112 protein-coding genes and 2 pseudogenes (2 of these 114 running past the window's edge) are annotated in these 112784 nt (G+C 60.9%); 58 read left to right on the top strand and 56 right to left on the bottom strand.

Annotated elements, in window-relative coordinates:
* Both M1E04_RS24230 and M1E04_RS24225 read left to right on the top strand, forming a co-directional pair.
* On the top strand, positions 1-497 hold the 3' portion of the coding sequence (locus tag M1E04_RS24230) for a response regulator (RefSeq protein WP_065988197.1). It extends 409 nt beyond the left edge of the window; the window shows 497 of its 906 coding nt (coding positions 410-906); its start codon lies beyond the left edge, outside the window; its stop codon occupies positions 495-497.
* A gap of 307 nt (positions 498-804) precedes the next feature.
* Complete coding sequence (locus M1E04_RS24225) at positions 805-1713, top strand: peptidoglycan DD-metalloendopeptidase family protein (RefSeq protein WP_455913348.1); 909 nt, start codon at positions 805-807, stop codon at positions 1711-1713.
* 21 nt (positions 1714-1734) lie between these two features.
* On the opposite strand, the gene M1E04_RS24220 is transcribed toward M1E04_RS24225, so the two are convergent.
* From M1E04_RS24220 to phoB, 3 genes are all read right to left on the bottom strand, one after another.
* On the bottom strand, positions 1735-3075 hold the full coding sequence (locus tag M1E04_RS24220) for a hemolysin family protein (RefSeq protein ID WP_065988202.1): 1341 nt from the start codon (positions 3073-3075) through the stop codon (positions 1735-1737).
* Between the two features lie 100 nt (positions 3076-3175).
* The gene (gene phoR / locus M1E04_RS24215) at positions 3176-4435 is read right to left on the bottom strand and encodes a phosphate regulon sensor histidine kinase PhoR (protein ID WP_244160331.1); all 1260 of its coding nucleotides are present in this window, start codon (positions 4433-4435) and stop codon (positions 3176-3178) included.
* Positions 4436-4525: 90 nt separating this feature from the next.
* The gene (gene phoB, locus M1E04_RS24210) at positions 4526-5215 is read right to left on the bottom strand and encodes a phosphate regulon transcriptional regulator PhoB (protein WP_065988205.1); all 690 of its coding nucleotides are present in this window, start codon (positions 5213-5215) and stop codon (positions 4526-4528) included.
* 170 nt (positions 5216-5385) lie between these two features.
* Between phoB and M1E04_RS24205 the strand changes: the two genes are divergently transcribed.
* Complete coding sequence (locus tag M1E04_RS24205; RefSeq protein ID WP_065988207.1) at positions 5386-5766, top strand: COG4315 family predicted lipoprotein; 381 nt, start codon at positions 5386-5388, stop codon at positions 5764-5766.
* 36 nt (positions 5767-5802) lie between these two features.
* Here the strand turns inward: M1E04_RS24205 and ubiA are convergent, their stop codons facing one another.
* The gene (ubiA, locus tag M1E04_RS24200; protein WP_369318228.1) at positions 5803-6693 is read right to left on the bottom strand and encodes a 4-hydroxybenzoate octaprenyltransferase; all 891 of its coding nucleotides are present in this window, start codon (positions 6691-6693) and stop codon (positions 5803-5805) included.
* On the bottom strand, positions 6693-7271 hold the full coding sequence (locus M1E04_RS24195) for a chorismate lyase (RefSeq protein WP_192130648.1): 579 nt from the start codon (positions 7269-7271) through the stop codon (positions 6693-6695). The genes ubiA and M1E04_RS24195 overlap by 1 nt, the downstream gene beginning before the upstream one ends.
* An 863-nt stretch (positions 7272-8134) precedes the next feature.
* Between M1E04_RS24195 and M1E04_RS24190 the strand changes: the two genes are divergently transcribed.
* The 4 genes and pseudogenes from M1E04_RS24190 (at position 8135) to M1E04_RS24175 (ending at position 10647) form a co-directional block, all read left to right on the top strand.
* The gene (locus M1E04_RS24190; RefSeq protein WP_369318230.1) at positions 8135-8302 is read left to right on the top strand and encodes a rubredoxin; all 168 of its coding nucleotides are present in this window, start codon (positions 8135-8137) and stop codon (positions 8300-8302) included.
* A gap of 34 nt (positions 8303-8336) precedes the next feature.
* A complete protein-coding gene (locus tag M1E04_RS24185; protein WP_369318231.1) occupies positions 8337-9485 on the top strand; it encodes an NAD(P)/FAD-dependent oxidoreductase in 1149 nt (382 codons plus the stop codon).
* A gap of 188 nt (positions 9486-9673) precedes the next feature.
* Positions 9674-9943, top strand: a pseudogene (locus tag M1E04_RS24180) (HU family DNA-binding protein); the annotation flags it as partial.
* 329 nt (positions 9944-10272) lie between these two features.
* Positions 10273-10647 carry a helicase gene (locus M1E04_RS24175; RefSeq protein ID WP_296307185.1) on the top strand — a complete coding sequence of 125 codons (375 nt, stop codon included), beginning with the start codon at positions 10273-10275 and terminating at the stop codon, positions 10645-10647.
* A 21-nt stretch (positions 10648-10668) separates the two neighbouring features.
* Here the strand turns inward: M1E04_RS24175 and M1E04_RS24170 are convergent, their stop codons facing one another.
* From M1E04_RS24170 to exbB, 6 genes are all read right to left on the bottom strand, one after another.
* Complete coding sequence (locus M1E04_RS24170; protein WP_065988214.1) at positions 10669-12063, bottom strand: aminoacyl-tRNA deacylase and HDOD domain-containing protein; 1395 nt, start codon at positions 12061-12063, stop codon at positions 10669-10671.
* Between the two features lie 87 nt (positions 12064-12150).
* Positions 12151-14226: an ATP-dependent DNA helicase RecG gene (gene recG / locus M1E04_RS24165; protein WP_456292161.1), complete on the bottom strand. Its 2076-nt coding sequence runs from the start codon at positions 14224-14226 to the stop codon at positions 12151-12153.
* A gap of 8 nt (positions 14227-14234) precedes the next feature.
* Positions 14235-15164: a hydrogen peroxide-inducible genes activator gene (locus M1E04_RS24160; protein WP_065988216.1), complete on the bottom strand. Its 930-nt coding sequence runs from the start codon at positions 15162-15164 to the stop codon at positions 14235-14237.
* Positions 15165-15255: 91 nt separating this feature from the next.
* The gene (locus M1E04_RS24155; RefSeq protein WP_065988217.1) at positions 15256-15999 is read right to left on the bottom strand and encodes an energy transducer TonB; all 744 of its coding nucleotides are present in this window, start codon (positions 15997-15999) and stop codon (positions 15256-15258) included.
* Positions 15996-16421 carry a TonB system transport protein ExbD gene (exbD, locus tag M1E04_RS24150; RefSeq protein WP_065988218.1) on the bottom strand — a complete coding sequence of 142 codons (426 nt, stop codon included), beginning with the start codon at positions 16419-16421 and terminating at the stop codon, positions 15996-15998. The genes M1E04_RS24155 and exbD overlap by 4 nt, the downstream gene beginning before the upstream one ends.
* A 3-nt stretch (positions 16422-16424) precedes the next feature.
* Positions 16425-17402, bottom strand: a complete 978-nt coding sequence (gene exbB, locus M1E04_RS24145; RefSeq protein ID WP_192130652.1) for a tonB-system energizer ExbB — start codon at positions 17400-17402, stop codon at positions 16425-16427.
* 212 nt (positions 17403-17614) lie between these two features.
* Between exbB and M1E04_RS24140 the strand changes: the two genes are divergently transcribed.
* Positions 17615-18475 carry an SDR family oxidoreductase gene (locus tag M1E04_RS24140; protein WP_456292160.1) on the top strand — a complete coding sequence of 287 codons (861 nt, stop codon included), beginning with the start codon at positions 17615-17617 and terminating at the stop codon, positions 18473-18475.
* A gap of 128 nt (positions 18476-18603) precedes the next feature.
* On the opposite strand, the gene M1E04_RS24135 is transcribed toward M1E04_RS24140, so the two are convergent.
* The 6 genes from M1E04_RS24135 to M1E04_RS24110 form a co-directional block, all read right to left on the bottom strand.
* Positions 18604-19341: a hypothetical protein gene (locus M1E04_RS24135; protein ID WP_192130654.1), complete on the bottom strand. Its 738-nt coding sequence runs from the start codon at positions 19339-19341 to the stop codon at positions 18604-18606.
* 57 nt (positions 19342-19398) lie between these two features.
* The gene (locus M1E04_RS24130; RefSeq protein WP_065988223.1) at positions 19399-19779 is read right to left on the bottom strand and encodes a RidA family protein; all 381 of its coding nucleotides are present in this window, start codon (positions 19777-19779) and stop codon (positions 19399-19401) included.
* Positions 19780-19803: 24 nt separating this feature from the next.
* Positions 19804-21912 (bottom strand): bifunctional GTP diphosphokinase/guanosine-3',5'-bis pyrophosphate 3'-pyrophosphohydrolase, encoded by a 2109-nt coding sequence (gene spoT / locus M1E04_RS24125; protein WP_065988224.1) that lies wholly within the window; start codon positions 21910-21912, stop codon positions 19804-19806.
* 60 nt (positions 21913-21972) lie between these two features.
* Positions 21973-22236 carry a DNA-directed RNA polymerase subunit omega gene (gene rpoZ / locus M1E04_RS24120; protein WP_025257879.1) on the bottom strand — a complete coding sequence of 88 codons (264 nt, stop codon included), beginning with the start codon at positions 22234-22236 and terminating at the stop codon, positions 21973-21975.
* A gap of 130 nt (positions 22237-22366) precedes the next feature.
* Positions 22367-22987 (bottom strand): guanylate kinase, encoded by a 621-nt coding sequence (gene gmk, locus M1E04_RS24115; protein WP_065988225.1) that lies wholly within the window; start codon positions 22985-22987, stop codon positions 22367-22369.
* Between the two features lie 13 nt (positions 22988-23000).
* On the bottom strand, positions 23001-23864 hold the full coding sequence (locus M1E04_RS24110; RefSeq protein ID WP_192130655.1) for a YicC/YloC family endoribonuclease: 864 nt from the start codon (positions 23862-23864) through the stop codon (positions 23001-23003).
* Positions 23865-24153: 289 nt separating this feature from the next.
* Between M1E04_RS24110 and rph the strand changes: the two genes are divergently transcribed.
* Complete coding sequence (rph, locus tag M1E04_RS24105) at positions 24154-24876, top strand: ribonuclease PH (RefSeq protein WP_065988227.1); 723 nt, start codon at positions 24154-24156, stop codon at positions 24874-24876.
* 47 nt (positions 24877-24923) lie between these two features.
* Positions 24924-25292 carry a DUF4870 domain-containing protein gene (locus M1E04_RS24100; RefSeq protein WP_074885839.1) on the top strand — a complete coding sequence of 123 codons (369 nt, stop codon included), beginning with the start codon at positions 24924-24926 and terminating at the stop codon, positions 25290-25292.
* An 83-nt stretch (positions 25293-25375) separates the two neighbouring features.
* Here M1E04_RS24100 and M1E04_RS24095 read toward each other — a convergent pair whose 3' ends face one another.
* On the bottom strand, positions 25376-26155 hold the full coding sequence (locus tag M1E04_RS24095; RefSeq protein WP_456292159.1) for an exodeoxyribonuclease III: 780 nt from the start codon (positions 26153-26155) through the stop codon (positions 25376-25378).
* An 82-nt stretch (positions 26156-26237) separates the two neighbouring features.
* On the opposite strand from M1E04_RS24095, the gene pyrE reads away from it, so the two are divergent.
* Positions 26238-26879, top strand: a complete 642-nt coding sequence (gene pyrE, locus M1E04_RS24090) for an orotate phosphoribosyltransferase (protein WP_192130656.1) — start codon at positions 26238-26240, stop codon at positions 26877-26879.
* Between the two features lie 20 nt (positions 26880-26899).
* Entirely contained in the window at positions 26900-27502 is a 603-nt protein-coding gene (locus M1E04_RS24085) for a DUF4124 domain-containing protein (protein WP_244656895.1), read from the top strand.
* An 84-nt stretch (positions 27503-27586) separates the two neighbouring features.
* Here M1E04_RS24085 and argB read toward each other — a convergent pair whose 3' ends face one another.
* The 4 genes from argB to coaBC all read right to left on the bottom strand — a co-directional run bounded on the left by argB (position 27587) and on the right by coaBC (position 32884).
* On the bottom strand, positions 27587-28492 hold the full coding sequence (argB, locus tag M1E04_RS24080) for an acetylglutamate kinase (RefSeq protein ID WP_065988232.1): 906 nt from the start codon (positions 28490-28492) through the stop codon (positions 27587-27589).
* Positions 28493-28514: 22 nt separating this feature from the next.
* Complete coding sequence (locus M1E04_RS24075; RefSeq protein WP_456292158.1) at positions 28515-31103, bottom strand: phosphomannomutase/phosphoglucomutase; 2589 nt, start codon at positions 31101-31103, stop codon at positions 28515-28517.
* Positions 31104-31213: 110 nt separating this feature from the next.
* Positions 31214-31669, bottom strand: a complete 456-nt coding sequence (gene dut, locus M1E04_RS24070) for a dUTP diphosphatase (RefSeq protein WP_369318237.1) — start codon at positions 31667-31669, stop codon at positions 31214-31216.
* Between the two features lie 6 nt (positions 31670-31675).
* On the bottom strand, positions 31676-32884 hold the full coding sequence (gene coaBC, locus M1E04_RS24065) for a bifunctional phosphopantothenoylcysteine decarboxylase/phosphopantothenate--cysteine ligase CoaBC (RefSeq protein WP_065988235.1): 1209 nt from the start codon (positions 32882-32884) through the stop codon (positions 31676-31678).
* Between the two features lie 131 nt (positions 32885-33015).
* Between coaBC and radC the strand changes: the two genes are divergently transcribed.
* Complete coding sequence (gene radC / locus M1E04_RS24060) at positions 33016-33690, top strand: RadC family protein (protein WP_065988236.1); 675 nt, start codon at positions 33016-33018, stop codon at positions 33688-33690.
* Positions 33691-34087: 397 nt separating this feature from the next.
* Here radC and M1E04_RS24055 read toward each other — a convergent pair whose 3' ends face one another.
* Entirely contained in the window at positions 34088-35677 is a 1590-nt protein-coding gene (locus tag M1E04_RS24055; protein ID WP_456292157.1) for an ABC transporter substrate-binding protein, read from the bottom strand.
* Between the two features lie 362 nt (positions 35678-36039).
* Between M1E04_RS24055 and rpmB the strand changes: the two genes are divergently transcribed.
* Entirely contained in the window at positions 36040-36276 is a 237-nt protein-coding gene (gene rpmB, locus M1E04_RS24050) for a 50S ribosomal protein L28 (RefSeq protein WP_037016669.1), read from the top strand.
* Positions 36277-36287: 11 nt separating this feature from the next.
* Positions 36288-36443, top strand: a complete 156-nt coding sequence (gene rpmG, locus M1E04_RS24045) for a 50S ribosomal protein L33 (RefSeq protein WP_010225867.1) — start codon at positions 36288-36290, stop codon at positions 36441-36443.
* Between the two features lie 78 nt (positions 36444-36521).
* Here rpmG and M1E04_RS24040 read toward each other — a convergent pair whose 3' ends face one another.
* The gene (locus tag M1E04_RS24040; RefSeq protein WP_456292156.1) at positions 36522-36884 is read right to left on the bottom strand and encodes a cupin domain-containing protein; all 363 of its coding nucleotides are present in this window, start codon (positions 36882-36884) and stop codon (positions 36522-36524) included.
* Between the two features lie 259 nt (positions 36885-37143).
* Between M1E04_RS24040 and M1E04_RS24035 the strand changes: the two genes are divergently transcribed.
* The gene (locus tag M1E04_RS24035; protein WP_369318239.1) at positions 37144-38637 is read left to right on the top strand and encodes an aldehyde dehydrogenase; all 1494 of its coding nucleotides are present in this window, start codon (positions 37144-37146) and stop codon (positions 38635-38637) included.
* A 107-nt stretch (positions 38638-38744) separates the two neighbouring features.
* The gene (locus M1E04_RS24030) at positions 38745-39890 is read left to right on the top strand and encodes an MFS transporter (protein WP_369318240.1); all 1146 of its coding nucleotides are present in this window, start codon (positions 38745-38747) and stop codon (positions 39888-39890) included.
* Here the strand turns inward: M1E04_RS24030 and M1E04_RS24025 are convergent.
* Positions 39887-41491: a phospholipase D family protein gene (locus M1E04_RS24025; RefSeq protein ID WP_410928291.1), complete on the bottom strand. Its 1605-nt coding sequence runs from the start codon at positions 41489-41491 to the stop codon at positions 39887-39889. The genes M1E04_RS24030 and M1E04_RS24025 overlap by 4 nt on opposite strands.
* A gap of 46 nt (positions 41492-41537) precedes the next feature.
* Entirely contained in the window at positions 41538-42965 is a 1428-nt protein-coding gene (locus tag M1E04_RS24020; RefSeq protein WP_296313558.1) for an aminotransferase-like domain-containing protein, read from the bottom strand.
* Between the two features lie 177 nt (positions 42966-43142).
* Between M1E04_RS24020 and M1E04_RS24015 the strand changes: the two genes are divergently transcribed.
* Complete coding sequence (locus tag M1E04_RS24015; protein WP_369318241.1) at positions 43143-43376, top strand: DUF1127 domain-containing protein; 234 nt, start codon at positions 43143-43145, stop codon at positions 43374-43376.
* A gap of 35 nt (positions 43377-43411) precedes the next feature.
* On the opposite strand, the gene M1E04_RS24010 is transcribed toward M1E04_RS24015, so the two are convergent.
* A complete protein-coding gene (locus M1E04_RS24010; RefSeq protein WP_369318242.1) occupies positions 43412-44722 on the bottom strand; it encodes an NAD(P)/FAD-dependent oxidoreductase in 1311 nt (436 codons plus the stop codon).
* Between the two features lie 153 nt (positions 44723-44875).
* On the opposite strand from M1E04_RS24010, the gene M1E04_RS24005 reads away from it, so the two are divergent.
* A complete protein-coding gene (locus M1E04_RS24005; RefSeq protein WP_065988244.1) occupies positions 44876-45229 on the top strand; it encodes a YkgJ family cysteine cluster protein in 354 nt (117 codons plus the stop codon).
* A 34-nt stretch (positions 45230-45263) separates the two neighbouring features.
* Here M1E04_RS24005 and dadR read toward each other — a convergent pair whose 3' ends face one another.
* Positions 45264-45752 carry a transcriptional regulator DadR gene (gene dadR, locus M1E04_RS24000; protein WP_065988245.1) on the bottom strand — a complete coding sequence of 163 codons (489 nt, stop codon included), beginning with the start codon at positions 45750-45752 and terminating at the stop codon, positions 45264-45266.
* A 153-nt stretch (positions 45753-45905) separates the two neighbouring features.
* Between dadR and dadA the strand changes: the two genes are divergently transcribed.
* The 6 genes from dadA to M1E04_RS23970 all read left to right on the top strand — a co-directional run bounded on the left by dadA (position 45906) and on the right by M1E04_RS23970 (position 51699).
* On the top strand, positions 45906-47207 hold the full coding sequence (gene dadA, locus M1E04_RS23995) for a D-amino acid dehydrogenase (RefSeq protein WP_456292155.1): 1302 nt from the start codon (positions 45906-45908) through the stop codon (positions 47205-47207).
* Positions 47179-47532 (top strand): RidA family protein, encoded by a 354-nt coding sequence (locus tag M1E04_RS23990; protein ID WP_065988247.1) that lies wholly within the window; start codon positions 47179-47181, stop codon positions 47530-47532. Before dadA ends, M1E04_RS23990 begins: the two co-directional genes overlap by 29 nt.
* Before the next feature lie 44 nt (positions 47533-47576).
* Positions 47577-48650, top strand: a complete 1074-nt coding sequence (gene alr / locus M1E04_RS23985; RefSeq protein WP_456292154.1) for an alanine racemase — start codon at positions 47577-47579, stop codon at positions 48648-48650.
* Positions 48651-48810: 160 nt separating this feature from the next.
* A complete protein-coding gene (locus M1E04_RS23980; RefSeq protein ID WP_065988249.1) occupies positions 48811-49359 on the top strand; it encodes a cupin domain-containing protein in 549 nt (182 codons plus the stop codon).
* A gap of 47 nt (positions 49360-49406) precedes the next feature.
* Positions 49407-49670 carry a DUF2845 domain-containing protein gene (locus M1E04_RS23975; RefSeq protein ID WP_456292153.1) on the top strand — a complete coding sequence of 88 codons (264 nt, stop codon included), beginning with the start codon at positions 49407-49409 and terminating at the stop codon, positions 49668-49670.
* Positions 49671-49776: 106 nt separating this feature from the next.
* Positions 49777-51699 carry an acetyl-CoA hydrolase/transferase C-terminal domain-containing protein gene (locus tag M1E04_RS23970; RefSeq protein WP_456292152.1) on the top strand — a complete coding sequence of 641 codons (1923 nt, stop codon included), beginning with the start codon at positions 49777-49779 and terminating at the stop codon, positions 51697-51699.
* 34 nt (positions 51700-51733) lie between these two features.
* On the opposite strand, the gene M1E04_RS23965 is transcribed toward M1E04_RS23970, so the two are convergent.
* From M1E04_RS23965 to rep, 4 genes are all read right to left on the bottom strand, one after another.
* Positions 51734-52549, bottom strand: a complete 816-nt coding sequence (locus M1E04_RS23965; RefSeq protein ID WP_065988252.1) for a sulfite exporter TauE/SafE family protein — start codon at positions 52547-52549, stop codon at positions 51734-51736.
* A gap of 82 nt (positions 52550-52631) precedes the next feature.
* Complete coding sequence (locus tag M1E04_RS23960; protein ID WP_192130669.1) at positions 52632-53516, bottom strand: MBL fold metallo-hydrolase; 885 nt, start codon at positions 53514-53516, stop codon at positions 52632-52634.
* A 43-nt stretch (positions 53517-53559) separates the two neighbouring features.
* Entirely contained in the window at positions 53560-54129 is a 570-nt protein-coding gene (locus M1E04_RS23955; RefSeq protein ID WP_065988254.1) for a xanthine phosphoribosyltransferase, read from the bottom strand.
* Between the two features lie 39 nt (positions 54130-54168).
* Positions 54169-56178, bottom strand: a complete 2010-nt coding sequence (rep, locus tag M1E04_RS23950; protein WP_074892658.1) for a DNA helicase Rep — start codon at positions 56176-56178, stop codon at positions 54169-54171.
* 201 nt (positions 56179-56379) lie between these two features.
* Between rep and M1E04_RS23945 the strand changes: the two genes are divergently transcribed.
* Positions 56380-58050 (top strand): putative bifunctional diguanylate cyclase/phosphodiesterase, encoded by a 1671-nt coding sequence (locus M1E04_RS23945; protein WP_065988256.1) that lies wholly within the window; start codon positions 56380-56382, stop codon positions 58048-58050.
* 34 nt (positions 58051-58084) lie between these two features.
* On the opposite strand, the gene M1E04_RS23940 is transcribed toward M1E04_RS23945, so the two are convergent.
* The gene (locus M1E04_RS23940) at positions 58085-59467 is read right to left on the bottom strand and encodes a NorM family multidrug efflux MATE transporter (protein ID WP_065988257.1); all 1383 of its coding nucleotides are present in this window, start codon (positions 59465-59467) and stop codon (positions 58085-58087) included.
* A 164-nt stretch (positions 59468-59631) separates the two neighbouring features.
* Here M1E04_RS23940 and M1E04_RS23935 point away from each other — a divergent pair, with 164 nt between their 5' ends.
* The 3 genes and pseudogenes from M1E04_RS23935 (at position 59632) to M1E04_RS23925 (ending at position 62748) form a co-directional block, all read left to right on the top strand.
* Positions 59632-60552 carry a LysR substrate-binding domain-containing protein gene (locus M1E04_RS23935; RefSeq protein WP_192130672.1) on the top strand — a complete coding sequence of 307 codons (921 nt, stop codon included), beginning with the start codon at positions 59632-59634 and terminating at the stop codon, positions 60550-60552.
* Between the two features lie 219 nt (positions 60553-60771).
* Positions 60772-61893, top strand: a pseudogene (locus M1E04_RS23930) (Cache 3/Cache 2 fusion domain-containing protein); the annotation flags it as partial.
* A complete protein-coding gene (locus tag M1E04_RS23925; RefSeq protein ID WP_456293234.1) occupies positions 61888-62748 on the top strand; it encodes a methyl-accepting chemotaxis protein in 861 nt (286 codons plus the stop codon). The pseudogene M1E04_RS23930 and the gene M1E04_RS23925, both read left to right, overlap by 6 nt.
* 55 nt (positions 62749-62803) lie before the next feature.
* Here the strand turns inward: M1E04_RS23925 and M1E04_RS23920 are convergent, their stop codons facing one another.
* Positions 62804-63085 (bottom strand): type II toxin-antitoxin system RelB/DinJ family antitoxin, encoded by a 282-nt coding sequence (locus tag M1E04_RS23920; protein WP_192130674.1) that lies wholly within the window; start codon positions 63083-63085, stop codon positions 62804-62806.
* A 14-nt stretch (positions 63086-63099) separates the two neighbouring features.
* Positions 63100-64593 (bottom strand): YifB family Mg chelatase-like AAA ATPase, encoded by a 1494-nt coding sequence (locus M1E04_RS23915; protein WP_192130675.1) that lies wholly within the window; start codon positions 64591-64593, stop codon positions 63100-63102.
* A 185-nt stretch (positions 64594-64778) separates the two neighbouring features.
* Between M1E04_RS23915 and M1E04_RS23910 the strand changes: the two genes are divergently transcribed.
* Entirely contained in the window at positions 64779-65057 is a 279-nt protein-coding gene (locus M1E04_RS23910; RefSeq protein WP_192130676.1) for a type II toxin-antitoxin system RelE/ParE family toxin, read from the top strand.
* Between the two features lie 7 nt (positions 65058-65064).
* Positions 65065-65370 carry a HigA family addiction module antitoxin gene (locus M1E04_RS23905; RefSeq protein WP_192130677.1) on the top strand — a complete coding sequence of 102 codons (306 nt, stop codon included), beginning with the start codon at positions 65065-65067 and terminating at the stop codon, positions 65368-65370.
* A gap of 20 nt (positions 65371-65390) precedes the next feature.
* Here the strand turns inward: M1E04_RS23905 and M1E04_RS23900 are convergent, their stop codons facing one another.
* The gene (locus tag M1E04_RS23900) at positions 65391-65675 is read right to left on the bottom strand and encodes an accessory factor UbiK family protein (RefSeq protein WP_410935063.1); all 285 of its coding nucleotides are present in this window, start codon (positions 65673-65675) and stop codon (positions 65391-65393) included.
* 415 nt (positions 65676-66090) lie between these two features.
* Here M1E04_RS23900 and glnK point away from each other — a divergent pair, with 415 nt between their 5' ends.
* From glnK to M1E04_RS23880, 4 genes are all read left to right on the top strand, one after another.
* Entirely contained in the window at positions 66091-66429 is a 339-nt protein-coding gene (glnK, locus tag M1E04_RS23895) for a P-II family nitrogen regulator (RefSeq protein WP_002555808.1), read from the top strand.
* Positions 66430-66463: 34 nt separating this feature from the next.
* Entirely contained in the window at positions 66464-67801 is a 1338-nt protein-coding gene (locus tag M1E04_RS23890) for an ammonium transporter (protein ID WP_065987505.1), read from the top strand.
* Positions 67802-68050: 249 nt separating this feature from the next.
* Positions 68051-68482, top strand: coding sequence for a secondary thiamine-phosphate synthase enzyme YjbQ (locus M1E04_RS23885; protein WP_065987504.1), 432 nt, complete (start codon positions 68051-68053; stop codon positions 68480-68482).
* Positions 68483-68575: 93 nt separating this feature from the next.
* Positions 68576-68905 carry a hypothetical protein gene (locus M1E04_RS23880; protein WP_065987503.1) on the top strand — a complete coding sequence of 110 codons (330 nt, stop codon included), beginning with the start codon at positions 68576-68578 and terminating at the stop codon, positions 68903-68905.
* Between the two features lie 110 nt (positions 68906-69015).
* Here the strand turns inward: M1E04_RS23880 and M1E04_RS23875 are convergent, their stop codons facing one another.
* From M1E04_RS23875 to lptM, 6 genes are read right to left on the bottom strand one after another with little or no spacing between them, the layout of a single operon-like run.
* On the bottom strand, positions 69016-69711 hold the full coding sequence (locus M1E04_RS23875; protein WP_192130680.1) for an HAD family hydrolase: 696 nt from the start codon (positions 69709-69711) through the stop codon (positions 69016-69018).
* Entirely contained in the window at positions 69701-70606 is a 906-nt protein-coding gene (gene xerC, locus M1E04_RS23870) for a tyrosine recombinase XerC (RefSeq protein ID WP_065987501.1), read from the bottom strand. Before xerC ends, M1E04_RS23875 begins: the two co-directional genes overlap by 11 nt.
* 2 nt (positions 70607-70608) lie before the next feature.
* The gene (locus M1E04_RS23865) at positions 70609-71346 is read right to left on the bottom strand and encodes a DUF484 family protein (RefSeq protein WP_192130681.1); all 738 of its coding nucleotides are present in this window, start codon (positions 71344-71346) and stop codon (positions 70609-70611) included.
* Positions 71347-71359: 13 nt separating this feature from the next.
* Complete coding sequence (gene dapF / locus M1E04_RS23860; protein ID WP_410935060.1) at positions 71360-72190, bottom strand: diaminopimelate epimerase; 831 nt, start codon at positions 72188-72190, stop codon at positions 71360-71362.
* 4 nt (positions 72191-72194) lie between these two features.
* Positions 72195-73442 carry a diaminopimelate decarboxylase gene (gene lysA / locus M1E04_RS23855; RefSeq protein ID WP_410935059.1) on the bottom strand — a complete coding sequence of 416 codons (1248 nt, stop codon included), beginning with the start codon at positions 73440-73442 and terminating at the stop codon, positions 72195-72197.
* A gap of 9 nt (positions 73443-73451) precedes the next feature.
* Positions 73452-73613, bottom strand: a complete 162-nt coding sequence (lptM, locus tag M1E04_RS23850; RefSeq protein WP_083233039.1) for an LPS translocon maturation chaperone LptM — start codon at positions 73611-73613, stop codon at positions 73452-73454.
* Positions 73614-73901: 288 nt separating this feature from the next.
* Here lptM and cyaY point away from each other — a divergent pair, with 288 nt between their 5' ends.
* The gene (gene cyaY, locus M1E04_RS23845) at positions 73902-74258 is read left to right on the top strand and encodes an iron donor protein CyaY (RefSeq protein ID WP_122534132.1); all 357 of its coding nucleotides are present in this window, start codon (positions 73902-73904) and stop codon (positions 74256-74258) included.
* The gene (locus tag M1E04_RS23840) at positions 74255-74488 is read left to right on the top strand and encodes a DUF1289 domain-containing protein (protein WP_456292151.1); all 234 of its coding nucleotides are present in this window, start codon (positions 74255-74257) and stop codon (positions 74486-74488) included. Before cyaY ends, M1E04_RS23840 begins: the two co-directional genes overlap by 4 nt.
* Positions 74489-74513: 25 nt before the next feature.
* Here the strand turns inward: M1E04_RS23840 and M1E04_RS23835 are convergent, their stop codons facing one another.
* The 4 genes from M1E04_RS23835 to argH form a co-directional block, all read right to left on the bottom strand.
* On the bottom strand, positions 74514-77363 hold the full coding sequence (locus tag M1E04_RS23835; RefSeq protein ID WP_192130684.1) for a class I adenylate cyclase: 2850 nt from the start codon (positions 77361-77363) through the stop codon (positions 74514-74516).
* A gap of 197 nt (positions 77364-77560) precedes the next feature.
* Positions 77561-77812, bottom strand: a complete 252-nt coding sequence (locus tag M1E04_RS23830) for a TIGR02647 family protein (protein WP_065987495.1) — start codon at positions 77810-77812, stop codon at positions 77561-77563.
* 169 nt (positions 77813-77981) lie between these two features.
* Positions 77982-78275 (bottom strand): hypothetical protein, encoded by a 294-nt coding sequence (locus tag M1E04_RS23825; protein WP_065987520.1) that lies wholly within the window; start codon positions 78273-78275, stop codon positions 77982-77984.
* A gap of 63 nt (positions 78276-78338) precedes the next feature.
* Positions 78339-79733, bottom strand: a complete 1395-nt coding sequence (argH, locus tag M1E04_RS23820) for an argininosuccinate lyase (protein ID WP_456292150.1) — start codon at positions 79731-79733, stop codon at positions 78339-78341.
* 146 nt (positions 79734-79879) lie between these two features.
* On the opposite strand from argH, the gene M1E04_RS23815 reads away from it, so the two are divergent.
* The 8 genes from M1E04_RS23815 (at position 79880) to rsd (ending at position 87433) form a co-directional block, all read left to right on the top strand.
* Positions 79880-80962 (top strand): sensor histidine kinase, encoded by a 1083-nt coding sequence (locus tag M1E04_RS23815; RefSeq protein ID WP_296305930.1) that lies wholly within the window; start codon positions 79880-79882, stop codon positions 80960-80962.
* Complete coding sequence (locus M1E04_RS23810; RefSeq protein ID WP_065987492.1) at positions 80959-81705, top strand: LytR/AlgR family response regulator transcription factor; 747 nt, start codon at positions 80959-80961, stop codon at positions 81703-81705. The genes M1E04_RS23815 and M1E04_RS23810 overlap by 4 nt, the downstream gene beginning before the upstream one ends.
* A 160-nt stretch (positions 81706-81865) precedes the next feature.
* Positions 81866-82807: a hydroxymethylbilane synthase gene (gene hemC, locus M1E04_RS23805; protein WP_065987491.1), complete on the top strand. Its 942-nt coding sequence runs from the start codon at positions 81866-81868 to the stop codon at positions 82805-82807.
* The gene (locus M1E04_RS23800) at positions 82804-83577 is read left to right on the top strand and encodes a uroporphyrinogen-III synthase (protein ID WP_065987490.1); all 774 of its coding nucleotides are present in this window, start codon (positions 82804-82806) and stop codon (positions 83575-83577) included. The genes hemC and M1E04_RS23800 overlap by 4 nt, the downstream gene beginning before the upstream one ends.
* 49 nt (positions 83578-83626) lie before the next feature.
* Positions 83627-84769: a uroporphyrinogen-III C-methyltransferase gene (locus tag M1E04_RS23795; RefSeq protein ID WP_192130686.1), complete on the top strand. Its 1143-nt coding sequence runs from the start codon at positions 83627-83629 to the stop codon at positions 84767-84769.
* Positions 84766-86013, top strand: a complete 1248-nt coding sequence (locus tag M1E04_RS23790; protein ID WP_456292149.1) for a heme biosynthesis HemY N-terminal domain-containing protein — start codon at positions 84766-84768, stop codon at positions 86011-86013. The genes M1E04_RS23795 and M1E04_RS23790 overlap by 4 nt, the downstream gene beginning before the upstream one ends.
* A 251-nt stretch (positions 86014-86264) precedes the next feature.
* The gene (locus tag M1E04_RS23785; protein WP_456292148.1) at positions 86265-86792 is read left to right on the top strand and encodes a disulfide bond formation protein B; all 528 of its coding nucleotides are present in this window, start codon (positions 86265-86267) and stop codon (positions 86790-86792) included.
* A gap of 182 nt (positions 86793-86974) precedes the next feature.
* On the top strand, positions 86975-87433 hold the full coding sequence (gene rsd / locus M1E04_RS23780) for a sigma D regulator (protein WP_192130688.1): 459 nt from the start codon (positions 86975-86977) through the stop codon (positions 87431-87433).
* 81 nt (positions 87434-87514) lie between these two features.
* On the opposite strand, the gene M1E04_RS23775 is transcribed toward rsd, so the two are convergent.
* A complete protein-coding gene (locus tag M1E04_RS23775; protein ID WP_065987485.1) occupies positions 87515-88192 on the bottom strand; it encodes an FKBP-type peptidyl-prolyl cis-trans isomerase in 678 nt (225 codons plus the stop codon).
* Positions 88193-88371: 179 nt separating this feature from the next.
* Between M1E04_RS23775 and M1E04_RS23770 the strand changes: the two genes are divergently transcribed.
* Entirely contained in the window at positions 88372-89352 is a 981-nt protein-coding gene (locus tag M1E04_RS23770) for an AlgP family protein (protein ID WP_456292147.1), read from the top strand.
* Here M1E04_RS23770 and M1E04_RS23765 read toward each other — a convergent pair.
* Positions 89349-89816, bottom strand: a complete 468-nt coding sequence (locus M1E04_RS23765; RefSeq protein ID WP_065987483.1) for a TIGR02444 family protein — start codon at positions 89814-89816, stop codon at positions 89349-89351. The genes M1E04_RS23770 and M1E04_RS23765 overlap by 4 nt on opposite strands.
* Before the next feature lie 46 nt (positions 89817-89862).
* On the opposite strand from M1E04_RS23765, the gene M1E04_RS23760 reads away from it, so the two are divergent.
* The 4 genes from M1E04_RS23760 (at position 89863) to M1E04_RS23745 (ending at position 95170) form a co-directional block, all read left to right on the top strand.
* Positions 89863-91773, top strand: coding sequence for an ATP-binding cassette domain-containing protein (locus M1E04_RS23760; protein WP_296305941.1), 1911 nt, complete (start codon positions 89863-89865; stop codon positions 91771-91773).
* A gap of 139 nt (positions 91774-91912) precedes the next feature.
* Positions 91913-92539, top strand: a complete 627-nt coding sequence (locus M1E04_RS23755; protein ID WP_065987482.1) for a LysE family transporter — start codon at positions 91913-91915, stop codon at positions 92537-92539.
* A 228-nt stretch (positions 92540-92767) separates the two neighbouring features.
* Positions 92768-94660, top strand: a complete 1893-nt coding sequence (locus tag M1E04_RS23750) for an FTR1 family protein (RefSeq protein ID WP_456292146.1) — start codon at positions 92768-92770, stop codon at positions 94658-94660.
* Between the two features lie 27 nt (positions 94661-94687).
* A complete protein-coding gene (locus M1E04_RS23745; protein ID WP_296305946.1) occupies positions 94688-95170 on the top strand; it encodes a YaiI/YqxD family protein in 483 nt (160 codons plus the stop codon).
* Positions 95171-95212: 42 nt separating this feature from the next.
* Here the strand turns inward: M1E04_RS23745 and elbB are convergent, their stop codons facing one another.
* Entirely contained in the window at positions 95213-95893 is a 681-nt protein-coding gene (gene elbB / locus M1E04_RS23740; RefSeq protein ID WP_065987479.1) for an isoprenoid biosynthesis glyoxalase ElbB, read from the bottom strand.
* A 135-nt stretch (positions 95894-96028) separates the two neighbouring features.
* Positions 96029-96658, bottom strand: coding sequence for a DedA family protein (locus tag M1E04_RS23735; RefSeq protein WP_244160318.1), 630 nt, complete (start codon positions 96656-96658; stop codon positions 96029-96031).
* Positions 96659-97175: 517 nt separating this feature from the next.
* Here M1E04_RS23735 and ppk1 point away from each other — a divergent pair.
* The gene (gene ppk1, locus M1E04_RS23730) at positions 97176-99398 is read left to right on the top strand and encodes a polyphosphate kinase 1 (protein WP_065987478.1); all 2223 of its coding nucleotides are present in this window, start codon (positions 97176-97178) and stop codon (positions 99396-99398) included.
* Here ppk1 and ppx read toward each other — a convergent pair.
* The 5 genes from ppx to M1E04_RS23705 form a co-directional block, all read right to left on the bottom strand.
* Entirely contained in the window at positions 99385-100887 is a 1503-nt protein-coding gene (gene ppx, locus M1E04_RS23725) for an exopolyphosphatase (RefSeq protein WP_065987477.1), read from the bottom strand. The two genes, ppk1 and ppx, sit on opposite strands and share 14 nt — an antisense overlap.
* A 348-nt stretch (positions 100888-101235) precedes the next feature.
* The gene (locus M1E04_RS23720) at positions 101236-101970 is read right to left on the bottom strand and encodes an amino acid ABC transporter ATP-binding protein (protein WP_192130693.1); all 735 of its coding nucleotides are present in this window, start codon (positions 101968-101970) and stop codon (positions 101236-101238) included.
* Positions 101957-102607: an amino acid ABC transporter permease gene (locus M1E04_RS23715; RefSeq protein ID WP_065987517.1), complete on the bottom strand. Its 651-nt coding sequence runs from the start codon at positions 102605-102607 to the stop codon at positions 101957-101959. The genes M1E04_RS23720 and M1E04_RS23715 overlap by 14 nt, the downstream gene beginning before the upstream one ends.
* On the bottom strand, positions 102604-103269 hold the full coding sequence (locus tag M1E04_RS23710; RefSeq protein WP_456292145.1) for an amino acid ABC transporter permease: 666 nt from the start codon (positions 103267-103269) through the stop codon (positions 102604-102606). Before M1E04_RS23710 ends, M1E04_RS23715 begins: the two co-directional genes overlap by 4 nt.
* A gap of 22 nt (positions 103270-103291) precedes the next feature.
* The gene (locus tag M1E04_RS23705) at positions 103292-104077 is read right to left on the bottom strand and encodes a transporter substrate-binding domain-containing protein (RefSeq protein ID WP_065987474.1); all 786 of its coding nucleotides are present in this window, start codon (positions 104075-104077) and stop codon (positions 103292-103294) included.
* Positions 104078-104343: 266 nt separating this feature from the next.
* Between M1E04_RS23705 and M1E04_RS23700 the strand changes: the two genes are divergently transcribed.
* The 7 genes from M1E04_RS23700 to M1E04_RS23670 all read left to right on the top strand — a co-directional run bounded on the left by M1E04_RS23700 (position 104344) and on the right by M1E04_RS23670 (position 112444).
* Positions 104344-105048, top strand: a complete 705-nt coding sequence (locus tag M1E04_RS23700; RefSeq protein ID WP_369318261.1) for a FadR/GntR family transcriptional regulator — start codon at positions 104344-104346, stop codon at positions 105046-105048.
* A gap of 132 nt (positions 105049-105180) precedes the next feature.
* Positions 105181-105510 carry a thioredoxin TrxA gene (gene trxA, locus M1E04_RS23695; RefSeq protein ID WP_065987472.1) on the top strand — a complete coding sequence of 110 codons (330 nt, stop codon included), beginning with the start codon at positions 105181-105183 and terminating at the stop codon, positions 105508-105510.
* 228 nt (positions 105511-105738) lie between these two features.
* The gene (gene rho, locus M1E04_RS23690) at positions 105739-106998 is read left to right on the top strand and encodes a transcription termination factor Rho (protein ID WP_037016529.1); all 1260 of its coding nucleotides are present in this window, start codon (positions 105739-105741) and stop codon (positions 106996-106998) included.
* 96 nt (positions 106999-107094) lie between these two features.
* Complete coding sequence (locus M1E04_RS23685; RefSeq protein ID WP_456292144.1) at positions 107095-109053, top strand: acyltransferase family protein; 1959 nt, start codon at positions 107095-107097, stop codon at positions 109051-109053.
* A 70-nt stretch (positions 109054-109123) separates the two neighbouring features.
* The gene (gene ubiD / locus M1E04_RS23680; RefSeq protein ID WP_065987470.1) at positions 109124-110590 is read left to right on the top strand and encodes a 4-hydroxy-3-polyprenylbenzoate decarboxylase; all 1467 of its coding nucleotides are present in this window, start codon (positions 109124-109126) and stop codon (positions 110588-110590) included.
* Positions 110590-111558 carry a CDP-6-deoxy-delta-3,4-glucoseen reductase gene (locus tag M1E04_RS23675; protein ID WP_192130696.1) on the top strand — a complete coding sequence of 323 codons (969 nt, stop codon included), beginning with the start codon at positions 110590-110592 and terminating at the stop codon, positions 111556-111558. The genes ubiD and M1E04_RS23675 overlap by 1 nt, the downstream gene beginning before the upstream one ends.
* A gap of 211 nt (positions 111559-111769) precedes the next feature.
* The gene (locus M1E04_RS23670) at positions 111770-112444 is read left to right on the top strand and encodes a gamma-glutamylcyclotransferase (protein WP_192131015.1); all 675 of its coding nucleotides are present in this window, start codon (positions 111770-111772) and stop codon (positions 112442-112444) included.
* A 57-nt stretch (positions 112445-112501) separates the two neighbouring features.
* On the opposite strand, the gene glpT is transcribed toward M1E04_RS23670, so the two are convergent.
* Positions 112502-112784, bottom strand: partial view of a glycerol-3-phosphate transporter gene (gene glpT / locus M1E04_RS23665; RefSeq protein WP_192130697.1) — the final stretch only. 1067 nt of this gene lie beyond the right edge of the window; the window shows 283 of its 1350 coding nt (coding positions 1068-1350); its start codon lies off the right edge, out of view — the gene reads right to left on this strand; it ends in the stop codon at positions 112502-112504.

Genomic DNA, 112784 nt, shown 5'->3' with positions numbered 1-112784 from the left:
CGGCCCGCGCCAATGCGGCGTTTGCCAATGACTCGCTCAGCGCTTTGACCGGTAATCGCCCTGAGGTCGTCAATACGGCACCCGCTGCTTCGGCGGCATCGCAGGCGGCTCAGCCTGCGGTCCAGCCAATGGCCAAGGCTGCTCCAGCCGCTGCACCGACGGGTCGTGGTCAGGGTCAGTTGCGTCTTCCGAGCGGGAACCAGCCCTGTGTGATCAAGGCGCTGACGCTCAAGGAAGCGTCGCTGCTGGTCCGCCGTGGCGAGGTGCTGCCGCAGATCCTGGAGAGCGCCGTGCTCGATCTGGAACAGGGTGAAAACGCCGAGGTCGCGCGTCTCAACGGCTATCTGCACGCGATTGCCGCCTTCGAGCAGAAGCCCGACAGCGACTGGCTGCAGGTCACTTTCCGCTTCGTCGACAAGGACACCCAGAAGCTCGATTACCTCTCGCGCCTGATTGCCCGTGGCACTGCGCAGAAGCATTTCGTGCCGGGTGCCTGATCCGCTGCCACGTCAGGGGTGCTGATTTTCCGGCGAGTGCTCACTATGTGGGAGCAACCGGGGTGGTGCTCCACCTTGCTCGCGAAGAGACCGGTAAATCCGCTAAATTTGCAGCGGCCGGGAGTCCATCTTCGCGAGCAAGCTCGCTCCCACGCTACCTAGCATAGAATTTGCAATTCCGATCGCGCCCCATGCTGACGCGATTTCCTTGACGCTTCGTCTATTACCGATTGATTCGGATGAGTCCAATTGCGTCGGCATCGCTGTTAGGCTGGGCGCCAATCGTCCACTCACCAGGTCTATCCCGATGTTAGAGCGCGTGCTGGTTGTCTGTGCCTTACTGCTGGCCACGCAGACCGCCGGGGCAGTCACGATCTATCGGTTCACCGATGCCAATGGCGTGGTGTCGTTTACCGACCAGCCCGTGCGTGGCGCGCAAGTGATGAAGCTTCGCGAGCGCATGGTCGAGCGCATCGACAGCCAGGTGCGCCTGAGCGTCAAGAAAGCCAATGGCAGCGACAGCCTGTACGTGCGAAACGACCTTTACGCACCCGTGGAAGTCGAGCTGCGTCTGGCCGGGGTGAAGAACGTGGTGGGGGTGTCCGACCAAGTCATTCGCCGCACCATCGCGGCACGCAGCAACGAACGCCTCATCGCCCTCAGCCCGCAAGTCGCCAGCAAGGCCATGACTTACAAGCCAAGCCTGCGATCCATCGTGGGCGACCCGCAGCGCGGTGTCTCAGCGAATGGATTTGCCTATCGCTATCCATTGCCGTGGGTGGGCGGGCCGTTTCGCATCAGTCAGGGTGCCAACGGATCCTACAGCCACATAGGGGCCAAGAGCCGCTACGCCATCGACATTGCCATGCCCGAAGGCACGCAGATCATCGCCGCGCGGGGCGGTACCGTGATCAAGACCGAGAACACGCAATCCGGCCGAGGCGCCAATCCGTCGGGCAACTTCGTGCGCATCCTGCACGACGACGGCACGATGGGCGTTTATCTGCATCTGCAGCAAGGATCTGTGAGCGTCAAGGAGGGCCAGCATGTGGCAGTGGGCGCACCGCTAGGGCGGTCTGGCAACACCGGCAACAGCACCGGCCCGCATTTGCACTTCGTGGTGCAGCGCAATGTCGGGCTGGCGCTGGAGTCGATCCCGTACGAATTCTCGCAACCGGTCCAGAACCTGCCCAACTTCGCGATTGGCGGGAATTGATCATCTGCTCTGACGGGCAGTTCAATCCAGCTTGAGCACCTTTGCCAGCACGATCTTCGGGCCTTTCATCTTTTTGATGATGATGCGCAGGCCTTCGACTTCCATGACTTCCTCTTCCTCAGGCACGCGCTTGAGGCTGTCATAGATCAGGCCTGCCAAGGTTTCGGCTTCCACGTGGTCCAGATCAATGCCCAGCAGGCGCTCGACCTTGAACAGCGGCGTGTCCCCGCGTACCAGCAGCTTGCCCGGCTGATAAGCCAGGATCCCGCGCTCGGCCTTACGGTGTTCGTCCTGGATATCGCCCACCAGCACTTCCAGCACGTCTTCCATCGTCAGATAGCCGATGATCTTGCCGTCGGCTTCTTCAACCAGCGCAAAGTGCGCGCCGCCCTGACGGAACTGCTCCAGCAGACGCGACAACGGCATGTGCTTGGAGACGCGCTCCAGCGGCCGCGTGAGCTCGGCGAGGTTGAAGGACTCGGGAAGGTGATCCAGTGCCGCCAGCTCCAGCAGCAGGTCCTTGATGTGCAACAGACCCACGAACTCGTTGCGGTCTGAGTCGTACACCGGGTACCGGCTGAACTTGTGCCTGCGGAACATCGCGAGGATTTCCTTGAGCGGGGCGTTGAACTCCAGCGAGACCATGTCTTCGCGGGAGTTGGCCCAGTCCACCACTTCCAGTTCGCCCATTTCCACAGCGGAGGCCAGCACGCGCATGCCCTGATCGCTGGGGTCCTGACCGCGGCTTGAGTGCAGGATCAGCTTGAGTTCTTCACGGCTGTAATGATGCTCGTGATGAGGGCCGGGCTCGCCTTGGCCAGCGATGCGCAGAATGCCGTTGGCACTGGCGTTGAGCAGGTAAATGGCCGGGTACATCGCCCAGTAGAAGAGGTACAGCGGCACCGCGGTCCACAGCGACAACAGCTCGGGCTTGCGAATGGCCCAGGATTTCGGCGCCAGTTCACCCACCACGATGTGCAGGTACGAAATCATGAAAAAGGCGCTGAAGAACGACACGCCTTTGACGACTTCAGGCGACTCCACGCCTACCGTCTCGAGCAAAGGGGCCAGCAAGTGCGCGAACGCCGGCTCACCGACCCAGCCCAGACCCAGCGACGCCAGCGTAATACCCAGCTGGCAAGCCGACAGGTAAGCATCGAGCTGACTGTGAACGGTGCGCAGAATGCGTCCGCGCCAGCCGTTGTTGTCGGCGATGGACTCGACACGAGTCGAGCGCAGTTTGACCATGGCGAACTCGGCCGCAACGAAGAATCCGTTGAGCAGAACCAACACCATTGCGAAAAGAATCATGCCGAAATCGGCGAAGAGTGAAGCCAGGCTGATACCAGGGGAAGGGTCCATGATGGGGTTTTGCAGGTTCCGTTTTGAGGTGTGGAATGAAACAAGCCCTCACAATTGGAGGGCACAAGGGACGCAATTTAGCGGCTATCTACAGGCTTGCCTAGGCTTTGGTCATCTGCGCCGGGGCAAAGTTGCAGATAAACACACTGCCCTTGCCGGGGACGCTGTTGATTTCCAGTGCCGCGCGGTGGCGCAGCAGCACGTGCTTGACGATCGCCAGGCCCAGGCCTGTGCCGCCGGTGTTTGACGCGCGGCTGGAGTCGACGCGGTAGAAGCGCTCGGTCAGGCGCGGAATGTGTTTGCTGTCGATACCGATGCCGGAGTCCTGCACGCTCAGGTGGGCGCCACGCCCGTCACTCCACCAGCGGACGCGGATCTTGCCTTCCGCCGGCGTGTATTTGACCGCATTGAAGATCAGGTTGGAGAACGCGCTGCGCAACTCCGCCTCGCTGCCCTTGAGGCTGACGTCGCTTTCCAGCTCCAGGGTAATCTGCTGGTTCTTGTCTCCTGACAGGGCCTGAGCATCATTGGTGATGCTTTGCAGCAGCGACGACACGGCCACAGGCTGGTTGTCGGACGGGTAATCGGTGGCTTCCAGCTTGGCCAGCAGCAGGAGGTCGTTGAGCAACGTCTGCATGCGTCCGCCTTGCTGATGCATTTGCTGCAACGCACGGACCCAGCGCGGGTTCACGTCCTCGACGTTATCCAGCAGCGTCTCCAGATAGCCGCAGATCACCGTCAATGGTGTGCGCAGCTCGTGGGACACATTGGCGACGAAGTCTTTGCGCATCTGCTCCAGCTGGTGCATGCGCGTCACGTCGCGCACCAGCATCAGATGCTCGTTGTTGCCGTAGCGGGTGATCAGCATCTGAATGCGCAGGCGGTCATTGACCGGCGAAGGAATCTCCAGCGGTTCGGCGTAGTTGGCGTGGGCGAAGTACTCCTTGAAGCGCGGATGGCGGACCAGATTGGTTACGGGTTGCCCGCTGTCCTGGGGCGTCTTCAGGCCCAGCAAGGTTTCTGCCGCGCGGTTCCACCATTCCAGGTTGCCGTCGCTGTCGAGCATGATCACAGCATCTTTCAGCGCGGCAGTGGATTCCTGAACACGGTCGATAACCGCTTGCAGGCGGCCACGCACGCGCTGGTCGCGTCGTTGCAGATGGTAAATGCTGTCGAAGACTTCCCCCCACAAGCCATAGCCATCGGGTGGCGGCTCGTCGGGTTTGTGATGGCGAAGCCAGTCATGCAGGCGTAGCAGCTGTTTGAGGGTCCAGGCCAGATACAGCCCCAGACCGATTGCCAGACACCCGCCGTAATGCCCGCTGATCAAACCGGCCAACAGCGAGGCTGTGACCAACATCAGCAAGTGCCGGATCAGGGTGCCATGCCAGTTGTGATTCAATTAACGCGTCCTTGTCTTCAGCGGTCTGAATCGCTGCCAAAAGCGTTTTCAGCTTTTGGTGGAGAAGCGGTAGCCAGTACCGCGGACGGTTTGTACCAGATTTTCGTAAGCCTCGCCGAGGGCTTTGCGCAGACGCCGGATGTGGACATCCACGGTGCGCTCTTCCACGTAGACGTTTCCGCCCCAGACCTGATCGAGCAACTGCCCGCGGGTGTAGGCGCGTTCCTGGTGGGTCATGAAGAATTGCAGCAGGCGGTATTCGGTCGGGCCCATCTCGGCAGGTGTGCCGTCGATGGTCACGCGGTGGCTGATCGGGTCCAGCAGCAGACCGCCCACTTCGATCGGCGATTCGCCATCGTTCGGGGCAGCTCGCCGCAGCACGGCCTTGAGCCGGGCGACCAGTTCGCGGGGAGAAAAGGGTTTGGTGATGTAATCATCGGCGCCGACTTCAAGACCCTGGATCTTGTTGTCCTCTTCGCCTTTGGCCGTGAGCATGATGATCGGGATGTCACCGGTCAGCTCGTCACGCTTCAAACGACGGGCCAGCTCAATGCCGGATGTACCGGGCAGCATCCAGTCCAGCAGGATGAGGTCCGGCTTGCGGTCGACAATCACGGCATGGGCCTGTTGCGAATTCTCAGCCTCAATGCAGTCATAGCCAGCCATTTCCAGCGCGACGGCAATCATTTCGCGTATGGGTGCTTCGTCGTCGACGATCAGAATGCTCCTGCCAGCCATGCCTCGAACCTCATGTCATTTAACTGTCTTGGGGCGCATTAGATAACGGAATTATTGCAGTCGTGTGACAGGTTAGTTCGCGCTAGGCGTATTCGCCGGTCTAGGGCTAAGCTGGGGACTTGTCCTACAAGAAATGTCCATACAACGACAAACAAGAAGAGGATTCATCCATGGCTAAAATTTCTTCTGCTCTGATGCGCCTTTTGGCGGCAGCAGCGTTGGCATCTTCCGGGATGGCATTCGCTGCCGCGCCCGCGATGACCAGTGACGGCATGCTCACCGACCACAAAGGCATGACCCTTTACACCTTTGATAAAGACACCTCGGCAGGCAAGTCCGTTTGCAACGATCAGTGCGCAACCAACTGGCCGCCGCTGACTGCCATGGCCAGCGACAAGCCTGAGGGCGACTGGACCATTATCAAGCGCGATGACGGTGCTTCGCAGTGGGTTTACAAGGGCAAGCCGCTGTACTTCTTCAAAAGCGATAAGGCCGCTGGCGACAAAACCGGCGACGGCAAGGGCGACGTCTGGCACATCGCCAAGCCATAATCTGATCGCTTAAAGCGCTGCGTGTGTCCGAATTGGTCAGCGCAGCGCGTAGTCCGCCACGATACCGACAAAAATCGCCAGCCCTGCCCAATGGTTGTGCAGAAAGGCCTTAAAACAGGCTTGCGGGTCTTTGTCCCGCGTCGACCAGAACTCCCAGGCGAAGCATCCCGCCGCTACCAGCAGGCCGATGAAGAAATACAGGCCCAGCTCGAAGCGCGCACCCGCCAGCATCAGGCAAAACAACGCCAGGCATTGCAGCGTGAGGATGATCACCCGATCCGCATCGCCGAACAGCACGGCGGTGGATTTCACGCCGATCTTCAAGTCGTCCTCGCGATCCGTCATCGCGTAATACGTGTCGTATCCCACCGTCCACAGCAGATTGGCGATGTACAGCAGCCAGGCGGCAGCGGGCAGCTCGCCGGTCTCGGCGGTGAACGCCATCGGCATGCCCCACGAGAACGCGGCACCCAGTACCACCTGCGGGTAATAGGTGTAGCGCTTCATGAAGGGATAAGTGGCTGCAAGAGCAAGCCCGCCGAACGACAGCCAGATCGTCGTCGCGTTGGTGAACAAGACCAGCACAAAGCTCGCTCCCACCAGTACCGCGAACACGATCAGCGCTTCTTTTGACGTCACCCTGCCGCTGACCAAAGGCCGCTGCTCGGTGCGTTTGACGTGGCCGTCCACCTTGCGGTCGGCGAAGTCGTTGATCACGCAGCCCGCCGCGCGCATCAGGAACACGCCGACGACGAAAATCAGCAGCGTGCTCAGGGACGGCGAGCCTTTGCCGGCAATCCAGACGGCCCACAAGGTGGGCCACAGCAACAGATAAATGCCGATGGGCTTGTCGATGCGCGTGAGCTGGATGAAGTCCCAGGCGCGTGGGTGCAGACGGTTCAGGGATTTGAGCAACGACAGGTACATCAGCGGCCCTCTTGAGCATGCAGTGGAGCGTTGGGTTCGATGGCACGCCATGCAGTGGGCAGAAACACCTCCGCTACCAGAATGCTCAAGTTCCCTCGGCTGAAACAGGAGCGGCGTCCCCACAAGCCCTGCTGTGCGTCAGTCTCGGGCAGCCATTGCGCAGGATAGCGGCAGACCTGCAGCGGGCCGCGGGCGAAGGCTTCATCGCTGAACAGTAACTCGCCCAGTGACCGGGTGCCGAGTTCGTCCATGTGCAGGCCATCCTGCTCCAGCGCGCGGCGAGCGGCGACACTGCGGGCAAACACCCATCTTTCATTGCGGCCCAGCAGGTAGACCTCACGCACCCAGCCTTCGCTGCCCTCAGGCAATTGCAGCGCGGCGCATTCATCGTCACGCAGGGGCTGCCAGCCTTCGAACTGCGGTTCGACGCAAAAGTGGTCGTCAGAGAGCCGGGTCAGGCGTCGGGTCAAGGAATCTTCGTGGAAAAGCCACTCAAGAACGGCGGGCGAGGGTGCTCCGATCAATTGATCGCGCAAAAGCCACTCGGGCGCTGGAAATGCAGGGGTTTGCTGGATCACGGGAGACAAACACAGGCGGCAATCGAGGCGGCGAGCTTAGCATGATTGCGATTTTTGACCGACGACCGGAGCACCCACCCGTTTGCGCCGACGCCCCCGACGCCTTCCCGGCTAAAGCCAGTCCACCTGGCGATACGCGGAGTATTCGTGGGACCGGCTTTAGCCGGGAAGGGGCCGGTGTGAACACCCTCAATGTTGCGGTGGGGCCGGTGTGAGCACCCTCAATTTCGCGGTGCGCCCACTGACGCCTTCCTGGCTAAAGCCAGTCCTACTGGCGATGCGCGGAGTATTCGTAGGACCGGCTTCAGCCGGGAAGGGGCCGGTGTGAGCGCCGTCAATGTTGCGGTGCGGCCACTGACGCCTTCCCGGCTAAAGCCAGTCCTACTGGCGATGCGCGGAGTATTCGTAGGACCGGCTTCAGCCGGGAAGAGGCCGGTGTGAACGCCGTCAATTTCGCGGCGCGGCCACTGACGCCTTCCCGGCTAAAGCCAGTCCTACAGGTGATATGTGGAGTATTCGTAGGACCGGCTTCAGCCGGGAAGAGGCCGGTGTGAACACCCTCAATGTTGCGGTGCGGCCACTGACGCCTTCCCGGCTAAAGCCAGTCCTACTGGCGATGCGCGGAGTATTCGTAGGACCGGCTTCAGCCGGGAAGGGGCCGGTGTGAGCGCCGTCAATGTTGCGATGCGGCCACTGACGCCTTCCCGGCTAGAGCCAGCGCCCACTGGAAAGTACACGCGTTGTACATCAATGAAACTTGCGTCATGGCGCTGTGATCAGTAAAAGGCCTGACCCATTCGATAAACTTCGCGACGACAGCGGAGCGTCTGGGACCTCTAGCCTGAAACCAAGAGAACCGAGCGATGAAAAAGTGGCAATGCGTAGTCTGTGGCCTGATTTACAACGAAGCCGACGGTTGGCCGGCTGACGGCATCGCGCCGGGCACGCTCTGGCAGGATGTGCCGGAAGACTGGCTGTGCCCTGACTGCGGCGTCGGCAAAATGGATTTTGAAATGATCGAAATCGGCTGATCCGCCGACTTCCAAGACCCCGCTGGAGAAGTGAATGAACGCACCTGTCGTGATCATCGGTACCGGGCTAGCCGGCTACAACCTCGCTCGCGAATTTCGCAAGCTGGATGGCGAGACGCCGCTGTTGCTGATCACCGCCGATGACGGCCGTTCGTACTCCAAACCCATGCTTTCCACCGGCTTTGGCAAAAACAAGGAAGCCGACGGACTGAGCATGGCCGAGCCGGGCGCCATGGCTGAGCAGCTCAGGGCCGAGGTACTCACGCACACCCGCGTCAGCGGCATCGATCCGGGTCATAAGCGTGTGTGGATCGGCGAGGAAGCGGTGGCCTACCGCGACCTGATTCTGGCCTGGGGGGCGGAAACCGTCCGCGTGCCGGTGGCGGGTGATGCTTGCGACGCCGTATTCCCGATCAACGATCTTGAGGATTACGCGCGTTTCCGCGCCGCAGCCGCCGGCAAGAAGCGGGTGTTGATCCTCGGCGCAGGCCTGATCGGCTGTGAGTTTGCCAACGATCTGATTTTGGGCGGCCACGAAATCGACTTGGTTGCGCCATGCGAGCAGGTGATGCCGACATTGCTGCCTCCTGCGGCCGCCGCCGCATTACAGGCCGGGCTGGAAAGCCTGGGTGCGCGTTTTCACCTCGGGCCTTTGATGACTAGGCTTGATCGTGCCGACAACGGTCTCGAAGCGCACCTGTCCGACGGCGAGGTGCTGCATTGCGATCTGGTGGTGTCGGCCATAGGCCTGCGTCCTCGCACTGATCTCGCCGCAGCGGCGGGCCTGGAAGTCGGGCGTGGCATTGTGGTCGACCGGCATTTGCAGACGTCCCATGCAAACATCTACGCGCTGGGCGACTGCGCTGAAGTGGATGGGCTGAACCTGCTTTACGTCATGCCGCTGATGAACTGCGCCCGAGCCTTGGCGCAGACCCTCGCTGGTACACCCACAGCCGTCAAATATGGCCCAATGCCGGTGACGGTGAAAACGCCGGTTTGCCCGCTGGTAGTGTCCCCGCCGCCCAAGGGCTCGGAAGGTGTCTGGACCGTGGAAGGTGAGGGCGCCGATATCAAGGCGTTGTGCTGCGACAGCGACGGCAACCTGCTGGGTTACGCGCTGACAGGCGCTGCGGTGATGGACAAGCTCGCCCTGAACAAGGCTTTGCCCCCGCTGCTGGCATGATTAACAGTCGTTCTGTCGGATAAGCCATCTTTTAGTTGAAACAATCGTGGCTCACGTACTGGCGCGGGCCCCGGTGGCGTGCCATTCTCATTCCGGTCTGCCGCAACGTAGAGCTGTTGCGGCACCTGCTCGCTGTCCGCAAGGGCTGCACGGGACATAAAAACAAAAAACCGTAAAAGAGGCTTCATATGCGTAAACCAGAACTCGCAGCGGCTATTGCCGAGAAAGCAGATCTCACCAAAGAACAAGCCAATCGCGTCCTCAACGCCGTGCTCGACGAAATCACCAACGCGCTGCACAAGAAGGACAGTGTCACACTGGTTGGCTTCGGCACTTTCTTGCAGCGCCATCGTGGCGCCCGCACCGGTAAGAACCCTCAGACCGGTGAGCCCGTCAAGATCAAGGCCAGCAACACGGTGGCGTTCAAGCCGGGCAAGTTTCTCAAAGACAGCGTTAATCCGGACGCGGCAAAGCCAGCGAAACCAGCCAAGCCGGCAGCAGCCGCCAAAGATGCCAAGCCAGCCAAGGCCGCAGCGGCCAAGGCACCCGCAGCAAAGAAAAAGTAATTCGCTGAGCGCTCTGAGGGGGGCGAGCAGCGCGGAGATGGGCATGCCGATCAGTCGGCATGTCCATTTTTTTATGTCCGATGAATCAACCGCGTTGCACCTGTGCGCTTCGTCCAGTCCGCCACTTTGCGACTGACCGGTTCTGCTTGTTCACCGGTCAATCAAGCTCGCTACACTGCGGCTGGTCACCCTGACCGCCGCTGATCCTGTGAGGCCCACGCATGAAGTTTCGTTTTCTACTCTGGATATTGGGCCTGTTGATGGCCCGCGCCAGTCGCAATAATCCCGCGTTTCAACAACAACTTGCGGGGAAGGATCTGGCGTTCCAGTTGCAGACGGCTGACGGCAAGATTGCCCGGCATTTCATCGTGCGCGATCAACGCGTGAAGAGCCGCGCCGGCACCTTCGCGGCGCCTGCTTTCGTGATTTCTTTCAAGGACGCTGACTACGGCTTCGCCACCCTGCAGGCTCGGAACAAGCAGCTCGCGTTCATGCAGGGCATTCAGGACAAGAACATCTTGGTGACCGGCAACGCTGGCCTGGTGATGTGGTTTCAGGGGCTGACGAAGTATCTGAAGCCGAGGAAGAAGAAGTAGTCCTCCCCGGACACTTCCGGATTAACTGAACTGCGAGGCCAGTTCGCGCAACAGCACTTCGGCCTCCAGTACTTTCTTCACCACGTCCTGAGCTTTCTCGCGGGACAGCTTCAGGCGTTCGAGCAGCTCGTCCGGAATGCTTTCCAGCGGGCCTGAGCCAATGCCTTCCTTGCGCAGCAGCCTCACCGCCAGGCACACCAGGTTTGCATACTTGTAATGCTCGCCTGCGTAGTGCGGGTCGTGCTGGAAGCGCAGGGCGATGACCAGTTCCTCCGGCATGTCCCAGTTGCGCATAAGCCAGGAGCCGATCTGCTCGCGGCTGATGCCCAGCAGGTGCTGCTCGACATAGCTGTGATGCAGGTGCGGGTTGACTTCGATCTGGCGGCAGATCAGCGAAAAATGCGGCGGAAACACGTGCGCCAGCAGCAGATAGCCGAAGTTGTGCAGCAAGCCGGCGAGGTACGTCAGGCCACTTTCCGGGCGCTCGGCACGTGGCATGGCGCGCGTCAGGCCTTCGATGATCGCGGCTGTGTAGATCGACTGCTGCCAGTAAGGGGTTGCCTGCTGCGGATGATCCTTGGGCAGCGCCAGGGTTTTGCCCAGCGCCAGACCGAGCGCCAGATTGATCACCAGATCAAAACCCAACACGCGAACAATGGCATCTTCCACCGAGCGGATTTTGCCTGCTGAGCCGTAATACGGGGACGCCGCCCAGCTCACGACTTGTGCCGCCAATGCCGGGTCGGTTTCCACCACGCCGGTGATGTCGTCGATGGTCGCGTCGGGATCGACGCGCAGCTTGATGATCTTCTGCGCCGTGTCGGCCAACGGCGGGATTTCCACCGTGGACTCAAGACGCTGCTGGATGCGCCGGGCAGTGAAATTCTGAACGGCTTTGGTGATTTCCTCGCGGTCGTCATCGGGACGCGTGAGGTTGGGTGTGACGGAGGTCACCGGCTCGCCAAAGCGGGCAGCGCTGGCCTTGGTCAACAGCGTCTTGAATTCCTCGCTGCTGATCTCCAGCAAGAGGCCTGGTTCACCAGAATCGATCAGCACGGTATTGCCGGACAGAATCCGCTCTTCATACAGGCAAGGCGAGCTGGTCAGCGAAGGCAGGCCGGGCAACGTGCCCAGTTTATGTTTTTGCAGCATGAGTTCGAGCGACTCTTTCGGAACCGCTTTCAACTTGCGGCCGGTCAACTCGGTAACACGATTGAGGTCGAGCAATTGGTTTTGTGGAAACAGGATGAACAGCGCGCCAACGGAGTCGTCGACCAGAATGGCCTGCACTTTTTGATCAAGCGGAAGAGACTCGTCATCAGTCACTTCACGGAAGTTGATGGCAGCTTTGCCCAGCAACTGCCGAATGATAGAAGGGCAGTGTGGGGTTGCGTCGATGTGGGCAACTTCTGTCATGGCCTGTATCCAGATTCCTACAATCGCTGAAGTATAACCAGCTTAGTTGTTATAGAGGTGAGACACCCTGTTATTGCGTTGACTGCTTCACACTTGGCCGTATTGCTGGCCATGGCGCAGCCAGCGCTCCAGCAGGGGACTGACATGTTGAGGCCAGCGCTCAAGCAGCGCCTGCGCCGCGTCCCTGACCGCTGGCAGCAAATCTGCATCGCGCATCAGGTCAGCAACCTTGAATTGCAGCAGTCCTGTCTGGCGCGTTCCGAGCATCTCGCCCGGCCCACGCAGCTCCAGATCCTTTTCTGCAATCACGAAGCCGTCGTTGGTTTCACGCATGATGCCCAGCCGCTGGCGACCGATCTGCGAAAGCGGGGGGTGATACAGCAGCACGCAATGGCTGGCCGCGCTGCCCCGGCCGACCCGACCGCGTAATTGATGAAGCTGCGCCAGGCCCAGGCGTTCCGGGTTTTCGATGATCATGAGGCTGGCATTGGGGACGTCCACGCCGACCTCGATCACTGTCGTGGCAATCAGCAGATTCAGGTTGCCCTGCTTGAACTCGCCCATGACGGCGGCTTTTTCGGCGGGCTTCATGCGCCCGTGAATCAAGCCGACCTTGAGCTCGCCCAGCGCGCTGGTCAGTTCCTCGAACGTCGTTTCAGCGGCCTGACACGTCAGCTCCTCGGACTCCTCGATCAGCGTGCACACCCAATACGCCTGCCGGCCTTCGGCGCATGCATTGCGTACGCGCTCGACCACTTCGATGCGCCGGCTGTCGACCACCAGAACGGTATTCACCGGCGTACGCCCGGGGGGCAGTTCGTCGAGAATCGACGTGTCGAGGTCGGCGTAGGCGCTCATCGCCAGAGTGCGCGGGATGGGGGTGGCGGTCATGATCAACTGATGCGGACACATCGAGCCGCCGACGCCCTTCTTGCGCAGGGCCAGGCGTTGCTGAACGCCGAAACGGTGTTGCTCGTCGATGATGACCAGCGCGAGGTTCTTGAACTGCACCTCGTCCTGGAACAACGCGTGCGTGCCGACGACCATGGGCGTACCGCCGGCGATCTGCGCCAGTGACGCCGCCCGCGCCTTGCCCTTGAGCTTACCTGCAAGCCAGGCCGTCTCGATGCCGAGTGGCTCCAGCCAGCGGGTGAAATTGATGAAGTGCTGTTCGGCGAGGATCTCGGTGGGCGCCATCAGTGCGACCTGATAGCCCGCTTCGAGGGCCTGCAAGGCCGCGAGTGCTGCCACGACCGTCTTGCCTGCGCCTACGTCGCCCTGAATCAAACGCAGCATCGGCTCGTGCTGACTGAGGTCGTACGCGATCTCGTTGCCGACGCGCTGCTGCGCACCTGTGGGCGGGAATCCGAGGTTCGCGAGGAATTTCTTCGGCAGGCGTTTCGCCGGTGGCAGTGCAGGCGCGCGTTGCGAGCGCAGGCTTTCACGCAGGCGTTGCTGGGAAAGCTGGTGTGTCAGCAGCTCTTCGAATGCCAGTCGGTGCTGCGCCCAGTGATGGCCCAGCGCGAGCTCTTCGACGTCAGCATCGGCAGGCGGGTTGTGCAGGTAATGAATGGCGTCAGCCAGGGGCGCGAGTTGATAGTCGCGCGCCAGCTCATCCGGCAGCCAGTCAGGCAGGCTCTTCGGGCCAAGCATTGACAGGCTCTGATGGCACAACTGCCGCAGGCGCTGCTGGGTGAGGCCTTCGGTCGTGGGGTAGATCGGCGTCAGTGTCTGCTCGACGGCCACCGGCTCGTCGCCGGTGATCGCGCGGTATTCCGGGTGGTAGATCTCAAGGCCTGAGGCACCGGGCCGGGCTTCGCCGTAACAGCGCACGTGGGTACCGCGCTTGAGGCCGTCCTTTTGCGCGTTGCTGAAGTGGTAAAAGCGCAGGCTCAACACGCCGGTGCCGTCGCCCATCCTGACCAGCAAGCTGCGGCGCTTGCCCATGACCACGTCAGCGCCGCTGACCACACCTTCGATCACGGCGTCCTGGCCCGGACGCAATTCGCCGATGGGCACAACACGAGTCCGGTCCTGGTAACGCAACGGCAGGTGAAACAGCACGTCCTGAATGTTCTCAAGACCGACTTTCGCCAGCTTTTCAGCCATTGCCTCACCGACGCCTTTTAGCGCCGTGACCGAGACATGAGACAGCTCCGCCATACCGTCCCTTAACTCGCTTCAGCCTGAGCTTTAGGACGAGCGACGGAACACAGACGGATCGAGTCAGCGAGGATTTCGATGGCTTTCGGACGCGGGAAACTGGCACGCCACGCGATTGCCACGGTGCGGAATGGCACCGGCGGCGACAGCGGACGGACCTCGATCACGCCGGGCGCGTAGTGATGGCTGTCGACGGCGGACATCGGCAGGATGGAAATACCCAGCCCCGACGCGACCATGTGCCGAATGGTTTCCAGCGAGCTGGACTCCACGGTGGTGTGCTTGGCAGCGTCGCCGCCCTTGACCAGCGTCGGGCAGGCTTCTAGCACCTGATCGCGGAAGCAGTGCCCTTCGCCGAGCAGCAGCAGGCTCTTGTCGTTCAGCGCCGAGGCATCGATGGTCTTTTTCTGGGTCCAGGGATGATCGGCCGGCATGAGCACGTAGAACGGCTCGTCGTACAGCGACAGCGTCAGGACATCGGCCTCGTTGAACGGCAGGGCGATGATGATCGCGTCGAGCTCGCCATTGCGCAGCTTGTCGCGCAGCACGTGGGTAAAGTTTTCCTCGATGTACAACGGCATCTGCGGGGCGACCCGGTGCAGTTGGGGAATCAGGTGAGGAAAAAGATAAGGGCCAACGGTGTAGATCGCGCCGACTTTTAGCGGCGCGGTCAGTTGATTCTTGCCGGTCTGGGCCAGTTCGCGAATGCCCTGAGCCTGCTCGAGAACCTTCTGCGCCTGGGCCACGATGCCCTCGCCAACCGGGGTCAGACGTACGGCACTCTTGCTGCGCTCGAAAATCAGCACGCCGAGTTCATCTTCCAGCTTTTTTACGCCCACCGATAAGGTCGGCTGGCTGACGTGACAGCGTTCAGCGGCATGGCCGAAGTGCTGCTCTTGGGCGAGGGTAACGATGTAGCGCAATTCTGTGAGGGTCATAACGTGCGTCCATGAAGTTGCGGCCCCAGCATAGCGGGTGCAATCGATAGACGCACGTTATCAACCCGTCGCGGCTGACAAAATTCTGGTTTCAGCGTTTATCCAGGGAATAAACGAAGGGAGCGACGACTTCCAGCGACCCGTTCTTCAGCAATTCCGGCGGCGGCTTGGGCAATGGCTGCGCGCGGCGGATCATTTCCAGCGTCGCTCGGTCCAGTGAAGCGCTTCCTGAGCCGCCGGCCAGTTCATAGGACAGCACGCGGCCTTCACCATCGACCACAAAGCGCAACTTGCTCGTGCCCTGCATGCCCCGGCGTCGGGCGTCTTCCGGATAACGCTTGAACTTGCTCAGGTGACTCAGCAATTCACCCTGCCACGTCGGTAATGCATTGCTTGGTGGCGTGGGCGGAGCGGGTTGCGGCGACGCCGACTTCTCCGGCTTGGCGTTGGACGGTGGTGCGTCCAGCGGCTTGTCGTCGGCTGGCTTTTCTTCCTTCGGCGGCTCGACCTTCTTCACAGGTTTTGGCGGCTGTGGTTTGGGTTTGGGCTTGACCGGCTTGGGCACAGCGATTTCGGCCTTGGGCGCCTCGGCGACTGGCGGAATCGGCAGCTGTTCTTCAGGCGCGGGCGGCTGCGGCGGTTGCACGACTTTTGGCGGTGGCGGCGGTGCAGGCTCTGGAACGGGCGCCAGCTCGACCATCATCGCCGCCGGGGGCAGCTCAATGGCCTGCGAGGAGGGCCAGCGCAATGCGACGACAATCGCCACGGCATGGACCGCCAGCACCAACAACAGACTACCGCTATAGCGCGTCAGCTTTTGGCGCGTATTGATCATTTCTTGCCGACCGTCTCGAGACCCACCAGGCCCACCTTCAGGTAGCCGGCGCCGCGCAGGGCATTCATGACGTCCATCAGGTCGCCATAGTCGACGCCTTTGTCAGCCTGGAAGAAGATCGTGGTGTCTTTCTTGCCCTTGGTCCTGGCATCCAGCACCTGACCGATCTGCTCGCGGGCCACTTTTTCATCGCCCAGGTACAGGCTCTGATCAGCTTTCACGCTCAGGAAAATCGGTTTTTCGGGCCGAGGCGCCGGTTTGGCGGTAGAGGCGGGCAGGTCGACCTTGATGTCCACGGTTGCCAGCGGTGCGGCAACCATGAAGATGATCAGCAGGACCAGCATGACGTCGATGAACGGCGTCACGTTGATTTCGTGGTTCTCGGCGAGATCGTCATCGCCTTCCTTCAAATGCAGGCCCATGGTTTACCCCATCTTTACCATGTGCGGCGGTTGGTTGCGCTCGGCCGCAGGCTGGTGATCCAGATCGCGGCTAACCAGCAACAGAACCTGCGCCGAAGCGTCGGACACTTGCGCCTTGTAACCGGCAATGGAGCGGGCGAAGACGTTGTAGATGACCACGGCAGGAATCGCGGCAACCAGGCCCAGCGCGGTGGCCAGCAAGGCCTCGGCGATGCCCGGCGCTACAACGGCCAGGTTGGTGGTCTGGGTTTTGGCGATGCCGATAAAGCTGTTCATGATCCCCCAGACGGTACCGAACAGGCCCACGAACGGCGCAGTCGAACCGATGGTCGCCAATACACCGGTGCCCATGCTCATGTTGCGGCCGCAGGCGGCGACCAGGCGTTCAAGGCGGAAAGCAACGCGCTCCTTGATGCCTTCGCGCTCGCGGGTGTTGACCGACAGACGCATCTCTTCGAGTGCGTCATGCACCAGCAAGTGGGAAAGGGTGCCTTCTTTTTTGGCCCCTGCGCTGGCTTCGTCCAGATTACGCGCGCGTTTCAGCGCAGCGATTTCGCTTCGCAGACGACGTTTGGCGCCGAGCAGTTCGAAGCCCTTGGCGATCCAGATGGTCCAGGTGATGACCGATGCAATGGCCAGACCGATCATCACGGCTTTGACGATGATGTCCGCGTTCTTGTACATGCCCCATGGCGAGAGATCGTGGGACATGCCCAGGCTGTTATCTTCCGCCGCGGCGTCGAGCGACTCAGCTGGAGCAGAAGCCGGGGTCAGTTCTTGAACGCCTGGCGCTGTAGCGGGGTCAACCGGTGTAGCGGCTGGCGCCTCGGCTTGTACGGCGGGTTTTTGTGCAGGAGCGTTGGCGTCAGCGAGCGCTACAGGCGTCAACATCAGGCTGAACAGCAGCGCGGCAATGGCGCGTCCAGCACGTGGCAGACCTCGAGTGGCAATTGACGAAGCGGGGATTTGAATAGATGTCATGCTGGCCCGACCTGATATGAAATAGGTGTTCGTTCTGAGAGCGTCACGCTGGCGCTAGGCGAGCGGAGGAGAACAAAGGGCCGTTATTATTGCAAGTAATTCTTGTTAACAAAAGTAAGAGCGTCTCTTTTTTCCTGAGAATGCTTCCCAATGGTCGGTTTCATAGCCCGTTTTTACGGGCTGAAATTCAATAAGTGATGTGGAGATTGGACATGTCAGCGCCATCCGTTTTGATTGCTGGATGTGGCGACATCGGGAGCCGATTGGCGTCCCAGCTGTTGCCTGATGACTGGACGGTGTACGGCCTGCGCCGCTCCGTTGAGAAACTGCCTGCAGGCGTGCTCGGCGTCAGCGGCGACCTGTTCGACGCCCGCATTCCCGCGCACTGGCCGGAAGGCCGGCTCGATTACCTGGTCTACTGCGCCACACCGACTGACCGGGATGAAGCGGGTTACCGCGCGGCTTATGTTGAAGGCCTGCGGCACGTACTGGGCTGGAGCGAGCGCAGCGGCCAGAGACCCAAGCGGATATTTTTCGTCTCCAGCAGCAGCGTTTATGGTCAACAGCAAGGCGAGTGGGTCGATGAAACGTCACCCGTTGAAGCCACCGGTTACTCGGGCCAGGTTATGCGCGAGGCAGAGCAAGTGGCCTTGGACAGTGGGGTGCCAGCGACCATTGTCAGGTTGACCGGAATTTACGGTCCGGGCCGCAGTGACCTGATGAACCGGGTACGTCAGGGCTACACCGTTGCAACCAACCCGCCGCTGTATGGCAACCGCATTCATGCCGATGACGCCGCCGGGCTGCTGGCGTTTTTGCTGCGAGCAGCATCGGACGAGGTGGCACTCAAAGACTGCTATATCGGCGTCGACGATGCACCCGCGCCGCTGGCCGAAGTGGTCGACTGGATGCGTCAGCGTCTGGGTGTCACGGAGTGGTCGGATGAAAACAGCGTGCGCCGCACCGGGAGCAAGCGCTGCAGCAACGCCCGCGCCAAATCGCTGGGCTGGACGCCGCGTTATGCGACTTATAAGGAAGGGTATGAGGCGATGCTGGCAGATCAGCCGAACTAGTTCGCGTTGGCGTCGATTCGTAGGACCGGTCTTAGCCGGGAAGGCGTCAGTCTTACAACCGGGAAATTGAGGTTGTAGGTACTGGCCTCTTCCCGGCTGAAGCCGGTCCTACCATGCGTACGCGATAGTCAGTTCTTCTCGAGCACCCAGCGCTGCTCACCCGGGCGAAGATCCGGCATTTCAGTTGCCTGGGCGTTATTTACCGCCTGGAACAACTCCAGCTGTTTGCCGTTGCGAACGAAGATCCACGGATTGCCGCGCTCGTTCTTCTCCAGCCACATGCTGTCGTACTCACCGCTCATGGCTGCGCAGTCGCCGGCGAGGCACAGCGCATAGCGATCATTGCCCGGCAGGCCGCTGACGCTGCCGTCTGGCAGGAACTCAACCGTGCTGCCCTGGCCTTCGCCATTGACGATGGTCCACTTGCCGCCGAGGTAGGCGGTGTAAAGAGCACGCTCGAAACTGGTGCCGGGTTGGGCGCCGGCCGGCGGTGCTTCCTTGGGCGTGCGGAAATGTTGCTCGGGGCCCGTGTCGCTGGCGCGCTGCACCAAGTCATCACCCTTGATGGTCAACTCATCGGACGCATTGCCGTAAAAGTCGACACGCAACTTGCCGTCGGCATTGCTGGCGATCTTGCCTTCACTCAGCTCGAAGCCGTTGGAAGCAGTGGCCTGTCCGGCCTTGGTGTTGATGTTCCATTCCAGATTCGGGCCGTGAGCCAGCAGGGCCTGCCGAAGGTTGCCGCCTTGGGCTGCGGCGTCGATGGCGGCCTGATTGATCCAGGTACCGTCCGGGCTTTTGTCGGAGTGGCTGGCGCAGCCGCTGAGCAGTGCGACCAGCAGCGGGAGGGCAAACGCAACACGCATGGGTGGAGTCCTTCCTTTTCTGAGGAGGCGGAGCGGGCTTGCGCTCCGCACCGGGATTTACTCGATGACCAGAATGGCGTCCATTTCGACCTGCGCGCCACGCGGCAGCGCCGCAACGCCAATGGCGGCGCGCGCCGGGTACGGCTGCTCAAAATACTTGCCCATGATCTCGTTGACCTTGGCGAAGTGGCTCAGGTCGGTGAGGAAGATATTCAGTTTGACGATGTCCTTGAACGAACCGCCTGCAGCTTCGGCCACAGCCTTCAGGTTTTCGAAGACCTGAACGGTCTGAGCTTCAAAGCCTTCGACCAGCTCCATGGTCTTGGGGTCCAGCGGAATCTGTCCCGACATGTAGACGGTGTTGCCCGCCTTGATTGCCTGGGAATAGGTGCCGATGGCGGCAGGGGCTTTGTCGCTGGAGATGACGGTCTTGCTCATGAAAAACTCCTGTTTGCGGTTTGACTACGCGCGCATGCGGGTGATGCGGATCACGCCGGCCAGGGCGCGCAGTTTCTTGATCACGCGGGCCAGGTGCACTCGGTCGTGAACGCTGACCACCAGTTGGACCACGCTGATGCGACCATCGCGTTCATCCATACTGATTTTTTCGATATTGCCGTCCGCAGCATTGACGCTGCTGGCGAGCAGGGCGATCAGGCCGCGCTGGTGTTCCAGTTCGACGCGCAGCTCGACATTGAATTCGCCGGTGACGTCTTTGGCCCAGGACAGCTGAATGCACTTCTCGGGGTTGTGGCGGACTTCCGTGATGTTCCGGCAGTTGTCCAAGTGCACGACCATGCCTTTGCCCGCAGACAAATGCCCGACAATCGGGTCGCCTGGAATCGGCGTGCAGCACTTGGCGTAGCTGAGGACGAGGCCTTCGGTGCCACGTATAGCCAGAGGACCTTCTGCGTTCGGCAGTTGGTCGCCCTCACTGGCCAGCAATCGGCGAGCGACCACATAAGCCATGCGGTTGCCCAGGCCAATGTCCTCAAGCAGGTCTTCGATGACCTCGACCCGATACTCGGCAAGAATCAGGCGCACGCGCTCGGCCGGAATCTTTTCCAGCGTGCTGTCGAAGCCGTTGAGCACTTTGTTCAGCAGACGCTCGCCGAGATTGATCGATTCCGACCGGCGCTGCAGTTTGAGCGCATGGCGGATGTGCGTACGGGCCTTGCCGGTCACGACGAAGTTGAGCCAGGCCGGATTCGGACGCGCCCCGGGAGCACTGACGATCTCGACGGTCGAGCCGCTTTGCAGCGGTTCGGAAAGCGGGGCCAGCCGACGATTGATCCGACAGGCAATGCAGCTGTTGCCGACGTCAGTGTGCACGGCATAAGCAAAATCGACCGCCGTGGAGCCTTTCGGCAGCTCCATGATCCGGCCCTTCGGCGTGAACACGTAGACCTCGTCCGGGAACAGGTCGATCTTTACGCTCTCGATGAATTCCAGCGAATTGCCCGCACGCTGCTGCATTTCCAGCACGCCCTTGACCCACTGACGGGCCCGCGCATGGGTGCTCTTCGGCTGTTCATCGCCAGACGACTTGTACAGCCAGTGCGCGGCGATACCGTTGTTGGCCATCTCTTCCATTTCGCGGGTACGAATCTGGATCTCGATGGGCACGCCATGCATACCGAACAGGGTGGTGTGCAGCGATTGATAGCCGTTGGCTTTCGGAATCGCGATGTAATCCTTGAAGCGGCCCGGCAGCGGTTTGTACAAATTGTGCACAGCGCCGAGCACGCGATAGCAGGTGTCGACCTTGTCGACGATGATCCTGAACGCGTAGACGTCCATGATCTCGTTGAAGGCGCGACGCTTGCCGCGCATCTTCTTGTAGATGCCATACAGGTGCTTCTGACGGCCGCTGACTTCGCCTTCAATACCGTCAACGGCAAGGCAGTGGCTCAACGACTCTTCGATCTTGTTGACCAGTTCCTTGCGGTTGCCGCGCGCGCGCTTGACCGCCTGGCCGATGCGCGAGGAGCGCATCGGGTACATCGCCTTGAAGCCCAGGTCCTCGAATTCGATACGCACGCTGTGCATGCCAAGGCGATTGGCGATAGGGGCGTAGATTTCGAGGGTTTCTTTGGCGATGCGACGGCGCTTCTCTCCGGAGAGGACTTCCAGCGTGCGCATGTTATGCAGGCGGTCGGCGAGCTTGACCAGAATGACGCGAATGTCCCGCGCCATGGCCATCGCCATTTTCTGGAAGTTCTCGGCCTGAGCTTCGGCTTTGGTCTCGAAGTTCATCTGGGTCAGTTTGCTGACCCCGTCGACCAGTTCGGCCACCGTTTCGCCAAACTGTGCACAAAGCGCTTCTTTGGCGATGCCGGTGTCTTCGATCACGTCATGCAGCATGGCGGCCATCAGGCTCTGATGGTCCATGTGCATGTCGGCAAGAATATTGGCCACCGCCAGCGGATGCGTGACGTAGGCTTCGCCGCTGCGACGGCGTTGGCCGTCGTGGGCTTGTTCGGCGTAGAAGTACGCCCGGCGGACCAGATTGACCTGGTCTGCGCCGAGGTAGGTCGAGAGGCGATCGGCGAGGGCGTCTATGCTCGGCAAGATAAATCTCCTTGCCGAAGGCTGTGACCCTGCGCCTTGCTACGTCGACCAGGCATAGGCTTAGACGGCCTCGCTGGACTCGTCCTCGAATGCGGCGAACAGTGGTTCATCTTCAACGATTTCGGCTTCTGCGATAACAGCGTAATCCATCAGGCCTGCAGCGATTTCACGCAGGGCCACTACGGTAGGCTTGTCGTTTTCCCATGCCAGCTTTGGCTCTTTGCCACCGGTCGCCAGTTGACGCGAGCGCTTGGTGGCGAGCATGACCAGCTCAAAACGGTTATCTACATGTTCCAGGCAGTCTTCAACGGTCACGCGGGCCATGGGTATTCCTCGTAGCAAATGCGATATGCGCGGTGCCCGAATGGGCGAGCGGACTCGACAGTCTAAAAAATCACCAGCGTTTAGGGAAGCGCTGATTTTGAATGGATCGGTTTTGCTGCCTAAGAACCGGTCAGGCCAGCAGTTGAGCCAACAGCTCGGTGTGGCGCTGCTGTTGGTGCTCCTGGCTCAGCAAGTTGGCGCGGAAGATCGCTTTCAGGTCTTCGAGCGCCGTGGCGAAATCGTCGTTGATCACAATGTAATCGTATTCGGCGTAGTGACTCATCTCGCTGACGGCTTCGCGCATGCGGCCTTCGATAATCTCGTCGCTGTCCTGACCCCGATTGGTCAGGCGCTGGCGCAGCGCTTGCTGCGTTGGCGGCAGAATGAAGATCGAGCGCGCGCGGGGCATCAGTTTGCGAACCTGCTCGGCGCCTTGCCAGTCGATCTCCAGAATCAGGTCATGACCTTCGTCCAGCGTCTGCTGCAATCGGCTCTGCGAGGTCCCGTACATATTGCCGAAGACTTCAGCCTGTTCGAGAAAATCGCCGTGCTCGATCATGCGCACGAATTCGGCGCGATCGACGAAGTGGTAGTTCACGCCGTCCACTTCGCCCGGACGCATGGCCCGGGTGGTGTGGGACACCGACACGCGGATCTGCGGCTGAGCGTTGATCAGGGCGTTGACCAGACTGGTCTTGCCCGCGCCCGATGGGGCGGAAATGATGTACAGGGTGCCGGTGCTGTGGGTCATGTCGGAGGTGGCCTTACTCAATGTTCTGCACTTGTTCGCGCATCTGCTCGATCAACACTTTGAGGTTGACGGCGGCTTGCGTGCTTCGAGGGTCAAAGGCTTTGGAGCCCAGTGTGTTGGCTTCGCGGTTGAGCTCCTGCATCAGGAAATCCAGCCGGCGCCCGGCTTGCCCGCCGGCCTTGAGTACGCGGCGCACTTCAGTGACGTGCGTGCTCAGGCGGTCGAGTTCTTCGGCGACGTCACTTTTTTGCGCCAGCAGGACCATTTCCTGTTCCAGGCGCTGCGGATCGAGCTCGGCCTTCATGTCGGCAAAGCGATCGAGCACCTTTTGGCGCTGGGCGGCGAGCATTTGCGGCACGAGCGTACGCAAGGTCGCGACTTCAGTCTTGATCGCGGTGAGCCGTTCGTCGAGAAGCCTGGCCAGATCGGCGCCTTCGCGGGCGCGACCAGCCTTGAGCTCATCGAGCGCCTCGTTAAACAGGGCCAGGGCGTCGTTGTTCAGCGCTTGAGGGTCGGCAGCATCGGCCACCAGAACACCGGGCCAGGCCAGCACTTCGAGCGGATTCAGCGCGGCGGGCTGACTGATCAGGCTGGCGACGATCTCCGCTGCCGCGACCAGTTGCCCGGCGCGTTCGCGGTCAACCTGCAGCGGTTTGCCTGCGGTCTCTTCGGTGAAGCGCAGGGTGCATTCGACCTTGCCTCGGGAAAGGCCCTGGCGCAGCGCCTCGCGCACAGCGCCTTCGAGGTCACGAAATGATTCCGGCAGGCGCAGGTGAGGTTCGAGGTAACGGTGATTGACCGAGCGCATTTCCCAGCTCAGCGTGCCTTGTGGGCCGGCTCGTTCAGCGCGGGCAAAAGCCGTCATGCTGTGCACCATGGGAAGCACCTCTATAAATTCAGGCGTTTGCGGACAGCCGGTCCGGGATGAATCCCCGGCAGAGTATCGTCGGGAAACGACTGGCTATAAAGGCGCAGGATTGTAGCTCAGTGCAGGGTGTGCGCCCAAATGTGGCATTGTCGCAAGCGATGCGCGGCGTTGTAATCGTGCTGCCTGGCAGCGCAAACCTGCAGCGCCCGTCGTGAGCAATACGTCATTAGATGTCCCAAGCCGTGCCTGCACCTCTATAATGCAGACCGTTTTCCGTCTCCCAGTACAGGTATCCCAGATGAAACGTCCAAGTGGTCGCGCTGCCGATCAGCTTCGCCCGATCCGCATCACCCGCAACTACACCAAGCACGCCGAGGGTTCTGTGCTGGTCGAGTTCGGTGATACCAAGGTGATCTGCACCGTCAGCGTTGAAAACGGCGTTCCGCGCTTTCTCAAGGGGCAGGGCCAGGGCTGGTTGACAGCTGAATACGGCATGCTGCCTCGCGCCACCGGCGAGCGTAACCAGCGCGAAGCCAGTCGTGGCAAGCAAGGCGGCCGTACCCTCGAGATCCAGCGCCTGATCGGTCGCTCGCTGCGCGCGGCACTGGACATGTCCAAGCTGGGTGAAATCACCTTGTACGTCGACTGCGATGTCATCCAGGCGGACGGCGGGACGCGCACTGCGTCGATCACCGGCTCCATGGTCGCGCTGATCGACGCGCTGAAGTCCATCAAAAAGCGTGGCGGCCTCAAGGGCGGCGATCCGCTGAAACAGATGATCGCGGCAGTGTCAGTGGGCATGTATCAGGGCGAGCCGGTGCTGGACCTGGATTACCTTGAAGACTCCGCGGCCGAGACTGACCTCAACGTGGTCATGACCAGCGCGGGGGGTTTCATCGAAGTGCAAGGCACAGCCGAGGGGGCGCCGTTTCAGCCTGAAGACCTGAACGCGATGCTGGCACTGGCTCAAAAAGGCATGAACGAAATCTTCGAACTGCAGCAGTCGGCACTGGCCGACTGATCGGTTTCCATTGCGTCAGAGCACTACATCAAAACAGGGAAAGCATGATGATCGAGAGTCAGTCGCCGTTGCCAACGCCGAGTAAAGAAGTCCGTCAGTGGGCAATGCTGTGCCACTTCGCGGCGTTTTTCGGCCTGATCTTTCCGTTCGGCAATTTGCTGGGGCCGCTGATCGTCTGGCAGCTCAAGAAAGAAGTTGATCCGTACATCGATGCTCAAGGCAAGGAAGCCCTCAATTTTCAGATCACCGTCGCCATTGCCGCGATGATCTGTTTTTTGCTGATGGTGGTGATCATCGGCTTTCCGCTGTTGATGCTGGTGGGCGTCGGCGCGCTGGTGCTGACGATCATCGCGGGCGTGAAGGTCAATGACGGCGTCGCCTACCGCTATCCGTTCACCTGGCGGTTGCTGAAGTAAGCGCTTCCAGAGATCTGGCGATGGCCTGATCTGCGGACAAACAAAAGCCGACTTCACGTCGGCTTTTTTTGAGCAACTGAACGTCAGATAGTGAGCGTCCAGTCGTAGTCCACGACCAGTGGCGCATGTTGCGAGAAGCGCGGCTGGCGTGGAAGGCGTGCACTGCGTACGAAACGGCGCAGGCCCGGGGTCAGCAACTGATAATCGAAGCGCCAGCCCAGATTGAGCATCTCGGCCTGTTCGTTATCCGGCCACCAGCTGTACTGATCGCCTTCGCGGCTGACTTCGCGCAGGGCATCGACATAACCCATGTTGCCAACGATCTCGTCCATCCACGCACGCTCTGGTGCCAGGAAGCCTGGAGATTGCTGGCTGTCGCGCCAGTTTTTGATGTCCAGCTTCTGTTGCGCCACGTACAGCGAGCCACAGTAAATGTACTCGCGACGTTTGCGCCGCTGCTTGTCGAGGTACTTGCCGAAATCGTCCATGAGCTTGAATTTCTGATTCAAGTCTTCATCGCCGTTCATCCCGGAAGGAAGCAGCAAGGTCGCGATACTGACTTTGTCGAAATCTGCCTGCAGGTAACGCCCGTAACGGTCAGCCGTCTCGAAACCAAGACCATTGATGACCGCCTTCGGTTGCAGCCGCGAGTAAAGCGCCACGCCACCCTGGGCTGGCACTTCGGCTTCGCAGGCATATAGGAAGTAGCCGTCCAGTTGGAAGGCTGGGTCGTCCAGTTCAAAGGCGGAGGCGCGGGTGTCCTGAAGGCAGATGACGTCGGCATTCTGGGCTTGCAGCCAACTGAGCAAACCACGCTCGACTGCAGCCTGAATACCATTAACGTTCACACTGATGATCCGCATAAATGGCCCCAAAAATCACGTGCGTGTATGATACCCGAGCTCTACCTAATTAGCTAAATCCGTGGTATTCGGGGCTTTTTTCATGCAGGCGTATCAACGCGATTTCATTCGTTTTGCCATCGATCGCGGAGTTTTGCGCTTCGGTGAGTTCACTTTGAAGTCTGGACGCACCAGTCCTTACTTCTTCAATGCCGGTCTTTTCAACAGCGGTTCCGCTCTTGCTCAGCTGGGCAAGTTCTACGCCGCCGCTGTCGTTGAAAGCGGTATCTCCTTCGATGTTCTGTTCGGCCCGGCCTACAAGGGTATTCCTCTTGCAGCGGCGACGGCCGTGGCCCTTGCCGAGCATCACAGCCTCGATCTCCCTTGGTGCTTCAACCGCAAAGAGGCCAAGGCCCATGGCGAAGGCGGCAGCCTGGTAGGTGCGCCGTTGACCGGCAATGTGCTGATCATCGACGACGTGATCACCGCAGGCACCGCCATTCGCGAAGTCATGCAGATCATTCAGGCCCAGAGCGCGAACGCTGCCGGCGTGCTGATCGCGTTGAACCGCCAGGAGCGCGGCAACGGCGAACTGTCTGCCATTCAGGAAGTCGAGCGTGATTTCGGCATTCCGGTGGTGAGCATCGTGTCGTTGAATCAAGTTCTGGAGTTTCTGGCCGACGATCCGCAGCTCAAGCAGCATTTGCCTGCCGTCGAAGCGTACCGGGCTCAATACGGAATCTGAGCCTCCAAAAGGATGCGGTTATGCTCAAGCTGGGCACGTTGGGTTTTTGTCTGTCGCTGGGTTTGGGTTGCATCGCGAGCGTTCATGCGGACGACGCGCCGGGCATCGTGCTGTATCGCTACGTCGACAGTCGCGGCGTAACCGTGCTCGATCGTCAAGGCGTGCCGCCGGAGTACGTCGGCAAGGGTTATGAAGTGCTCAATCAGCGCGGCCGCGTGGTGCAGACCATACCGCCTGCACCGTCCGCCGATGAGTTGCGTGATGCCCAGGCCGCCAAGCTGCAATCCGATGCCGATGCGCATCTGCTGCGGCTGTACAGCAGCGTTGAGGACGTCGACCGGGCGAAGAGTCGTCGACTCGCCGAACTCGATGGCCTGATCGTTGTGGCGCAAGGCAATATTCAGAATCTCGTTACCCAGCAAGGCACGCTGCAGACACAGGCAGCTGATCAAGAGCGGGCAGGGCACCCGGTGCCGAAGACGCTGCTGGATCAGATGGATGATCTGCGTGATCAGCAGCAGAACCTGAAAGTCGACATCCTGCGCTACCAGACGGCGCGAACTCAGGCCGAGGCCGAGTTTGCGCAAGATCGAGCGCGGCTGCAGAAGTTGCTCGGTCGGTGATCACCGCTCTTGGACGCCGCTAAAACGCGGCTATAAAAAAGCCCCACCCGGCAGTGAGCCGGGTGGGGCTTTTTGCAGCCGCAATCAGTGACGCTTGCGATTGCTGATCAGCGTGCCGACGCCGGTATCGGTGAAGATCTCCAGCAGCACGGCATTCGGCACACGGCCGTCGATGATGTGCGAAGTGTTGACCCCGCCCTGAACCGCTTCCAGTGCGCAGCGGATCTTCGGCAGCATCCCGCCGTAGATGGTGCCGTCGGCAATCAAGCTATTCACCTGCTCGGTGGTCAGGCCGGTCAGCACTTTGCCCTCCTTGTCCATCAAGCCGGCAATGTTGGTCAGCAGCATCAGCTTTTCAGCCTTCAAGGCTTCAGCGACCTTGCCTGCCACCAGATCGGCGTTGATGTTGTATGACTCGCCATCCGCGCCCACGCCAATCGGCGCAATCACCGGAATGAAATCGCCTTTCACCAGCATGTTCAGCAGGTCGGTGTTGATGCCGACGACTTCACCCACATGGCCGATGTCGATGATTTCCGGCTTGAGCATGTCCGGGGTCTGGCGCGTGACGTTCATTTTCTTCGCGCGAATCAGCTGCGCGTCTTTACCGGTCAGGCCGATCGCGCTGCCGCCGTGGCGGTTGATCAGGTTGACGATGTCCTTGTTGACCTGGCCGCCGAGCACCATTTCCACCACGTCCATGGTTTCTGCATCGGTCACGCGCATGCCGTCGACGAAGTGGCTTTCGATCGACAGACGCTTGAGCAGGTCGCCGATCTGAGGGCCGCCGCCGTGAACCACGACCGGGTTGATGCCCACCGCCTTCATCAGCACGATGTCGCGGGCGAAGCCGGTTTTCAGCTCGTCACTCTCCATGGCGTTGCCGCCGTATTTGATAACAAGCGTCTTGCCGACAAAGCGTCGGATGTAGGGCAACGCTTCGGAGAGGACCTTGGCGGCATTGGCTGCGGCATCACGTTCGAGGGTCATTTGGGCTCCACTCAAAATAGGGTCAAAAAGGAAGTTCTAAATCCGGTGATACGTGTTTCAACTGGGTGTGGAAAACATCCTTGATCCGTTGCAGCTCGAGCTCGGTTTCGGCCTCGAAGCGCAATACCAGCACCGGGGTGGTGTTGGACGCGCGAACCAGGCCCCAGCCTTTCGGATAATCAACCCGCACACCATCGATGCTGGTCAGGTTGGCATTGCCCCACTGGGCGTCGCGCTCCAGCGCTTCCATGATGCTGAACTTGCGGGTCTCGGTGACTTTGATGTTGATCTCGGGCGTTGAAAGATCGTTTGGAAAGGTCTGGAAAAGCTCCTCGGCGCTGAGTTTTTCCTGACTGAGGATCTCCAGCAGACGCGCCGCGCTGTAGATACCGTCGTCGAAGCCGAACCAACGCTCCTTGAAGAAGATGTGACCGCTCATCTCGCCTGCCAGCAGCGCGCCGTTTTCTTTCATCTTCTTCTTGATCAACGAATGCCCAGTCTTCCACATAACCGGGCGGCCGCCGTATTCGTGGATCAACGGTATCAGGCGGCGTGTGCATTTGACGTCGAAAATCACGTCGGCCCCGGGGTTGCGCTTGACCACATCGCGGGCAAACAGCATCAGCAGACGGTCAGGATAGATGATGGTGCCGGTGTTGGTCACGACACCGACACGATCGGCATCACCGTCGAACGCCAGGCCCAGATCGGCACCGGTTTCCCGTACCTTGGCGATCAGGTCCTGAAGGTTCTCCGGCTTGCCAGGATCAGGGTGATGATTGGGGAAATTGCCGTCGACCTCGCAGTACAGCGGGATGACTTCGCAATTCAGCGCTTCGATCAATTGCGGGGCGATGACGCCGCCGACGCCGTTGCCGCAGTCCACCACCACTTTCATGCGCCGCGCGAGCACGACATCGCCAATGATCTGGCTGGCATAACGGTCGAGGATATTGACCTTGATGATGCTGCCTTTGGCGGACGGCAGGTCATTGGCCTTGATGCGTTCGTGCAATGCCTGAATCTGCTCGTCTGCCAGGGTGTCGCCGGCAATGACGATCTTGAAGCCGTTGTAATCCTTCGGGTTGTGACTGCCCGTCAGCATGACGCCTGTTTTGCCCGCCAGCACGTGGGTGGCGTAGTACAGCGCCGGCGTGGGCACCAGGCCGATGTCGCTGACGTGGCAGCCGCTGTCGTGCAGGCCCTTGATCAGGTTCGCGACCAGCTCAGGGCCTGAAAGTCGCCCGTCGCGGCCCACCGAAACATGCGGCTCGCCCTGCGCCAGGCTTTCTGCGCCGACGGCTCGGCCGATCCAGTAGGCGGTTTCGGCGTTCAGCGTATCGCCAACAATGCCGCGGATGTCATAGGCGCGAAATATCGTCTCGGGAAAGGGTGGGGCGCTGGAGACTCTGCTGCTCATGGCGCGCGAGGGCTCCGGCTGCGTGAGATCCTGAGGATCATCGATCAAGTCGAGGTCAAGAATATCGGTGTCCTGGAACAGCGGGTCGGTCAACTGGTCTTCCTCCGACGCCACTGGCAGGCCCGGTGCAGGACCCTGCAGCGGTGCGCCGGATTTCGATGCTTGATCCGACGCCGCGCCCGTCGGGCTATTGCGCAGCGAGAATCGCGCGAGGCTCTGGGCGAGCCCGTTCAACGCGGGCAGGCTCATGCTGAAGGCCTTGACGGCCTTGCCCCCGGAGAGCTCTTGCAGCAGTTGCTCAAGCTGTCGCGCGTCAGCCGCAACCCGGCGCTTGAGCGCACTCTCGTTCAGATAGAGCGCTAGCAGCATTGCACCGGCGGCAACCAGCAAGGCGAGCAGCAGCATCAGCCAGGGCGTGGAGCCTTGCAGCGCGGAGCCGGCGGCAAAGGTCAGTTTCCAGTTGGGGTAGCCGGTGGAGAATTCCTGCGCACGGCTGCCATCGTCTTCGCCACGGGTGAGAAAAGTCTGCGCAGTGGCGGTACCGAACTGTTGAACGAGTACCACCTGACCCACATCGGTGGGGGTCTCGGGGAGTGCGGCGATCAGGCGCTGCGGATTGAACGCCAGCAGCAATGTGCCGGTGATCGGCGCGTCTGGTGACGTGCGCAGGGCGGCGGCGCTGTAGATCAGCCATGTGTCGCCAACCTTGCGCGCTTCGGGCGCCGGCATTTCACCCTTGCCGGCCTTGGCCAGCATGTCCAGCGTGGCGAAGCTGATCGGCAGAGCGCTTTGGGTGTCTACGCTGTTGAACCCCAAGGGGTTGAGCCGTGCACCCACCACGCCGTCGCGGTACCGCAGTTGGTTTTGCGCGCTTTCGATGAGCGACGGATTGCTGCTCGACAAGGCCTGGTTCAGCGCGGGGTCCATTGCAGCGGCCTGGGTGTCAGCGTTGATCTGACGCAGTGCCTTGTTGACGGCCCCGGCTTGCGCGCTGCCCCAGGCCTGAACCAGCTGCTCCTGTTGCTGCGGCTGGCTTTGAATGGCAAGCCACACCAGCACCATTGCCGCGATCAGGCCGATGAGTGCAGGAATGAGGCCGGGACTCGCCAAACTCAGATTGGCGTCTTTACTGAGCGCGTCGGTTGTTTCCGGAGCGGGGGTCACTTTGGCTGTGCGTTTGATGCCTTTCAAACTAACTCTCCCTGCTGGGTCGTCCTGACGCGTTCTTGTTGTGTTCGCACCGCTTAAAGCACGTCAGGCCACAAGCGATGCGTTAGCCAAAGTGGGTGTTTTTTGCGGGATCAGTGGCTGCCGGAGTGACCGAAGCCGCCAGCGCCGCGCTGACTTTCATCGAACTCTTCGACGATTTCAAACTGCGCCTGCACCACCGGCACCAGTACAAGCTGAGCCAGACGCTCGCCGATGGAGATATTGAAAGCGGTCTGGCCGCGGTTCCAGCAGGAAACCATCAGCTCGCCTTGATAATCGGAGTCGATCAGGCCCACCAGGTTGCCCAGCACGATGCCGTGTTTATGCCCCAGGCCCGAGCGCGGCAGGATCAGTGCAGCCAGGCCAGGGTCTGCGATGTATATCGACACCCCGGTAGGAATCAGGAGGGTTTGGCCGGGTTCGAGCAGCGTGTCTTCTTTCAGCATGGCGCGCAGGTCCAGGCCGGCCGAGCCTGAAGTGGCGTACGCGGGAAGCGGAAATTCGCTGCCAATGCGAGGGTCGAGGATCTTGGCTTGTAGAGCGTGCATTCGTGATTAAACCTGGTTCATGCGATCGGCGATAAAAGTCACCAGCTGCCGCGCGATCTTGGCTTTGCTGGTCTGGGCGAAGAGCGTCGCTTGCAACGCTCGGTCGATCACGCTGCAGGCGTTTTCTTCGCTGTTGAAGCCAATGCTGGGATTGGCGACGTCATTGGCGACGATCAGATCAAGGTTCTTGTCCTTGAGCTTGCGTGCGGCGTAATCGAGCAGGTGTTCGGTTTCGGCCGCGAAGCCGACGCTGAACGGGCGATCCGGGCGCTGGGCGAGGGTGGCGAGAATGTCCGGGTTGCGGACCATCTGCAGCAGAAGACCATCACCGGTGGTGGGATCTTTCTTTAATTTCTGCGTGGCGACGACTTCCGGCCGGTAGTCCGCGACGGCTGCGGAGGCGATGAAGAGATCGCAAGGCATGGCGTCTTCGCAGGCGGCGAGCATGTCGCGGGCGCTGACGACGTCGACACGCGACACTCGGTCAGGTGTTTGCAGGTTCACCGGGCCAGTGATCAGGGTGACCCGCGCGCCCGCTTCGGCAGCGGCTTCGGCCAGGGCGAAGCCCATTTTTCCGGAGCTGTGGTTGGTGATGTAGCGAACCGGATCGATGTTTTCCTGAGTCGGGCCGGCGGTGATCAACACGTGCTTGCCGGTCAGCGTCAGGCGCTGAAAGCAATCGGCGGCCGATTGCGCCAGGTCATTGGGTTCGAGCATGCGCCCGTAGCCGACGTCTCCACAGGCCTGGCTGCCGCTGGCCGGACCGAACATGCGCAGACCGCGCTGTTCGAGCAGTTGCAGATTGGCCTGCACGGAGGGGTCGCGCCACATCGCCTGATTCATCGCGGGTGCGACGGCAACGATGGCATCGGTCGCCAGCACCACGGTGGTCAGCAGATCGTTGGCAATGCCTTGGGCCAGGCGGGCCATGAGGTCGGCGGTGCCCGGTGCGATGAGGATCATGTCGGCCCACTTGGCCAGCTCGATATGGCCCATGGCGGCTTCGGCTGCGGGGTCGAGCAAATCAAGGTGAACCGGATGGCCGGACAAGGCCTGCATGGTCAGCGGGGTAATAAACTCGGCGCCGCCTTTGGTCATGACGACACGGACTTCTGCACCGTGGTCGCGCAAACGGCGGACCAGTTCGGCGCTCTTGTAGGCCGCGATGCCACCGCCGACGCCGAGAACGATGCGTTTTCGATACAGCCGCTGCATAGGCCTGCCTTAAGGTCGGTTAACACGCGGCAATCATTAGCCTCCCCAGGCCTGACTGTCGCGCAAAAAAGAGCGGCTAAGATAGCACAGCGACCGCACGGGAACAGCGGCGCCACAGACAGGGAGCTGCTATGAGTATTCGCGATTGGCCGGCGGCAGAGCGTCCGCGGGAGAAGCTGCTGGAACGGGGGGCGTCGAGTCTGTCGGACGCTGAATTGCTGGCGATTTTCTTGCGCACGGGCGTCTCGGGCAGAAGTGCCGTGGACCTGGCCCGGCACCTTTTGAATCAGTTCGGCAGCCTGCGTGCATTGCTCGAAGCCAACCTGACGGCGTTCAGCAGCGAGCTGGGTCTGGGACCCGCCAAGTTCGCGCAATTGCAGGCGGTCATGGAAATGGCCCGGCGCAACATGGGCGAGGATTTGAAGCGCGATTCTGTGCTGGAAAACCCGACGCAGGTGCGTCGCTACCTCAAGGCGCTGTTAAGGCACGAGCCCCATGAAGTCTTTGGTTGCCTGTTTCTGGACAGCAAGAACCGGGTTCAGACCTTCGAAGTGTTGTTTCACGGCTCGATCAACACGGCGCATGTTCACGCGCGGCAGGTGGTCAAGCGGGCATTGGCCCACAACTCGGCGGGATTGATCCTTTGTCACAATCACCCCTCCGGCGTAAAAGACGCCAGCGAAGCCGATATCGATCTGACGCGGCACCTGAAACAGGCGCTGGCGCTGGTGGACGTGGTGGTGCTGGATCATTTGATCATCGGCGACGGCGATCCGTTGTCGATGGTTGAGTATGGGTTGATGTAGCGGCTTTAGGACTGGCTAATCACCGAGATTCTGGGGCTGGCCGCGAACGAATGTAGGACCGGCTTTAGCCGGGAAGGCATCGGCAGTCACACCGCAAACTAGCGGTGTGCAAACCGGCCTCTTCCCGGCTGAAGCCGGTCCTACGAAGTACTGAAAGGGGACTAGTACTGAAAGGGGACTGATTTATTTACAAAGCTTCACCGTAAATGAATCTGTCCCCGAGAGCGGAGTGTGCCCACGCCGAAGTCGAGTTCAGCGGGGTGAGGAATCTGCGTATCAAGATCAAAGGCTAAGGCGGCATGTCGTTGATGCTTAAAGCGGGGACAGATTAATTTACGGTGAAGCGCTGTAAATAAATCAGTCCCCTCCAATACAACCTTCAATAGTTTCTCGCGAATTACTTCACGGTCACCTTGGAGAAATCCTGACGACCAAACGGGCTCACGCTGTAGCCCTCGACGTTCTTGCGCAGCAGCGCATAGGCCGTTGGATGCGCAAGCGGCAGCCACAATGCCTGCTTCTGGATCTGCTCTTGAGCCTGGTGATACAACTTGCTGCGCTGCGCCTGATCGGTCACCGCCTTGCCCCGGCTGATCAGCTTGTCCAGCCCTTCATCGCAGTAGCGGGCGAAGTTGGTGCCGGATTTCACCGCGGCGCAGGAGAACTGCGGCGTCAGGAAGTTATCCGGATCGCCGTTATCCCCCGACCAGCCCATGAAGAGCAGGTCGTGCTCGCCGGTCTTGGCGCGGCGAATCAGCTCGCCCCATTCGATAACTTTGATTTCCGCCTTGATCCCTACCGCGGCCAAGTCGTTCTGCAGCAACTGCGCACCTGCGTTCGGGTTGGGGTTGAGCAAGCTACCCGACGGCCGAGTCCAGATCGTCGTCTTGAAGCCGTCTTTCAGACCGGCCTTGGCCAGCAGATCCCTGGCTTTCGCCACGTCGTGCTTGTAGCCAGGCAGGTCACTGGCGTAGCCCCAGGTATTAGGCGGATATGGACCGTTGGCCGGGCGCGCCGAGCCCTCGAACACCGCTTTCAGGTAAGTATCTTTGTCGAATGCCAAGTTGATCGCCTGACGCACTTCCGGTTTGTCCAGCGGCGGATGCTGGCTGTTGATCGCCAGGAAAGCGGTCATGAAGGCGTCTGTCTTTTCGACCTTCAGGTTCGAATCCTTGCCAGCTTCAGCAACATCCATCGGCTTCGGCGACAGGGCAACCTGGCACTCATTGCGGCGAATACGTTGCAGACGAACGTTGGCGTCCGGCGTAATCGCGTAGATCAGCGCATCAACGGCTGGCTTGCCGGCGAAATAATCCGGATTGGCCTCGTAACGTACTACCGAGTCTTTCTGGAATCGCTTGAAGACAAAGGGCCCTGTGCCGATCGGCTGACTGTTCAGCTTCTCCGGGGTGCCGGCCTTCAATAGCTGCGCGGTGTACTCGGCAGAATAGATAGAAGCGAAACCCATGCTGAGCGTCGCCAGAAAGGTCGCATCCGGGTGGTCCAGGGTGATGCGCACTGTGGTGGCATCGGTCGCCTCGACTTTCTTGATGAGCGATGGCCATTGCATCGACTGCGCGTGGGGGAAGCCCTGCGCGGCGACCTTATTCCATGGATTGGCCGGATCGAGCATGCGCTTGAAGCTGAACACCACGTCGTCAGCGTTAAGCTCGCGCGTCGGGGTGAAGTAGTCGGTGTGATGGAATTTCACGCCGGCGCGCAGTTTGAAGTCATAGGTCAGCCCGTCAGGCGACACGCTCCAGCTCTGCGCCAGGCTCGGAACCAGCTTGGCGTCCTTGGCGTCGTAATCCACCAGGCGATTCATCAGCACGTCGGCCGAAGCATTGGTGGTGGTCAGCGAGTTGTACTGCACCACGTCAAAGCCTTCGGGGCTGGCTTCCGTGCAGACGCTTAGCGTCGCCGCCGCCTGGGCCAGCAATGGCGCAGACAGGGACGCGAGCAACAGGGGTAGAACGGCTAGGCGCATGGCGATTTTCCTTTCAGAGAGAGCCCATCTGCCGGCGCAGTCTGGAGAGTCAGTAACCCTAGACCATCGATTGGCGCAGAACAATCGCCACGGCGCGACGAGTGGTATATTTCCCGCCGCGCCTAACGCCGCTGGTCTTGCCGGGTATAAGGTCGGGTTATCTGGCAGGCAATTCGTGGTTTGTGTTGTTGCACCGGGGGGTTTCTGGTATAAAGCAGCGCTCTTTTCTAGGGGCCCGCTGCCTTCACCGCAGGTGTGGCCGGTAAGACCCCTGAAGAAACGCGGCGCCTGGCGCCAAATGACTGAGAGATTAAGCGGCCAACCCATGCCGGGTTGGGCATGTGGTTTTAGAGGGCTGAGGCATGTCGAGAGTATGTCAAGTTACCGGTAAGGGTCCGGTAACCGGGAATAACATTTCCCACGCAAACAACAAAACCCGTCGTCGTTTCCTGCCAAACCTGCAGCATCACCGCTTCTGGGTTGAAGAAGAGAAACGCTTCGTACGTCTGCGCGTATCTGCCAAAGGCATGCGCATCATCGACAAGCGTGGTATCACGGTTGTTCTGGCCGAAATCCGCCGTGCTGGCGCTAAGGTTTAAGGGAGAAAATCATGCGTGAATTGATCCGTTTGGTGTCGACCGCTAACACCGGCCACTTCTACACCACCGACAAGAACAAGCGCACGACTCCGGACAAAATCGAAATTAAAAAATTCGATCCGGTTGTTCGTAAGCACGTGATCTACAAAGAAGCCAAAATCAAGTAATTGATTTTTGCGTCTTACAAAAAAGCCCGCAGCGATGCGGGCTTTTTTGTGGGTGAAATAAAGTCGGTCACCTGACGCTCAGGCCTTCTGTTCGAACACCACATAGATCTTGCGGCATGCTTCCAGCACTTCCCACGTACCCTTGAACCCGGCAGGAATCACAAAACGGTCACCCGCGCGCAGGGTTTTCGACTTGCCTGCTTCGTCACGAAGGACCGAGACGCCCTGCACGATTTCACAGTACTCGTGCTCGGTGTAATTCACTTTCCACTGACCGACTTCCCCTTCCCAGACGCCTGCATTCAGCTGCCCGCACGGACTGTTGTAATGGTTGTAAACCGTCTGGTTCGGCTCGCCCTTGAGGATCTTTTCAGCCGCAGGCGTGAAACGCTCCGCTGCAGTAGTGGCTTCGCTGAAGTAGACAATGCTTTCGATGCTCATATCTGATTCCTGAAAGTGGGCGCTGCGTGATTGTTGCTTGCCGAGGGCCGGATGGAAAGCGCAAGCGAGTGCGGGGACTGTTGAATAAAATGCACGATCCGGCCAGATTTCGCCCGCTTATGTCCAATATATTGGAAATCCGCCCAATGCTGGTTTAGGGTGGCGAATGCCTTCGGCCGATCCGATGACGCGTCAGGCACTGTCCTGAAGCCCGATTCGAGTGCGAAGACGCGCCTATTTCATAAGAGGAGGACGTTTCATGACCACCCTGACTCATGCTAACTGGGAACAACGCGCCCAGGATTTGAAAATCGAAGGCCGTGCTTTCATCAACGGTGAATACACAGACGCCGCATCCGGCTCGACGTTCGACTGCATCAGTCCGGTCGATGGCCGCCTCCTCGCCCATGTCGCCAGTTGTGACGCCGCCGACGCCCAGCGCGCCGTCGAAAACGCCCGGGCTACGTTCAATTCCGGCGTCTGGTCGCGATTGGCGCCGGCCAAGCGCAAGGCAGCCATGCTTCGTCTGGCAGAGCTGATCAACGAAAACGTTGAAGAACTCGCGCTGCTTGAAACCCTCGACATGGGCAAGCCCATCAGCGATTCCTACGGCATCGACATTCCCGGCTCCGCCCAGGCATTGAGCTGGAGCGGCGAGGCCATCGACAAGCTGTACGACGAAGTGGCGCCGACCCCGCACGATCAACTGGGCCTGGTGACTCGCGAGCCGATTGGCGTAGTGGCGGCTATTGTGCCGTGGAATTTCCCGCTGCTGATGGCGTCCTGGAAGCTCGGCCCTGCGCTGTCGAGCGGCAATTCGGTGATCCTCAAGCCATCGGAAAAATCCCCGCTGACCGCCATCCGCGTCGCTCAACTCGCCATTGAGGCCGGTATTCCGGCCGGCGTGCTGAACGTGCTGCCGGGTTACGGCCACACGGTGGGTAAAGCGCTGGCGTTGCACATGGACGTCGACACCGCTGTATTCACCGGTTCGACGAAGATCGCCAAGCAGTTGCTGATCTACTCGGGCGAATCGAACATGAAGCGCGTCTGGCTGGAAGCCGGCGGCAAAAGCCCGAACATCGTCTTCGCCGATGCGCCGGATCTGCAGGCTGCGGCCGAATCTGCGGCCAGCGCCATTGCTTTCAACCAGGGCGAGGTCTGCACGGCCGGCTCACGTCTGTTGGTCGAGCGCTCGATCAAGGAGAAATTCCTGCCGATGGTGATCGACGCGTTGAAAGCCTGGAAGCCGGGCAATCCCCTCGATCCGTCGACAACCGTTGGCGCGCTGGTCGATACCCAGCAGATGAATACAGTGTTGTCGTACATCGAAGCTGGCCACACAGACGGCGCCAAGTTGGTCGTCGGTGGCAAGCGCATCCTTCAGGAAACCGGCGGCACCTACGTCGAGCCGACGATTTTCGACGGTGTGACCAACGCGATGAAGATCGCTCAGGAAGAGATCTTTGGACCGGTGCTTTCTGTGCTGACCTTCGATACCGCTGAAGAAGCCATTCAGATTGCTAACGACACACCTTATGGCCTGGCTGCGGCGGTGTGGACGGCTGACTTGTCCAAGGCGCACTTGACCGCGAAGGCGTTGCGCGCGGGCAGCGTGTGGGTCAATCAGTACGATGGCGGCGACATGACCGCGCCGTTCGGTGGCTTCAAACAGTCTGGTAACGGCCGCGACAAGTCACTGCATGCGTTCGACAAATACACCGAGCTGAAGGCGACCTGGATCAAGCTGTAGAGAGTCGCGCGCGATCAACCCTCAGTCGCTGTAAAAAACCAACGCAGCCGGGCTTACTCAAAGCCCGGCTGTTTTGTTTCGTCCTTTTGAGCCACAGGAGCGTGGTGATGCGTTGGGGTACTTATTTCGCCGTGCTGGCGTCGGTATTGAGCGTCGGCCTGGCGCTGGGCGTGAGCATGCCGCTGGTATCGCTGCGTCTGGAAGCCTGGGGTTACGGCGCGTTTGCCATCGGCGTCATGGCTGCGATGCCGGCCATTGGTGTGCTACTGGGTGCCAGCCTTGCCAGCCGACTCGCTTCAAGACTCGGCACCGCCAACCTCATGCGGCTATGCCTGTGGGCCGGGTCGGTTTCAGTGGGTTTGCTGGCGTTACTGCCTGACTACTGGATCTGGTTGGTCCTGCGCCTGATGCTCGGGACAATCCTCACCATTGTGTTCGTGCTCGGCGAAAGCTGGATCAACCAGTTGGTCATCGAAAGGCTGCGCGGCAAGCTGGTGGCGCTGTACGGCAGTTCCTACGCACTGAGTCAGCTGGGCGGGCCGGTGCTGCTGGGCTTCATTGGCACGGGAGCAGACTACGGGTTCTGGGTCGGGACCCTGTTGCTGGCGGTATCGCCGTTTCTGTTGCTGGGCAGAACAGGCGCGCCGAGCGCGGAATCCAGCCATGTCACGCTGCGCGATCTCGGCGGCTTCTGTCGGAGCTTGCCGGCCATTGCATGGGCCATCGCGTTATTCGCCGGGTTTGAAGCGATGATTCTGACCTTGCTGCCGGTGTATTGCCTGCAGCAGGGTTTCACGCCTGAAATCGCCTTGGCGATGGTCAGTACCGTGGTGGTGGGTGATGCGCTTCTGCAGCTGCCGATTGGCGCGCTGGCCGACAGGGTGTCCCGTCGGCGGCTGTTCTCCGGGTGTGCACTGGTGCTGACAGTGTCGAGCCTGGCGATTCCGCTGCTGGTCGACACAATCGCCATCTGGCCGCTGTGGGTGCTGTTCGGCGCCAGTGCGGGAGGGCTGTTCACCCTGTCGCTGATTCTGATTGGCGAGCGTTACCGCGACGACGCTCTGGTGCGCGCCAATGCCCATGTCGCTCAGCTGTGGGGGATCGGTTGCCTGCTCGGCCCCTTGGCGGCAGGCGCTGGCAGCCAATGGGTCAGCGGTCAGGCGCTGCCGTTATTGATGGCGGCGGGCGCGCTGGGGTTGGTCATCCTGTCCCGGCGTCCCAAGGCATTTGGCGCGCAGGCGGTGGCGGCTTAGAGCATCTTTTCCAGGCCGACCGCCGTGCTGAACCAGGCGTTCATCCGGCGCCACCAGTCGCCAGGCTCTTTGGACAGGGTATGGATTTTGCCGTTGTCCTCGGTTACCCACACCAGTCGGTCGTTCTCCAGCTTGACCTGATAACTGATGGCCGGCGCCATGCCCTGAAGCGCCAGCTCGCGCAGGTATTCGGTCAGCTCTGGGCTGTCGACCAGCACGCCGACTTCGGTGTTCCACAGCACCGACCGGGGGTCGAAATTGAACGAACCCACGAACATTTTCTGCCGATCAAAGATCATCGCCTTGCTGTGCAGGCTTGATTCCGAGCCGCCCTTGATCAGGTTTGTGTGCAGAAATGCAGGACCGCTGCCCTTGGCGTTGCTCGGGTCGCCAGGCTGGCGGCGCAGTTCGAACAGCTTCACGCCATGCTCCAGCAGCGCTCGGCGGTACGGCGCATAGCCGCCATGCACCGCCGGCACGTCGGTGGCCTCCAGCGAGTTCGTCAACAGGTTCACTGACACGCCCTTGTCAGAGAGCCCGGTCAGGTAAACCAGGCCTTCCTGCCCGGGCACGAAGTAGGCCGAGATCAGCATCAGTTCCTTATGCACGTTGCCGAGGTCAGGGCTCAGTTGGGTCGCCAGCAGGAGGTGCGGGTCAGGCTCGCCGCGTGACAGCACCTTGGTCGGCGCGTCCCACAAGGCCTGGTTGTGCGCCCATATCAGCTCATTGAGCCAGGTCTTCATGCGTGGGTGAGGCCGATAGTCCATCAGCCGTTCATACAAGGCCTTTTTGTCCACGTGTGCCTGATCCAGCGACTCAGCCAGACGCACGCGCGCGGTGGCCAGATCCTTGCGGTCGGGCGGCCAGTAAAGGAAGTCATCGATCGGCTTGCTGAGCGTGCTGTTCCAGTACTGATCGAAACTGTGACCCAGCTGTTCGGCGACCGGGCCCACGCTGAGCATGTCGATGTCGGTGAAATTCAGATTGGGTTCGGCGTCGAAATACTCGTCGCCCAGATTGCGCCCGCCGACGATGGCCACGGCGCCGTCGGCCAGCCACAGCTTGTTGTGCATGCGTCGATGCTGCTGGGACAGATTGAAGAGCCGACCCAGATTACGGGTGGCGCCCATGCTGCGGCCCAGATTGAGCGGATTGAACAGGCGGATCTGAATGTTCGGGTGCGCGGCAAGTGTGGCGATGACTTCATCCAGCCCGTCGCTGGTGGTGTCGTCCAGCAGGATACGCACGCGGACGCCGCGATCGGCGGCTTTGAGCAGTTCGTCAACCAGCGCCCGGGTGCTCAGGCCGTCGTGAACGATGTAGTACTGCAGGTCCAGGCTGGTTTTGGCGTTTCGAATCAGCTCGGCGCGGGCCATAAAGGCTTCGGTGCTGTTGGGCAGCAGGCGGAAGCCCGAGCGGCCCTCGTGAGGCGCCGCCTGGGCCATGATCGAGCGCCCGAAAGAAGATTGCGCCGCCGGGAGTGCCTGACTCGGACCGTCGGGGGCGGGCGTGTGTGCGCAACCGCTGAGGCCGAGGGCAAGAGCCAGGAGGAGGGGCACCGCCCGTAAGTTCATCAACGCGGTCATTCGAAAATCAGTCATGGCGATATGACCGCGCTTTCTCCAAAAGGTTAAAAGCTGCACAACGTTATGCAGGGTCAGCGCGCTGCATGAGCAACGCCGTGGCAGCGCCGACCTTGCGCACCGCGTCCTCGATTTGCGCGGTCGGCTTGGCAGCAAAGTTCATGCGCAGGCAATTTCTGTATTTGCCGGACGCCGAAAATATGCTGCCAACGGCAATCTGTACGCCTTGTCCCTGCAACGCGCGGTTCAGGCGCAAGGAGTCGAAATCTTCCGGCAGTTCTATCCACAGCATGAAGCCGCCTTGAGGGCGACTCACGCGGGTGCCTTCCGGGAAGTAGCGCGTGACCCAGCCTGTCATCAGGTCGCGACTGCGCTGGTACTGGCCGCGCATCCGGCGCATGTGCGGCTCGTAGTGCCCGGCCTTGAGAAAATCGGAAATCGCCAGTTGTGGCTGGGTCGCAGTGGAACCGGTGCTGATGTATTTCATGTGCAGCGCGCGATCAAGGTATCGACCGGGCGCGACCCAGCCGACGCGCAAACCCGGCGCCAGCGTCTTGGAAAACGAGCTGCAGAGCAGAACGCGGCCGTCTTCGTCGAAGGATTTGATCGTGCGCGGGCGCGGGTAGGTGTAGGCCAGATCGCCATACACATCGTCTTCGATGATCGCCACATCGAAGCGTTGCGCCAGGGTCAGCAGCGCACGTTTGCGGTCCTCCGGCATGATGTAGCCCAGCGGGTTGTTGCAGCTCGGGGTCAGCTGTATGGCTTTGATCGGCCACTGTTCCAGCGCCAGCTCCAGCGCGTCGAGGCTGATGCCGGTGAGCGGGTCGGTGGGGATTTCCAGGGCTTTCATGCCCAGCCCCTTGAGCGCCTGCATGGCGCCGTGAAAGCTGGGCGAGTCGACTGCGACGATGTCGCCCGGCTGGCACACCGACCGGATGCAGATGGCCAGTGCCTCCTGAGCGCCGGTGGTGATCACCAGATCATCCGGATCGATGTTGGTGCCGGAATCCAGCAACAGCCGGGCGACTTGTTCCCGCAGGCAGCGCCGACCGTGGATGTTGTCGTAATACAGCCCGGGCATGTCCAAACGACGGCTGATCCTGCCCAGCGCCTGGGTCAGTGGGCGCAAGGTGGGGCTGGTGACGTCGGGCATGCCGCGCCCCAGCTGAACGACGTCAGGGCTGGGTGCGGCCCGCGCCAGTTCCAGCACCTGATCCCACTGAGAGATTTCCACCGGGCGCTGCGCGGGGCGGCCAATCGCAGGCAGGGCGGGCGTCTTGCGGCCGGCCGGTACGAAATACCCGGACTTGGGGCGTGGAAGTGCGAGGCCGTTGTCTTCCAGCAATCGATACGCCTGCTGCACCGTACTCAGGCTGACGCCATGCTCAAGACTCAACGCACGCACCGAGGGGAGCCGGTCGCCTGGGCGATAAAAGCCGTTTTCGATGCGCGTGCCGAGCAGTTCGGCGAGGTTGACGTACAGGGTCATGGCGTACTCCCACATGCGATGCGATCGGCAGACCGATACAGATGTGGGGAAAATACAGCATTCAGCGCGGTATTAAACCGATCTGTATGCAAAGAATAATAATTCTTTGGATCTGTAATGGTTTTCCATACAGACACATCATGAATCCACTCGAAACCCACGATGAGGTGTCTGGAAATGAGCGGAATAAGTGATGTTCGGCTAACGCTGTATGCAGGGGAGCTGGTCCGTGAGCATGAAGCGGGCTCGCGCATCAACGCGCTGGAAGGGCTGGGGATGTGGGGGCTGTTTCAGCATCGTAGGGCCAGTCGGCGCGCGTTGTTGAAACTGACTGACGAGCAGCTGAAGGATATTGGCTTGAGCGGTAAGCAGGCGCGCCATGAAGGCCTTAAGCCTTTCTGGCGCGAATGAGGGCTGTGACAGTGGCCCCACAGAGGCGAGTCCGGTTACACCAACTCTTTGAAACGGTGCCACAACATCCCCAGCGCCAGTAGCGGCGAGCGCAAATGTTTGCCGCCGGGGAAGGTGATGTGAGGGACTTTGGCAAAGAGCTCGAACCCGCCACTGTGTTGGCCGCTAATGGCCTCCGCCAGTAACTTGCCCGCCAGATGCGTTGCGTTCAGCCCGTGCCCCGCATACGCCTGGGCGTAGAACACGTTTGGATGCGTGTGCAGCCTCCCGATCTGCGGCAAGCGGTTGGCACCGATGCCGATCATTCCGCCCCACTGAAAATCGATCTTCACGTCTTTGAGCTGAGGGAACACCTTGAGCATCTTCGGCTGCATGTACTCGGCGATGTCGCTCGGGTCCCGGCCTGAGTAGTGGCAAGCGCCGCCGAACAGCAGGCGCCGATCAGCCGACAGCCGAAAATAATCGACCGCCACACGCTGATCGCACATCGCGGTATTGCGCGGAATCAGCTGGCTGGCGAGTGCTTCGCTCAGTGGCTCTGTGGCAATGACATAACTGCCAGCGGGCAAAACCTTGCCACTCAACTCCCCGTCGAGCCCATTGAGATAGGCGTTACAGCCCAGCACCAGCGTACTGGCGCGCACCCGTCCGTGGGCTGTATGAATGTTGACCTCTGCCCCGTATTCCAGCCGCGTCGCTGCCGAGTGTTCGAACACCTGTACGCCCAATGACTGGGCGATCGCGGCTTCTCCAAGGGCGAGATTCAGCGGGTGCAGATGGCCCGAGCCCATGTCCAGCAGGGCGCCGGCATAGTTGGGAGACCCGATGATGCTGCTGAGGTTGCGCGCTTCAATCAATTCAAGCGGATGTCGGTAACCCAGGCTGCGCAGCTCTTCGGCGTCTCTGGCAAAGCCCTCGAATTCCTTGGGCTTGTTCGCCAGGTCGCAATAGCCCCAGGTCAGATCGCAGTCGATCTGGTATTTGTTGACACGCTCGCGGACGATTTCCACCGCTTCCAGGCCCATCAGCTTAAGCTGACGAACGCCGTCCTCGCCGATGACATTGCTGAACTGATCCACATCATGGCCGACGCCGCGGATCAGTTGCCCGCCGTTGCGCCCGCTCGCGCCCCAACCGATCTTGTGCGCCTCCAGCAGCACCACCTTCAAGCCGCGTTCAGCCAGCTCGATCGCCGTGTTCAGCCCGGAAAATCCGCCGCCGATGATGCAGACGTCGGTTTTGACCTCGCCGTGCAGGGCAGGGGCGTCAGGCTGGGTATGGCGAGTAGCGGCGTAGTAAGACGCCGCGTGATCAGACAATCCGGGCTGGGGAGGCCGAGCATTCATGTTGAATATCCCGAGAGCACTGTTTGGAAAATTTTACGGAGGGTAGCGGGGTCAGGGTGCCCGGGCAAGAAAATGCCGGTGGATGATCATCCGGGTGTCAGTCTCAGAGGCGCTGGGGCACAATCAGTACCTTTCACAGGAGAAACTGCCGCGATGGCCTGCAACAGCGAGAAAATCCGCGATCTGCGGCGGCTGATTCCGTCGTTCGAATGCGTCCCGGGATGCCACGATTGCTGCGGGCCGGTGACCACGTCGTCCGAAGAAATGTCGCGTTTACCGCGCAAGACGCCGGCCGAGCAGGAAGCGGCCCTCAACGAGCTGAATTGCGTACACCTGGGACCCAATGGCTGCACCGTCTACGACGAGCGTCCGCTGATCTGCCGCCTGTTTGGCACCACGAAAACCCTGCCATGCCCCAATGGCCGCCGCCCTGATGTGTTGATTCACCCCCGCGCCGAGAAGCAGGTGCATGAGTTCATCGCCTCGACGCGGCAGGTGCTGGTTTAGCCGAAGCCAGCTGGGGTGAGCCCGTTACGGATGCTTATTCCGGAATGGGCAGGCACAAACTCTCCTTCACCTCTTCCATCACGATGTAGCTCTTGGACTCCCGCACATGGGGCAGCTTGAGCAGGATGTCGCCCAGCAGCTTGCGGTACGACGCCATCTCGGAAATCCGCGCTTTCACCAGATAGTCGAAATCCCCTGACACCAGATGGCATTCCAGCACATGGGGCAGTTTGAGCACCGCGCGGCGAAATTCCTCAAAGGTGTCGCCAGACTTATAGTCCAGGCTGATCTCGACAAACACCAACAAGCTGGCCTTGAGGTTCTGCGGATTAAGGCGGGCGTTGTAGCCCATGATGATGCCTTCACGCTCCAGGCGCCGAACCCGTTCTGTGCATGGCGTGGTAGACAGCCCGACCCGTTCGCCCAGTTCAGTGAAGGAGATCCGGCCATCGTTTTGCAGGATGCGCAGGATGTTGCGGTCGATCTTGTCCAGCTCGCGTTTGGACTGGTGCTGGGTGCGCATCGATAAGCCCTCTGCCAAAGCGTCGGTTGCCGAGAAGAAACGCCGAATATAGGCGTTTATATAGTCAAAAGCACTGCTCGGGCCTTTTTATACTGCGCACATCCTTGCTTAAACTTGAAAACGTCAGCGGATATCCGCGATGAGGGAATCAACATGCGCGTTCTGGTCCTTGGAAGTGGCGTAATCGGTACCACCAGTGCGTATTACCTGGCGCGTGCGGGCTTCGAGGTGACTGTCGTTGACCGTCAACCGGCCGCTGCCATGGAAACCAGTTTCGCCAACGCCGGGCAGGTCTCGCCGGGCTACGCTTCGCCATGGGCCGCGCCGGGTGTGCCGCTCAAGGCCCTCAAGTGGTTGCTGCAGCGCCACGCGCCGCTGGCCATCAAGGCAACAGCCGATATCGATCAGTACCTGTGGATGGCGCAGATGCTGCGCAACTGCACCCAGAACCGCTACGCCGTGAACAAAGAGCGCATGGTTCGCCTCTCCGAATACAGCCGCGACTGCCTCGATGAGTTGCGTGCCGAGACCGGCATTGCCTACGAAGGCCGCAGCCTGGGCACGACTCAGCTGTTCCGCACTCAGGAGCAACTGGATAACGCCGCCAAGGACATCGCCGTGCTCAAGCAGGCCGGCGTGCCTTATGAAGTGCTCGACCGTGAAGGCATCGCCCGGGTCGAGCCGGCGTTGGCCAGCGTCAGCAACATCCTCAGCGGCGCACTGCGCCTTCCGAACGACCAGACCGGCGACTGCCAGCTGTTCACCACGCGTCTGGCCGAGATGTGTGTGAAGCTGGGCGTTGAGTTCCGCTTCAGCCAGTCCATCGAATCCATTGATTTCGCGGGCGACACCATCAACGGCGTGCGCATCAACGGAAAACTCGAAACGGCTGACCGCTACGTACTGGCGCTCGGCAGCTACTCGCCGCAACTGCTCAAGCCCCTTGGCATCAAGGCGCCGGTTTATCCGCTCAAGGGCTACTCGCTGACGGTGCCGATCACCAACCCGGCGATGGCGCCGACGTCGACCATCCTTGACGAGACCTACAAGGTGGCGATTACCCGCTTCGACAACCGTATTCGTGTGGGCGGCATGGCCGAGATCGCTGGCTTCGACCTGTCGCTCAACCCCCGTCGCCGCGAGACGCTGGAGATGATCGTCAACGACCTCTATCCTCACGGCGGCGACCTGCAGCAGGCCAGCTTCTGGACTGGTCTGCGCCCGACCACGCCGGACGGCACGCCGATCGTCGGCGCAACGCCGTACCGCAATCTGTTCCTGAACACCGGTCACGGCACATTGGGTTGGACGATGGCCTGCGGTTCAGGCAGATTGCTGGCTGACCTTATCGCTCGCAAGACGCCACAAATCAGTGCTGAAGGCCTCGATATTTCTCGTTATGGCAGTTCCAGGGAGATCGCAAAACATGTCCATTCAGCGCCAGCTCACCAATGAGCGCATGAGCCAGTTGGTCGTCCATAACGGCACCGTTTACCTTGCCGGGCAAGTGGCCGACGATATGGCGGCGGGGATTGAGCAACAGACCCGCGAAACGCTTCACAACATCGAGCGATTGCTGGACCTGGCCGGTACCGACAAGACCCGCATTCTGTCAGTGACGATCTACCTGAAAGACATCGACGCGCACTTTGCCGGCATGAACAGCGTCTGGGACACCTGGCTGCCGAAAGGCCTGGCCCCTGCGCGTGCAACGGTTGAAGCCAAGCTGTGCGAGCCGGAGATTCTGGTTGAACTGTCGGTGATTGCGGCGCTGCCGTAGCTCATCCACCTATATCCATCTATTGACCCACAAGAAGCCCCACCATGCGTCCAGCCCGCGCCCTTATCGACCTTCAGGCCTTGCGCCACAACTACCAGCTGGCGCGCGACACCGCTGGCGCCAAGGCGCTCGCTGTCATCAAGGCGGATGCCTACGGTCACGGCGCGGTGCGGGTTGCGCAGGCGCTGGAATCCGAAGCCGATGGTTTTGCCGTGGCGTGCATTGAAGAAGCGCTGGAGCTTCGTCAGGCCGGGATCAACGCTCCGATTCTGCTGCTGGAAGGCTTTTTCGAGGCCGACGAACTGGCGCTGATCGTCGAGCATGATTTCTGGTGCGTGGTGCATTCCCTCTGGCAACTCGATGCCATCGAACAAACCGCCCTCGGCAAGTCGCTGAATGTGTGGCTGAAGATGGATTCGGGCATGCACCGCGTTGGCATCCATCCCGCGGATTTTCAGGCGGCGCACCAACGGCTGCTGAACAGCGGCAAGGCCGCCAAGATTGTCCTGATGACTCACTTCGCCCGCGCCGACGAACTCGACAGCGTCCGTACCGACGAGCAAGTGGCGATTTTTCAATCGGCGCGTGCCGGGTTGGCCGCTGAAGTCAGCCTGCGCAATTCCCCCGCCGTCATGGGTTGGCCCAGCGTGCCAAGTGACTGGGTGCGTCCGGGGATCATGCTCTACGGCGCGACGCCGTTTGATCAGTCGCAATCGGTCGCCGATCGTTTGCAGCCGGTCATGACCCTGGAGTCCCGGGTGATCTGCGTGCGTGACCTGCCCTTCGGTGAGCCAGTGGGCTACGGCGGTACATTCGTCGCCGAGCGCAATATGCGCATCGGTGTGGTCGCGATGGGCTATGCCGACGGCTATCCGCGGCAGGCGCCCACCGGTACCCCCGTGATGGTCGACGGTCATCGCAGTCAGTTGCTCGGGCGTGTGTCGATGGACATGCTTTGCGTCGACCTCACCGACGTGCCGGGCGCAGGGGTGGGCAGCCGCGTCGAGCTGTGGGGCAAGCACATCCTGATCAGTGATGTTGCGTCGAGCGCGGACATGATTCCCTATCAGATTCTCTGCAATCTCAAGCGCGTGCCAAGGCTCTATGCCGAGGCCTGATCGCCGCTCGCCGATCCCCTGCAAATCACCCCTTCGCGGCCCGGTATGGCCGCCAGTCCCTTTGCTGATTCGGCCTTGGGCTCAAGTGTTGTAAATACTGAACGCTGTTGCCATGATGGCGACCACTTGACCTAACTTGATCATCAGGAGGACTCCCGCATTGGACGTCGGTGAACGACTGCAATCCATTCGTAAACTCAAAGGCCTGTCCCAGCGTGAACTCGCCAAACGAGCGGGCGTGACCAACAGCACCATCTCCATGATCGAGAAGAACAGCGTCAGCCCCTCGATCAGCTCGCTACGGAAGGTGCTGGGCGGCATACCGATGTCCATGGTGGAGTTCTTTTCCGAAGAACTCGAACCCGAAAACCCGACCCAAGTGGTCTATAAAGCCAGCGAACTGATCGATATCTCGGACGGTGCCGTGACCATGAAACTGGTCGGCAAATCCCATCCGAGTCGCGCCATTGCGTTCCTTTCCGAGGTCTACCCGCCGGGTGCCGACACGGGCATCGAGATGCTCGTGCACGAGGGCGAGGAGACCGGGATTCTGGTTGAGGGCCGTCTTGAACTGGTGGTCGGTCTTGATACCTACGTGCTGGAAGAGGGCGACAGTTACTACTTCGAGAGCTCCCGACCGCATCGCTTTCGCAACCCCTACGACGTTCCTGCGCGGCTCATCAGCGCTGCCACGCCGGCGAATTTCTGATCAGCGCCATGATTAACCGAACACTGATCTTCCTAGGGCTGGCCGGCTTGCTGTTCGCCAATGCGGCTGACGCGACCATGCGCTGCGGCACGGCGCTTATCAGTCTGGGTGACACCGCCGATCTGGTCCGCCAGAAGTGCGGCGCGCCAGACAGCAGTGTTGATCAAATGCCTGCGCTGCGAAGCAACGGCGTACCCAGGCTCGGTTTTGCGAAGGTTAGTTTGTGGGTGTACGGTCCTCGTAATGGTGCAAAACAACACCTGCGGTTTATCGAGGACAAGCTGGTAGAGATCGAGACGAAGCGGGATTGAGTCGCCGACTGGCAGTCGTTTTATGAGGGCGCAAGCGGCGCAATGCAGCAAATTCCCTGAAGGCCCGGTCCAAGCGCTATCCAATAACAAAATCAGGAGAGGCCGGATGCCGCATTCCTGCTCGATCGAGCAAGCTGTCGATCACGTGCTGGCCGAGTTGCCGGCCCATGTTCATATGGGTATGCCGCTGGGGTTGGGTAAGCCCAATCGTTTTGCCAACGCGTTGTATGCCCGGATCAAATCGCTGCCCGATCGGCATCTCACTATTTACACCGCGCTGTGCCTCGGGCGTCCCGATGGCGGCGACGGTTTGCAGGGACGGTTTCTCGAGCCTTTTCTGGAGCGCGTCTTCGACGATTACCCTGAACTGGATTTCCTCGCCGACCTGCGCCGGGACAACCTCCCGCCCAATATTCACGTGCAGCAGTTCTTCATGCAACCCGGCAGCCTGCTGGGCAGCGTCGAAGCGCAGCAGGATTACGTCAGCAGCAATTACAGCCACGCTGCGCGGGACATCAATGCCAACGGCCTGAACCTGATCGCGCAACTGATCGCCCGTGACCCGCAACGGCCCAATCAGCTCAGCCTGAGCTGCAACCCCGACATCACCCTCGACCTGCTGCCCTTGGTGGCAAAACGCCGTGGGTTGGGCGAGCGGATTCTGATGCTCGGCCACGTCCACTCGGACCTGCCCTACATGCAGGGCGATGCCGAGGTCAGCGCCGACACCTTCGACTTGCTGATCGAGCACGAAGAGCGCAGCACGCTGTTCTCGACGCCGAACATGCCGGTCGGTATCCAGGATCATTTCATCGGCTTGTATGCGAGCACGTTGGTGCGCGACGGCGGCACATTGCAGATCGGCATCGGTTCGATGGGTGACGCCCTGACCGCCGCCTTGCTTGCGCGCCAGGCCGATAACGAAACCTACCGCGCGTGCCTGGCCGAGCTGGACGGCATCTCCACCTGGAAGCCGTTGATCGAGGCGCAAGGCGGGGTGATGCCCTTCGCCACCGGGCTTTATGGCTGCAGCGAAATGCTGGTCAACGGTCTGCTGGTGCTGCTGGATGCGGGAATCATCCGGCGCAAGGTGTACGCCGACATCGAGCTGCAGCAAATGGCCAACGACGGGGTTCTGGACGAGTCGGTTTATGGCGACGGCGTGTTGATTCACGGCGGCTTCTTTCTCGGCCCGCGCAGTTTCTACGAGCGGCTACGGGAATTCACGCCGGCGCAGATCGCGCAGATCAACATGACCGCGATCAGCTACATCAACGAGCTCTACGGCAACGAGACGCTCAAGCGTCTGCAGCGGCGCGATGCGCGGTTCATCAACAGTTGTTTCACGGTCACGTTGCTGGGCGCAGCGGTTTCAGATCAGTTGGCCGATGGCCGCGTGGTCAGCGGTGTCGGCGGGCAGTACAACTTCGTCGCTCAGGGCCATGCGCTGGAAGGCGCGCGTTCCGTGCTGATTCTGCGCAGCTGGCGTGAGTCGGGCGGGGAGGTGAATTCCAATATCGTCTGGGACTATGCGCACACGACAATCCCGAGGCATCTGCGTGACATCGTCGTCACTGAATATGGCATCGCCGATCTGCGCGGCAAGACCGATTCGGCGGTGATCGAGGCACTGCTTAATATCAGCGACTCACGCTTCCAGCCGGGCCTGATCGATCAGGCGCAGAAGGCCGGCAAGCTGCCGAAGGATTTCCGCCTTGATCCGTTGTTCAGCCAGAACACGCCCGAGCGGCTGAAGTACATCCGCCATCAGTTCCCTTCGCTCTTCGTCGAATACCCGCTGGGTAGCGACTTCACGGCTGAAGAGCGCGATCTGCTGCGCGCGCTGAACTGGCTGAAGAGCAAGTTCAAGCTCACGGAAATCATCGAGCTGGGCAAGGCCACGCTGGAAGCGCCTGACGCGAGCGCGTATCCGGAGCACTTGCAGCGCATGGGCCTCGATCATCCACAGGGGTTGCGGGACGAGCTGTATCAGCGGTTGGTGTTGGCGGGGTTGCAGGCGACGGCTTAGGCCTGATGTTTCCCACGTTCACTGTGGCATCCGTTCAGCCGAGGGTTTTGATCACCAGCAGCACGGCGGCGAAGAAGCCGCTAACAGCGAACAGCTGCTGCAACCGCGGGCCGGCGAGGTAACGGCTGACCTGCCTGCCGGCCATCAGTCCCGCGACAGCCCCGGCGGCGAACGGCAGGCCCACTGACCAGTGCATCGCGCCGCTGACGCTGGCAGTGATCACGCTGCCGGTCGACACCAGTGCGATCACCGCCAGCGACGTGGCGACGATGCTTTTCATCTCAAGGTCGGTGTAGCGCGTTAAGGCCGGCACGATGACAAAGCCGCCGCCCACGCCGAGCAATCCTGACAATAGGCCGGCCAGCGCGCCGGTTGCCGCCAGTGACCGGGCGCACGGCAGCGTCCAGCGCAAGCGACCCACCAGCGGATTGACCACGCAGGGCCTGAACGCGCCCCGATCCGGCGGCTTGCCGTGGCGCAGTTCGTGAGCGGCTTTGCGGTAGATCCGCCCGCACACATAAAACAGAATCAGTGCAAACCCCAGCGCCAGCGGCGCATTGGGCAATTGATGCGCCAGCCACAGGCCTACCGGCGACAGCGCGATGCCAATGATTGCGATGAAAATGGCGGCGCGGTAACGGACGATGCCTTGGCGCAATCCGAGCGCTGCACCGACCGCCGAGGCCAGCCCGACGGCCAGGAGGCCCACCGGCGCAGCTTCGATCATTGTCAGGCCCAGCCCGAAAACCAGCAGCGGCACCGCAAGGATGCCGCCACCCGCGCCTGTCAGGCCCAACACCGCGCCAATGATCGTACCGAGGCCGGCTCCGATCAGTTCGTGTTCATTCATGTTAAGTGAGCAAGTCCCGTGGGTCTGTCCGGAGGTGGGTGTTCAGTCGGTGAGCGCGCGGGATCAGCGCGCCTGGCAGCACTTACACCGCATTGATCGGGACTTTCAGGTAGCGCACGCCGTTGTCCTCCGCTTCCGGCAGATTGCCGCCGCGCATGTTGATCTGCACCGAAGGCAGGATCAGCACGGGCATGTCGAGGGTGGCATCGCGCTTCTCGCGCATCTCCACAAAGGCGTCCTCGTCGATGCCTTCACGCACATGGATATTGCTGGCGCGTTGCTCGGCAACGGTGGTCATGAACATCAGCTCTCGGCCGTTGGGCAGGTAGTCGTGACACATGAACAGACGCGTCTGCGGCGGCAGGCCGAGGATCCGGCCGACCGAGCGATAAAGCGTGCGCGCATCGGCACCGGGGAAGTCGCAACGAGCGGTGCCGTAGTCGGGCATGAACAGGGTATCGCCGACAAACGCCACCGCTTCATTGCCAGCTTCAATCACGTACGTCATGCACGCCGGTGTGTGGCCAGGGGTGTGCATGGCTCTGGCCCGCAGCGTGCCAATCTGAAAATGCGCGTCATCTTCCAGCAGCCGGTCGAACTGGCTGCCATCACGGGCGAAGTCGCCTTTGGCGTTGAACAGCGTGCCGAAGACTTTCTGCACGCGGGTGATGTGGCTGCCAATGGCGACCGTGCCGCCGAGCTGTTCTTTCAGGTAGGCCGCCGCCGAGACGTGATCGGCGTGGACGTGGGTTTCCAGAATCCACTGCACCGACACGCCCAGCTCGCGGACCCTGCCGATCAGCTTGTCCGCAGATTGCGTGCTGGTGCGCCCGGATTTAGGGTCGTAATCCAGCACGCTGTCGATCAGCGCGGCCTGAAGCGTAGAGCGGTCAATGACCAGGTAACTGATGGTCGAGGTCTGCGGATCGAAGAACGCCTCTACGCTCAGTTTTTCGCCAATGATCATGATGCTCTCCTTTATTGCTGGTACAGGAATGCTGAAGCAGCTATCAAACGAACGTTACAACGCCATCTTTCAACGACTGTACGCGCGCCAGTGACTCTACACGATAGCCCTGGCCATCCAGTTCGGCGCGGCCGCCCTGGAACGACTTCTCGATCACGATACCCAGGCCGGCGACCGTCGCGCCCGCTTGCTTGATGATCGAGATCAGCGCCTGTGACGCCTTACCGTTGGCCAGGAAGTCGTCGATGATCAGCACACGATCGCTGCTGTTCAGGTGACGGGTAGAAATGGCGATGGTGCTTTCGGTCTGCTTGGTGAACGAGTACACCGACGCGGAAAACATGTTTTCAGTGAGGGTCAGCGACTGATGCTTGCGCGCGAAAATCACCGGAACGCCCATCTTCAAACCGGTCATGACCGCAGGGGCGATGCCCGACGCCTCGATGGTGACGATTTTGGTGATGCCCGAGTCGGCGAACAGCGCGGCGAATTCGTCGCCGATCTGCTGCATCAGCACCGGGTCGATCTGATGGTTGAGAAACGCGTCGACCTTCAATACCTGGTCGGAAAGCACGATGCCTTCGTCGCGAATTTTCTTGTGCAGTGCTTCCACGTGGGTGGTCCTCAGAGCGCAATGTGCGCGAAATAAACGTTATCTTTTCAGCATGGCGCGTATGTCCGCCAAGGCTGTGTTGCCGCGTACGGCTTTGACTTCGACGGGCGTGTCATCGTTGCCTTCCCAGGCGAGATCGTCCGGCGGCAGTTCGTCGAGGAACCGGCTCGGGAGGCAATCGATGATTTCGCCGTACTGCTTGCGCTTGGCCGCAAAGGTGAACGCCAGCGTCTGCCGCGCGCGGGTGATGCCCACGTAGGCCAGACGGCGCTCTTCTTCGATGGTGTCGGCTTCGATGCTGGAGCGGTGCGGGAGGATTTCCTCTTCCATGCCCATGATGAACACGTACGGAAATTCCAGACCCTTGGAGGCGTGCAGGGTCATCATCTGCACGCCTTCGGCGCCGTCTTCCTCTTCCTGCTGACGTTCGAGCATGTCGCGCAGGACCAGCTTGCCGATGGCCTCCTCGATGGTCATGCCGCCTTCTTCGTCCTTCTCCAGCGTGTTTTTCAGCGCCTCGATCAGGAACCACACGTTGCCCATGCGGTAGTCGGCGGCCTTGTCGCTGGAGCTGTTCTGACGAATCCAGTTTTCGTAATCAATGTCCATGACCATGCTGCGCAAAGCGGCAATCGGGTCCTGCGTCGCGCATTGCTGGCGCACGCCGTCCATCCAGTGTTTGAAGCGTCTGAGGCGGTCGGTGAAGCGGGCGTCCAGATGCTCGCCCAGGCCGATCTCGTCGGTCGCGGCATACATCGACACCTTGCGCTCGGTGGAATAGTTGCCCAGCTTCTCAAGGGTGGTCGAGCCGATTTCCCGGCGCGGGACGTTGATCACGCGCAGGAAGGCGTTGTCGTCATCCGGGTTCACCAGCAGGCGGAAATAGGCCATCAGGTCTTTCACTTCCTGACGTCCGAAGAAGCTGTTGCCCCCGGACAGCCGATACGGAATCTGATGGTGCTGCAGCTTCAGCTCGATCAGCTTGGCCTGATAGTTACCGCGATAGAGGATCGCGAAGTCGCTGTACGGCCGGTCGGTGCGCAGGTGCAGGCTGAGAATTTCGATGGCCACGCGCTCGGCTTCGGCGTCTTCGTTCTTGCAACGAATCACACGGATTTCATCGCCGTGGCCCATCTCGCTCCAGAGCTGTTTCTCGAACGCGTGGGGGTTGTTGGCGATCAGCACGTTGGCGCAGCGCAGAATACGGCTGGTAGAGCGGTAGTTTTGCTCCAGCATTACCACTTTCAACGACGGGTAATCGTCCTTGAGCAGCATAAGGTTTTCCGGCCGCGCGCCGCGCCAGGCGTAGATCGACTGGTCGTCGTCACCCACCACGGTGAACTGGCAGCGCGTGCCGATGAGCATCTTCACCAGCAGGTACTGGCTGGCGTTGGTGTCTTGGTATTCGTCGACGAGGAGGTAGCGCACCTTGTGCTGCCACTTTTCCAGAATGTCGGCGTGCTCTTCGAACAGCTTCACCGGCAGCAGAATCAGGTCGTCGAAATCCACCGCGTTGTACGCCTTGAGCGTGCGCTGGTAGTGGCTGTAGACGATGGCGGCGGTCTGTTCCTTGGGGTTGCGCGAATTGGCGAGGGCTTCGGGCGGCAGAATCAGTTCGTTTTTCCAGGCGCCGATCATGTTCTTGATCTCGTCGACGCCGTCGTCGCCCGAGTATTCCTTCTGCATGATGTCCGTCATCAGCGCCTTGACGTCGGTCTCGTCGAAGATCGAGAACCCGGGCTTGTACCCCAGACGGGCGTGTTCCTTGCGGATGATGTTCAGGCCCAGGTTGTGAAACGTCGAAACGGTCAGGCCGCGCCCTTCGCCGCTGCGCAGAAGGGTCCCGACGCGCTCCTTCATCTCCCGCGCCGCCTTGTTGGTAAAGGTCATGGCGACGATGTACTGGGCACGGATGCCGCAGTTCTGGATGAGGTGGGCAATCTTGCGTGTGATCACGCTGGTCTTGCCGGAGCCAGCGCCGGCGAGCACCAAAAGAGGGCCGCCGACGTAGTTCACGGCTTCCTGTTGCCGGGGATTGAGTCGGGACATGGGGAAAAGTGGGGTCGCTTTGAAAAGGGCGGGCATTTTAACAGGGTCAGCGGATTTCGCAGCCACCGTCCGACACTGTGATGCGCCGCGCTATCTATATTTCGCCGTTTTGTTACATTTGCCTACTGCGGATGATTATCGCGTTTGACGACCCTCATTCGGGGGTGCGCCAAGGTCTTTACGTTTGTGTGGGGAGTTAGCTTGTCTACGCCTGTCGAACCCTTGCGCTTGCTGCTTCTGGCGGACACGCCCGAATGGCCGGCATCGTTGCGCGAGTGCCTGGCGCCGCTCGTAGACGCCGCCGTCCTGGACTGCGCGTCGAGCTGGGACGCCGTTGGCGATCAAACAGACCTCGCAGCCCCTGGAATCCTTTTCACCACTGAAGCCCTTCAGCCCGCCGCCGGCCAATGCAACTGGCCCACCGTATTGCTTTTTGACACGGAGCCGGACGAAGAGCCCGTCGGCGTCAGTGACTGGCTGGTGCGCGATGCGCTCACTCCGCAGGCTTTGCGCCGTTGTCTGCGTCATGTGCGCGAACGGGGCGTGCTGGAAACCACGCTCAATCGCCTCGCCGAGCAAGACCCTCTCACCGGAATCGCCAACCGCCAGGGCTTTCAGACCCTGTTGGCCGCCCGGCTGGCCGAGTTCGACGGTCGAGGCCTGGCCCTTGGGCATCTGGACCTGGACAACTTCCGCCGCGCCAATGACGCGTTGGGTCATCAGGCAGGCGATCGACTGATCCTGCAAGTCGTGGCGCGGCTGAAAGGCCAACTGGAAGCGTGCGATCAACTGGCACGACTGGGCAGCGATGAATTCGCCCTTCTGATCGACACTCGACGTGCCCCTGAGCGGGCGGAGTCCATTGCCGAGCGCATCACCGAAGCCTTGTCCGAACCGTATTGGGTCGATGGCGAAAGCCTGTTGATCGGGTGCAGCCTGGGCATCGCCTATGCGCGCATCAATGGCGGCGCCGATCCCTTGATGTGGCATGCGCATATCGCCATGCAGCAGGCCAAAGGCACGCAGGGCTGCACGTTTCACGTCTTCAACGAACGCATCAACCGCAATGCCCGAAGCCTCGCCGACCTGGAAAGCGAGCTGCGCCGCGCCTTGCGTCGCGACGAGCTGGAGCTGCATTACCAACCGCGCCTGTGCCTGAACACCGGGCACATTCTGGGGCTTGAGGCACTGGTGCGCTGGCGCCACGCTGAACGTGGGCTGTTGCCGCCGAGTGAATTCGTGCCATTGGCCGAGCAGAGCGGGCTGATCGTGCCGCTGGGATACTGGGTCATCGCCCGTGCGCTCCGAGACATGCAGGCGTTGCGCGAGAAAGGCGTACCGCCGCTGCACATGGCGATCAACCTTTCATTCCGTCAATTCCAGGACAACCAGTTGCTCGCAACGCTCAGCCGATTGATTGCCGATCGCGGCATTGACGCGCAATGGCTGGAATTTGAACTGACCGAAACGGCCGTCATGCGCCGCAGTGACCTGGTCAGGCAGACCATGGACGCGCTGGGTCGCCTGGGGGTGCGCTTCTCGCTGGACGATTTCGGCACCGGGTTTTCATCCTTCGTGCACCTCAATAGCCTGCCGATCACGCTGCTGAAGATCGACAAGAGCTTTGTCGGTGAAATGGAGCAGCGCGAGGAAAACCGCAAGCTGGTCCACGCCATGATCAACCTGGCCCACAACCTCAGCCTCGAAGTGGTGGCCGAAGGTGTTGAAACCCCTGAGCAACTGGCCTTGCTGCGCAGCTTCAACTGCGATCAGGTCCAAGGGTTTCTCATCAGCCACCCGCTTGCGTTGCCAGAGCTGACGGAGTATCTGGCGATGCATCAGGTGCAGAGAAAGGGACTGCAGGGGACTTGAGGAGCCACGCACGGCCCTACAGGTCTGAGTTCGCCTACCCCATCACCACAACGCCCGTCGCCTCTTTGCGCAGCAGCCGCGCCGTCTTGCGCTCGAATGCCCAGGTCAGTGCGACCGCTGAGCAGAGCAGGCCGATCGCCAGTCCCCACCACACGCCCACCGCGCCCTGGTTCGCCAAAAACCCAAGGCCCCACGCTAACGGCGCGCCGACCACCCAGTAGCTCGCCAGCCCGATCAGGAACGTGGTTTTTGCGTCCTTGAAACCTCGAATGGCACCCATGGCAATGGTCTGCGTGCCGTCGAGAATCTCGAACCAGGCGGCGATGGCCAGCAACTTCACCGCCAGCTCGACCACTCCCTGGTATTTCGGATCGTTGACGTCCACGAACAACCCGATGACGGCGTGGGGCGCGACCCAGAACAGAATGCCGAACGACAGCATCAGCAGCCCGCCAAAACCAATCCCCATGCGTCCGGCAGTGCGCGCCAGCAGCAGATTTCCCGCCCCGTAGTGCAAGCCGATGCGCATGGTCACCGCATAGGAAATCCCGACTGGAACCATGAACGCCATCGACACCGATTGAAGGGCGATCTGGTGCGCGGCCATCTGTGTGCTGCCCATGGCCCCCATGCAGAACGCCGCAAAGGTGAACAGCCCGACTTCCACCGCGTACGTGCCGCCAATGGGCAGGCCCAGGCGCCACAGCTCTTTCAGGCAGCTGCGCGAGAGTTTCATCAGTTCTTTGTGAAGGGGGTACGCCGCGTAGGCGCTGTGATAACGAATGTGAAGTGCGAGGGCCAGGGCCATGGCGTTGGTGACAATGGCCGTGACCAGGCCAATGCCCATCAGGCCCCAGTGCGGCAGGCCGAACAGTCCGTGTATAAAGGCGTAATTGAGCCCGAAGTTGAGCGCCACGCCCACCAGGCTGATCACCATCACGGGTGTGGCGCGCCCCAGCGCACTGGTGAATCCGCGCAGGGCCATGAAGCTCAGAAGGCCGGGCAGCGCCAATGGCAGCGTGATCAGGAATTCACTGGCCATGTGCACGTTGGCTTCATCTTGACCAAACTGCAGCAGAATCGGCTCGAGGTTCCACAGGATCAGCGCGGCAATCAGCGCCATGCCCCATGCCAGCCACAAACCGGCCTGGGTCAAGCGGGTGACGCCTGCGTGATCGTTCGCGCCCTTGCGGATGGCAACCAACGTGCCGACCGCGGCCATGACACCCACGCAGAAGAACGACACGAAGTTATAGCTCGCCGCACCCAGCCCGCCACCGGCCAGGGATTCCGGGCCCAGTTTGCCCATCATTACGGTGTCGGTGAACACCATCAGCATGTGCGCCATCTGCGAAGCAATCAGCGGCCCGGCCAGACGCAGGATGATCCACAGTTCTTTGAAGGCGTGCTGGTGCATGGTCTTTGCGCTCGGGTTACTGGTGTTGGCAGGCCGGTCATTGTGGGGATTCAGGCGGGGATGCACAAAGGGATAAATGCGATCTCTCGCATGAGTAAAACTCATCCTGATATTTCTTTAGTAGAGTGATCTCACCTGCCCGACTGCCTGAGGGATACCCGTCGATGTCACGCACCCTTCCGCCACTGTATGCCCTGCGCGCGTTTGAAGCCGCTGCGCGACACAGTTCGTTCACGCGTGCCGCTGAAGAGCTGTCGATCACCCAAAGCGCGGTCAGTCGGCATATCCGCACGCTCGAAGAGCATTTCGCCTGCCGTCTGTTTCGCCGCAACGGTCGCAATCTGCAGCTTACCGAGGCCGCGCGTGAGTTGCTGCCGGGCGTACGGGAAGGTTTTTTGGCCTTGGAGCGAGCCTGCAGCGCGTTGATGGCGGAGGAGGGCATCTTGCGCATGAAGGCTCCATCGACCCTGACCATGCGCTGGTTGCTGGCGCGGCTGAGTCGTTTTCGCCATCTGCAGGTGGGCAACGAAGTCCAGCTGACCAGCGCCTGGATGGACATCGACAGCGTCGACTTCACTCAGGAGCCATTCGATTGCGCGGTGTTGCTCAGCCATGGGCACTTCCCGCCGGAGTGGGAGGCGACCTACCTGTTCCCTGAGCTGCTGATTCCCGTGGGCGCGCCGACGCTGCTGGATGATGAGCCTTGGGATGCCGAGCGACTGGCTGGCGCCGAACTGTTGCATCCCACGCCCGACCGTCGCGACTGGCGCCGATGGCTGGAGCACATGGATTTGTCTGACCGGGTCTCGCTCAAGGGAGGGCAGGTCTTCGACACGCTGGAGCTGGGCATGATTGCGGCGGCCCGGGGTTACGGCGTTTCCATGGGCGATCTGCTGATGGTGGCGGAGGATGTCGCCCAGGGCCGACTGAGCCTGCCTTGGCGCACAGCGGTGGTCAGCGGGGAAAACTACTACCTTGTCTGGCCAAAGACTCGGCCGGGCGGCGAGCGTATGCGGCGGTTGAGTGACTTTTTGCAGGGCGAGGTGCAGGCGATGGAATTGCCGGACGTGACGATTCTGGAGTGAGCCGTAAAGCGCTCGGCCATCGAAAGCGGACGCAGGACAGCCAAAGAGGGGATTAATTCCGTCCTGAAACGATGTAGGACTCAAGTATTTCGTTTGTCCGCCGAAGGTGTATTGCAGAGCCGGTTCACCTCAATCGGCTCATCGATTCCCTCTATTAGAATTCGTCCGAATGGTGTTCCTGAGATCCAGGACGGCCCAGTCGTTCGGCAAGGAGCACCCATGCCTCAGCCTCGCGCCCGAATTGCCTCGCAACTCGGCATTGCCCTGGCCGTTATTCTGGCCGTCGTCATCAGCGGCAGCACGCTGTTTGCCCTGCGCTCACTGGACTCGGCAAATCTGGTCATCCGTGAGGAGCACATGAGCAGCGAAGCCCGGTTGCTCGCCGACCAGTTGAACACCTTCCACAGCACGTTGCGCGACAGCACCCTGCGTCTGAGCGGTCTGTTCGAGAAGCGTTTTTCGGCCGGCCTGAGCCTGCAGGGTGATCAGCAGATTGCGGTCGCGGGCGTGCAGACCCCTGCATTACTGCTCAACGGCAACGCGCTGAACAACGACTTCACTGAAGTCGACGACTTCAAAAACATGACGGCCGGCGTGGCGACGGTCTTCGTTCGCAGCGGCGACGACTTCGTGCGCGTCAGCACGTCCCTGAGCAAGCAGGACGGCTCGCGCGCCCTCGGCACCTCGCTGGATCACAAGCATCCGGCCTACGAAAAGCTGCTGGCCGGGCAGGGATACGTCGGTCGCGCGCTGTTGTTCGACCGTTTGTACATGACGCAGTACAGCCCGGTGCGTGACGCCAGCGGAAAGGTCATCGCCGTGTTGTTCGTCGGCTTCGATTACACCGACGCGCAGAAGGCGCAGTTCGACAACCTGAAAAACTTCCGCATCGGTTCCACCGGTTCGCTGGCGTTGCTTGATGAGCAGAACAAATGGCTGGTGCCGCCTGCGGGCGTGAAGGACCTGGATCAGGCAAGCACCACGCTGGCCGAGTTCGCCAAGACGCCGAGCGTTGGGCGTTTCTGGCAGGACGCCGGTGAAGATTTCTACACCGTCGGCGAGAAGTTTGCCGGCGGCCCGTGGACGGTTCTGGCGACGATGCCCAAGGATGAAATCAGCGCAGTGACCTGGAGCGTCGGCACGCAATTGGCAATTGGCAGCCTTCTGGCGATGTTGATCGCTGTCGGCGCCGCGATCTGGCTGTTGCGCAGCAAGCTACGGCCGCTGTCGGCGCTGGTCAGTCAGGCAGAAGCCCTCGGCGCAGGTGATCTGAGTGCACGTCTGAACATTTCCAGCCATGACGAAATTGGTCAGTTGGCAGGCAGCTTCAACACGATGGGCCAGGCGCTGGAAACCATGGTGTCCCACATTCGCACGGCCGCGCAGGAAGTCAGCACCCGCGCCAACGCACTGTCCGGCTTGTCGGGCGGCGCTTATGACGGAATGGAACAGCAATCCGGCGAAATCACCAGCATGGCCGGTGCAGTGGAGGAGTTCAGCGCCACGGCCCTGACCATCGCCGACAACATGGGCACCACCGAACGCATGGCCCAGGGCAATGCCCAGCAGACGCGCATCGGTCGTACGTCCATGGAGGAAGCATCGGCCTCGCTGGAGCAAATTGCAGGCTCGCTGAGCAGCACCGCGACGGTGATCGATACCTTGGGCCAGCGCTCGCAAGAGATCGGCGGGATTGTCAGCGTCATCACCTCGATCGCCGAGCAGACCAACCTTCTGGCCCTCAACGCCGCGATCGAAGCCGCACGCGCCGGCGAGCAAGGCCGGGGTTTTGCGGTAGTGGCGGATGAAGTTCGCAGCCTGGCATCACGTACGCGCCAGGCCACCGATGAAATCTCCGGAATGATCAGCAGCATCCAGCAAGAGACCAGCAATGCCATCAGCACTATGCAGCAAGGCAACGCGCTGATGCAGGAAGGTCTCGCGCGCAACGCCAAAGTCGCAGCAGCGCTGGCCCAGATCGACGAACAAAGCCGCTCGGCCGGTGAGCAATTCACGTCCATCACCACGGCGACCCAGGAGCAGAGCAACACCGCAACGCTGCTCAGCGCCAACCTGCAAAGCATCGCCCTGGCGAACAGCGAGCAACGCGAAGTCGTGTCGAACCTCGCGATCACCGCTCAAGAGCTGAACGCGGTCGCGTCTGACTTGCAGAAAGAAGTGGATCGGTTTCGGTGAGGCGGGAGAGCTGCCTAGGCGCTTGAGCAAACCCGCCTTGGCATACTTGCTCCATTCAATTGTCAGCACCGCGCTTCCTTTGGAGTAATTCGGTAGCGGCAGCCATCACGTCCTCATGCGAGTGCGTCGGCCCCGAGTCGTCCATGGCTTCACGCACCTTGGCCCTGAACCACTGATCGTAAGCGTCCGGGTGTGCGCCGAGGCCAGCGGGTAGACCGCCTTCGCGGACTACTCGAGTGAGCAAAATACGCACTGCATCGGAAATGGTGAGGCCAAAGTTGGCCAAGGTCTCCGATGCCTGGTTTTTAAGTGCCGGATCAATCCTCACATGCAGCATTGAAGTGAAGATCTTTAGTTCGACGAAGGCCGATACTGCAAAGCCTCAGCAATGTGGCATCGGGCGATTGCGTCCACCTTCTCCAGATCGGCCAGCGTGCGCGCCACTTTCAGCAATCGGTGTGCAGCGCGCAGAGAGAGGTTCAGACGTTCACAAGCATTCTCGAGCCAGGCTTCGTCTTCCGGCAACAGCGCGCAGTGCTGACGCAGTGCGGGCAGATCAAGGAATGCATTGGCGCAGCCCTGGCGTCGTTGTTGGCGCTGTCGGGCTTCGGATACCACCTCCGCTGCGCTGGCGCTTTCACCCTTGCAATCGGGCGTTGCCGCTAAAGACGTGGTTTCACGGGCGACCGTCAGATGCAGGTCAATCCGGTCGAGCAGCGGCCCGGACAGCTTGTTGCGGTAACGCTGAATCTGATCAGTTGAGCAGCGACAGCGCCCGGTCGGCTCGCCGTGATAACCGCACGGGCAGGGGTTCATCGCCGCCACCAGCTGAAAGCGCGCCGGAAAGCGCACCCGATCCCGCGCGCGGGAAATCACGATGTGGCCCGATTCGAGCGGTTCGCGAAGCACCTCCAGCACACGCCGATCAAATTCCGGAAGCTCGTCCAGAAACAGCACGCCGTGGTGCGCGAGGGTGATTTCGCCAGGTTGCGGGCGACTGCCACCGCCGACCAGCGCAGGACCCGACGCCGAGTGATGAGGCTGGCGGAAGGGGCGCTGGGGCCAACTGGTCAGCGGCGCGTGACTGGCGACCGATTGAATCGCCGCCACTTCCAACGCTTCGAGCTCATCCAGCGGCGGCAATAGCCCGGGCAAACGGCTCGCGAGCAGCGTTTTACCGGTGCCGGGAGGGCCGCTGAAAAGCAGGTTATGCGCGCCAGCCGCGGCCACCAGCAACGCGCGTTTGGCAGCGATCTGGCCTTGCACCTCACTCAAGTCGGGATAAGGCTGCGTCTGCAGGATCAGGCCATTGGATTTATAGGGCGAGATAACCGTGTGTCCATTCAGGTGCGACACCAGCTCCAGCAGATGACTGACCGCGATCACCTTCAGGCCTGACGCCAGGCACGCCTCCTCGGCATTCACCGCAGGCACAATCAGCGTGTGTCCGGCTTCCCGCGCAGCAAGCGCCGCCGGGAGCACGCCTTGGACGGGCCGAATCGCCCCCGACAACGCCAGCTCCCCCAGACACTCAATGCCCTCCAGCGCAAGGGTCGGCACCTGCGCGCTGGCGGCGAGCAAGCCGAGGGCGATGGCAAGATCGAAGCGTCCGCCGTCCTTGGGCAAATCGGCAGGCGCCAGATTCAAGGTGATGCGCCGCGCAGGGAATTCCAGCCGACAGTTGAGGATCGCACTGCGCACCCGATCCTTGCTCTCCTTGACCGCGCCCTCTGGCAGACCCACCAGCGTCAGGCTGGGCAGCCCGTTGGCGAGATGGGTTTCAACGGTCACGGCGGGCGCTTCAACGCCAACTTGGGCCCGGCTCAGAACAATCGCTAGGGACATGTCTTTCCTTGAAGGCAGCACCGCTTCCTGCGGCGAGCTGAAGGATAGTCATTAGCCCGGCGGGTGGGCGAGGGCATGTTTTACGGGCTGTGTCTTAATCGTCTCAGTGCTGTCGAAGTGCGTGTTGCTTTATTGGCAATGTGAATCTAGACTCGCGCCTTAACGAATAACGTTAAGCGTTCGCGATGATTGCAAGCTTCAAATGTAAGGACACTGAATCCCTTTTTCGACAAGGCAAAAGTCGAGTGTGGTCGTCAATTCTTTCGGTCGTAGAGCGCAAGCTGACGATGCTGGATGCCGCTTCTTCCTTGGTGGACCTAAAATCTCCACCGGGCAATCGCCTAGAAGCGCTCATCGGGAATCGCTGCGGGCAGCACAGCATTCGTATCAACGGCCAGTGGCGGATTTGCTTCGTCTGGGGCGCTAATGGTCCAGAGAATGTTGAAATTGTCGATTACCACTGAGGCAACTATGACCAAAAACGGAATGCGACCTGTACATCCCGGTGAAGTTCTCAAAGAAGAGTTCCTCGAACCCTTGGGCCTTGCCTCAGCAGCGCTGGCTCGGGCGCTGAGCGTCTCGACACCCACCGTCAACGATATCGTCCTGCAGCGCAGGGGCGTCAGCGCCGACATGGCGCTACGGCTGGCGGCGTGTTTTGAGACCACCCCGGAGTTCTGGCTGAACTTGCAGCTCACCTACGACCTGCGCAAAGCAGAGATCGAGCGAGGGCAGGCCATCAAGGCTCAGGTTCAGCGCATTGCGCACTGCGCCTGAGCACATTCAGGTTCTGAAGCTCAACCCTGCGGCTCAGCCTCTGATGCTTTCGGCTGCGGCGCCAACTGCGCTTCCATCTCCGCCATCTTCGCTTCCAGTGCCTCAAGTCGGGCGCGGGTGCGGGCGAGGACGATCATCTGGCTGTCGAATTCTTCCCGGCTGACCAGGTCCAGCTTGCTGAAGCCGCTCTGCAGCAGCGCCTTGAACTGGGTTTCGAATTCGCTGCGTGGAACCGGGGTTTCGCCGTTGAACAGGCGGGAAGCGTGGCCGCTCAGGGCGTCGAGAAAAGCTTTGGGGGCGAGCATGATGAAATTCCAGAATCAGATGGCGCGAGTGTAGCACGCAGCTTTTGGCCCCTTGAGGCAAAGGATGCGCTGCACGCTTTTCGCGCATCGCCTCGGGCACGTGCGCACCGTTGTTGTGCGGTGATGGCAATCGACGACTACCCTAAAGCCTGAATTAACGGTGGAAGGGCCGAAATTCAAGACGATCGATGAGATGGCAAGCTTTCTGCTTAGTGGCTTGTAACCCATGCACTGATGCAGTCGCTGTGACGAATGCAGTGCGGCAGGCGGAGCGGGGAATGTTTCGTCAGAAGCGGTTTTCTGGAGCTGGTCAGGTCTCTTGCGGACACGACGCGTTACAAAGCCAGACACTGCGCTTAGACTTGAGTCGGGTTTGTTTTCCTGGGGCAAGTCCACCAATTCGGGAGAAAGTTTCATGAAGCTAGTCACTGCCATCATCAAGCCGTTCAAGCTGGACGACGTACGCGAGTCGCTGTCCGAAATCGGCGTGCAGGGCATCACAGTCACTGAAGTCAAAGGCTTCGGACGTCAGAAAGGCCACACCGAGCTGTATCGCGGTGCGGAGTATGTAGTCGACTTCCTCCCCAAGGTGAAGATCGATGTTGCGATCGACGACAAGGATCTGGACCGCGTTATCGAAGCGATAACCAAAGCGGCCAACACCGGCAAGATCGGTGACGGAAAGATCTTCGTGGTCAATCTGGAACAGGCCATCCGCATCCGTACCGGCGAAACCGATACCGACGCAATCTAAGCCGCCAAACCCCAACGCCCCAGGAGAAAACAATATGACTCTGCGTCAATTCGCAGGGCTAGGAGCCCTGTTGTCCCTCGTAACCCCTGGCTTGGCCATGGCGGCAGACGAAGTGGCAGCCCCCGTACTCAATTCCGGCGACACCGCCTGGATGCTGACCTCCACCGCGCTGGTGCTGTTCATGACCATCCCCGGTCTGGCGCTGTTCTACGGCGGCATGGTCCGCTCCAAAAACATTCTTTCCGTGATGATGCAGTGCTTCGCCATTACCGGCCTGATCAGCATCCTGTGGGTCGTCTACGGCTACAGCATGGCGTTCGACACCACCGGTATGGAAGCCAACGTCGTCAACTTCAACTCCTTCGTCGGCGGTCTGTCGAAGGCGTTCCTGGCAGGCATTACCCCAGCGAGTATTACCGGTCCTGCGGCACTGTTCCCGGAAGCCGTCTTCGTGACCTTCCAGATGACCTTCGCCATCATCACCCCGGCCCTGATCGTCGGCGCTTTCGCAGAACGCATGAAGTTCTCCGCGATGCTGATCTTCATGGCGATCTGGTTCACCCTGGTTTACGCGCCGATTGCGCACATGGTCTGGAGCGGCGTCGGTGGTCTGTTGTGGGACTGGGGCGTGCTCGACTTCGCGGGCGGCACCGTCGTTCACATCAACGCCGGTGTGGCTGGCCTGGTAGCGTGCCTGGTGCTCGGCAAGCGTAAAGGTTTCCCGACCACCCCGATGGCTCCGCACAATCTGGGTTACACCCTGATAGGCGCGGCCATGCTCTGGGTCGGCTGGTTCGGCTTCAACGCAGGTTCGGCGGCTGCGGCCAACGGCACCGCCGGTATGGCCATGCTGGTCACCCAGATCGCTACCGCTGCTGCAGCGCTGGGCTGGATGTTCGCCGAATGGCTGACCCACGGTAAGCCTAGCGCTCTGGGCATCGCCTCGGGTGTGGTTGCCGGTCTGGTTGCTGTGACTCCAGCTGCCGGCACTGTCGGCCCGATGGGCGGCCTGATCATCGGTCTGGCGGCAGGCGTGGTCTGCTTCTTCTGCGCCACCAGCCTGAAACGCAAACTGGGCTACGACGACTCCCTGGATGCCTTCGGCGTTCACGGTATCGGCGGTATCCTCGGCGCGATCCTGACCGGCGTGTTTGCAGCCCCTTCGCTGGGCGGCTTCGGCACCGTGACCGACATCGCGGCACAAGTCTGGATTCAGTGTAAAGGCGTCGGCTTCACGGTCATCTATACCGCGATCGTGACCTTCATCATCCTCAAGGTGCTCGACATGGTCATGGGCCTGCGTGTCACCGAAGAAGAAGAAGCGGTCGGCCTGGATCTGGCGCAACATAACGAACGTGGTTACAACTTGTAATCCACCCATGAAAAAATGCCCGGGTCTCCGGGCATTTTTTTGTCTGGCGTTTGTCGATAGGGATGTCCGCACAGGGAGCAGGCTTTCCAGGCAGGAACATCCGCTGCAATGTGCGGCCAATCCTGACGTTTCTGGACGCTTCCGAGGGCATAAATGCCCTTGTTCAGCGCTCGTGAAAATCGTCGCTCATTACGCACTTTGTTTTTTTTTCCAGCGCGTTAGAATGCGCGCCGAAGGGCGGAGAACGGTATGTGGCAACAGACCTTGATCACGCTGCGGGCAAGGCCTCGTGGTTTCCATCTGGTGACGGACGAGATCGTCGCGGGGCTTCGCGAGTTACGCGAATGCCGCATCGGCCTGCTGCATGTCTGGTTGCAACACACCTCGGCCTCGTTGACCGTCAACGAGAACGCAGATCCGGCGGTACGTCGCGATTTCGAGCGTTTTTTCAGCCGTCTGGTGCCTCAGGGGCGCGACGGCTACGAGCATGACGACGAAGGGCCCGACGATCTGCCTGCGCACTTCAAAGCCAGTCTGCTTGGCTGCCAGCTGACCTTACCGGTTACAAATGGACGGCTGGCGCTGGGCACATGGCAAGGTATTTATCTGGGCGAGCACCGTGATGCAGGCGGTGCGCGTAAAGTCCTCGTCACGCTTCAGGGTGAGGGGCACGACCGCTGAAAATACGCGGTAGTTGAATTTTTTCCGGCTGTCCAAGAAATCAAGCCCGGCTGGGCTATAACTAATCTGCTTTCGCAAGTCATGAGGTAGAACATGAGCGACGACGACATCGAAGAAGGTCTGGAAGACGAGCTGGAAGAAGGGGAGGACGGTGAGGGGCTTGCAGCGGCTTCCGATGAAGATGTAGTGGAGGTCGACGACAGCGCTGAAGTCTCTGCGACTCCGGCCAAAGGCAAGGCCAAGGCCGCCGTCTCCGTTGACGAACTGCCCAGCGTGGAAGCCAAGAACAAAGAGCGTGATGCTCTGGCTCGCGCGATGGAGGAGTTCCTGGCTCGTGGTGGCAAGGTCGTGGAAGTGGAGGCCAACGTGGTCGCCGATCCGCCCAAGAAGCCCGACAACAAGTACGGCAGCCGCCCTATTTAAGGGACTGGTTGTGCGCTTGATGAAAAACCCGCTGTCGCTGCGGGTTTTTTATTGCCTGCGATTCAGGCCGCTGAGGCCAAAGGGCCGGTTTGACGCGCTGGAAGCGCGAATCAACCCCAGCGCGCCAGCACCTCTGGCAACTGCGTCAGGCTACTGATCTCGCCATCCGGCGCTTTTTCAGCTTCCCATACTTTGCCGCCGGGGTTGTACCAGATCGCCCGCATGCCGGCCTGCTGAGCACCGGCGATGTCGTCGCCCGGATGATCGCCGACGTGCACGGCCTGGCGGGCTTCGGCATTGCCGCGTTTCAGCGCTTCAACGAAAGGCGCAGGGTCGGGTTTGCCGATGCCCAGATCTTCGGCGCACAGCGCGAAGGCGAAATAATCAGCCAGGCCGAGGCGGCGGACGTCGGCATTGCCGTTGGTCACGACACCCAGCGTGTAAGACTTGGTCAGGATCTCCAGCGTCGGCACCACTTCAGGGAAGATGTCCAACTGATGCCGCCCGTGAAGGAACACTTCAAAGCTCTGGTCCGCCAGCTCGTGGGCTTCGGCATGGCCATACCCGGCATCTTCAAGGGCGTGAAACAGCACCGTACGGCGTAACGCACTGATCCGGTGTTTGAACGTCGGATCCTCTTCGATGAGTCGCGAGCGGATTTCCCACAGATGCTCGACCGGAACCGGCCCGAGTTTTGGCGCGTTGGCAGCCAGCCAGTCACGCAGCTTGGCTTCGGCACTGACAATCGCCGGTGCGGTTTCCCACAGCGTGTCGTCCAGATCGAAGGTGATCAGCTTAATGCTCATTGTCGGCGTTACCTTTGCGCTTGGCCCGTGGATGGGCGCTGTCGTACACCGTGGCCAGATGCTGGAAATCCAGGTGGGTGTAGATCTGAGTGGTGGCGATGTCGGCGTGGCCCAGCAGTTCCTGCACGGCGCGCAGGTCCTGGGACGACTCCAGCAAGTGACTGGCGAATGAATGGCGAAGCATGTGCGGGTGCAGGTTCTGGCCCAGCTCGCGCTCGCCAGCCGCCTTGACCCGCAGTTGGATCGAACGCGGCCCCAGACGACGGCCTTGTTGGCTGACGAACACCGCATCGTCCTGCGGATTGGCGAGCGCACGCTGCTTGAGCCACTCCTCCAGCGCTTCCCGGGCTTTTCTGCCGACTGGCAAAACCCGGGTTTTGCTGCCTTTGCCGAGGACCTGCACAAGACCGTCCGCCAGATCCAGGTCTGCACAGTTCAGCCCGGTCAACTCGGACAGGCGCAGGCCTGACGAATAGAACAGCTCAAGGATGGCCTGATCACGCCGGGCCAGAAAATCGTCTTCGACCCCGCCTTCAAGCAGTTGCAGGGCGCGGTCGGCGTCGAGGGTTTTCGGCAAGCGCCGCTCGCCCTTGGGCGGTGACAGGCCATTGGCCGGATCGTGATCGCAAAGGCCTTCGCGGTTGAGAAAGTGATAAAAGCCGCGAACGGCTGACAGCAATCTGGCCAGGCTGCGCGAGGACTGACCCTGCTGGTGAAGGCGAGCGACAAGGCCGCGCATGGCCTGAATATCCAGGGCTTTCCAGCTGTCGATGTGCTGCTTTTCGCAGAACGCCAGGACCTTGTTCAGGTCGCGGCGATAGGCTTCAAGCGTATGGCTCGACACTTGGCGCTCACTGCGCAGGTGCGTGCAGTAAGCGTCCAGTTGCCGCTCCATGACTAGCGAACCGACCGCAGCGAATTGGTGAAGCGTGGCAGCAGGCGGCTGAGCACGTCGGCGATGTAACCGAGAAACAGCGTGCCGACCGAGCTTTTGTAATGCTGCGGATCACGGCTGCCGATGGCCAGAACGCCGTGCAGGCCCTGGTGGTTGAGGGCGGCCAGGGCGGTTGAGCCCACTTCCTTGCTTTGCTCGCTGCCGAACAGAAACTCGAGTTCATGCTCACGCAGCGCGCCACACAGGGTCTTGCCGCCGGACATCAGCCCACCGATGGCTTTCTGCGCGTCGGCGGCGCTGACCCAGCGGCCGACGGTCATCGGGTTGTCGCTGAACAGGATAAGGCTGACGAAGGGCACCTGAAACTCTTGGCGCAGGCTGTCTTCCACGCAAATGACGATCTCTTCCAGACTGGTGGCATCCATCAGATCGAGAATCAGCCGGCGGGTTTTTTCAAACAGCCGGTCGTTGTCCCGGGCCACGTCCATCAGTTGCGAAAGCCGGTGACGCATCTCGATGTTGCGCTCGCGCAGCAGTTTGAGCTGGCGCTCGACCAGCGAGACGGTGTCGCCCCGTTGATGCGGAACGCGCATCATCGCCAGCAGCTCGTCGTGCTCGGCGAAGAAATCAGGGTGTTGTTGCAGCCAGGCCGCGACCGCCTCGGCTTCAAGGGCGGGCACCGCGTTCTCGGCAGGGGGCTGGCCGGGCGTGTCGTTTGAAGTCTGAGGCTGGTCGGTCATTGGATACTCTCACTCATAGACGTACTTGGCCTTCGTAAACCCGGACAGCCGGGCCAGTCATCATCACCGGATGGCCGGGGCCTGCCCACTCGATGGACAGGCGTCCGCCCGGCAGGTCGATCAGCATCGGCGAATCCATCCAGCCCTGAGTAATGGCTGCGACCGCTGCCGCGCAGGCCCCGGTGCCGCAGGCCTGGGTTTCCCCGGCGCCACGCTCCCACACCCGCAGTTGCGCGCGCTGACGGTCGACGACGTGGAGAAAGCCCACGTTCACCCGGGCCGGAAAGCGCGGATGGTTCTCGATCTTCGGACCCAGCACATGCACGGGCGCGTTGTTGATGTCGTAGACGCGTAGCACAGCGTGGGGGTTGCCCATGGACACGGCGGCCAGCTCGACGGTCTCGCCATCGACATCAAGCGAATAGGAGGCGGCCTGCTCCGGCGCATCGAACGGGATATCCGCCGGCACCAGACGCGGCGCGCCCATATCCACGCTGATCTGGCCGTCGTTGCGGATGTCCAGCTCGATGATGCCGCTCTTGGTTTCGACGCGGATCTGCTTTTTGGCCGTCAGCCGCTTGTCCAGCACGAACCGGGCGAAGCAGCGCGCACCGTTGCCGCATTGCTCCACTTCGGAGCCGTCGGAATTGAAAATCCGGTAGCGGAAGTCCACGTCCGGGTTATTTGGCGCCTCGACCAGCAGCAGCTGATCGAAACCGATACCGGTGTGGCGATCGCCCCATTGCTTGGCGTGCTTGGGCAAAATGTGCGCGTGTTGGCTTACAAGGTCCAGCACCATGAAATCATTGCCCAGGCCATGCATCTTGGTAAAACGCAGCAGCATGGGATTACTCCGGCAGCAGGCTTTCGCCGGCAAACAGCTCAGTCACGGTTTCACGGCGACGCACTTCGAAGGCTTGCTCGCCATCCACAAGCACCTCGGCCGTACGCCCGCGGGTGTTGTAGTTGGAGCTCATCACGAAGCCATAGGCGCCGGCAGAGTGCACCGCCAGCAGATCGCCTTCAGCCAGTGCGAGTTCGCGCTCCTTGGCAAGGAAATCCCCGGTTTCACAGATAGGGCCGACGATGTCGTAGGTGCGTTTGGCGCCGTCACGGGGCTTGACCGCTGTTACGTCCATCCACGCCTGGTACAGCGCCGGACGGATCAGGTCGTTCATGGCGGCGTCGACGATGGCGAAGTCTTTGTGCTCGGTGTGCTTGAGGTACTCGACGCGGGTCACCAGCACGCCGGCATTGGCGACGATGAAGCGCCCGGGCTCGAACATCAGCGCCAGATCGCGGCCATCGAGGCGTTCACGCACGGCCTTGATGTAATCGCTCGCAAGGGGCGGCTCTTCGTCGCGATAACGCACACCCAGGCCGCCGCCCAGGTCGATATGCTTCAGCAGAATGCCGCAATCGCCCAGCCGGTCGACCAGGTCGAGCAAGCGATCCAGGGCATCAACGAAAGGCGAGAGCGTGGTCAGCTGTGAGCCAATGTGGCAGTCAACGCCGATAACGTCGAGATTCGGCAGCTGCGCGGCGCGGATGTAAACGTCTTCAGCGTCCGCGATGGCGATGCCGAACTTGTTTTCCTTGAGGCCGGTGGAGATGTAGGGGTGGGTGCCGGCGTCGACGTCCGGGTTGACGCGCAACGAAACCGGAGCGCGCACGCCCATTTCGGCGGCGACGACTTGCAGGCGTTCGAGCTCGTCGGTGGATTCGACGTTGAAGCAGTGCACGCCGACTTCCAGCGCTCGGCGCATGTCATCACGGGTCTTGCCGACGCCGGAGAAGACAATCTTGTCGGCCTGACCGCCTGCCGCCAGTACGCGTTCCAGTTCACCACGGGAAACGATGTCGAAACCGGCGCCCAAGCGTGCCAGGACGTTGAGAACGCCCAGGTTGGAGTTCGCTTTGACCGCAAAGCAGACCAGATGCGGCATGCCGCTCAGGGCATCAGCGTAGGCGCGGTACTGCGCCTCGATGTGCGCGCGGGAATAGACGTATGTCGGCGTGCCGAAGCGTTCGGCGATGGCAGACAACGCCACTCCCTCCGCGAACAGCTCACCGTCGCGGTAGTTGAAGGCGTCCATGACTGATTCCTAGTAGGTCGAAGTCTGATGCTTGTGCGAGTGCGACTTGGTCTGGCTGGTGCCGTCGGACGAGTCGTCGTCGGGCAGATACAGTGGACCTTTCTGGCCGCAGGCAGAGACCAGACACGCAACTGCAAGCAGTGCGGCCAGGGAGGAAATCAGGCGCTTCATGGCGAAATCCTTTGTATAAGCATTAATTGCGCCCGAGTATACCGACCACCCGACAGATTGCCTATGCGCTGGAGTTCCCGTCCGGCGGGGGTTTGACGCCGCTGCGCAATTAATCTGTGCAGCGCGCACGGATTTCTGGCGCAGCCTGCGGTAAAGCGACCCGTTCGGTGCCTTGCCGGCCAAAGCGGCTCCCGCAATGGCACTTTGGCGGGTAGGCTTTGCATTTGCCGGGGAGCGACCGTATCGTGCGTCGCTGCGCCATCCGCTGACACTTTTGAGGTTCATGCAATGAGTTTGACCGAAGCCCGTTTTCACGACCTGGTCGATGCCACCCAAGAAAAGCTTCAGGACATTTTCGACGAGAGCGGTCTGGATCTGGACCTTGAGAGTTCCGCCGGTGTGCTGACCGTTAAGTTCGAAAACGGCTCGCAGTTCATTTTCAGCCGTCAGGAGCCGTTGCGTCAGCTGTGGCTGGCGGCTGCGTCGGGTGGTTTTCACTTTGACTACGACGAAGAAGCGAAGCACTGGATCTGCGACAAGAGCGAAGAGCTGTTGAGCGAGATGCTCTATCGCCTGGCGAAGCAGCAGGCCGGCGAAGAGATCGACTTCGATGCCCTCGACGGCAGCGATGGCAACCGCCAGTGACCGTTAACGCAAAGCCGGTCAAACCGCCAAAGCCGCTGTTCAGCAACGTCAGCCCGGCTGTGCCGTCGCCGTGCATCAGCATCTGCCGGCTCGACGAAGACAAAGTCTGCACGGGGTGTCAGCGCCACGTCGAAGACATTCGCGAGTGGCGGGCGGCGACCGACGAGCGCCGGCGCGAGATCGTGCGGCAGGCAGATCAGCGGCGGAGTACCCATTGCGTCGCACGCTGAGTCCTCTGTAGCGAGCCAGCAGCCATCACAGCTCATCCAGCGCGGCATTCAGTGACCGTTCCAGTTCGGCCTTGTAGCGCAGGAACAGGATGGTCTGCCCGCGCGTGTCTCTCAGTATCCCGGACAGGTCCAGGTCGGTGATGTAGCAGCGGTAACGTTGCGGCTCGCGGCGCTGCTCGAGAATCCGCCGCGCCACGACGCTGAATAGCTGGTCCCCATGCTCCAGCTCGGAGAACTCCGTCCCGTCGCAATACAGCGTGACGCTGACTTGACCGGGGGACGCTTCCTCGATGATCGCCTGCACATCAAAAAACGATGGGTCGCTGAGCATCGTTGGCGTCGGGCGATGCTCAACGCGGCGGGCTCGGCCTGATCCATCGGGGGTTAGGCGGTAATACAAAGCCTCCAGCGGCGTTGACTCCAGGGGGTTATCCAGTGGCAGCAACGCCACGCGCCGGTACACCAGCGATTGAAAAAAGCGCTGCAGCGGCACCAGCAGGCTGGAATCAGTGTGATAAGGCACCTGCTGATGCCATAACGCATTGCGCTCATCAAGCACGTACAGGTCGGCGTTCGGCTCGTTGATCCGGTAGAACACCTGGATGCACTCAGGCTGGCCGTACGGGATGAACAGCGACAGGTCCGAGTCGTCCAGTGCCTGGGGGTCCAGATGAATCGGGCTGTAGGCGGAAAGCTCTTCCCCCAGATAACTGAACAGCGCCGGCAGGTGTTCCAGCGTGACATGACTGACTCGGCCGGGGATCATTTCCAGGACGTGATACCGCTGCTCGACCTGGATGAGATAGCGGTGATTCAGGCGCCGGTCCAGCAGCAGTTGCGCGGTGCCGATGAGCTCCTCCACGCGCTGGGCGATGGCCTGCGCGCGGTTGTGGCAAAAGCAGCGCACGCGAATGACAGGCCTGGCGGACTTTTCCGGCAGGCCGTTGAGCAGTTCTGTCAGGCAGTCAAGCAGGGCGTGGGGGCCGTCGAAGCGATTGACCAGCACCTCGTTCCAGCTGTTGAGGGTGATCTGGTCGAAGGTCAACACCAGATTTTCGCGGACACCGGCGTAGCTCAGCGAGTCGGTTCGCTCGGTGGTCATCAGGATGTTCAGGTCTTTGTGGTGCCTGAGCGGGTCGACGCCGACGTTGACCAACAGCAGGATCTCGCGGGGCACACTCGGGCTCAGCAGTACGTCTTCCTCGACCATGGCCAGCGGCAGCGCAATGCTCTGCTGTAACGCGCCTTGCAGATTGAACAGTTCGAATTCGGTCAGATCACTGATGCCAGGGTGCAGCGCCAGGCGTGTACTGCTGTCGATGACGTTGTTGCGATGGCACCACGTAAGGAGCTCCAGCAGTTCGCGGCTGCGCTTGATCGGCGCAAACGTCTCCAACTCATGGGCGCTCAGACTTCCGTTGTACAGGCACCATTGATACCTGCCGGGCTCGCGCTTGTTCGGCCGTTGCGCCAGCGTCAAGGTGTCTTCCGCCAGATCCGGCGCAATGCCCGGATTGAGAAATTCCACTTTGCCGGCTTTGCGTTCAAAGGCTGCGTACAGGCGTCGCCCGAGCACATTCAAGTCGCGCTTGTTGATCGAATTGACGGCCTTTTGCGTCCGCGCGAACTGGGTCAGGAAGCGGTAACTGAAGTTGAGCTCGCCGACCAGTGCGCGGCGCTCGCTGGCGACCTGACGCACTTTCCACTGACTGCGGCTGTCGAGCAGCGCCAACTGGCGCTCGTCCCACTTCCACTCATTGACCAGCCGCTCCAGCAGCAGGCGCTGCCAACTGTTGCTGCGGTGGCGAGTGGACCCGGTAAGTTTCTTGTTCACCTTCAGGTACAAACTGCGGCGCACCAGCTCCAGCCGCTCGGGTTCGCCCCTCGCGAGCAGATATTCCTCGATGCGCCGGTACACCATCACGTAGGGGTCCAGCTCGTCGAGATCGGCGCAGTTGGCAAACACGGCTTTTTTTAAGCGCATGCTCAGGCACTGCACCTGCGGGTGTTCGCTGGCGTAAACCTCGGTGAGCAGCAGCTTGAGCACGGATTTGTAGGGTGATTCGATGCCTTTGAACAGCTGCCACAGCCCTGCGCCGATGAATTCGCCCGGCGGGATGCGCGACATATTGCCGAGGTCCAACACCTCGTCAGCGCGAATAAAGCGTTTCGACAGCAGGGTATGGGTGTATTCGGCGTAGCGTGTTTCCTCATAGACCGGCACCAGCCACCACATCGGGGTGCGCCCGGCCATCCAGATGGCGGTGCGATAAAACTCGTCGAGCAGCAAGTAATGCTGCGTCGTGCCGCAGTCTTCGCCACTCAGCTGTGCGTCGCGCTCGCCGACGACAAAACGCTCCGGATCGACGAGAAAGAAATGCGCCTCGGCACCCATGCTCGCCGCCCAGCTTTCCAGGGACTGGCACTTCTTGCGCAGTTCCTGCATGTCGTCTGCAGACAGCAGCGGGTCGTGGCAGATCCACACGTCCATGTCGCTCTGGTCGGCCTGGGCGAGGGTGCCAAGGCTGCCCATCAGGAAGATGCCGTGAATCGGCTGCGGTGGATTGACTCGGCGTGGTTTGTAGGAGAACGACCGCGTCAGCCGTTGCGCTTCCGCAAGGGCCTGGGCGTCAGGCTCGTAATGGGAAACGCCAGCAGGGGTCGAGCCCGACACATAGCCTGGCAACAGAGGATGATTGACGTGGAAAAACAGCGGCAGCAGCGAAAGCACGCTTTGCTGGCGCGTCGACAGGCCTTCGTAGGCGCGCGCCAGTCGACTCTCGCTCAGGGCCAGGAAGCGGCTGCGTAACTGAGCGAGGACCTTGCGATCAATGCCCTCATCCAGATCCGGGCGAATTTCGGAACTACGCGTCATCGCGACTCGAAGCCGGCGGGCGGCACTGCATGGAGTGAAGGTGTAGCGATAATCAAGACCGCAGGCGTCGGGCCTGCGTGGCTCGACTGAACGTCTTTTTTATGGCGCCATTATTTTATCGGCGCAGCATCGTTGAAATGGAGGATTCGCGAAACCTTTATTTGATGCGTCCAGGCAAAGGTTTCGCGAGGACGACGTCAGGCAGCTTCCTGGCTGGTGGCAAGAATGAGCAGCAGCGATTGAGCGTGGTCGGCGGCATCAAGACCCAGGCTGGTCAAATAGCCTCCGTCGTGTTGCGTGGTGAGGCCTTTGTCGAAGAGTCGTTGGGCGGCAGCGATGGCTGTGGGAGCCGCGGAATGGTGGTGGACCTTCAGTCCCTCTTTAGTGTTGCTCAGATTGAACAGCGACAGGATTTCCAGCTCGGCAACCAATTCAGGGGTAAACGACATAGGTGCTCCAGACTTTTCCAGTGGATACACCGCGATCGGAATCGCAGGCGTGACGGCCCCATCGCCATGCGGCAGCGAGGCTTTTGGAGTGTAGTCAGGTCTGGGGATTTTGCAGAAAGTATCTGGCCGGTCGTCAGGTCGGTTGAGCGACCGGCATGTTGGGCGGGTTTTACTCGTCTTCCGCCAGTCGCACGCCCGGCGGCATGTCGGGCAGTGCGCGCAGGGCCGCTTCGTACCAGACGGTATTGAACGGACGATCTTCGGCCAGGATCCCGTCGATCTCCAGCGCCAGAATGTGGGCCATCATCTGCAGAATTTCTTCACGCTCGATGCCCACCAGAGTCAGCTTGTTGTAGGTGGCTTTGGCCGCTGGGGGGTTGTCGCTCTCGATCTGATTTTCGATGGCTTCAATCAGCGTCGCTTCAGCGAACTCTTCGTCGTCGATTTCAATGTTGTCGCTCATGTCGTTCTCGATGTCCTGCCAATTGAATGGCATCGCCGGCACCGGGCGACGCCGTTTATGGGTTTAGCGGGTGGCGAGCAAATGCCGGCCGCGCGCAACCGCGGCCTTGACCTGCTCTGGCGCCGTGCCGCCGATGTGGTTGCGGGCATTGACCGAACCTTCGAGCGTCAGCACTGCGAAGACATCCTGTTCGATCTGGTCGCTGAACTGACGCAGCTCGTCCAGGGTCATCTCGGCCAGATCCTTGCCGGTCTCAACGCCATGCTTTACCGCGTGACCCACGATCTCGTGGCAATCACGGAACGGCAGGCCACGGCGGACCAGATAGTCGGCCAGGTCGGTTGCCGTGGAGAAGCCACGCAGCGCGGCCTCGCGCATCATGGCGTGCTTGGGCTTGATCGCCGGGATCATGTCGGCGAAGGCACGCAGCGAGTCGCGCAAGGTGTCGGCAGCGTCGAACAGCGGCTCCTTGTCTTCCTGATTGTCCTTGTTGTAGGCCAGCGGCTGGCCCTTCATCAAGGTCAGCAGGCCCATCAGAGCGCCGAATACGCGGCCGCTTTTGCCACGGACCAGCTCGGGCACATCCGGGTTTTTCTTTTGCGGCATGATCGAGCTGCCGGTGCAAAAGCGATCAGGCAGGTCGATGAACTGGAATTGCGCGCTGGTCCACAGCACCAGCTCTTCGGAGAAGCGCGACAGGTGCATCATCGCGATACTCGCGGCGGAGCAGAATTCGATGGCGAAGTCGCGATCGGAGACGCTGTCCAGCGAGTTGCCGCCGACGGCTTCGAAACCCAGCAGCTGGCAGGTCAGCTCGCGGTCGATCGGGTACGTGGTGCCGGCCAGCGCGGCGCTGCCCAGGGGCATGCGGTTGGTGCGTTTGCGGCAATCCACCAGACGCTCGAAATCACGGCTGAGCATTTCGAACCACGCCAGCATGTGGTGACCGAAGGTCACCGGTTGGGCGGTCTGCAGGTGAGTGAAGCCCGGCATGATGGTCTCGGCTTCGCGCTCGGCCAGGCCCAGCAGGCCTTCTTGCAAGCGGGTGATCTCGGCCAGAATCAGGTCGATTTCATCGCGCAACCACAGGCGGATGTCAGTGGCGACCTGATCGTTGCGGCTGCGCCCGGTGTGCAGTTTTTTACCGGTGACGCCGATGCGGTCGGTCAGGCGCGCTTCGATATTCATGTGCACGTCTTCGAGGTCCACGCGCCAGTCGAACGTGCCGGCTTCGATCTCGCCCTGAATGCTCTTCAGCCCGTCGATGATGGTGTCGCGCTCGGCGTCGGTGAGCACACCGACCTTGGCCAGCATCGTGGCGTGGGCAACCGAGCCCATGATGTCGTGGCGATAAAGGCGCTGATCGAAGGTGACGGAGGCGGTGAAGCGTGCGACGAAGGCGTCGACGGGTTCACTGAAGCGGCCGCCCCAGGACTGGTTGGTCTTGTCGGTGCTCATGATTCGCTCGCTGCTGTACTGGTGGCTGAAACTGATGAAAAACCGGCGCCGGCCGATTCTAAAGACGCGGGCGATGATAACAGCATTGCCGTTTATTTATCCCCGGCGGCTTGCCCGCAACGGTATGAGCGAAGAGACTGGCGGCCATGCAGAACGAGCGCAAACAACCGGGGCAGAGCAGTGCGCCCGGCAAAGAGTTTTTCCTCCCGGAACTGTGTCTGCCCCAGGCGTTGCTGATGCTGGTCGTGCTGGCGGAGTTGCTGGTCTTCGTGCTTGTGCTCATCGAACCCATGCAGCCGGATTTCGACTGGGTACGGCTGGCGCTGATTTCTCTTTTCGTGCAGTGGATCGTGCTGTTGTCCGCCGCGCTGCTGTGTGGCTTGCGCCCCTGGCTGGCACGCCTGCGTGCCGGGATGGCCGGCTGCATCGGCTGTCTGCTGGTGGTGGCGGTGACGCTGATGTGCACCGCCGTGACTGACTACTACCAGGTGAATCCGCCGACCTCGTTCGATGGTGTCGTCGAACGGTACCTGCGCTACGCCTTGATCGCCTTGATCATGTCCGCGCTGATGCTGCGGTACTTTTACCTGCAGAGTCAGTGGCGCAAACAGCAGCAGGCCGAGCTTCAGGCCAGGATCGAGTCCTTGCAGGCGCGTATCCGTCCGCACTTTCTGTTTAATACGCTCAACAGCATTGCCAGCCTGGTCACCAGCGATCCGGTCAAAGCGGAGCAAGCGGTGCTTGATCTGTCCGACCTGTTTCGGGCCAGTCTGGGCAAGCCCGGCAGCCTCACGACATGGCGCGAAGAGCTTGAATTGGCGAAACGCTATTTATCGATTGAGCAATATCGACTTGGCGAGCGTCTACAGTTGGACTGGGCCGTTAGTGCAATTCCCGACGACTTGCCAATTCCCCAGCTAACCTTGCAGCCATTATTGGAAAACGCGTTGATTTACGGCATCGCGCCCCGTGTTGAAGGCGGCGTGGTCAGAGTTGAGGCGGACTACGAACGGGGAGTATTTATATTGCGCGTCAGTAATCCTTACGATGAGGTCGTCTTACGACAAAATCCAGGCGGCACTCAGCAGGCCCTGGCAAACATCGGCGCTCGACTCACGGCACTTTTCGGCCCCCTCGCCAGTCTGAGCGTGGAGCGCCGAGACGGTCGTCACTTCACCTGTCTACGCTATCCTTGTGCGAGACTCACGCAGGAAGCCAGAGCTATATGAATGTCCTGATCGTTGATGACGAACCCCTAGCCCGAGACCGCCTGAGCCGTATGGTAAGTGAGCTCGAGGGTTACAAGGTTCTGGAACCCAGCGCCACAAATGGCGAAGAAGCATTGCAGCTGATTGAAAATTTGAAACCCGACGTGGTGTTGCTGGATATCCGCATGCCTGGCCTGGATGGACTTCAGGTGGCGGCAAAATTGTGCGAGCGCGACACCCCGCCTGCCGTCGTGTTCTGCACGGCCCACGATGAATTTGCGCTGGAGGCCTTCCAGGTTAGCGCCGTGGGGTATCTGGTCAAACCGGTTCGCCCCGAGCACTTGCTGGAGGCGCTGCGCAAAGCCGAGCGGCCAAACCGTGTGCAACTGGCAGCGATGACGCGGCCTGCTGCGGAAAGCGGCACTGGTCCGCGCAGCCACATCAGTGCACGTACCCGAAAGGGCATTGAGCTGATCCCGTTGTCCGAGGTGATCTATTTCATCGCTGATCACAAGTACGTGACCCTGCGCCACGAAGGCGGCGAAGTGCTGCTGGATGAACCGCTTAAAGCCCTGGAAGACGAATTCGGCGACCGTTTCGTACGCATCCACCGCAACGCGCTGGTTGCCCGGGAACGCATTGAGCGCCTGCAGCGCACGCCGCTGGGCCATTTTCAGTTGTTCCTGAAAGGGCTCAATGGCGATGCGTTGATCGTCAGCCGCCGGCACGTTGCCGGTGTGCGCAAGATGATGCAGCAGTTGTAAGCGTGTGCCGCGAGGAGCATGCCGGGATGCGGGCGACACGCCGTCGCATGGCGTACGCAGGTTGATTGAGATCATGATGCGCGCAGATTGAATACAGTCATTCGGCCCGATCTGGCCGAGCTGTTATTATTCGCCGCATTCACTCAGTACGGACCGGTTCATGTCTTCTCGCGAAATCCGCATCGCCACCCGCAAAAGCGCCCTGGCCCTCTGGCAAGCCGAGTACGTCAAGGCGCGTCTGGAGCAGGCGCATCCCGGCCTGATCGTGACACTGGTGCCGATGGTCAGTCGCGGCGACAAGCTACTGGATTCGCCGCTGTCGAAGATCGGCGGCAAGGGTTTGTTCGTCAAGGAACTGGAAACAGCCCTGATGGAGCACAGAGCCGACATAGCCGTTCACTCGATGAAAGACGTCCCGATGGACTTCCCCCAAGGGCTCGGGCTGTTCTGTATCTGCGAACGCGAAGACCCGCGCGACGCCTTCGTTTCCAATACCTATGCCAGTCTCGATGAGTTGCCCGCCGGCGCCGTTGTCGGGACGTCGAGCCTGCGTCGGCAGGCTCAGTTGCTGGCGCGTCGGCCTGACTTGCAAATCCGGTTTCTGCGCGGCAACGTCAATACACGCCTCGCCAAGCTGGATGCAGGTGAGTACGACGCGATCATCCTTGCCGCTGCTGGCCTGATCCGCCTGGGTTTCGAAGAGCGCATTACGGCCCCCATCAGCATCGACCACAGCTTGCCAGCTGGCGGGCAGGGCGCGGTGGGCATTGAATGCCGCAGCGTCGATATCGAAGTGCATGCCTTGCTTGCCCCGTTGCACCATGATGACACCGCCGTGCGGGTCACCGCCGAGCGCGCGCTCAACAAGCACCTCAACGGTGGTTGCCAGGTGCCGATCGCCTGTTATGCCGTGCTGGAAGGCGAGCAACTGTGGTTGCGCGGTCTGGTAGGCGATCCCTCCGGCACAGTGCTGCTCCACGCCGAAGCGCGCGCGCCACAAGTCGATGCCCAGACGCTGGGCGTACAAGTCGCCGAAGCGCTGCTGGACCAAGGCGCGGCGAAGATTCTCAAAGCTGTGTATGGCGAGGCAGACGACGAGTGAAGGCCTGGCGTTTGCTGCTCACGCGTCCTGCTGAAGAGTCGCAGGCCCTCGCGCAGACGCTGGCTGAGGTCGGCGTGTACGGCGCCAGCCTGCCGTTGCTCGAGATCGAGCCTCTGCCAGTTTCAGAAGCCAACCGTTCAATCATCTACGACCTGGCTGCGTATTGCGCCGTTATCGTCGTCAGCAAGCCGGCCGCGCGCCTTGGGCTGGCGATGCTTGACGAAGTCTGGCCGCAGCCGCCGATGCAGAAGTGGTTCACCGTCGGCGCTGCAACCGCGCAAATCCTCGATGACTATGGTCTGCACGTGTTCTTCCCCGAGCACGGCGACGACAGCGAAGCGCTACTCGACCTGCCGCAGTTTCAACAAGCTGTCTCGGGCTACGACCCCAAAGTGCTGATCATGCGCGGCGAAGAAGGGCGCGAGCTGTTGGCCGAGCGGTTGCGGGAGCGTGGTGTGATGGTTGATTACCTGCCGCTGTATCGTCGCCACCTGCCGCAATACCCGGCTTTCGTGCTGCCCGACACGGTTAGAGCGGAACGCTTGAATGGGCTGGTGGTCAGCAGTGGACAGGGTTTCGAGCATCTGCGTGAGCTGGCGGGCGATGCCTGGCCTACGCTTGCGCAGATGCCTTTGTTTGTACCGAGCCCCCGGGTCGCTGAAATGGCGCGTGCTGCCGGGGCTCTTGACGTAGTGGACTGCCGTGGCGCCAGCGCCCCGGCCTTGCTGGCAGCATTGCGCGGATACACCGCGCCTGCCTCACAGGCGTAATGGTCGATCAGTCGGATTACGCGACGCCCAAAATGCAAAGGATGGACACGTGAGCGAAACAGTCTTGCCAAAAGATGACGTTGAACCGGTACTGGCCAAACCTGAGCCGCTGCCGGATCCAGCGTACAAAGAACCGTCGAATCGCCGAAGCAGCAACGGGCTCGCCATACTGGCGCTGTTGCTGGGCGCAGCGGGTGTTGCCGTTGGCGGCTGGAGCGTTTGGCAACTGCGCGCCATGCAGGCCGGTCACCAGGAGCAGTTGGGGCAGTTGCAGGACATCGGCTCTCAGACTCAAGCCCTCAAGCAGAGCGAACAGCAAATCGCCGTACGCCTGGCACAACTGCCACCGGCTGAAGAGCTGGAAGATCGCCGTCGCCTCGTCACGCAGTTGCAGGGTGATCAGCAGCGCCTGAGCCAGCGTGTAGAAACTGTACTCGGTGCCAGCCGCAAGGACTGGCGTCTTGCCGAGGCGGAGCATTTGCTGCGCCTGGCGAGCCTGAGGCTCTCTGCGCTGCAAGACGTCAACAGTGCTGCGGCGCTGGTGCAGGGCGCTGACGAGATCCTGCGCGAGCAGGATGATCCCGGCGCATTCGCCGCCCGCGAGCAATTGGCCAAAAGCCTGACTGCGCTGCGCAGCGTCGATCAACCGGATCGCACGGGTTTGTTCCTGCAACTAGCGGCAGTGCGTGAGCAAGTCGCGCAGCTGAATGAGCTGGCGCCGGAATACAAGGACAAGGGCGACTCGCTGTTCGGTTTGACCGATGGCAGCGAGGACAGCTACTGGGCCAAGTGGTGGGACAAGATCTCCCAGTTCGTGCGCATCGATTTTCATGCGGACAAAAATATCCGGCCGTTGCTGGCAGGTCAGAGCCTGACCCAAGTCCGTCTGGCATTGAGCCTGGCGATCGAGCAGGCGCAATGGGCGGCGCTCAACGGTCAGGGCCCGGTCTACGAAAAAGCCATGGCCGAGGCGCGCAGCGTCCTGGACGACAATTTCAATCGCGACAACCAGCAGAGCAAAGCCCTCGGCCAGCGTCTGGATGAGTTGGGCAAACAGCCGGTTTCAGTCGCCACCCCTGATCTGACACAAAGTCTGGCTGCGGTTCAGGCCTACCTCGAGCAGCGCCATACGCCTGTTGGCGGTGCGCTGGAGAAACGCACTGATGAGGCGCAGCCTGGGAAGCAGCCATGAAGCGCGCTTACGTCATCCTCTTCGTGTTGGTTGTGGCGGCGGCGCTGATAGGCGTCGCGATCTCCCGCCATGCGGGCTACGTGCTTATTTCCTACGACACTTTCCGCTACGAATCGAGCATCTGGGCAGCGCTGGCGTTGCTCGTCGCCGTCCTGTTCATTCTGTGGCTGGTGCGAGTCGTCATTACGTTGCTGACGACCTCCGGCGGGGTGGTCAACCCCTGGTCCCGTCGCAATCGCAGTCGTCGCGTTCAGAACGCGATCGAGCAAGGTCAGATGGACCTCGCCGAAGGGCGCTGGGCCAGCGCGCAACGCAACTTGCATCGTGCCGCCGAGGCGGAGCGTCAGCCACTGCTGTATTACCTCGGCGCCGCTCGGGCAGCGAACGAGCAGGGTCGTTACGAGGAAAGCGACAACTTGCTTGAGCGCGCGCTTGAGCGTCAGCCGCCTGCCGAGCTCGCCATTGCCTTGAGCCACGCGCAACTGCAGGTGGACCGCGGTGATCTCGACGGAGCGTTGGTGACCTTGCAGGCTATGCAAGAACGCCATCCGCATAACCCGCAGGTATTGCGCCAGTTGCAGCGTCTGTACCGCGAACGCGGTGAGTGGGCAGAGTTGATTCGGCTGATGCCGGAGTTGCGAAAAGACAAGGTGCTTCCGGCGCAAGCACTGGCTGAATTGGAGCGACGCGCCTGGGGTGAAAATCTCTCGCTGGCGGCCCATCGTGAATCCGACGGTGATAACGTCGCCACGGGTCTCCCGTCGCTGGAAAACGCCTGGCAGCAACTGACTTCGGCTCAGCGCCAAGAGCCCGCGCTGGTATTGGCGTACGCCGAACAACTGCGTCGTCTGGGCGCCGATGTGCAGGCTGAGGAAGTCTTGCGCACGGCCATGAAACGCGACTACAACACCCACCTCGCGCGGTTGTATGGACTGGTGCGTGGCGCCGATCCTGGCAAGCAACTGCAGACCGCTGAAGGCTGGCTGAAAAGCCATACTGATGATCCAGGCTTGCTGTTGACCCTGGGCCGTCTGTGCCTTCAAAGCAGTTTGTGGGGTAAAGCCCGCGACTATCTCGAGTCGAGTCTGAGGTTGCAGCGAAACCCTGAAGCCTGTGCCGAACTGGCCCGTCTGCTTGCGCAGCTGGGCGAGACCGATCGCAGCAATCAGCTGTTTCAGGAAGGCCTGGGTCTGCTGGACGAGCGTTTGCTCGCACGTCCTTTGCCAGCACTGACACGCGTTTAGACTGAAGTCAGACGTTAACGTGAAGAGGCCCGATAGCGGGCCTCTTCTGCGTCTGATTCGCAGATTTGTGTAGGACGTTTCTGTGCTTGGTGTGGCTTGTTGGGAGGATCTCCGGGCTACCGGTATAACGTCTTAAACACGGCGTCGGGATTTACCTACATCAACAAAGAAATATCCTCCGTTGGGTGCCTTGAAAGCGACTCGCGCTTTCCTCTACCGTAGCCGCCTTCGTCTTTTGTTACGGATTTTCCATGCAGCTGGCTCGTACGCGCTCCCTGTTCTCTCTGGCGTTTCTGGCCTGCGCATCGATTGTAGGAGCGACGGATTATCTCGGCCCTGTCGTTGATGCGGCGCCGTGCCCGATGTGTCTGCTTCAGCGTGTGCTCATGGCGATATCGGCGGGTGTGTGCCTGCTCGCCGCGCTGCACGCGCCGGGCAAATCTGGCTGGCGTGTCTACGCCGGCTTTCTTTTACTGTCTTCCGCTTTGGGGGCGAGCGTCGCGGCACGTCAGGTCTGGTTGCAGGCTTCGCCACCCGAGAACATGGCCGCATGCATTGAAAACCTTCACTACCTGACGGAAACACAGCCCTACCTGAAGGTCATGGCGATGGTGCTGGCGGGAAGTGCAGGGTGCTCCGAGATCAACTGGTCGCTGTTCGGCATCAGCTTGCCTGAATGGAGCCTGCTGGCATTCTCTGGCTTGTGCCTGTTCGCGATGTACTACCTTTTTATCGAGTTCCGCCGATTCAGATCAATGGATCTGGGAACTCCTGATTAAACACTTGTATGAACTTTGTGTCCTGCGTACCTTGCTGGGCTAGTCATGCGGGCATAATCTGGGCCGCACGCATCATCGGATCAATGTTGCTGTCGACACTTTTGCGGGCCGGTTCCGACAATCCCGGAACGTACCCCAGAAGCGCCTGAAGCAGCATGCCCCTGAAGGGAAGAGAGAACATCATGCTGGAAAGTTGTCAGAACGCTCAGGAACGCTGGGGTGGGGTTCACAAGCTGATTGACCGCTGGTTGCTGGAGCGCAACGAGCTGATCACGGCTTATTACGCCTTGAGTGCAGAGCCGGGAGCGTTTTTGGAAAAACGCGCGCCCCTGCAAGAATTTTGCGGCACCCTGGTCGATTACGTGTCGGCCGGTCATTTCGAAATCTACGAGCAGCTGACCAACGAAGCCAAGGCGTTTAATAACCAGCGAGGCCTCGACCTGGCTGACACGATTTATCCTCGGCTCGACGTCATCACCGAGAAGCTGCTGGCGTTCAACGATCTCTGTGACGAAGGCAAATGCGTCGCCGAGAAACTCAAGGAGTTGGGCAGCTTGCTGCACGAGCGCTTTGAACTGGAAGACTGCCTGATCGAAGTGCTGCACAACGCGCACAAGGAACAGGTTGAGGAAGAGGTCTGAGAGGGCCGCTGATGTAAAAAAGGGTGCCATGGGCGCCCTTTTTTTATGGTCTGTCGCGGCGAGCCTCGGCCACTGCCGGTGTTACTGCGACACCCCCAGCAGCTCTATTTCGAACACCAGCGGCGTGTAAGGATCGATCAGATCGCCAGCGCCTTCTGCGCCATACGCTTGGGCCGAAGGGATGACCAGGCGCCATTTGGCACCCACTGGCATGTCGGCGAGGGCGGTGGTCCAGCCGGCGATGACGCTGTCCAGACGAAACCATTGTGGCTGCTGGCTCTGATCGAAGATCGTGCCGTCAGGCAGACGGCCCACGTACTTCACTTGCACCCGGCCATTGATGTCGGGTTTGGGGCCATTGCCCGGCGTCAGCTCGGTCATCAGGATGCCGTCCGCGAGCTGGCGAACCCCCGGCTTGGCCTTCTCGGCGTCCATGAACTTGCGCTCGTCCTTCAATGCCGCTTCAGTCTGCGGTTCGGTCTGGCCGGAGTTTTCAGCCTGTGCGAGGGCGGCATCGTGGTCGCTGAGAATCTGCTCCATGCGTTCCTGCTTGATTGCCAACGGCTTGCCCTGATACGCCGACTGCAGGCCTTCAAGCAGCGCGGGCAACTGCAGATCGGGTGCTTCCTGGCGCAGGCGCTCACCCAGGCTGGCGCCGAGGCTGTAGGAAAGATCGTGGGTGTTGTCGGACGCCGGAGCATCGGTCGCGTGAGCAAGGGGTACCAAGAGGAACAACGACATAAACAGGTAGCGCGACATGAATGCTCTCCGGCCTGGGAAGTGAGCGATTATGCCAGCGCTGAGGCCCGAGCGTGACGGGTATTGCCGGGTTTTTGGGCGTCCTGCAACAGAGCGGGGATTGTAGTGTCAAGATGCCCTAGCGGCGGTGCGGGCGGAGGTCTAGTATGGCCGCACTCAAATCAGCCAGGAGGTAAGTCATGTCGGCCACCAAGAAGCCAGTAAACACTCCGTTGCATTTGCTTCAACAGCTGTCGGGCAGCCTGCTCGAACATCTCGAAACCGCCTGCTCTCAAGCATTGGCTGACGCTGAAAAACTGCTCGCCAAACTCGAGAAGCAACGTGGCAAGGCGCAGGAAAAACTGCACAAGTCGCGCACCAAACTGCAGGACGCTGCCGCCGCCGGTAAAGCCAAGGCCCAAGGCAAGGCCAAAGACAGCGTAGCCGAGCTCGAGTCGTTGCTCGACGCTTTGAAAGATCGTCAGACTGAAACCCGCAGCTACATCCTCAACCTCAAGCGTGATGCTCAGGAAAGCCTGAAGCTGGCCCAAGGCATTGGCCGCGTGAAGGAAGCCGTTGGCAAAGCGCTGAACGATCGCGCTGCAAAAGACCCGGCTCGACCTGATGCCAAGCCTGTCGCGCCAAAACCGCCTGCGAAAATGCCTCCAAAACCAGCAAAACCTGCACCCAAAGCCGCCCCGGCAAAGCCTGCTGCTAAAACCGCCGTCAAAGCCGTCGCCGAAAAAACCGTTGCCAAGGTGACTGCGAAAACTGTCGCCGCCAAGCCTGCTGCGACCAAGGCACCCGCTGCCAAACCAGCTGCCAGCGCTGCGAGCAAGCCAGCCGCTAAAACCGCTGTGGCCGCCAAGACCACCGCTGCCAAGCCGGCTGCCGTGAAAGCCGCTGCCAAACCTGCTCCGGCTAAAGCGTCTGCTGCGAAACCAGCCGCCAGTGCCGCCGCCAAGCCTGCCGCCAGCAAAGCAGCTGCCAAACCGGCCGGCATAGCATCATCCAAGCCTGCGGGCGCCAAGCCAGTCGCTGCGAAGACTGCTGCAAAACCGTCCGCCAAGCCTGCTGTCTCTGCAACGGCCAAACCAGCGGCCGCAGCGCCTGCTGCTCCAGCAGTGTCCCCTGCACCAGGCGCTCCAGCCGCTGATTCGACCTCGAACAGCGCGTCCTAAGCGATATCGGTCCCGGCGCGAAGCAGAATCTGCAACGCGTCGGGACTGGCTTGAGCAGCACCTCCCGCCAGCGCTTCCAGCCACACACCCGTAGGTTGAGCATCTCGCTCAGGCCAGTCTTTGGTCAGCCGTTGCAGCCGCACCAGTAGCTCACGCTCGGCGTCAAGCTCAAGGGTTTTAAGTCTGTCGCGTAACGCCGTCAGCTCTTCGTCTTCTTTCGCGTCGGCCTTCCAGCGGGTCCGAACATCCCTCAATGGCCCCACCACCTTCTCGTGCCACGGGTCGGCCAATTGTCCGATTTGTCCTGCCCGCTCCGGGTGGAACTGCACACCACGCCGGTCCATCCAGACGCCGCACAGCAGCGCGCAGACATTGGCGCCATCGGCTTGCAGCTTCAGGCACGCCTGCTCGACGCCTGGGCGAGCATAGAAATCGAGGGTGAAACTCCATAGGTCCGAGAGCATCGTCATCTACCTGTTTTGGGCGAAGCTGGTAGACTCCGCCGCCATTATGATCAGACTTCAAAGCCTTACCTTACAGCGTGGTCCGCAACGTCTGCTAGAAGACGCCGAGCTGACCCTGCACGCCGGCCAGAAAGCCGGTCTGATCGGCGCCAACGGCGCCGGTAAATCCAGCCTGTTCGCGCTGCTTCGGGGTGAACTAACCCCCGACAATGGCGATTGCCTGCTGCCTGCCGATTGGCGCATCGCCCACATGCGTCAGGAGGTCGACACCCTCGATCGTCTGGCGGTGGACTACGTCCTCGACGGCGATCTGCGACTGCGTCAGGTTCAGCATGACCTCGCGGCTGCCGAGGCCGCTCAGGACGGCGCCGCGCAAGCACGTCTGCATTCGGAGCTCGACAGCGCCGATGGCTACACGGCCGATGCGCGGGCGCGCAAGCTGCTGGCAGGTCTGGGCTTTACCAACGAGCAGATGGAGCGCCAGGTCAGCGATTTCTCCGGTGGCTGGCGGATGCGTCTCAACCTGGCGCAGGCGTTGATGTGTCCTTCGGACCTGCTGCTGCTCGATGAGCCGACCAACCACTTGGATCTCGATGCCATTCTCTGGCTTGAAGACTGGCTCAAAAGCTACCAGGGCACCCTGCTGCTGATCTCCCACGACCGCGATTTTCTGGATGCGGTGGTCGATCACGTTGCCCACGTCGAGCAGAAAAAGATCACGCTCTATCGCGGCGGTTACAGCGCTTTCGAACGCGCCCGTGCCGAGCGCCTGGCCCAGCAACAGCAGGCCTACGACAAGCAACAGGCCCAGCGCGCGCACATGGAGAAATTCATCACGCGCTTCAAGGCCCAGGCCACCAAGGCCAAACAGGCCCAGAGCCGGATCAAAGCCCTTGAGCGAATGGAAGAGCTGTCGGCGGCCCACGTCGATTCTCCGTTCGACTTCACCTTCCGCGAATCGACCAAGATCTCCAGCCCGCTGATGGATCTGTCTGACGCGCGACTGGGCTATGGCGACAAAGCCATCCTGCAAAAGGTGAAGCTGCAACTGACGCCGGGCGCACGCATCGGTTTGCTGGGCCCGAACGGCGCCGGTAAATCCACGCTGATCAAAAACCTTGCGGGCGAACTCGAGCCGTTGAGCGGGCGCATGGTGCGTGGCGAAAACACGGTGGTCGGCTACTTTGCCCAGCATCAGCTCGACTCCCTGGACGCCAAGGCCAGTCCGTTGCTGCACCTGCAGCGTATCGCGCCCACCGAGCGCGAACAGTCCTTGCGGGATTTCCTCGGCGGTTTCGACTTCCGCGGTGCGCGCCTCGACGAGCCGGTGCTGAATTTCTCCGGTGGCGAGAAAGCGCGGCTGGCCTTGGCCCTGATTGCCTGGGACAAACCCAACCTGCTGCTGCTCGACGAACCGACTAACCACCTGGATCTGGAAATGCGCCTGGCTTTGACCATGGCGCTTCAGGAGTTCAGTGGCGCGGTACTGGTGGTCTCCCACGATCGGCATTTGCTCAAGAGCACGACGGATAATTTCCTCCTCGTCGCCGATGGCCTTGTTCAGGAGTTCGATGGCGATCTGGACGACTACGCGCGGTGGCTGGTGGACTATCGCCTGCGCAATGCGCCGACCAGTAACACGCCGGTGAACGTCGACAAGACCGACAAGAAAGCGCAGCGACAGCAGGCCGCCGCATTGCGCCAGCAACTCGCGCCGCACAAGCGCGAAGCCGACAAGCTTGAAAAAGAGCTCGGCACGCTGCATGAGAAACTGGCGAAGATCGAAGTGGCCCTGGGCGACAGCGGCATTTACGAGGCGGCCAACAAAGACAAGCTGCGCGACCTGTTGGCGGATCAGGCCAAGCTCAAGTCACGTGAATCCGAGCTGGAAGAAGCGTGGATGGAAGCACTGGAATTGCTGGAGTCGATGCAGGCCGAGCTGGAAGCGTTGTCCTGATGGTGTGGCCTGCGTTAGTCGTATAACGCAGGCGACCGGAACAGCTGTCGGCCAAGTCGCCGCAACAGTCAGAAATAACTGGCCTTTGCAGGTCCGGAAACACTAGGTTAGGCGAAGATTTCGTTGCCTGAGGTGCGTGATGTCGCTCGAAACATGGTTGGCGTTTTTCGCCGCTTGCTGGGTTATCAGTCTGTCTCCGGGCGCGGGCGCCATCGCGTCGATGTCCAGCGGTCTGCAATACGGGTTCTGGCGCGGCTACTGGAATGCTCTGGGCCTGCAGATCGCGCTCGTCGTGCAGATCGCCGTGGTTGCTGCCGGGCTTGGCGCGGTGCTGGCCACTTCAGCCTTGGCGTTCACGCTGATCAAATGGTTTGGCGTCGCCTACCTGGTCTATCTGGGCATCAGGCAATGGCGTGCGTTGCCAAGCAATCTGGCGGATGAGTCGGCTGTGCGCCCGGTGGGCAAGCCCCTTGTGCTCATGGGCCGAGGCTTTCTTGTGAACATCAGCAACCCCAAGGCGCTGGTGTTTATTCTGGCGATCCTGCCGCAGTTCATCGACACGCATCTGCCGCTGCTGCCGCAATACCTGATCATTGCCGCGACCATGGTGTGCGTGGACCTGATCGTCATGGCGGGCTACACCGGCCTGGCTTCGAAAGTGCTCCGCGCCCTCAAAACCCCCAAACAGCAACGCCGGATGAACCGCACCTTTGCCGGGTTGTTCGTCAGCGCCGCGGCATTTCTCGCCACATTGCATCGGGCCTGATTTGGCAAAAGCCCGCCCCACTGGATGCACACGATGTATCGGTTGGACCGGCTTCAGCCGGGAAGAGGCCATTGGCAGCACCCTCAATTTTGCGGTGTGACACCTGACCTCTTCCCGGCTAAAAGCCAGTCCTGCGGTTGAGTCACTGCCATCAATGCAGCGCTTGAGTCCTCGGCGCCTAACATGAACAATGGCAACCCTTCGCATTCCTATTTGAGATCCACCCCCATGTTCCGCTCCCGCTTATTGTCCTGCCTGAGCCTCGTGCTGTTGAGCCTGTTCAGCGTCGGCGCCTGCGCAGCGCCTGCCGAGGACGCGGCTCAGGCTTTGCATTTGCTCGATTACGTCGGAGCGGACTACCCGGCGACGGTTGCGGACGGCAAGGTCGTGGATGACGCCGAATACCGCGAGCAGGTGGAGTTTCTCGCGGCGCTGCAGGGCACGATCGCCGGGTTGCCGGCGAGGCCGGAGCGCGCTGCGCTGGAGCAGGGTGTCTCAGCGCTGTTGAATGCGGTCAACCAGAAGCAGGATGGCGTTCAAGTGGCCCGTCAGGCACGTCAGCTCGGCGCGAAGCTCGCAGTGGCCTACGAAGTCAGCCAGGCGCCGGTGATTACCCCGGATCCTGCACGTGGCGCGCCCTTGTATGCGCAGTATTGTTCGGTGTGCCACGGCGATACGGGCGCCGGCGACGGTCCGGCCGGGATTGGTCTTTCGCCGCCACCCGCCAATCTACGGGACCCGGCGCGGCTCGACCGCCTGAGTCTCTACGACCTCTACAACACCCTCGGGCTGGGCGTTGAAGGCACTGAAATGCCAGCGTTCGCGGACCAGCTGGATGATCGGCAGCGTTGGGACGTTGCCACTTACCTTGCAGGCTTCAGCGCGGATTCCTCTGCGAAGCAGGAAAAACCCTACAACCTCGCTGATCTCGCGCGGCAAACGCCCGCTGAGGTCAGTGCCGCCGAAGGGCCGCAGGCCGCTGCCAGCTTCCGTGTCCAGCGCGCGCAGCCGCCTCAGATTCAACGCGGCCCGGCTCAGCTCCTCGATTACACCAGCGCAACCCTCGACAAGAGTCTTGCCGCGTATCAGGCCGGTGATCGCGAGCAAGCGTATGACCTGTCGGTCGCGGCGTATCTGGAGGGTTTCGAGCTGGTCGAAAGCTCGCTCGACAACGTCGATGCCACCGTGCGCAAGGACACCGAAAAAGCACTCATGGCCTATCGGCAGTCGCTTCAGGACGGCTTGCCCGCAGCGCAAGCGGCGCAGAAACTCGCGGATGCCAAGGTCAAGCTCAAGGAGTCCGCCGATCTGCTCGGCAGCGATGGCCTGAGCACCTCATTGAGCTTCATCTCCGGTCTGCTGATCCTGCTGCGCGAAGGGCTGGAAGCGATTCTCGTGCTCGCCGCCATTCTCGCGTTCCTGCGCAACACCGGGCAGCAATCGGCGGTGCGCAGCGTCAACGTCGGCTGGGGGCTGGCGTTGCTGGCGGGTCTGGGTACGTGGGCGCTGGCAGCGTACGTCATTGACGTCAGTGGCTCGCAGCGCGAGCTGCTGGAGGGCGCGACGGCGCTGTTCGCCAGCGTCATGGTGCTGTGGCTGGGTGTGTGGATGCACGACCGACGTCATGCCGCCGCCTGGCAGGACTACATCAAGAGCAGCCTGGTCGGCGGCGGTGGGCGTTTTGGTTTTGCGGTGCTGGCGTTCTTCTCGGTCTATCGCGAGCTGTTCGAAGTCATTCTGTTCTACGAAACCCTGTGGCTGCAGGCAGGCCCCGCTGGCCACAATGCCGTATTGGCCGGGGGCGCCACGGCGCTGGTGTTGCTGGTCGGCTTGGCGTGGGTGATTCTGCGGGGTTCTGCGAAGCTGCCGCTGACGCTGTTCTTCGGTATCAATGCCGCGCTGCTGTGCGCGCTGTCGGTGGTGTTCGCCGGCCATGGCGTCAAGGCGTTGCAGGAAGCCGGGATTTTCGGAACGCATCCGGTGCCGTTCTTCGAGTTCGACTGGCTGGGCATTCACGCCGATGCCTATACCCTGGGCGCGCAAGCCATCGCGCTGTTGGCGATTGGGGTGCTGTATGGCCGCAGCCGGATAGCCGAGAAGCGCCGCGCGGCTGCTGCCTAAATTCACTTTCTGAAATCGGAGTCGCGTATGCGCGTCTGGATCGATGCTGACGCCTGCCCCAAGGCTGCCAAGGACCTCGTCGTCAAGTTTGCCCTCAAGCGCAAGTTCGAGGTCGTGCTGGTGGCGGGGCAGAGCCAGATCAAACCGAGCCTGACCCTGGTGAAGCTGATCGTTGTGCCCAGTGGCCCGGATGCCGCTGATGATTATCTGGTCGAGCACGCCGTACCGGGCGAGCTGGTGATCTGCAGCGATGTGCCATTGGCGGATCGTCTGGTGAAGAAGGGCGTTGCGGCGCTCGACCCACGGGGCAAGGAGTTCGATGCGCAGAACATGGGCCAGCGCCTGGCGATGCGCAACCTCTTCACGGATCTGCGGGAGCAAGGCCAGGCCAGTGGCGGGCAGGGCGCTTACGGCGAGCGGGAGAAACAGGCGTTTGCCAACTGCCTCGACCGGATCCTGACGCGGCTGGCTCGCGAGTATCCCTCGCCGCCCACATGCGATAGCCCGTAGGGCTGGCGCGCAGTCACTCCGCCTCCGGCCCCTTTTTAAACATCAGTCTGGAAGGCGGTCCTCGTTTTCCTGTACCAGCTCCAGCACCCGGTCCACCAGCTTGTTGATCCCGGATGCCGCGTCACCAATGGACTTGGCAACCATGTAAGCGGGTGTGCTCACCAGTTTGCGGTCCTTGTCTTCGACGATCTCCGTCACCTCACACTCCTGGTGGGTGCCGCCCATGCGGGTAATCGCTGCAGCAGTGTCGGCGTCGTTGCCAATCGTGCAGGTGACGCCCGGCCCATAGATTTTGGCGGCCAGCGCCGGCGATACGCAGATGAGCCCGATGGGTTTGCCCGCGGCGGCGAACGCTTCGGCCATCGCCAGCACTTCAGCCTGGACTTTGCAGCCAGCGCCCTGGGTAGAGAAGTCCGACAGGTTTTTCGCGGCACCGAAGCCGCCGGGGATGATCAAGGCATCGAATTCAGTGACGTCGGCTTCGCGGATGTCTTCGATGGCACCCCGGGCAATGCGGGCTGATTCAACCAGCACGTTGCGCGACTCGGGCATCTCTTCGCCGGTCAGATGATTGATGACGTGGTGCTGAGGGATATTGGGTGCAAAGCACTTCACTGCGGCGCCGCGCTGATCGAGGCGCAGCAACGTCAGCACGCTTTCGTGGATTTCCGCGCCGTCGTAAACGCCACAGCCAGAAAGAATAACGGCCACTTTTTTGGTCATTCGCGTGTTCCTCTCTCGGGCGCTCCGGCCCATAGCCGGTTACGCAGGTCAGCATTGCGCTGATTGTCGCAAGCCATGAGCCTAGGACAACGCCGTCAGCGAATGTCTCCAGCTCCGTAGGCATGCGCCGAGGATTTACTCGTCAGGGGTGTTCCGGGCGTCCACATGGACTTGGGCGTTGGCCGCGACTGCCAGCTTTTCTTCGCGAGCGATACGTGCGTTCTTGATGCGCCGGCGGATCCACAGCAGCACACCGATCACCAGCAATGCGCCCAACACCCACAGCTCGTACTTCTTGACGTTGCCCAGCAGGCCTTCGAGCACGGAGCCGAACTTGTACGCCGCTGCGCCCAACGCGGCTGCCCATACCGCTGCGCCGATGCCGTTGAGCAACAGGTAGCGCCCCGGTGGATAGCCGGACAGCCCGATAGCGACCGGCATGACCGTACGCAAGCCATACACAAAGCGGAAGCTCAGCACCCAGATGTCGGGGTGGCGCCGGATATGCTCCAGCGCGCGATCGCCCATTAACTGCCAGCGAGGCTTGCGCGCCAGTAGCTTGCGGCCATGCTTGCGTCCCATGAAATACCAGAGCTGGTCGCCTGCGTAGCTGCCGAAGAAGGCAACCACCACGACCAGATTGATATCCATGTATCCGCGGAACGCAAGAAAGCCGGCAAGCACCAGAATGGTCTCGCCTTCAAAAAAGGTCCCGAGGAAAAGGGCGAAGTAGCCAAATTCTTGTAAAAAATGCTGGAGCATCATTTGGGTGCTGGCGAAATGAACGCGCAGCCTAACGCGCCCAAGGCATTCAGGAAAGTATGCAAATGTGTCACCGCGTTAAAGTTTCCTACGTTCGGGAGCGATTGTTCGCGCGGAGAGAGGGTTTGTGTCGTACACGTTACGTCGCAATTACGCCTGTCACGTGAGTGTCATAATCGCCGCTTATAAATGTCACGCTTGCCCGCCTGGATGGGCGCGGATCCCTTCCTTGCACGTTGCCCTCTACCGGGCGCCACGCGAATGTTTGCAGTTCAGGGCTTGCACCGTACGGAGAAATCCGTAGCGTGGAGAGTCAAACCGCTCACAGCATTGAGCCTGACGCCGGTCGCCACCCCCCGCGATATCGATCAGGCTGCAACTATCGTCAGAACCGCTGCCCCCTGGGCGTGACCGTTGTTCCAAGCTGTACGTCACCACTGTTGTGGCGCAAGCGGTATTCCGACATCGGCCGTATGCGCGGCCCAACTGTTACAAGGCCATTTGCCTTACAGGATTATTCATGAGCACCGAAGGATCTACCGAAGCCGCAGTCGGGCTTGACCCTCAGCCCGTCAATCAGGAAGTCACTCCGGTGGTCGAGCCGACCATTGAAGTGGTCCCCGCGCTGGAACCGCCTCATCCGGCCCCGCATGCCATCGCGGTGCCCAATCTGGATGACAGCAGTCTTTATATCCATCGCGAGCTGTCGCAGCTGCAGTTCAACATTCGCGTGTTGGAACAGGCGCTGGACGAGTCCTATCCGTTGCTTGAGCGGCTCAAGTTCCTGCTGATCTTCTCCAGCAACCTCGACGAATTCTTCGAAATCCGCGTCGCCGGGCTCAAGAAGCAAATCACCTTCGCTCGCGAACAGGCCGGCGCTGACGGCCTGCAGCCTCATCAGGCGCTGGCCCGTATCAGCGAACTGGTGCACGGCCACGTGGATCGCCAGTACGCCATTCTCAACGACATCCTGTTGCCGGAGCTGGAAAAGCATCAGGTGCGCTTCATCCGCCGTCGCAACTGGAACGCCAAGATCAAAGCCTGGGTGCGCCGTTATTTCCGTGACGAGATCGCGCCGATCATCACGCCGATCGGTCTGGACCCGACGCACCCGTTCCCGCTGCTGGTGAACAAGTCGCTGAACTTCATCGTCGAGCTGGAAGGCATCGACGCCTTCGGCCGCGACTCGGGTCTGGCGATCATCCCGGCACCGCGCCTGTTGCCGCGTATCATCAAGGTGCCGGAAGACGTGGGTGGCCCGGGGGACAACTATGTCTTCCTGTCGTCGATGATCCATGCCCACGCCGATGACCTGTTCCAGGGCATGAAGGTCAAGGGCTGCTACCAGTTCCGTCTGACCCGTAACGCCGACCTGGCCCTCGATTCAGAGGACGTGGAAGACCTTGCCCGCGCGCTGCGTGGCGAGCTGTTCTCCCGTCGTTACGGCGATGCCGTGCGTCTGGAAGTGGCAGATACCTGCCCGAAACTGCTCTCGGACTACCTGCTCAAGCAGTTCAACCTGAGCGAGACCGAGCTGTATCAGGTCAATGGCCCGGTGAACCTGACGCGGCTGTTCAGCATCACCGGCCTGGACAGTCACCCCGAGCTGCAGTACATGCCGTTCACCCCGGCGATTCCGAAGCTGCTGCAGAACAGCGAAAACATTTTCAACGTGATCAGCAAGCAGGACATCCTGCTGTTGCACCCGTTCGAGTCCTTCACGCCGGTCGTCGATCTGCTGCGCCAGGCGGCGAAAGACCCTCACGTGCTGGCCGTGCGGCAGACGCTTTACCGCAGTGGCGCCAACTCGGAAATCGTCGATGCACTGGTCGATGCCGCGCGCAACGGCAAGGAAGTCACGGCCGTCATCGAGCTGCGTGCGCGTTTTGATGAAGAGTCGAACCTGCAACTGGCGAGCCGCCTGCAAGCGGCCGGTGCCGTAGTGATTTACGGCGTGGTGGGTTACAAGACCCACGCCAAGATGATGCTCATCCTGCGCCGCGAAGCCGGCGAGATCGTTCGTTACGCGCATTTGGGAACGGGCAACTACCACGCTGGTAACGCGCGTCTGTATACCGATTACAGCCTGCTCACCTCGGACGATGCCTTGTGTGAAGACGTCGGCAAGCTGTTCAGCCAGTTGATCGGGATGGGTAAGACGCTGCGCATGAAGAAACTGCTGCACGCGCCGTTCACCCTGAAGAAAGGCATGCTGGACATGATTGCCCGGGAGACGCAGTTCGCGTCCGAGGGCAAGCCTGCGCACATCATCGCCAAGTTCAACTCACTGACCGACCCTAAGATCATTCGCGCGCTGTACAAGGCGAGTCAGACCGGGGTCAAGATCGACCTCGTCGTGCGCGGCATGTGCTGCCTGCGTCCTGGCGTGCCGGGGGTGTCCCACAACATTCAGGTGCGCTCGATCATCGGTCGCTTCCTTGAGCACACGCGGGTGTTCTACTTCCTGAATGGCGGTGACGAGCAGATGTTCCTGTCCAGTGCCGACTGGATGGAGCGCAACCTCGACAAGCGCGTCGAGACCTGCTTCCCGGTGGAAGGCAAGAAGCTGATCTTGCGCGTGAAGAAAGAGCTGGAAGGGTACCTGACCGACAACACCCATAGCTGGCTGCTGCAGCCGGACGGGCGCTACATTCGCAGCACCCCGACCGGCAACCAGAACGCCCGCAATGTGCAGGCGAGTCTGTTGGAAAAACTCAGCAACCCGGTCCTCAGCGTACGTTGAGGATGATGCCGACTCGGGTCAGCCATTCCGCTTCGAGCGCGAAGTCGGCCTGAGTCAGCTGGTTGTTTTCCAGCCAGCCATCCGGGAACACGATGTCCAGATGGTTATCGTTGGCGGTCAGCACGGGTTGCGGCATTTCCTGAGTACCGCGAATGTGGTGAAACAGGATCGCAAAACGCAGCAGCGCGCACAGACGAATCAGCTTCACGCCTTCGTTGCCGAACTCGGCAAACTTGTCCTTGGGGATATTGCGACGATGACCGCGCACCAGCAGCGCGAGCATTTGCTGGTCTTCGCGTGAGAAACCGGCGAGGTCCGAGTGCTCGATCAGGTATGCGCCATGCTTGTGGTAGTGGTAGTGGGCGATGTCCAGACCCACTTCATGCACCTTGGCGGCCCAGCTCAGTAACTCGCGATACGCATTGTCCTCAAGCTCCCACGCCTTCGCCACTTGCTCCAGTGCCGACAGGGCCTTGCGCTCGACACGGGCGGCTTGTTCGAGATCGACGTGGTAGCGCTCCATCAGCGAGCTGAGGGTGCGTTCGCGCACGTCTTCGTGGTGATGACGGCCAAGCAGGTCGTAAAGCACGCCTTCACGCAGCGCGCCTTCGCAGTGATCCATGCGTTTGAGGTCGAGGGCGTCGAAAATCGCTTCGAGAATCGCCAGCCCTGCGGGGAAGATCGCACGACGGTCAGGCTTGAGGCCTTCGAAATCGATTTTGTCCACTTCGCCCAGCTTCATCAGCTTGCGCTTGAGCCAGGCCAGGCCTTCGGCGTTGACCTCGCCATTGCCGTGGCCGCCGGCCTTCAGGGCCAGGCCGATGGCGCGGATAGTGCCGGAAGAACCGATGGCCTCATCCCACGTCAGGCGATGCAGCGCGTGCTCGATGCTCATGATTTCCAGCCGCGCTGCAGTGTAAGCCTGGGCGTAGCGCGCTGGGGTGATCTTGCCGTCCTTGAAATAACGCTGAGTGAAGCTGACGCAGCCCATCTGCAGGCTTTCGCGCAACAGTGGCTCGAAGCGCTGGCCGATGATGAACTCGGTGCTGCCGCCGCCGATGTCGGCGACCAGGCGTTTGCCGGGCGTGTCGGCCAGGGTATGGGACACGCCCAGGTAGATCAGGCGCGCTTCTTCACGGCCGGAGATCACCTCGACCGGATGGCCGAGGATTTCTTCGGCGCGGTGAATGAATTCGTTGCGATTGCGGGCTTCGCGCAGGGCGTTGGTGCCGACGATGCGCACGGCGCCGGGCGGCATACCGTTGATCAGTTGGGAGAAGCGCTTGAGGCAGTCGAGCCCTCGCTGCATGGATTCTTCGCTGAGGCGGCGGTCGTCATCGATCCCCGCGGCCAGCTGCACTTTCTCACCGAGCCGCTCAAGGATGCGAATTTCGCCCTGATTGGCTTTGGCGACAACCATATGGAAGCTGTTGGAGCCCAGGTCGATCGCGGCGATCAGCGAGAGGTTTTTGGCTGTGGATAGCGGCATGGTCAAAAGGTCTCGGTCGATAACCCCGCCATCGTGCCACGATCCATCACCGTCGCCAAACCGGCAACGTATTTGCGCCGTATTAGTAGGACCGGCTTCAGCCGGGAAGGGGCCAGTGTGTGCGCCGTCAATGTTGCGGTGTGTCACCTGACGTCTTCCCGGCTAAAGGCGGTCCTACAGTTTGAGCCGAAGCTAGCCCCCACAGGATGCACGCGGTGTCTTAGTAGGACCGGCTTCAGCCGGGAAGGGGCCAGTGTGTGCGACATCAGTTTCGCGACATGGCACCTGACGCCTTCCCGGCTAAAGGCGGTCCTACAGTTTGAGCCATGGCCGATTCTGCACTCGGGCTCAAGCCTGCTCAACTGACCCAATGAAATTCGCCAGCTCGGGCGTTTTCGGGTTGGCCATCAGTATTTTAGGATCGCCTACCTCATGCACCTTGCCCTGATGCATGAACACCAGCTTGTCGCCCACCTCGCGGGCGAAGCGCATTTCGTGGGTCACCATGATCAGCGTCATGCCGTCTTTGGCCAGCTCGCGAACGACTGCGAGTACTTCGTTCACCAGCTCCGGGTCGAGCGCGGAGGTGATTTCGTCGCACAGCAGCACTTTGGGCGACATCGCCAGCGCACGCGCGATCGCCACGCGCTGCTGCTGACCACCGGACAGCCGGTCAGGGAAGGCGTCGAATTTCTCGCCCAGGCCCACCCGGTCGAGCATCTCCTTCGCCAGCTTTTTCGCTTCGGTTTTGGAAACCTTCTTCACCACCTGCGGCGCGAGCATTACGTTCTCGCCCACCGTCAGGTGCGGAAACAGGTTGAACTGCTGGAAGACCATGCCGACTTTCTGTCTCAGGCTGCGCAGGTCAGCCCGCGCGGCATCGAGGTATTCGCCGTCGACCTCGATCACCCCGTCATTGATCGACTCAAGGCCGTTCAGGGTGCGCAGCAGCGTGCTTTTGCCCGAACCGCTGCGCCCGATGATCGCCACGACCTGACCTTCCTCGACGCTGAGGTCGATGCCCTTGAGCACATGGTGGTCGCCGTAATACTTGTGCAGGGCGGAAATTCTAAGCAGAGGCATGAAGTCTCCTTTCCAGGTAGCGCGCGCTGAGCGACAACGGATAGCAAAGCATGAAGTAGCCCAGGGCAACGAAGCCGTAGACCATGAAAGGCTGGAACGTGGCGTTGGCGAGCATGCCGCCGGTTTTGGTCAGCTCGGTGAAGCCGATGATCGACGTGACTGCCGTGCCTTTGACCACCTGCACGGAGAACCCCACCGTTGGCGCCACCGCGATGCGTAACGCCTGAGGCAGAATCACGTAACGCAGTTGCTCGAACGGGGTCAGCGCCAGACTTGCGGAAGCTTCCCACTGGCCGTTGGAAATCGACTCCACGCAGCCACGCCAGATTTCAGCCAGGTACGCACTGGTGAACAACGTCAGCGCCAGCGCCGCCGCGAACCAGGGTGAAATGTCGATGCCCATCAGCGCCACGCCGAAGAACACCAGGAACAGCTGCATCAATAATGGCGTGCCTTGAAACAGCTCGATGTAGCAGCGCGCGAGCCTGCGTGGCATTGCCTTCTCGGAGATGCGCAGGGTCATCACCAGCAAACCGATCACGCCGCCGCCGATGAACGCCACCAGCGACAGCGCCAGTGTCCACTGCAGGCCGGTCAGCAAGTTGCGCACGACGTCCCAAAGGGTGAAATCCATCAGCGGCTCCTCGCGATATAGCGTCTGCCGATCCACGCCAGCAACTGACGCACCAGCAGCGCCATGCACAGGTAGATCAGCGTGGTAATGATGTACGTCTCAAACGAGCGGAAGTTGCGCGACTGAATGAAGTTCGCGGCGAAACTCAGCTCCTCGGTGGCGATCTGCGAACAGACCGCGGAACCGAGCATGACGATGATGATCTGGCTGCTCAGCGCCGGCCACACCTTGCCCAGCGCCGGGATCAGCACGACATGGCGAAACGTCTCGAAGCGAGTCATCGCCAGCGCGGCCGACGCCTCGATCTGGCCGCGCGGAATCGCCTGCACGCCCGCACGGATGATCTCCGTCGAGTAGGCGCCAAGGTTGATGACCATCGCCAGCACGGCGGCCTGCCACTCCGATATCTGCAGGCCCAGTGACGGCAGCCCGAAGAAGATGAAAAACAACTGCACCAGAAACGGCGTGTTGCGGATCAGCTCTACATAGACACCGAAAATGGCCGAGAACGGCTGGATTTTCCACGCCCTGACAATCGCCCCGACAATGCCGACGCTGACACCGAGCAGCGTGCCGATGGCGGTCAGCTCCAGCGTGAACAGTGCGCCGCGCAGGAGCAGGTCAGTGTTTTGCAGGACCGGGATAAAGTCGAACTGATAAGCCATTTAGCGCCTCGGCAGTCGATGATCAGAGGTCGGCAGGCAATGGCTGCTTGAGCCAGGTCTGCGCGTTCTTTTCCAGCGTGCCGTCTTTCTTCGCCGCTTCGAGAATCTCGTTCACTTTGGCGAGCAACTCGGGCTGACCTTTGTTCACACCCACGTAGACCGGCGAGTCCTTGAGCTTCACTTTCAGCTCCGGAATGCGCTTGGGGTTCTTCTCGCTGATGGCGACCATCACCACGTTGCCACTGGCGATCAGGTCGGTCTGCTTGGCCAGGTAAGCCGCGATGGTCGAGTTGTTGTCTTCGAAGCGTTTGATCGTGGCTTCCTTCGGCGCAACGGCGGTCAGCTCGATGTCCTCGATGGCGCCACGGGTCACGCTGATGGTTTTGCCTTTCAGGTCGTCCACGGTTTTGATCGCGTCTTCAGGCGGGCCGAACACGGCGAGGTAGAAGGGAGCGTAGGCGCGGGAGAAGTCGATGACCTTTTCGCGGTCCGGGTTTTTGCCGAGGCTGGAGATGACCAGGTCAACCTTGCCGGTGGTCAGGTACGGCACGCGGTTGGTGCTGTTGACCGGCGTCAGCTCAAGCTTGACCTTCAATTGATTAGCGATGAGCTGTGCGGTGTCGATGTCCAGGCCGCGCGGCTTCATGTCGGGGCCGACCGAACCGAAGGGCGGGAAGTCTTGCGGAACCGCGACTTTCAACGTGCCGCGAGCGGTTACATCATCCAGACCATTAGCGTGGGCGGGGGCCTGGCCGAGCATGAGGCTGGCAAACAGGGCGGCGAGCAGGGCGCTGTAACGCTGGGTCATGTGGTGTCTCCGAATCGATCAATGTGCAGGCGAAGCCCGGGTCGTGGCCAAGCACCAGTGCACAGCCCATGCCAGCCGATGGTTTGCAACCATGGAATGCGGGCCGCAGGCTTGATCCGGTCTAACTGGTCTGAACAGTGAGTGAGGGAGCCGCCCCGCTTTGGCGCGCTCGAAAGGCCCGGCGCCCCTCGCTTGGGCGTCACTTGCCGGATGCCTCCGATGGGGATACAAGGGATTTTTCCTACGGTTTCCACACCTTGATCGCCATGCATCCGAGCCCTGTAGCTGTGCCTGAAGCCGCCTTCCAGGCGATCCGCAAACTGATCGCCGAGCAGGGCTATGTGCCCGGCGACAGCCTGCCGTCTCAGCGGGATCTGGCGATTCGGCTGGGCGTCAGTCGGGCTTCGTTGCGTGAGGCACTGTCATCATTGAGCGCCTTGGGGTTGGTCAGTGTGCAGCCCGGCAAAGGCGTATTCGTACAGGCGGTTTCTGAACCACAACGGAGCACGGACGGATTTTCCTGGCCGTATGCAGCGCACGCATCACCTGCTGAGACTTTTCAGCTGCGCTATGCGCTGGAAGGCTTTGCCGCCGGGCTTGCAGCGGTCACGCTGACGGCCGATGAGCGCGATGTACTGGAGGACAACGTCGAAGCCATGCGCCTTGAACTCAAGGCAGGGGATTTTGACTGCGCGGCGCGGCTGGACTTCGATTTCCACCGGCGCATTCTCGTCGCCAGTGGCAATCAGGCGATTCTGGGGATTATCACCACCAGCGCCGATATTTTTCTGGAGAGCCAAAAGCTGCCTTTTATTCGAGCGGGCAGGGCCATGGAAACCTGGCAGGAGCATCGCAAGATCCTGCGGGCGCTGGCGCGAAACGCGTCTGGCCCGGCGCAGAAAGCCATGCAGGAGCACATCCGCGGCGCTGCGTTGCGCACCGGCATCGTGTTTGTCGCACCTTCCGGCTAAACATCTGCAATTTCTGCAATTAAGGCAACCGCGCCGGGTCATAGCTAGAGACAATGAACCTCGACTTCCTGTCACCGCGTGACACAGTTATGATGGCCCACGTTTTTTTGCCTATGACCTCGGAGAAATCTCATGAGTAACGACCTGATCAAACACGTCAGCGACGCGAGCTTCGACGCCGATGTCCTGAAGGCTGCCGGCCCTGTACTGGTGGATTACTGGGCTGAATGGTGTGGCCCATGCAAGATGATTGCCCCGGTTCTGGATGACATCGCTGGCACTTACGAAGGCAAGCTGACCATCGCCAAGCTGAATATCGACGACAACCAGGAAACACCGGCCAAGCACGGCGTTCGTGGTATCCCGACCCTGATGCTGTTCAAGAACGGCGAAGTCGCGGCAACCAAGGTCGGCGCACTGTCCAAGTCGCAGTTGCAGGCGTTCCTCGACGCCAACATCTGATGACGATATAGCCCCGCAAATCGCGGGGTTTTTTTCGGGCGTCGTACTAGACGCTCAGAAAATCAAGTGGTACATTCGGCCCCGCAACGGCTTCTCCGTTGCCCCCTGCTAGCCGTCGCCGACCGTCTCCTTTCGATTTGCACGCGATCCTGTCGCCTTCTCTGCGGCGCGGCCTCATTAAGCCAAAAGCTTAATTTCCCCCTCCATACATGATTACGTCATTCCTATATGAACCTGACTGAACTCAAGCAAAAGCCTATTACCGATCTGCTCGAAATGGCCGAACAGATGGGCATTGAAAATATGGCCCGTTCGCGCAAGCAGGACGTGATTTTCTCCCTGCTGAAGAAGCATGCGAAAAGCGGCGAGGAAATCTCGGGTGACGGCGTGCTGGAGATCCTCCAGGATGGCTTCGGCTTCCTCCGTTCTGCAGACGCCTCCTACCTTGCCGGCCCAGACGACATTTACGTCTCGCCGAGCCAGATCCGCCGCTTCAACCTGCGCACGGGCGACACCATTGTCGGCAAGATCCGTCCGCCGAAGGAAGGCGAGCGTTACTTCGCACTGCTCAAGGTCGACACCATCAACTTCGACCGTCCAGAAAACGCGAAGAACAAGATTCTGTTTGAAAACCTGACGCCGCTGTTCCCGACCATTCGCATGAAGATGGAAGCCGGTAACGGTTCCACCGAAGACCTCACCGGTCGCGTCATCGATCTGTGTGCTCCGATCGGTAAAGGTCAGCGCGGTCTGATCGTTGCTCCGCCAAAAGCGGGCAAGACCATCATGCTGCAGAACATCGCGTCGAACATCACGCGCAACAACCCTGAAGTCCATCTGATCGTTCTGCTGATCGATGAGCGTCCGGAAGAAGTCACCGAGATGCAGCGCACCGTGCGCGGCGAAGTGGTTGCTTCTACCTTCGACGAGCCACCTACCCGTCACGTGCAGGTCGCCGAAATGGTGATCGAAAAGGCCAAGCGCCTGGTCGAGCACAAGAAGGACGTGGTCATCCTGCTCGACTCCATCACCCGTCTGGCTCGCGCCTACAACACCGTCATTCCGAGCTCCGGCAAGGTCCTGACCGGTGGTGTCGATGCGCACGCCCTCGAGAAGCCAAAGCGTTTCTTCGGTGCGGCACGTAACATCGAAGAAGGCGGCTCGCTGACCATCATCGCTACCGCGCTGGTTGAAACCGGCTCGAAGATGGACGAAGTGATCTACGAAGAATTCAAAGGCACCGGCAACATGGAGCTGCCTCTGGATCGCAAGATCGCAGAGAAGCGCGTCTTCCCGGCCATCAACATCAACCGCTCCGGCACACGCCGCGAAGAGTTGCTGACGGCCGACGACGAGTTGCAGCGCATGTGGATCCTGCGCAAGCTGCTGCATCCTATGGATGAGGTCGCGGCCATCGAGTTCTTGATCGACAAGCTGAAACAGACCAAGACCAACGATGAGTTCTTCCTGTCGATGAAGCGCAAGTAACACCCTGCGCTGAACCGACCGTAGAAAAATGGTGTCCTTCTGGACACCATTTTTTTTGACCTTTTCTGTAGATCTCTCCCGTAGACAAGGAGCGTCATGCACACGTTTGGCAATCGCCGTGATATCGATGGGCTGCGGGCCCTGGCCGTGGTCCCGGTGCTGTTGTTTCACTTCGGTCTGGGCCTGAGCGGCGGCTTCGTCGGCGTCGACGTGTTTTTCGTCATCTCCGGCTACCTGATCACGTCTATCATCTTCCGCGAGATCAGCGCGGGGCGATTCAGCTTCGTCGATTTCTGGGCCCGTCGCGCGCGGCGTATCGTCCCTGCCGTGACCGTTGTCGTGCTGGCCACGTTGGCGTTTGGCTGGATATTGCTGACGCCCAAGGACTACGCCGAGCTGGGCCGGGAAGTGCGGTATCAGTCGATGTTCATGTCCAACCTGCTGTTCATGCGGCAGGACGGCTACTTCGATTCCGCGTCAGATTTCAAACCGCTTCTTCACACCTGGTCGCTGGCGGTGGAGGAGCAGTACTACATTTTCTTCCCGCTGCTGATGGTGCTGGCGACGCGGTACGTGCGGCACTGGCGCTGGTTGCTGCTCGGCCTGCTGGTGCTGTCGTTCGGGCTGAACATCTGGGCGATCAAGCACAAACCCGAGGCTGCATTCTTTCTGCTGCCAATGCGTGCATGGGAACTGCTGTGCGGGGCGATGCTGGCCGTCGCCCCTGCGCCTAGACGCCCGCTGCCGACCTGGATCTATCAAACGGTCAGTTTGAGCGGTTTTGCGGCGGTCGTGCTGGCGATGCTGAGTTTTGACAAAACCACGCAATTCCCCGGCTGGGCGGCGCTGCTGCCTGTGATGGGCACCACAGCGATGATCTGGGCCAACGGTCATCCCGCGTCATGGGTCGGGCGTTTTCTGAGCATCAAACCGCTGGTGGCAATCGGGCTTATCTCCTACTCGCTGTACCTGTGGCATTGGCCTATTCATGTCTATGCCAATGCAATTTCAGCTGACGGGATTTCTGACCTTGAAGCGATTGGCTGGATCCTTCTGGCCGGCGCGCTTGCCTGGATCAGCTGGCGCTTTGTCGAGCTGCCATTCCGTGAACGCCGCCTGCTGGCCGGCCGCAAGCCGGTACTGATGGGCGGACTGCTGACGCTGGCCGTATTGGCGCTGATGGGGCAGGCGGTGCGCTCCAGTGACGGCGTACCGCAACGCCTTTCCGGCCAGGCCTTGCAATATGCGCAGTCGCGGGAGTGGAGCGCCGGGCAGATGGACTGTTTCCTGCTCGGATCAAAGCACAGCGAAGGTCTGGACAAGCTCTGTCGGGCGGGTGGCAATGCCGATGCCGCGCCGTCCCATCTCGTCTGGGGCGACAGTCATGCGGCAGCCCTGTGGCCAGGCGTCAGAAGCGCGGCCGAGCAAGTCCATGTGCCTGTCTGGCTGGCAAGCATGAGCGGATGTCCGCCGCTGGTCAGCACCGCAACAAGCAAGCGCTGTCAGGACTTCAACGCCCTGAACGTCGAGCGCGTTCGAGCACAGAAAATCCCTGACGTGACGCTGGCCGCGCGCTGGAGTTTGTACATCTACGGCCTGGAAGATGGCAACAAAAGCAACGTGCTGCTGAAACACGAATCCATTCCCCGAAACGAAGCGTATTTCGCCGATGCTTTGAAAGCTCAGATCGCTGAATTGCGAGCAGCGGGGGCGCAGGTCTGGTTGTTCAAGGAAGTGCCGCAGCAGCGCAAGGGCACCATCGAGCGATTGAGCAGCCTGGCGAGGGTTGGACGTTCGGCTGCAGAGGTCGGGCGTCCGGCTGCGGAGCTTGATGGGCGGCAGGCGTTTATCAACCAGCTGTTCGACACCCTCAGCCGTGCGGATGCAGGCATTCACCTGATCGACCCTAAACCGCTGCTGTGTGAGGGCGGTCTGTGCCGTGCCGAAGTTGACGGGCGTTCTCTGTACAAGGACGAAGATCACCTGTCGGACCTGGGCGGCGAGAAGATGCAACTGCTGTTCGCGCCGCTGTTGCGCGAAACACCGCGCATTTGAGTTGGACACAAGCTGCCCTCTGCGGTCAGAGCAGGTAGGATGTGCATCTATTTGGTGAGTGGCCGGGTTAATGAAATTCAAGGATCTACGGGATTTCGTGCAGCAGCTTGAGCAGCGCGGAGAGTTGAAACGCATTCAGGTGCCCATTTCCCCTGTACTGGAAATGACCGAGATCTGCGACCGGACCCTGCGCAACAAGGGGCCGGCGCTGCTCTTCGAAAAGCCGACGGGTTTCGACATCCCGGTGCTTGGCAACCTGTTCGGCACGCCCGAGCGCGTCGCTATGGGCATGGGCGCCGAGTCGGTGTCCGAACTGCGGGAAATCGGCAAGCTGCTGGCTTTCCTTAAAGAGCCCGAGCCGCCCAAGGGCTTGAAAGACGCCTGGTCCAAGCTACCCATCTTCAGAAAAGTGATCGCCATGGCGCCGAAAGTCGTCAAGGACGCGCCGTGTCAGGAGATCGTGATCGAGGGCGACGACGTCGACCTTGGCATGCTGCCCGTGCAGACCTGCTGGCCCGGCGATGTCGGCCCGCTGATTACGTGGGGGCTGACGGTCACTCGCGGGCCCAACAAAGAACGGCAGAATCTGGGTATCTATCGCCAGCAGGTGATCGGCCGCAACAAGGTGATCATGCGCTGGCTCAGCCACCGCGGCGGCGCGCTGGATTTCAGGGATTGGTGCAACAAGCACCCGGGTCAGCCATTCCCGGTGTCCGTGGCCTTGGGCGCTGACCCCGCCACCATTCTGGGCGCCGTCACGCCGGTGCCCGACAGCTTGTCCGAATACGCATTCGCCGGCCTGCTGCGTGGCAACCGTACCGAACTGATCAAGTGCCGTGGCAACGACCTCCAGGTCCCCGCCAGCGCCGAAATCGTCCTTGAAGGGGTGATTCATCCCGGCGAAATGGCCGACGAGGGTCCGTACGGCGACCACACCGGCTACTACAACGAGGTCGACAGCTTCCCGGTCTTCACGGTCGAGCGCATCACCCACCGCATCAAGCCGATTTACCACAGCACCTACACGGGCCGGCCGCCTGACGAGCCGGCCATCCTGGGCGTTGCGCTGAACGAAGTCTTCGTGCCGATTCTGCAGAAGCAGTTCCCGGAAATCGTCGACTTCTACCTGCCGCCCGAGGGTTGCTCGTACCGCATGGCGGTCGTGACGATCAAGAAGCAGTACCCCGGCCATGCCAAGCGCGTGATGCTGGGGGTCTGGTCGTTTTTGCGACAGTTCATGTACACCAAGTTCGTTATCGTCACCGACGACGACATCAATGCCCGTGACTGGAATGACGTCATCTGGGCAATCACCACGCGCATGGACCCCAAGCGCGACACGGTGATGATCGACAACACGCCAATCGACTACCTCGATTTCGCCTCGCCGGTCTCAGGTCTCGGCTCGAAAATGGGGCTCGATGCCACCCATAAGTGGCCGGGCGAAACCACCCGTGAATGGGGTCGCGCTATCGTCAAGGACGAAGCGGTGACCCGCCGGATCGATGAAATCTGGACTCAGCTGGGAATTGATTGATGCGTGTAACTTTGCAGCCCTCGGGCGCGGTCATCGAGACATTGCCAGGCGAACGGATCCTCGACGCCGCCCAGCGTCTGGGCTATGAATGCCCTCAGAGCTGTCGCAACGGCAATTGCCACATCTGTTCCGCGCTGCTGGTTGAAGGCAGCGTCGAGCAGGCCGGAGAGATCCGCAACCACGGCGAAATCTACACGTGCCTGGCGGTGCCGCAGGAAGACTGCGTTGTGCTGTGGGACAGCGTGCTGGCGCTCGGCGAGCTGCCGGTGCGTACGTTCGCCTGCCAGGTCAGCGAGTGTGTTGAAGTCGGCGGCGATGTCTGGCGCGTGATGCTCCGTGCGCCTGCCGGCAAGCCGCCGCGTTATCACGCCGGTCAGTACCTGATGATCCATCGGGACGACGGCGAAAAATCGGCGTTTTCCATGGCGTCAGCGCCGGAGAGCGGGCGCGATCTCGAAATTCACGTCCTCGCCCGCGAGGCCAGTGCGCAAAACCTGATCAAGCAGCTGCAGCGCGAGGGCATGGCGCGGGTCGACTTGCCCTTCGGCGATACTCATCTGGGCGAATTGCCCGATGGCCCGCTGGTATTGATTGCGGCAGGCACCGGTATGGGGCAGATGCACAGCCTGATCGAGCATTGCCGCGCCAAAGGTTTCCCCTATCCGGTGCATGTGTATTGGGGAATGCGCCGTCCGGAAGATTTCTACCAGCTCACGCATTGGGAGGAGTGGCAGACGCTGCCTAATCTGTTCCTGCACAGGATCGTCAGTGATCTGTGCGGTTGGGAAGGGCGCTGCGGCATGCTGCATGAGGCGGTTTGCGAGGACTTCAGCGATCTGAAGCCGCTTTATGTGTATGCCAGCGGCTCCCCGGCCATGGTCTATTCGACCCTCGATGCGCTGGTGCTGGCGGGCATGGATGCGCATCAGATGCGTGCCGATGTGTTCGCGTATGCGCCGAGGCCCTGAAGCGCAGCCACTCGCCGGGCTGGATGTGGACAGCGTATTGCATGGCTGTTTGTCAGATATCGGCTTTTCCGGCGTGACCCGTGCGCCGGTGGCCGAGTCACAACGTCACACTGCCTGCGATGCCGTCTGATTGTTCATTCGTTGTTGCCAGACCCGTTTCATGAGTGTTCAGCGTTGCACCGGCGTCAGCCTTGCCGGTGGGGGGAACCAGATGGGGAATCAAATCAATATCCTGGCGGAAGCTGTCCATGATGGCTTGGGGTTGTCCTACCCGCCGGTCATCGATCTTGGGCCGAAACTGAGCCGCGAGCAGCTTCTTGCCTCCATCCACGCCACGATGAGCCGTCACCAGGGCGGCCCGATCTGGTTGTTCGCGTATGGATCATTGATCTGGCGACCCGAGTGCAGCGCCGTCGAGCGTCAGCGCGGACGGGTCCACGGCTATCATCGCGGTCTCTATCTCTGGTCCCACGAACACCGTGGCACGCCCGAGCAGCCAGGGCTGGTATTCGGTCTGGACCGCGGCGGCTCCTGCAGCGGATTCGCCTACCGGTTGCCCGAAGACAATATCGACGAGTCCCTGCTGGCGCTGTGGCAGAGAGAAATGCCGTTCCCGTCCTACCGCCCGCACTGGCTCAACTGCCGACTTGAAGACGGCACCAAGGTGCAGGCGCTGGGATTTGTGCTGGAGCGGCATCTGCCGAGTTACGCTGGCAACCTGCCCGACAGCGTGCTCACCCAGGTGCTGGCCAATGCCAGCGGCCGTTACGGGACCACGTGGGAATACGTCGAGCAAACCATCCGCGCACTGCGCACCCACGCCATGCCGGACCTGAGCCTGGAAGCGCGGTTCAAGCGGTGCAGGCCGGTGTTGTTGGCGATATAGCTTCTGGTCCGAATAAGGCTTGATCATCGCACTGACCAAGCCCTTTTCGTTTGAGACTTAAGCCATCTCCTCTCGCGACTGGCTCGCCACCCGCGTATGCCGCAGCGTCGGTATCAGGAACGCTATTGCGAGGATGCAAGCGGACACCAGCAGCACGAAGCCACCGTCCCAGCCGAAGTGGTCGACCGTGTAACCCATCAGCGCGCTGGCGGCGACCGAGCCACCGAGATAGCCGAACAGGCCGGTGAATCCCGCTGCGGTGCCGGCGGCCTTCTTCGGTGCCAGCTCAAGGGCCTGCAAGCCGACCAGCATGACCGGGCCGTAAATCAGGAAGCCGATC

The organism is Pseudomonas sp. AK106 (assembly GCF_053903055.1).
This window is presented reverse-complemented; position numbering and strand designations above follow the sequence as displayed.

Coding starts and splice junctions, on each gene's coding strand:
- M1E04_RS24055 (WP_456292157.1), bottom strand. CDS start 35,677: ATGCGCCTAGCCGTTCTACCCCTGTTGCTCGCGTCCCTGTCTGCGCCA.
- M1E04_RS23875 (WP_192130680.1), bottom strand. CDS start 69,711: ATGAGCATTAAGCTGATCACCTTCGATCTGGACGACACGCTGTGGGAA.
- M1E04_RS24170 (WP_065988214.1), bottom strand. CDS start 12,063: ATGACAGAAGTTGCCCACATCGACGCAACCCCACACTGCCCTTCTATC.
- M1E04_RS24030 (WP_369318240.1), top strand. CDS start 38,745: ATGCGTTGGGGTACTTATTTCGCCGTGCTGGCGTCGGTATTGAGCGTC.
- M1E04_RS24220 (WP_065988202.1), bottom strand. CDS start 3,075: ATGGACCCTTCCCCTGGTATCAGCCTGGCTTCACTCTTCGCCGATTTC.
- M1E04_RS24190 (WP_369318230.1), top strand. CDS start 8,135: ATGAAAAAGTGGCAATGCGTAGTCTGTGGCCTGATTTACAACGAAGCC.
- pyrE (WP_192130656.1), top strand. CDS start 26,238: ATGCAGGCGTATCAACGCGATTTCATTCGTTTTGCCATCGATCGCGGA.
- M1E04_RS23905 (WP_192130677.1), top strand. CDS start 65,065: ATGACCAAAAACGGAATGCGACCTGTACATCCCGGTGAAGTTCTCAAA.
- dut (WP_369318237.1), bottom strand. CDS start 31,669: ATGCACGCTCTACAAGCCAAGATCCTCGACCCTCGCATTGGCAGCGAA.
- M1E04_RS23960 (WP_192130669.1), bottom strand. CDS start 53,516: ATGATCATTGGCGAAAAACTGAGCGTAGAGGCGTTCTTCGATCCGCAG.
- M1E04_RS24085 (WP_244656895.1), top strand. CDS start 26,900: ATGCTCAAGCTGGGCACGTTGGGTTTTTGTCTGTCGCTGGGTTTGGGT.
- M1E04_RS24005 (WP_065988244.1), top strand. CDS start 44,876: ATGGCCTGCAACAGCGAGAAAATCCGCGATCTGCGGCGGCTGATTCCG.
- xerC (WP_065987501.1), bottom strand. CDS start 70,606: ATGGAGCGGCAACTGGACGCTTACTGCACGCACCTGCGCAGTGAGCGC.
- M1E04_RS23825 (WP_065987520.1), bottom strand. CDS start 78,275: ATGAGCGACAACATTGAAATCGACGACGAAGAGTTCGCTGAAGCGACG.
- dadA (WP_456292155.1), top strand. CDS start 45,906: ATGCGCGTTCTGGTCCTTGGAAGTGGCGTAATCGGTACCACCAGTGCG.
- M1E04_RS23920 (WP_192130674.1), bottom strand. CDS start 63,085: ATGCTGCATGTGAGGATTGATCCGGCACTTAAAAACCAGGCATCGGAG.
- trxA (WP_065987472.1), top strand. CDS start 105,181: ATGAGTAACGACCTGATCAAACACGTCAGCGACGCGAGCTTCGACGCC.
- coaBC (WP_065988235.1), bottom strand. CDS start 32,884: ATGCAGCGGCTGTATCGAAAACGCATCGTTCTCGGCGTCGGCGGTGGC.
- rph (WP_065988227.1), top strand. CDS start 24,154: ATGAAACGTCCAAGTGGTCGCGCTGCCGATCAGCTTCGCCCGATCCGC.
- M1E04_RS23745 (WP_296305946.1), top strand. CDS start 94,688: ATGCGCGTCTGGATCGATGCTGACGCCTGCCCCAAGGCTGCCAAGGAC.
- M1E04_RS23720 (WP_192130693.1), bottom strand. CDS start 101,970: ATGCCTCTGCTTAGAATTTCCGCCCTGCACAAGTATTACGGCGACCAC.
- lysA (WP_410935059.1), bottom strand. CDS start 73,442: ATGGACGCCTTCAACTACCGCGACGGTGAGCTGTTCGCGGAGGGAGTG.
- M1E04_RS23790 (WP_456292149.1), top strand. CDS start 84,766: ATGAAGCGCGCTTACGTCATCCTCTTCGTGTTGGTTGTGGCGGCGGCG.
- M1E04_RS23865 (WP_192130681.1), bottom strand. CDS start 71,346: ATGACCGACCAGCCTCAGACTTCAAACGACACGCCCGGCCAGCCCCCT.
- M1E04_RS23910 (WP_192130676.1), top strand. CDS start 64,779: ATGATTGCAAGCTTCAAATGTAAGGACACTGAATCCCTTTTTCGACAA.
- M1E04_RS23970 (WP_456292152.1), top strand. CDS start 49,777: ATGCCGCATTCCTGCTCGATCGAGCAAGCTGTCGATCACGTGCTGGCC.
- rho (WP_037016529.1), top strand. CDS start 105,739: ATGAACCTGACTGAACTCAAGCAAAAGCCTATTACCGATCTGCTCGAA.
- exbD (WP_065988218.1), bottom strand. CDS start 16,421: ATGGGCCTGCATTTGAAGGAAGGCGATGACGATCTCGCCGAGAACCAC.
- M1E04_RS23765 (WP_065987483.1), bottom strand. CDS start 89,816: ATGCTCTCGGACCTATGGAGTTTCACCCTCGATTTCTATGCTCGCCCA.
- M1E04_RS24135 (WP_192130654.1), bottom strand. CDS start 19,341: ATGCGTGTTGCGTTTGCCCTCCCGCTGCTGGTCGCACTGCTCAGCGGC.
- rpmB (WP_037016669.1), top strand. CDS start 36,040: ATGTCGAGAGTATGTCAAGTTACCGGTAAGGGTCCGGTAACCGGGAAT.
- rpmG (WP_010225867.1), top strand. CDS start 36,288: ATGCGTGAATTGATCCGTTTGGTGTCGACCGCTAACACCGGCCACTTC.
- ubiD (WP_065987470.1), top strand. CDS start 109,124: ATGAAATTCAAGGATCTACGGGATTTCGTGCAGCAGCTTGAGCAGCGC.
- M1E04_RS24225 (WP_455913348.1), top strand. CDS start 805: ATGTTAGAGCGCGTGCTGGTTGTCTGTGCCTTACTGCTGGCCACGCAG.
- M1E04_RS23925 (WP_456293234.1), top strand. CDS start 61,888: ATGGGCCAGGCGCTGGAAACCATGGTGTCCCACATTCGCACGGCCGCG.
- M1E04_RS23775 (WP_065987485.1), bottom strand. CDS start 88,192: ATGTCGCGCTACCTGTTTATGTCGTTGTTCCTCTTGGTACCCCTTGCT.
- M1E04_RS24025 (WP_410928291.1), bottom strand. CDS start 41,491: ATGACTGATTTTCGAATGACCGCGTTGATGAACTTACGGGCGGTGCCC.
- ppx (WP_065987477.1), bottom strand. CDS start 100,887: ATGCCGCTATCCACAGCCAAAAACCTCTCGCTGATCGCCGCGATCGAC.
- M1E04_RS23900 (WP_410935063.1), bottom strand. CDS start 65,675: ATGCTCGCCCCCAAAGCTTTTCTCGACGCCCTGAGCGGCCACGCTTCC.
- M1E04_RS24040 (WP_456292156.1), bottom strand. CDS start 36,884: ATGAGCATCGAAAGCATTGTCTACTTCAGCGAAGCCACTACTGCAGCG.
- M1E04_RS24110 (WP_192130655.1), bottom strand. CDS start 23,864: ATGGTGCACAGCATGACGGCTTTTGCCCGCGCTGAACGAGCCGGCCCA.
- elbB (WP_065987479.1), bottom strand. CDS start 95,893: ATGACCAAAAAAGTGGCCGTTATTCTTTCTGGCTGTGGCGTTTACGAC.
- M1E04_RS23755 (WP_065987482.1), top strand. CDS start 91,913: ATGTCGCTCGAAACATGGTTGGCGTTTTTCGCCGCTTGCTGGGTTATC.
- M1E04_RS23705 (WP_065987474.1), bottom strand. CDS start 104,077: ATGACCCAGCGTTACAGCGCCCTGCTCGCCGCCCTGTTTGCCAGCCTC.
- M1E04_RS24160 (WP_065988216.1), bottom strand. CDS start 15,164: ATGACCCTCACAGAATTGCGCTACATCGTTACCCTCGCCCAAGAGCAG.
- ubiA (WP_369318228.1), bottom strand. CDS start 6,693: ATGTACCTGTCGTTGCTCAAATCCCTGAACCGTCTGCACCCACGCGCC.
- M1E04_RS24020 (WP_296313558.1), bottom strand. CDS start 42,965: ATGACCCTGTACGTCAACCTCGCCGAACTGCTCGGCACGCGCATCGAA.
- M1E04_RS23700 (WP_369318261.1), top strand. CDS start 104,344: ATGCATCCGAGCCCTGTAGCTGTGCCTGAAGCCGCCTTCCAGGCGATC.
- radC (WP_065988236.1), top strand. CDS start 33,016: ATGAGTATTCGCGATTGGCCGGCGGCAGAGCGTCCGCGGGAGAAGCTG.
- M1E04_RS23965 (WP_065988252.1), bottom strand. CDS start 52,549: ATGAATGAACACGAACTGATCGGAGCCGGCCTCGGTACGATCATTGGC.
- rpoZ (WP_025257879.1), bottom strand. CDS start 22,236: ATGGCCCGCGTGACCGTTGAAGACTGCCTGGAACATGTAGATAACCGT.
- dadR (WP_065988245.1), bottom strand. CDS start 45,752: ATGCGCACCCAGCACCAGTCCAAACGCGAGCTGGACAAGATCGACCGC.
- M1E04_RS24015 (WP_369318241.1), top strand. CDS start 43,143: ATGAGCGGAATAAGTGATGTTCGGCTAACGCTGTATGCAGGGGAGCTG.
- cyaY (WP_122534132.1), top strand. CDS start 73,902: ATGAGTTTGACCGAAGCCCGTTTTCACGACCTGGTCGATGCCACCCAA.
- rep (WP_074892658.1), bottom strand. CDS start 56,178: ATGTCCCGACTCAATCCCCGGCAACAGGAAGCCGTGAACTACGTCGGC.
- M1E04_RS23935 (WP_192130672.1), top strand. CDS start 59,632: ATGTCACGCACCCTTCCGCCACTGTATGCCCTGCGCGCGTTTGAAGCC.
- M1E04_RS24100 (WP_074885839.1), top strand. CDS start 24,924: ATGATCGAGAGTCAGTCGCCGTTGCCAACGCCGAGTAAAGAAGTCCGT.
- argB (WP_065988232.1), bottom strand. CDS start 28,492: ATGACCCTCGAACGTGATGCCGCAGCCAATGCCGCCAAGGTCCTCTCC.
- M1E04_RS23760 (WP_296305941.1), top strand. CDS start 89,863: ATGATCAGACTTCAAAGCCTTACCTTACAGCGTGGTCCGCAACGTCTG.
- M1E04_RS23810 (WP_065987492.1), top strand. CDS start 80,959: ATGAATGTCCTGATCGTTGATGACGAACCCCTAGCCCGAGACCGCCTG.
- M1E04_RS23835 (WP_192130684.1), bottom strand. CDS start 77,363: ATGACGCGTAGTTCCGAAATTCGCCCGGATCTGGATGAGGGCATTGAT.
- M1E04_RS24155 (WP_065988217.1), bottom strand. CDS start 15,999: ATGATCAATACGCGCCAAAAGCTGACGCGCTATAGCGGTAGTCTGTTG.
- gmk (WP_065988225.1), bottom strand. CDS start 22,987: ATGACCCACAGCACCGGCACCCTGTACATCATTTCCGCCCCATCGGGC.
- M1E04_RS24185 (WP_369318231.1), top strand. CDS start 8,337: ATGAACGCACCTGTCGTGATCATCGGTACCGGGCTAGCCGGCTACAAC.
- M1E04_RS23830 (WP_065987495.1), bottom strand. CDS start 77,812: ATGTCGTTTACCCCTGAATTGGTTGCCGAGCTGGAAATCCTGTCGCTG.
- M1E04_RS24140 (WP_456292160.1), top strand. CDS start 17,615: ATGTCAGCGCCATCCGTTTTGATTGCTGGATGTGGCGACATCGGGAGC.
- M1E04_RS24095 (WP_456292159.1), bottom strand. CDS start 26,155: ATGCGGATCATCAGTGTGAACGTTAATGGTATTCAGGCTGCAGTCGAG.
- M1E04_RS24130 (WP_065988223.1), bottom strand. CDS start 19,779: ATGAGCAAGACCGTCATCTCCAGCGACAAAGCCCCTGCCGCCATCGGC.
- phoR (WP_244160331.1), bottom strand. CDS start 4,435: ATGTTGGTCACAGCCTCGCTGTTGGCCGGTTTGATCAGCGGGCATTAC.
- M1E04_RS24035 (WP_369318239.1), top strand. CDS start 37,144: ATGACCACCCTGACTCATGCTAACTGGGAACAACGCGCCCAGGATTTG.
- M1E04_RS24175 (WP_296307185.1), top strand. CDS start 10,273: ATGAAGTTTCGTTTTCTACTCTGGATATTGGGCCTGTTGATGGCCCGC.
- exbB (WP_192130652.1), bottom strand. CDS start 17,402: ATGACATCTATTCAAATCCCCGCTTCGTCAATTGCCACTCGAGGTCTG.
- recG (WP_456292161.1), bottom strand. CDS start 14,226: ATGGCGGAGCTGTCTCATGTCTCGGTCACGGCGCTAAAAGGCGTCGGT.
- hemC (WP_065987491.1), top strand. CDS start 81,866: ATGTCTTCTCGCGAAATCCGCATCGCCACCCGCAAAAGCGCCCTGGCC.
- M1E04_RS24010 (WP_369318242.1), bottom strand. CDS start 44,722: ATGAATGCTCGGCCTCCCCAGCCCGGATTGTCTGATCACGCGGCGTCT.
- rsd (WP_192130688.1), top strand. CDS start 86,975: ATGCTGGAAAGTTGTCAGAACGCTCAGGAACGCTGGGGTGGGGTTCAC.
- M1E04_RS23885 (WP_065987504.1), top strand. CDS start 68,051: ATGTGGCAACAGACCTTGATCACGCTGCGGGCAAGGCCTCGTGGTTTC.
- M1E04_RS23670 (WP_192131015.1), top strand. CDS start 111,770: ATGGGGAATCAAATCAATATCCTGGCGGAAGCTGTCCATGATGGCTTG.
- M1E04_RS23915 (WP_192130675.1), bottom strand. CDS start 64,593: ATGTCCCTAGCGATTGTTCTGAGCCGGGCCCAAGTTGGCGTTGAAGCG.
- M1E04_RS23770 (WP_456292147.1), top strand. CDS start 88,372: ATGTCGGCCACCAAGAAGCCAGTAAACACTCCGTTGCATTTGCTTCAA.
- M1E04_RS23940 (WP_065988257.1), bottom strand. CDS start 59,467: ATGCACCAGCACGCCTTCAAAGAACTGTGGATCATCCTGCGTCTGGCC.
- lptM (WP_083233039.1), bottom strand. CDS start 73,613: ATGAAGCGCCTGATTTCCTCCCTGGCCGCACTGCTTGCAGTTGCGTGT.
- glnK (WP_002555808.1), top strand. CDS start 66,091: ATGAAGCTAGTCACTGCCATCATCAAGCCGTTCAAGCTGGACGACGTA.
- M1E04_RS23685 (WP_456292144.1), top strand. CDS start 107,095: ATGCACACGTTTGGCAATCGCCGTGATATCGATGGGCTGCGGGCCCTG.
- phoB (WP_065988205.1), bottom strand. CDS start 5,215: ATGGCTGGCAGGAGCATTCTGATCGTCGACGACGAAGCACCCATACGC.
- M1E04_RS23750 (WP_456292146.1), top strand. CDS start 92,768: ATGTTCCGCTCCCGCTTATTGTCCTGCCTGAGCCTCGTGCTGTTGAGC.
- dapF (WP_410935060.1), bottom strand. CDS start 72,190: ATGCTGCTGCGTTTTACCAAGATGCATGGCCTGGGCAATGATTTCATG.
- ppk1 (WP_065987478.1), top strand. CDS start 97,176: ATGAGCACCGAAGGATCTACCGAAGCCGCAGTCGGGCTTGACCCTCAG.
- M1E04_RS23815 (WP_296305930.1), top strand. CDS start 79,880: ATGCAGAACGAGCGCAAACAACCGGGGCAGAGCAGTGCGCCCGGCAAA.
- M1E04_RS23710 (WP_456292145.1), bottom strand. CDS start 103,269: ATGGCTTATCAGTTCGACTTTATCCCGGTCCTGCAAAACACTGACCTG.
- M1E04_RS23675 (WP_192130696.1), top strand. CDS start 110,590: ATGCGTGTAACTTTGCAGCCCTCGGGCGCGGTCATCGAGACATTGCCA.
- M1E04_RS24205 (WP_065988207.1), top strand. CDS start 5,386: ATGGCTAAAATTTCTTCTGCTCTGATGCGCCTTTTGGCGGCAGCAGCG.
- M1E04_RS23880 (WP_065987503.1), top strand. CDS start 68,576: ATGAGCGACGACGACATCGAAGAAGGTCTGGAAGACGAGCTGGAAGAA.
- M1E04_RS23990 (WP_065988247.1), top strand. CDS start 47,179: ATGTCCATTCAGCGCCAGCTCACCAATGAGCGCATGAGCCAGTTGGTC.
- M1E04_RS23785 (WP_456292148.1), top strand. CDS start 86,265: ATGCAGCTGGCTCGTACGCGCTCCCTGTTCTCTCTGGCGTTTCTGGCC.
- M1E04_RS23735 (WP_244160318.1), bottom strand. CDS start 96,658: ATGATGCTCCAGCATTTTTTACAAGAATTTGGCTACTTCGCCCTTTTC.
- alr (WP_456292154.1), top strand. CDS start 47,577: ATGCGTCCAGCCCGCGCCCTTATCGACCTTCAGGCCTTGCGCCACAAC.
- M1E04_RS23890 (WP_065987505.1), top strand. CDS start 66,464: ATGACTCTGCGTCAATTCGCAGGGCTAGGAGCCCTGTTGTCCCTCGTA.
- argH (WP_456292150.1), bottom strand. CDS start 79,733: ATGAGCACCGACAAGACCAACCAGTCCTGGGGCGGCCGCTTCAGTGAA.